Genomic DNA, 115343 nt, shown 5'->3' with positions numbered 1-115343 from the left:
AGCAGAGGTCTGCGGATCGTCATGATGAAATCTCCTTTACAAGTACGGTTATGGTTAAACATATCATAAAATGGCTTTGGGATGCGAACGAAGACTCAGATCTGAATGAAGGCGAGACAAGGCGTGGCGGCGTGAAGCGCCCAAGGCGCGCTGCATGGGCTGCATGGCGCCTGGCATCACCAGACAGAGCAGTCGGCAGGGCCAAGAATCCTTTTGACTTCGAATAGGAACAGTAAGTACAATAGAACAAATCATTTACCGAACCTACAGTTTCAAAGACTAGGAGTGGCTTGAATTTATGGACATTAACGGACTAAGACAACATAGGCAGTACCCGGATAACATCGGACAGGAGCATGCGCGCGCTGCTTATGAACGGGACTATTCACGTCTCATTCACTCCCCAACTTTCCGCCGCCTGCAGGGGAAATCCCAGGTGTTCGGGGCCGGAACCGGGGATTATTACCGTACGCGGTTGACCCATTCGCTGGAAGTGGCCCAGATTGCTAGGGAGGCCGCCAAAAGCTTGATCCGATCTTATCCCGGCATTGATACAGGAAGAGCCGGAAACCCGGGGCTGATCATTGATCCGGAGGTGGTGGAGTGTGCGGCGATTAGTCATGACTTTGGACACCCGCCCTTCGGCCATAAAGGGGAGGAAGTGCTCGCCAGCCTGTTAAACGGGCTGATTGAGGAGAAGGTTCAGCAGGAGCTCAAGCGCGGCGGGGCAGCCCGCCGGAATGAAGAGGAGATCCGCCGGGAGCTGAGACTGAAGTACGAGCATTTTGAAGGGAATGCCCATAACTTCCGGCTGATTATGTTTCTGGAGAAGCGGGAGAATATCGACGGGCTGAATTTGTCGGATGCCGTCCTGCTAGGGACGAACAAATATCCTTTTCCCGGCACTTTGAACCCGAAAGGCATGTATAAGCATGAGTGGCAGTATATCTCGGAGATCCGCAGCCTGTGGGGAATTCCAGAGGGCAAGAAGACGCTGGAGGCCCAGCTCATGGACCTCTGTGACGATATCGCTTATTCGGCACATGATCTGGAGGACGGGATTAAGGCAGGCAAGATTGAGGTGCATGAGCATTTCATGCAGGATCCGCACATTCAGCAGCTGATCGTGGAGAAGGTCAACACCTTGGAAGACCCTTGGTGGCAGGGCTGGGATGACGAGCGAATCCGTGCGAAAGCTGAAGAGGTGCTGACGGCATTCCTGAGAGTCTGGAACGAGAAGCTGCCGATCTGCGGTTATGACAAGTCCCGTACCCGGCGTGAGGTCAAAGCCTACTGGGTCAGCCTGTTCGTGGGAAGCCTTGGGGTAATTCCGGACGGGAACTGGCAGCAGGTGACCTTTGTCAAGAATGGCGAGGAGGATGAGGACATGCTGAGAACCGTCAGCGTGCTGAAGAGCTTCGCCTGGGTGACCATGATCCGCGATCTGCGGGTGCAGCGGCTTCAGAAGCGGAGCGCCTGGATTATTAAGCGGCTGTGGGACGCCTTCCTCGACCCGCATACCTCCAAATCTATCATTCCGGGGGACTGGCTGCGGCGCTTTGACGAGGACCAGAAGCGGGAACACCCGATCTGGACCTGGGAGCACATGATTGTGGATTATATCGCCGGAATGACCGATGCTTACGCTGAGAAAATCTACAATGAACTGTACGGCCTCAAGGTCGGAACGATTTATGATCTGGATTAAAATAGGAAGAACCCACCGGGCTCGGCGGGTTCTTTGGGATTACAGCGGTGGATTCGCATGGCATCTCCGGCATACTGGATAATAAGCCTCGTTTCCCCCGATTTGTATCTGCTCCCCGCTATATACGGGCTTGCCGTTCTCGACACGAAGGTTCATCGTGGCCTTGCGTTCGCAGAACCAGCAGATCGTCTTCATTTCTTCCAGCTTGTCCGCATAGATCAGCATCTGTTCACTGCCCTCAAACAGCCGGTTCTGGAAGTCATTCTTCAGCCCAAAGCCCATCACGGGCACATCCAGCTCATCCACAATCCGGGCAAGCTGCTGAATGCATTCTTTCTTCAGAAATTGGCATTCATCCACCAAAACGCAGTAAGGCTTGGGCTGGTGATTCTTCACCATGGTGAAAATGTCGGTATCATCATAGATCGGTATCGCTTCTCTACGCATGCCAACCCGGGAAGAGACGAATCCGATCTTATCCCTCGTATCGATGGCCGGAGTGAAGATCAGCACCGGCTTGTTCTGTTCCTCATAATTATGAGCCACCTTAAGAATCTCAATCGACTTGCCGCTGTTCATAGCGCCGTACTTGAAGTATAGCTGTGCCAAATCGCATGTTCCTTTCCCCGCTGACAAATATCTATATCAGCATAATCAACAGACTTGTCTTTCGTCAATGAGAAGTCAAGGAAGTCTGAATGAATATAAGAAAAAGCAGACTGCCCGAAAGAGCAGCTCTGCTTTTTTGTGATAAGCATGAATTTTACAGCTGGAACATCTCCGATCAATCCTTGGCTGCGATTGTTTTCTCAGACGGACCAGCCGGGGACTGGTCTGTTCCAAGCATCATATCCAGCGCTGGATTTGTCACGCCGAAATAATACTTCTCGTCTTTAAAATGATGCAGCAGGTGATACTTCTTCATCCATTTTCCCCAGCGGGTCCGCGGCGTAATCGGACGGTGGGAGACATAATGCACCCATTCATAGAGCAGATGGTAGAGAGCTACGCCAATCATCAGCGCACTGCCGAGATGAATGCTTTGCAAGGCCAGGCAGAAGATGACCCAGAACAGAAGATGTACAGGCACATTGTATGTATTGGGGGTCAGCATATTTTCGAAATCTTGGGGATTCTCATGGTGTTTGTCGTGCCCCTCATGCGCTTTGGGCATCATTCTTGATAACCACCCATGCAGAATGTAGCGGTGGGAGACGTATTCCGTGATGAAGAAGACCAGCAGCCCTCCAAGCATGGCAATCCACATCAAGGGACTATACGGTGTGATCACCGTGACAGCAGTATAGACGACAAGCATAAATGAAATGAACAGTACTCTTGAATCGGTGGCGAACTCTTTAAGGAGCAGCCGTTTCTTACTTTTCATATATTGGTTCCCCTCTCTCATAATAGAACGAGTCTTACATCTCCGTCCCATAAAAACTTCCATTACCTATAATAAATCACAATAGTTGATTTTTTGTCTACTCGACTAAAGTCCAGTGAGAGCCGTTTAGTTAGACAAATGGCTTTAATCTCATGCTTACAACCCTACTCCCATAGTGATAGATTCCCATTTGCGGGTTCTACCAGGTTATGATAGATTAATGATTTTTAAGTAAGAATAAAATTAATCAGATTAGGAGAGAGGCATGGCTCGTAAAAGTAAAGAGAGAATCCCGGAAATTGAACTGCTCCGGGCAATCGCATTTATAGGTGTCGTATTCCAGCATGCCGTTGCTCATTATGGCTACCTTCCCGGTGTCCAGCTTGCGGACGGAACATTGCTTGCACTGCTGGTCATTCTGTCCAAGTTTGCGGTCCCGGTGTTTATCTTCATAACTGGAATGGTCCTGTTCTATAATTATGATGGAGAGCTGGTCTACAGGTCATTTTTGAGTAAAAGACTTAAGGATATCGGGATTCCATTTCTAATATGGTCCCTCTTCTATATGGTCCTGAACCATGCTGTGCCCGGTGCGGTGTTTGGCGAAATTCTCGCAGCGGCAGAGCGCCTCGTGACAGGGAAATCCAGTTATCACCTGTGGTATGTGTTCATGATGATTCAGTTCTATTTGCTCTTCCCGCTCTTCCGGCGGATCGTTGTGAAGGGGGCCGGCCGGCTGCGGCCGGGAGCCCGCCCTTATGCTGTAGCTGCAGCAGGAGCCGCCTATCTTGGGCTTATGCTGCTGACTGGCATCATATCTGGAATGTTCACCAAGATGAATATTCCGGTGTTTACACCGCTCTTCACCACCTACGCGGACCGGAATGTGCTGTATTATTTATTTTATTTCCTGCTTGGTGCGGCAGCAGGGATGAACGTGCCATATTGGCAGCGATGGGTGGGGAGGGGACAAGGCATTTACTGGCCTGTTTTCATAGGAATGTCCGCTTATTTCTTCTACTACCTGGTTCAGGGGTTCCATAAGGATGACGGGATCCAGATCAGTTTTGGCGGAGTCGCCCTGCTGCAGCCGCTGATGGTCATCTATTTGACCAGCTCGATCTTTGTCCTGTACCGGGTGGCCACAGCCCTGAAGGCGGGAGCTCATCCGATCGTGCTGCGGGTCTTGACCGGGGTCGGTATGCTCTCGTATGGGGCTTATCTCATGCATGCAGGAGTGCTTCGTTTGGCTTATATCGTTGAAGGCAGTTTGTTTGCAGGGTCCGGTGCTGCGGTTAGGACCTTGGCAGCTGCCGTGCTGTGTCTGGCGATGTGCTGCATGTTTACATGGGCCCTAGCCCGTCTTCCTATAGGCAAATGGCTTGTGGGTGTGCGGATTGCCACGCGGACTAGGCAGCCTTCTAAGGCCTCGGGCAAATCCGGGGCTACGATGTAAGCCGGGCTTGTCCTGTGAAGATCAGTCTGCTCGTTTTGCACATCCACATTATAATTGGGGACAGCAGTTGGTTGAGGGTACACAGCGCATAGTAGAGAGACGTTTTTTGCGTCTGTCCGAACAGCTTCCCGTCCAGCTTGATCTTAATTTAGCGGCGGAGACCTAAATTAACCCTCCGTTTGATATGAGGAGGCCCTTCCGGGGCCTCTTTTTCTATTCCCGATGCCCTTGTTCCAGCTTGTCAAACATGTCCGCATAATCGTCCAAGTTCCCTCATAGACATGTATCAAGATTAGGAAAATTCATATGTGCTAAGGGGATGATACCATGCGTCGAATCACATGGGTGCTTACCATTGTGATAGCTTTCAGCATGCTGCTGGCCGCTTGCGGAAAGAAGGATTCTGCTGATGTTGTCAAGGACCTGGATCAGGTCGTGACCAAGATGGAGAGTTATGAAGGTTCGGGGACGATGACCCTTCACACGGGTGACAAGCCCCAGGAATACCGGGTGGAAGTATGGTATCAGAACCCATCTTATTACCGGATTGCGCTGACAAACGCCCAGAAGGACATCACTCAGATCGTTCTGCGCAACGACCAGGGGGTGTACGTCCTTACTCCAAGTCTCGGCAAGAGCTTCCGCTTCCAAAGCGACTGGCCTGAGAATCAGGGGCAGGTGTACCTTTACCAGACTCTTGTACGCAGTATCTTGAATGATACCTCCCGCCAATTTGTAGCGGATAAGAACAGTTATGTATTTGATGTGGCAGCGAATTATAACACCCAGACTCTGGTCCGTCAGAAAATTTGGCTCAGCAAAAAGAATTATGCGCCAGAGCAGGTACAGGTCTCGGATTCCAATGCGAATGTGGTCGTGGAGGTCAAGTTCGACAAGTTCAAATTTGATGCGGCTTTTGATAAGAAGTCCTTTGATATGCAGCAAAATTTGAATGCTTCATCTCCAAATTCCAAGGGGACGGTACTCGAAGTGGATGAGAATGGACGGCTTGTGGAGAAGGTGCCTGGTGAGGGACAGAGTTCGGTTAAGGATGGGGAGGCAGCAAAGGATGGGGAAGGAGCGGATGGGAAGGAAACTTCCAAAGCGCCTGCTCTAGACGAGACATTCGGGGTTATTATGCCAACTTATATGCCTGAAGGCGTCTCGAAGAAAGAAGAGAAGGTTGTGGAAGGAAGTCTGAACAGTGCCGTCCTGCTCCGATATGATGGAACCTATCAATATACGCTGACCGAAGCGAGAGCTCTTGATAAGGCGGTTTCCCTGGCAGCTGGGGGCAAAATGGTTGATCTCGGTTTCACAGTAGGCTATTTGACCGGCGCTGACCAGGCGACTCAGACTCTGATTTGGACAGTGGACGGACTGGAATTTAATCTGACCAGTGATAACCTGCCGGTGAACGAAATGATAAAAGTTGCCGCTTCTATGCAGGAACAATCGGGTAAATAATAGGGGATAGGCGGATAACGGCTGCCGTGGAGCATAAGCTCCCTCTTGGCACACCGTCTATCCGCTGTCTTTTTTTTCTGCCGGACGCGGTATAAGGTATATGTTCTCTACAGACAAGGCGGATTTATTTGCATAAAAAGGTTTCTCTATCGCAATTGACAGCCACTTCCCGGACCGATAACATTAGTTTATTACAGGAGTGGATTTTTCAAACTTTAGAGAAGGTGACCTCATTGCAAGTAAACTATCGACCCACCCGAGCTGAGATTAATTTGGACGCACTCGAGGCCAATTATAAGGCATTCCGTCAGGCCCTGCCGGAAGGTATGAAGCTTCTGGCCTGTGTCAAAGCTAATGCTTATGGTCATGGCGCTGTCCAGGTTGCCAAGGAAATGGAGCGTCTGGGCGCCGATTATTTAAGTGTGGCGTTTCTGGATGAAGCTTTGGAGCTTCGGCAGGCAGGCGTTCGTACGCCGATTCTGGTACTTGGATATGTGCCCCCGCATGGAGTGCGTCCTGCTTGGGAGAACGATGTAACAATAACCTTGTTCAGTGATGAAGTGCTGGAGGCCATTCAGGAACTGAGCTCCTCAGGCATCCGGGGCAAGCTGAAGGTCCACATTAAGGTGGATTCCGGAATGGGGCGGCTTGGACTTCTGCCAGGCGAGAAGCTGATGCAGTTCATCCGCGATACCATGGCCGTTCCGCATGTCGAAGTGGAGGGCATGTTTACCCACTTTGCAACGGCAGACGAGGAAGATAAGACCTATACACTGGAGCAGTACCGACGTTTTCAGGGCGCATGTGAGGCGCTGAGGGATCACGGTTATCAAATCCCGATTATACATACGGGTAATAGTGCTGTTGCTGTAGATATGCCGCAGATTTCCTGCGATATGGTTCGTATAGGCATTTCGATATACGGACTTTATCCGTCAGCTGAAGTCGGACAGTCGAAGGTGAAGCTCAGCCCGGTATTGACGCTGAAAACTCAGGTTGTATTTGTGAAGACACTGCCCGCGCATTCGGGCATCAGTTATGGCATTCGTTACACAACCGTAAGCGAGGAGAGAATAGGCACGCTGCCCATCGGGTATGCGGACGGTTACTCCCGTATGCTTACAGGCAAAGCGCAGGTTCTAATCCGCGGACGCCGCGTGCCTGTCGTGGGAACGATTTGTATGGACCAGTGTATGGTATCATTGCAGTCTTTTGCCGGGATGGCAGAGGAAATCCAAGCTGGAGAAGAGGTTGTCCTTATCGGCAGTCAGGACGGAGAGACCATTGCCGCCGACGAGCTGGCTTCCGCGCTCGGTACCATTCACTATGAGATCATCTGCATGCTGGCTCATCGCATACCAAGGTTTTACATGCGCTCCGGATCTGTGGAGCTCGTTGTAAATCCGCTGCTTGAATCAGGACTGAGCTGATTTACACCCCAAATTTTTTTACCGTTATGAAGGAATTAGGCGAAATCTCCCGAATATAACAAGTATCTGGAAATTGGCAAATGCTATGTACGCCATAGTTGTTTTTCGTTTATAATGGAATGCAGCATACTTGATATACAGGGAGCATATATTTCTTTGTATAAATTTCCTCGGATAATGATATACTTGTCCTAGGGAGTAAGGTCGAAAGGTTTGTGGGGGTGTAAGTAATTGGCCAATATGCAGAACACGAAAAGAATCATGATCAGCTTGCCGGATTATCTCCTGCAGGAAGTGGATGGCATCGTTGCGCTGGAGAATTCCAACCGCAGTGAACTGATTAGGCAGGCAATGAAGCTCTATTTGAACGAACGGAAGAAGCGTTACATCCGGGAGTCCATGCAGCGCGGTTATATGGAGATGGCGAAGATTAACCTGACCATGGCCTCTGAAGCGTTTCATGCGGAGGAAGATGCGGACAGCACTCTGGATCGGCTAGTAAGCGGGGTGTGAACATTGATCGTAAAGCGCGGTGATGTATTTTTTGCCGATCTCTCGCCTGTTGTCGGTTCCGAGCAGGGAGGGGTAAGACCGGTGCTTATTATCCAGAACGATATTGGGAACCGTTTTAGCCCAACGGCTATTGTTGCTGCCATCACGGCTCAAATTCAAAAAGCGAAGCTGCCTACGCATGTTGAGATTGATGCAGCTACGCATGGCTTTGACCGGGATTCCGTTATTCTGCTGGAGCAGATACGGACCATTGACAAGCAGAGATTGACCGACAAGATCACCCACCTCGACGAAGAAACGATGAAGAAGGTGGATGAGTCACTGCTTATCAGTGTGGGACTGATTGATTTCTAAACTTTAACAGATAATGATAAGAGGTGCGCCAAGGAGACTTAGGCGCATTTTTTATTTGGGTATCAGGTTGCTGGCAATATAGGCTGAAGTTTGTGATAATAAGTTACATATAGGAAGAGAAAGAGGGATTGGATTTGTCTGAGAAGGAAATTGTGATGGAAGCAGCACCACAGGAGACACTTGCGGAAGAGCAGGAACGCATCGTCAAGCAAATTGCGAAGGAACTGCAAATTTCCGTCAAACAAATACGCACGACCATAGATCTGCTTGGCGAGGGGAATACGATTCCCTTCATCGCAAGGTACCGGAAGGAAATGACCGGGGAACTGGACGAGAACCAGCTTCGGGATATTGAAGAGCGGGCGGCGTACCTTCGGGGGCTTGAGGAGCGCAAGCGTGAAGTGATCCGGATTATTGAGGAGCAGGGCAAACTCACGAAGGAGCTGGCATCCGCCATCAAGCAGGCAGCCAAGCTGCAGGAAGTGGAGGACCTGTACCGTCCATACCGGCAAAAGCGGAAAACCCGCGCAAGCGTAGCCAAGGAGAAAGGGCTTGAGCCACTCGCGGAATGGCTGCTCTCCCAGCCGAAGAATGGTGAGTTGCTCAAGGAAGCTGTCAATTACATCAATGCGGACAAGGGCGTGGAATCTGCCGAAGAAGCGGCTCAGGGCGCGATGGATATCGTGGCCGAAATGCTGGCGGATGATGCGGCGATCCGGGCCTGGGTGCGTCGGTATACGCTGGATCACGGCATGATTGACTCTGTGGCTAAGGATGCGGAGCAGGAATCCGTATATGAAATGTACTACAGCTACCGGGAGCTGGCGAAGAAAATGCCGCCGCACCGGATTCTGGCTATCAACCGCGGGGAGCGGGAGAACGTGCTGAAGGTGTCGCTGGACGTTCCGTCTGAACCGGTTCACAAGTATATGGCCGGTCAGATTATTAAAGGCTCCTCTCCGGTGGAAGCCTCGCTTCATGCCGTGATTGAGGATGCCTACAAGCGTCTGATCGCGCCATCTATTGAGCGTGAAGTCAGAGCCGAATTGACCGAGAAGGCGGAGAATCAGGCCATCTCGATCTTCTCCGGCAATCTGCGCAGCCTGCTGCTGCAGCCGCCGGTGAAGGGCAAGATGGTCCTGGGCGTAGACCCCGCCTACCGGACAGGCTGCAAGCTTGCCGCGATTGATGACACCGGCAAGCTGCTGGAGGTGGCGGTGACCTATCCGACACCGCCGCACAACAAGAAGCGCGAAGCTGCGGCCAAATTCAACGAGCTGATCGATACCTATGGCATCGAGCTCATTGTAATCGGCAACGGCACCGCTTCGCGCGAGACCGAGCAGTTCGTCGCCGAGGTTATCGCCGAACGCGGGGACCGGGACCTCGCTTACCTGATCGTCAGCGAGGCCGGAGCAAGTGTCTACTCCGCGTCGAAGCTCGCGGCCGAGGAGTTCCCGGATCTTGACGTCGCCGAGCGCAGCGCGGTCTCGATCGCCCGCAGGCTGCAGGACCCGCTTGCTGAGCTCGTCAAGATTGACCCTAAGGCGATCGGCGTTGGCCAGTACCAGCATGATGTCTCCCAGAAACATCTGGAGGAGAGCCTTAAAGCGGTGGTGGAGTCCGCCGTTAACCATGTCGGCGTGGATGTGAACACAGCCTCGCCGTCCCTGCTGTCCTACGTGTCCGGGGTCAATGCGACCACGGCCAAGAATATTGTGAAGTTCCGGGAGGAGAACGGAAAATTCACCAGCCGCAAGCAGCTTCAGAAGGTGCCGCGGCTTGGGGCGAAGACGTTCGAGCAGTGTGTAGGCTTCATGCGGATTCCAGGAGGTACTGACCCGCTCGACAGTACACCGATCCACCCGGAATCATACGCGGTGGTGAATCGGCTGCTTAAGGAGCTCCAGATTGAGCCTGGGCAGCTGGGTTCTAAGGAAGCAGCGGCGCGTCTTGCCAGTCTTGAGGTCGAGAAGATGGCTGAGAGCCTTGGCGTGGGTGTGCCAACGCTGAAGGATATTATCGACAGTCTTCAGCGTCCTGGCCGCGATCCCCGTGAGGAGCTGCCCCTGCCGATCTTCCGGACGGACGTCCTGAAGATCGAGGATCTTGCGCCAGGCATGAAGCTTCAAGGAACGGTGCGCAACGTGATCGACTTCGGAGCTTTTGTGGACATCGGCATCAAGAGTGATGGACTGGTTCACATTTCCCAGCTGAGCAGCGGGTATGTGAAGCATCCGATGGATGTGGTCTCGGTAGGAGACAACGTCACGGTATGGGTGCTGAATGTGGATGTGAAAAAAGGCCGCGTAGGCTTGACGATGCGCGACCCTGAGAAGAATTAATTAAAACAAGAACGAATCCGCGACCGGGTTCGTTCTTTTTATATGGATTTTTTTGGTGGAAACGGATATTATGGTCCATGTGTGACTATTTAGAGTTAGGTTGAAGGGGATAATTACATGCTGAAGAGGGTAGGTTTGTGGGTAACGGCAGCTGTGCTGATCACAGATCTGCTAACAGGCTGTGAGAGTAAAGCGGATAGGCAAGCCGATGAGCTTTACAAGAAGGGAGAGGTGTATTTTACACAGGGGAAATTGGAACAGGCTATTCAGACATACGAGCAAGTACTCAAGTTGAAAGAGAGTTCCTTGGTCAGCGACAGGTTGAAGGAAGCGGAAGCAGAGAAAAAGGCAGTGGATCTGGTCCGAAGTTTTCAGGATGAGCTTGGCACCATATCGGCTCATATCAACAGCGTATCGAGCTCTGATGAGATTATGGAACTTCTAGAACCTATACGGAGCATAACTACAGAGCTTGATTTGTATGAAACTAACAAGGACACGGAGATAGCAGGGTTTATCAAAGAACTACAAAGTAACCCGGAATATCAGCTCTTTACTAAGGACTATGTTAGCGGAGCGACGATCCGACCACTTATATATGAAGATGCAATTATTGTTAATTCCAAAATATTCAGGGTGAAAATCATTGTTGACGATCTGCGGGAACTTGAGTTGCCGAAGAAGTATACAACGTAAAAGCAGCTGAAATACATATCTTTGGTAAAAAAGCGGTCCAAGCGGTTGTTGGGACAGCTTTTCTCGTATGTCCCTATATATCCCCTATTAATGCATGAGCATAAAATTCAGCCTAGGCCTTGCATTCTCTGAATGAAAAATATGATGTGTGTCTGGCCAGTTTCTTATGGATTACAGTTTTTTTCTTGGTCTTGTGAATACAAAAAGAAGCTATCCGCTGCCCTCAGGGCTTTGGATAGCTTCTGTCTTGATGATCACAGCTGACCTGCTTTGGGGTTGTTATCAGAGCGGTTGTAATAGAAGAACCAGCATTCATTCAGCAGCCGGATCTGACGACGGTCCTTTTTGTTAAATGCACGCATGATTTGATTGCAGAGCCATTTAGGCAAAAGGCTCACCCTCCTGTCGATTCCCTGTTAATATGCTTAGCATATGGGGAAAAGCCTGGAAGTGTGCAGGTCCCACACGTATTTTGCACGGGTTATGAATTATAGAAGCTGTTCGGCTTCCTCCTCATACCATTGCTCAAGCTGAGCTTGAAGCGCACGGATTTCCGTAAGCAGGGAAATCAGGGGATAGCTGGACTCCTCAATCGCGGAGAAAGCAGCTTCAAGTGCATTAATGTACGCTAAGCCTCCGGTAATCTGATGGGTTTCTTCTAGCAGGTCGAGCCGGTCGCATTCTGCTACAGCTCTAGGAAGTGCGGGAACGCTAGCTGCGGTCAGCTTGGCGATTTCCTTGTGCAATCTGAGGTTCAGCGCGCTGAGCTGGTAGGCATAATCGGCTGGCATTTCCACGAACTGCAATTCATGATTTAATTGTAAAATGACATATCGCATAGTCGGCATAGATCGGTGTGCTCCCTCCAAGTGATTCCTACTTGACAGTGTAGCGTAACAAGAAGTTAAAATTCAAGTGTGCATTGCTGACCTGTCTCAAGGTCCGAAAGGAGAATCCAAGTTGACGAATCAAGAGCTTCAAGATTGGGTGGAAAGAATATCTCTTGCCAGCTTCGGCGTGCCGTTTCGGCACAAGGCCTCATTTAATTCCAGACTAAAAACCACGGGCGGAAGATACTTCATGCGAACGCATGATATTGAGATTAACCCTCATCAGCTTGAAGCTTTTGGCCCAGAAGAAGTGGAGAAGATCATTAAACATGAACTGTGCCACTATCATCTTCACCTGGCGGGCAGAGGTTACCAGCACAAGGATGCGGATTTCAAGATGCTGCTTAGGCAAGTGGATGGAAGCCGTTACTGCCAGTCCCTGCCGGGGAATTCAGGCCGCAGAACGCTGCCATATCGCTACAAGCTGGTATGCACCCAGTGCGAAATGGAATATCTGCGTAAACGCAAAGTGGACCCGAAGCGATACCGATGCGGCCGATGCTCAGGCAGCTTGAAGATGGGAGTAATTTGATCAGATGGACACATCAGATTTCTGTTATACTGGAGTTAATACAACTGAAGGAGAGGATTGCAATGGCGAAATCAAGTGCTAAGAAGCACCGGGATAAGCTGGCCCGGGAAGGAAGACGGAATCCGGAAGCAGGCCGCAGCCCGTTTGCTTTTGCGGATATGAGAACAAGGAAGACAAAGACTAAACAGGAAATTAAATATTTGATCAAACACAAGAACCGAATTTCCGCAGGTGGAGATGATGGTTCTTTTTATTTGTACATAACTTCGTAATCATAAGTGGGCATGTCTGACATATACATAGAAACGGGAACGTAAAAGGAACTAACCTGGGGAGAGGAGAGCCGGTCCGAAGGAGTATTAAGCGGCATGGAGGCGAGGCACATGAGTGCTGAACTGCTCATTCAACTGCTGGTGCTCATCATTATGATTATCGGGCTGGATCGCCACAGAAAGGATTCCTGATGTTTCCAATCCAAAGACCTGGCCAAGCGGCCGGGTCTTTCCATGTTATTGGAGGTACCCAATATTTACAAACACAAAATTCATTAGGTGAACTTGACTTGGATGCGCTGACATGATAAATTAATTGGTACATACAATATTGTTCCCTGATAGCTCAGTTGGTAGAGCACTCGACTGTTAATCGAGTTGTCACAGGTTCGAGTCCTGTTCGGGGAGCCATTTTTATTTGGAGAGATACCCAAGTGGCTATAAGGGGACCCTCTGCTAAGGGGTTAGACTGCGTAAGTGGTGCGAGGGTTCGAATCCCTCTCTCTCCGCCATAATTCTAATAATGACACGGGGACTTCTGATTACCAGAAGTCCCCGTTTTTGTTGTGTGTAGAGTGGTGAGATTAAGGCCTCAGGCTTAAGAAAAGCTCTCATGGTGCTGTATAGTGTACACAAAAGGCCACTTCTTAAGGAAAGTGGCCTCTTTATAGTGCTGTGCAGTCACTTTGTAGTGTCTGTACAGCCTCTTAGTGTTTGTGTATTTACTTTGTAGTGTTCGCGCTGTCGCTTCATAGTATCCGTGAGGCCTCTTCGTGTCCGGTGCAGTCACATCGCTAGTACGGCTCTGCCTGATGGCCTTCCTGTTCAGCCTGCTGCACGGCCTGATCCGAGGCTTCTGTGCTCAATCGTCCGCCAGTCACTTGGCCCCGCACCGCTTCTAACCCGTCAGCCACACGGCGGCCATACTCCTGATCGGCCTCGGTGAAGTATTGGATCATCTGGTTCTGGATGTGGGGCTTGCACAGCTGCAGATTGGCTACAAGATTTCGGATGAGCTCATCTTGTTCCCAAGGCTCAAATTGTCTATATGTTTCGCCGGCTTGACCGAAATCATTGGGACGTTCAATCTTTTGCCGGGTAAGCCTGTCGTTGTATCTTGGCTCATGGTCCTTGCCCTTCTTAGGAGCTTCAATTAATCCGCCAAGGGAGGACGGCTCGTAATTGACATGCGGGTTCTGACCCGGAGCTAAGTCGACATGGTACTGCATCTGTCCGCCTCTCTGATTCGTGGCCACGGCTTTACGCGGCGCGTTAATCGGCAGTTGGAGATAGTTGGTGCCAACTCGGTGTCTTTGAGTATCAGAGTAGGAGAAGGTGCGTCCCTGCAGCAATTTATCATCGGAGAAATCCAGCCCGTCCACAAGTACGCCGGTACCAAAAGCGGCCTGCTCCACCTCACCGAAATAATCCTGAGGATTCTTGTTCAGGACCAGCTTACCTACCGGAAGAAAAGGGAACCTGTCGGTTGGCCATAGCTTGGTAGGGTCAAGCGGGTCGAAGTCGAGCTCAGGATGCTCGTCATCACTCATAATCTGCACGTTTAATTCCCACTCGGGATAATCACCGCGTTCAATAGCCTCATATAAGTCTTGAGTTGCGTGTTCTGTAGTTTTGGACTGAATTTTATCGGCTTCCTGTTGAAGAAGGTTCTTGATGCCCTGCTTCAGTGGTTCCCAATGGTATTTGACTAGTACGGCCTCGCCTTCCTGATTAACCCACTTGTAGGTGTTTACCCCCGAGCCTTGCATCTGACGATAATTTGCAGGGATTCCCCATGGAGAGAACAAAAAGGTAACCATGTGAGTGGCTTCCGGGCTTTGGGAAAGGAAATCAAACATCCGCTCAGGATCGTTCAGATTGGTCACCGGATCCGGACGAAAGGCCTGTACCATATCGGGAAACTTAAGGGGATCGCGGATAAAGAAAATTTTCAGATTGTTGCCTACCAGGTCCCAGTTCCCATCCTCCGTATAAAATTTAATGGCAAAACCCCTCGGATCACGCAGCGTTTCGGAGGAATGTCCCCCGTGGACCACTGTAGAGAATCGCACAAATACAGGTGTTGTTTTGCCTGGCTCCTGGAAGAGCTTGGCGCGTGTATATTTAGCAACTGGCTCATCGCCAACCTTGCCATATGTCTCAAAGTAACCGTGGGCACCGGCTCCACGGGCATGCACGACCCGCTCGGGGATTTTGCCACGGTCGAAATGGGAAATTTTCTCAAGGAAATGATAATTCTCCAAGGTTATCGGTCCTCGGCTGCCGACGGTACGTACATTCTGATTGTCTGTTATCGGATGTCCTTGGCGATCGGTCAGAGTCATTTCTAACGGATCACGTGTCTCATTGCTGGAATCTGGATTCAATGTTTTCACTCCTTATGATATTCAGTCTCGGCTGCACTATTATTTCCACCCAATCTAGGTTTATCCAGTCATTCTGGGGCAGGGGAGAGTGTGTATAAAAAATTAAAAAAAGTGCTTGTCAGCTTGTTTTGTTTTTGCTATACTCATTTTTGTTGTCACATTGAAGACATCATCAAGCACGGCCCGTTGGTCAAGGGGTTAAGACACCTCCCTTTCACGGAGGTAACAGGGGTTCGAATCCCCTACGGGTCACCACTTTCATTAAACAGCTTCAAGTGGGGATAAGAACCCATCAGGGTTCGTCGGAGCATCAGCTTCGTTAGCATTTGCACCGCAGTCTCGTTCGCAGAACGAGTACCCCTACGGGTCACTTTCTTAAACACTCCGATATGGGGATGAGAACCCATAAGGGTTCGCCTGTTCAAATTGAGAGCCATTAGCTCAGTTGGTAGAGCACCTGACTTTTAATCAGGGTGTCGAAGGTTCGAGTCCTTCATGGCTCACCATTTAACTTTATATGCGGTCGTGGTGGAATGGCAGACACGCTATCTTGAGGGGGTAGTGGGCGTACGCCCGTGGAGGTTCGAGTCCTCTCGACCGCATAGAGCAAGAGAGATCCTGTTAGGGATCTCTTTTCGTTTATTTATTGACCTTTATTTAGCGATTGGACTAAGGCGATTTTCGTTTTTTAATCTGTGATTAATTTCCACTTTACAATTCAGCTTTGTATCTATATAATATAAAATGTTCGCTTGAAAAATAGTGATTCAACCCACGAGCGGTCGTGGTGGAATGGCAGACACGCTATCTTGAGGGGGTAGTGGGTGTATACCCGTGGAGGTTCGAGTCCTCTCGACCGCATAACAGCTAAAGAAGAGAACAGTCGCTCTGTTGAACAGAGAGGCTGTTCTTTTTTTGCGTTAATAAAAAAAGCTTCCATACTCACGAGAGGTTAATTTAGTCGGATGCCGCCAATTGTTGATGCTGACGGTTTGAACTAAGTATTCTTTTCCCTCAGTGATCTATGGAAGCTGAATGAAAATGCAGCAATTAGGAAATAGTCTGAATAAGCAGGAATAAGTTTAGTGCAATAATAATGGCTGTAACTGTCCAGGCCAGAATGTTAATCCATGTCTTGTTGGCGAATTCGCCCATTTTGGTCTTGCTGCCGGTGAATTTCACAAGCGGAACCACTGCAAATGGCAGCTGCAGGGACAAGATGACCTGACTGAAGATCAACAAGTCCTGTACTCCGGAATCACCGTACAGAGCGGTAACAATGACAGCCGGCACTATGGCGATCAGCCTGGTGATCAGACGCCGGAGCCAAGGCTTCAGCCGAAGGTTGATGAATCCTTCCATGACGATCTGACCCGCAAGTGTACCTGTTAACGTTGAGTTCTGTCCTGAAGCGAGCAGAGCTACTGCAAACATCACACTTCCAAGCGTTGTTCCCACAATAGGTGTCAGAAGATGGTAGGCATCCCCGATGTCTGTAACCTCCGTGAGCCCACTGGAATGAAAAGCGGCCGCAGATACGATCAGGATCGCTGAGTTGATAAATAGAGCAAAGGTCAAAGCAATTGTGGAGTCCCACGTCATATATTTAATCGCTTGGCGTTTCCCTATCTGTGACTGGTCGAACTGGCGCGTCTGAACGATGGAGGAGTGCAGGTACAGATTATGCGGCATGACGGTAGCCCCCAGTATGGCAATGGCGACATACAGCATTTGCGGATTGCTGATGATCTCACTGCTTGGGATGTATCCGCTAAGCACACTTCCCATGTCGGGACCTGTCAGGAACAGGTCAATCCCGAAGCAGACGGCAATCGTGGCAATAAGCACGATGATGAGCATCTCGAGAAACCGGAATCCCTTGTTCTGCAGAATTAAGATAAGCAGCACATCCACCGCGGTGATGATCACACCGTAGATCAGGGGCAGGCCGAACAGCAGGTTGAGCGCAATAGCTGTGCCGATAACCTCAGCAAGATCGCATGCAGCGATGGCAAGCTCACAGAGAATCCAGAGCAGGTACACAACGGGCTTTGAATAGCTGTCCCTGCAGGCTTGAGCCAAGTCCCTCCCTGTCACAATGCCAAGCTTGCCGGCAAGGGACTGAAGGAGCACTGCCATCAGATTCGAGATTAGAATTACAGCAAGCAGCGTATAGCCGAACCGGGACCCGCCTTCAATATCTGTAGCCCAGTTGCCGGGATCCATATATCCGACGGCCACCATGTATCCAGGACCTGCAAATGCCAGGAACTTCTTGAACCAGTTGGCGTTCTTGGGAATCCGAAGGGAGCGGTGCGCCTCCGGAAGTGACGGGAGCCCCTGCTGAGATCTCCAGCCAGGCAGCCTTCCGGCTATATTTTCTTGAATCTCTTCCATAGGAATCACACCTTTATTAGTAAATTTTGTTTTGATGATTTTATCTTTCACCCATATTGTACACCTACAATAGTTTTTGTCTAGGGAAACTTTTTGGCGGAAACGCTTTATCTGAAAAAATATTTTTTTGTACTGTCGAATTTTTGACCAGGCTTTTGACCGATATTCATATGTATGCCACCCTTGGTTAAAAGGCTACTTGCTTCATGCGCAATTTAGGTCAACTATGCGGCTACCTGACGGTTTATATTCATCTGATGCACAGTATCACGCTTAGTTGACATGCCGCCCAAAATTATTTAATATGTCTAAGTACAAAAATGATCGAAATTTGAATGAACGGGTGATGAGCATTGTCTTACAGACCAATTGTTGAGAACGTGACCGAAGCCAGCAGCAACAAGAAGGATGGCTTGTACGAATTTATTGTCAAAATGGTCGATGGAACTGAGTGCCGAGTGTTCTATCATCGCTATCCCGAGTGGAAGCTTACCAACATCAGCCGTCTTCAGAAGAATCCGTGTCCAGTTTGCCGCAAAGATTTTATATGCAAATGCATGGATAACTTTACTGCGGACATTGGAAACCAAATTGCCGAAGGAAAATACCTGGAGAAGGCAGAAGCGAACTAAACACACAGCTTTAAGCACATAAAACGAGGTACGGGGCTAACCCGTGCCTTTTTTATATAAGTAGCGTATGCTTAATATTATATTCCTTATACTTTTAACCAATTATCTGTATAATTTGGCACTTAGTTAAACGGATTCCATGAGTTAAGGGGATGAACGTGATGAGTCAATCTCCGGAAGAATTACAGGAGAAGCCGGTGGTGCTGATAGACGGCGTGTGCCATCTGTGTCAGGGGGTAACGAAGTTTCTGATCAAGCGGGACAAGAAGGCGCGTCTCAGGTTTTGCTCGATGCAGTCAGAGTCTGGGCAGAGGCTGCTCTCAGAGGGTGGACTCTCTCCGGCTTCCTTTAACACCTTCGTTCTGATTGAGGAGGGGCGTTATTATTCCCGGTCTACAGCAGCCCTCCGGCTTGCCCGGCTGCTGCCTTTTCCTTGGCCGCTCTTCTATGTGTTGATCATGGTTCCCCGGACGCTGCGAGATGCTATGTATAACTTGATTGCCCGCAACCGTTACCGCTGGTTCGGGAAGGACGAAGCCTGTATGATTCCAACCCGGGAAATCCGGGACCGCTTTCTGGATTGATTTTTTAGTTATATTCATATATTGGGACTTGCTACGCTTGGATAGGTATGTTATTCTAACTGTAAAAATAAGGAACAACGGAAACGGAAGCACCGTTCAACAGCCGAATTACCGGCTATTGGACGGTGCTTTTTTGCGTTTTCCGAAGGGGGGCGATGAAGTGATGGTTCCTGTAAGGGTAGTGCTGGCCGTGCAGGATGAATGTTATATTGAGCCGTTTCTGCATTATGTCAATACCAGCAGCTTCAACGACAGGATGAAAGTGATGGCTTTCAGCAAACCCGACGCATTCTTGCAGCGGATGTCCATGTTAGACGACCGCCCGGATGTGGTGTTGGCGGAATCACAGTTCTTAGATGCATGGAACCCGCCTGGTGGCCGGACTGTGACTGTTCTGTATTTAGTGGAGGCTAATCAGGAGCTCAGGGACGGGGAGAATCATGTGTACAAATACCAGCCGCTTCATGAGCTGCTGACTTCTGTTCTGGCTTCAGTGAGCAGCAGGGGAAATGAGCTTGTACATTCCTCAGATTGCAGTACGGCGGTTATCGGGGTCTATTCGGTGACCGGCGGAAGCGGCAAGACTACCGTGGCCCTGCATTTGGTGAAGCAGCTTAGCGCTGAAGGCTACCGCGTGATGTATCTAAATCTGGAGACGGTGAGCGGTCCTCTGCCGGGAAGTGCGGCGAGATTTGGAGGTGAGGGGCCGGGACTAGCCCGTCTTCTCTACGATCTGCAGTCATCTGCGGATAGAGGAGAGCTGCTTGCTGGTTCGTTAGCCGGATATGTCAGCAGGGACTCTTTGCTGCAGGCAGAGGCATTTGAACCTCTGACTAATTTGTATGAATTACTTGAATTGGACAGAGAGAGCACGGTGAACTTGCTTGAATATTTGTCAGCCAGCGGAGGTTATGACTTTATTGTTGTGGATACGGACAGCTATCCATGCGGCCGGACGGAAGCAGTGCTCGACTTCTGCGACCAATTGGTCTGGCTGACTGTGGATGAGATCGATCCGGTTCAAAGGACAGAGCGCTGGCTGCAGCATCTGGAGCGAACGAATGCGGATTTGCATTCCCGGCTGCTGCATAAATCCGTGTTCACCATCAACCGGAGTCTGGCGACACGGGTTCACAGCATGCCGCTTGAGCAGATTGTGAGCTATCGAACGCTGCCCTATATTCCTGCGTGGAAGCAGAAGACATCATGGGAAGCTGTGCTGCATACTCCTGACTACCAGCGCGACATGATGAAGCTCTGCCGGCACATTACACAAAGGGCCGGTGCTGATCCTGAGCCTGCGAGAGGAAGGACATGGTGACCGACGCATGGTTCAATCAGCTGCGAAGCGAAATCCGTGCGAGTCTGGATGTAACCTCGAGCATGAGTGACGAGGAACTGCAGAGTCATATTGAACGCCGGATTCTGCTCAATGAGCAGGTGCAGGAATTCACGGCTGCTGAGAAAAGAAGGCTTATCCGGCGGATCTATGACTCCTTCCGGGGGCTGGATGTGCTTCAGCCGCTGGTGGAGGATAAGACGATAACGGAGATTATGATTAACAGCGACCAGGAGATTTTTGTGGAGAGACAAGGACAAGTGAGCCGCCTTGATCTGAAGTTTGAATCCAGGGAAAGGCTGGAGGATATTATCCAGCTGATTGTGTCAGGCGTGAACCGGGTTGTGAATGAGTCTTCGCCAATTGTGGATGCGCGTCTTAAGGATGGGTCCAGGGTCAATGTGGTACTGCCTCCTGTGGCACTCAAAGGGCCAACGCTTACGATCCGCAAGTTTCCAGAGAAGCCGATGACCATGGACGATATTGTGGCCACAGGCTCGCTTAGCGAAGAGGCCTCTCTGCTGCTGAAGGATTTGGTCCGAAGCAAATACAATATTTTTGTCAGCGGGGGTACGGGCTCGGGTAAAACAACTTTCCTGAACGCTTTATCACAGTATATCCCGGCCGAAGAACGGGTCATTACCATTGAGGATTCCGCAGAGCTGCAAATCACTACGGTGCCTAATCTGGTCTCACTGGAGACACGCAATTCCAATACGGAAGGCAAAGGGGAAATTTCGGTTAGAGATCTGATCCGCTCTTCCCTGCGGATGCGCCCCAACCGGATTGTAGTGGGGGAAGTGCGGGGGCACGAGGCCTTAGATATGCTGCAGGCGATGAATACCGGGCATGATGGTAGCCTCTCAACTGGGCATTCGAACAGTACGTCAGATATGATCAGCAGGCTTGAGACGATGGTGTTGAGCGGAGCTGATCTGCCTATCCAGGTGGTACGCCAGCAGATCAGCTCGGCCATAGATATCTTTGTGCATCTGTCGAGGATGAGAGACCGTTCCAGACGGGTGACCGAGATCTGTGAGGTAATCGGGATGAAGGATGGAGAAGTCGTGTTGAATCCCCTCTATATTTTTGAGGAAGTCGGGGAAGAGAACGGGAGAATTGTGGGAGGACTTGTCTCTACAGGAAGCTCCCTGCAGCATACGGCCAAGCTGAGTATGGCCGGTTTCAAGGTTGAACAGCACAGCGGAGGGAGGATGGCTTATGAGACAGCAGGGACGGTCCAGTCCGGCTAAGGCTCCAACCGCAGTCTCAACCCCGGCCCTGCCGGATTATAAAGTTATGGTGCTTACACCCCGTCAACGATTGGGCAGCATCCTTGCTGGCGGGTTCGTGATGTATTTGATAGGATATATATTTTTTCAAACCTGGTATTTGGCTCTTGGGGTGGGGTTAGCAGGGTTGTATACCCCCAAGTACTGGGGCAGACACCTTCTAGCCCGGAGAAGGAGCGCCCTGACGCTGCATTTCAAGCAAGCGCTCTATTCGCTTTCTTCCTCTCTGGCGGCTGGCCGTTCCGTTGAGAACGGCTTCCGGGAAGCCATCGCGGATTTGCGGCTGCTGTATCCTGATGCGCGCAACGATCTTATACAAGAACTGCACATCATCTGCACCCGCATGGAGTACGGACAGCCGATCGAGGAAGCGCTCCAGGACTTCAGCAACCGGGCGGGGATTGAAGATATTACGAATTTCGCGGATGTATTCACCACCTGTAAAAGAACGGGTGGGGATCTGGTGGAGATCGTAAGGCGGACCTCTTCAATCATTAGCGAGAAGCTGGATATCAGCCAGGAGATCTCGGTCATGATAGCCCAGAAGCGGTTTGAATCGAGAGCGCTTCTGGGGGCTCCTGTTTTTTTTCTTTTATTCATGAATGTCTCATCGCCTGATTATATGCAGCCGCTATATAGTGGTTTCGGCCTGGTTATCTCCGGAATTGCACTGCTGATGTTCGCCGGGTGCTTCTGGCTGATCAATAAAATCATGAGCATCCGGATATAGGAGGCGTGCAAAATTGGTGATTTGGATAATGATCTTAGCTGCTCTAATCATTAGTTGGGTGTTGCTGTATTATCGTGCGGCAGGCACTTACCGGAACTGCCAACAACTGCGGATGGACGGGCTCAGGTTGCAGAGGCTGGCCCCGCCCATGCTGCTTTTGCTGGAGAAGAGCAGGTTTACGTTGCGCTTTCCAATGTTCTTCTTCAAGGTGCAGCGTTCGGTTCAAAAGATGTCAGGTGAGCGCAGGGTAGGAGATTACACGCTGATCTTTCTGGCTGAGATGCTGTCCTACTCATGGATTCTTCTCACCAGCGGCTGCTTACTCGCCATTCTTATGGAAGGGGATTCCGCCGGATTTGGTATCGGGGTGATGCTGGCTGTTGTCATTCCTGCCGTATTGATCGCTGAGCTTCACAAAAAGGTGGTTCGGAGGGAGCAAGATATCATTCTCGAACTCCCGGAACTGCTGAACAAACTAATTTTGCTTGTGGGTGCAGGGGAGACTGTTCAACGGGCTATTCAGCAGTGTGTTGGCCGGAAACAGGATGAGACATCTCACCCCTTATACCGTGAGTTATCCCAAGTGACACGTGAGGTGGAGAGTGGTTATTCATTCCAGCAGGCTCTGGAGAGCTTCAGCAAACGCTGTGGGATTCAGGAGGTGTCGGCTTTTACAACGGCGGTCCTGCTCAATTTCCGCCGGGGAGGAAGTGATTTCGCGCTGTCTTTGCGGGATTTGTCCCACTCCCTGTGGGAGAAGCGGAAGGCTGTCAGCCGCACGAGAGGGGAACAGGCATCCTCCAAGCTTGTATTCCCTATGGTGCTGTTATTCTTGATCATTGTGATTTTGGTGGGAACCCCGGCTTTTATGGCTATGGGTTTGTAGGTTATAGATTGTGGATTTGTGGCTGTGAACTGAGGACTGTAAACGTGGACTGCGGACAGTGAATTGTTGGCTGTGGGGCCGAAGGAGAGAACTAGGACGAACTAAATTAAAATCAGGGGGAATTCGAAATGTTAACGACCATGCAAGGACAAATGAAAAAGCTGTGGAAGGATGAGAAAGGGTTGGGAATGCTTGAGATCATTCTCATTATTGCCGTGATCGTGATTATTGCGGTGATTTTTAGAAATGAACTGTCCAATATTGTGAAGAACCTATTGTCTAAGGCTAACTCCAAAACAAACGAGTTCATGGACGGAAAATGACAAGGGCGTTCAGCAAGGACAATGGAGGAAGCTTCACGCTGGAGTCTTCCTTGGTTATGCCTGTCGTACTCATGTCCACGATGCTGCTCCTGTTCTTCTGCTTATACCTGTACCAGACCTCGATTTTGCAAATGTCATCGGCTGCTGCCGCTGAGCGGGCGGCTTACACCTGGGACAACAGCTTCAAGAATTCAAGCAGCGGTGCTGTTGAGATAGGTAAGTCGGATCCTCTTTATTGGAGGTTGAAGGATGACGTGATGCTGCAGACGCTTTTCGGCTGGGCAGGGGCCGAAGAAACAGCGAGTATCCAGCTGCCCTCTGGCGATTCCGGGGATTCTCTCCCCGCGGTGAAGCTCAGCCGCATTGGCAAGGAGATTCCGGATGCGATACATGGAACTATGGCTTACAACCGGAATTTGTTATTCAGGAAGGTGACGGTATCGCTGGATAGGCTGGTTCGCCTGAAGCCGCTGGAGCGGGTAATGGGCAGGGATTTAATGCAGCTTGGACAATCTTCGTCCTATGTGGTGGAGCCGACGGAATGGATTCGAACGGTTGATCTAGGCAGATATTATGCGGCCAGGTTCAAAAGCGGCACAGGCTCCGGGGCAAGCCCCAAGGAAGCGGGAGCAGCGTTGAAGCAGTATGGGAAGTGAAGCTTACCTGTATAAGCTTTTTAATCTATACAACTATTTTTGGCCTGTGGGGAGGGCTGATATGTTTAACAAGGAGCGCTCCGAACGCGGGGCGGTAACTGTCTTTTTAATTATTATCTTTGCCTTTGTATTTGCTTTTGTATCTGTGTTTATAGATTATTCCAGAATGTCGTCCCTGCAGGCACAAAGTGAGCAGATCACACATGCTGCCGTGCGTTCCGTGCTCTCCGCATATGATCCGGTTCTTCTGGAGCAGTATGGATTGTTTGCCTACGGGGAGACGGATGAGAATTACATTATGTCCAAGGTCATGAAGGATCAGGCAAGTCTGCTTCAGCGCAGTGACGATCTGTCCATTTTGAAATCGAAGGTAGACAGCTCCACAATTACACTGGAACGTCCCTTAGGTATGTATCCGGTGTTCTCTCAACAGGTGCGTGAACAGATGAAATATAAGGCGCCGATTAACTTTACCATTGAGATTATGAACAAGTTCAAGCCGATGTCCAAGGTCATGAAAGAAGCGTCAAATACGGTGGATCTGCTGGGCATGCTGCAGAAGCTCTACGATGAGAGGGAGCGGAAGCTGGATCAGCTGCTTCATCATCAACGGACTTCATCTTTGGCGGTGAAAGAGCTCTTTCCATGGATTCTGCATAGAGGCGCTTCTAGCATACAAGACCAGTCATTGGGCGGAAGCATTTCAACTGCGGGTGATGCGGCTGCCCAGTTCAATGATTATAAGGCCAAATCTGATGAGGACAGTCAGAGACTGCCACTGGAAAGAGTCTATGATGCTGAAATTTTCCGTTATGAGGCTGGAACCACCCAAGTATTTAATCACATAACCAGAGGTCAGCAGACTGATGCTCAGAAGCACAGTTCTCTGCTTCCCGAAGCCGTACAGCTTGTGGAAGAAGCGCGGCAGATCAATGATCAGATGAAGCAAGTTATTCAGAATTCGGAGAACCGTTCTGCAGACGATGGATACAACCGGGTCGGCTCAGATGCGCAGGATGAGACAGCTGGAAGCGGGGAAATCCGGAAGATCCGGGAACAGACCCATAAGCTTTTGCTGCCTGATGATCTTCTGAATCAGTTAAAAGAAAATATAGTGCGGCAGCAGGCTGATTTTGATAGTTTCAGCTCACGTGTAAATGAGCTGGTCTCTAAGGAGAGTATGCTGCTCTCCACCACGAGTGGGAATTCAGCACCCGTTAAGAGTGCGGTTATCGCGGCTTCCCGGGCAGGAGATGCGTACATGCTGAAATACTGTGATTCGGGCAGCCTGCTGGATCAAGAGGACAAGCAGCTTCAATCGTACCGAAGCTATGATGCGGCCCGCAAGAAAGCAGAAAGCGAATCCAAATCCAAGCTCGAAGAAGCAGGAAACATCCTTAAGCAGTTAGCAGCATTGAAAGACAAAATGGATTCCAACCAACAGCAGTTCAATACACTTGAGAGTTACTATAAGGCGATTTTGCAATTAAATACGAAGAGTTCAGATAGTACGGAGAACAACCATCTCAAGGATTCCAGCCCTTATTCAAGCGGGAAGCAATCCATGGAACAAATGGATGGACTGTATGGCTCGATGTCCTCTTTACTCAGTGGAATCACTGATAACTGCCTGCAAACGGAATATGCGGCCGATTATTTTAAGCATTTCGATGTTACCCGGCTCAAGGAAGCTGTAAAGGGGAACAAGGGGGCCTTGGATGAGCTAGGCGAGCAGCTTAGTCCACAGCATCAGGAGATCGAGTACATCTTGTACGGATTTCATAATCCGGGAGGAAATCTGGCCGCGGCTTATGGTGAAATATTCTCGGCGAGACTGGCGGTCAGAACCATGGAGGGTTTTATTAAGAAAAGCTCAGCTGGAAACCCGCTGCTCATCCTTGCGCTTGCCCTACTGTATGGGATTGAGCATGCAATTATGGATATGGTGACACTGTGTGAGAAAGGGAGTATTCCCCTCAGCGATTATTTTAAGGTGGAGCTGTCCTACAGAGACTACTTGAGAATCTTTATGCTGCTTCACGGGCAGAGTGACTCAAGGCTCTCCAGAATGCTTGCGGTAATCCGGCTTAACACTGGAATTAATCCTGCAGACCGCAAAACCTATATTTCAAGCGAGGTCACTATGGCTATGCCGCTTTGGTTCCTGCCTGGTGTTGCCAAAGCTTTGAATGTGGCGGGAGCTTCAGAAGGAAGAGTGGAAGGGAACCGGTATTATGCTGTTAAGAAAGCTGACTTCTCGTATTAATTGGCGGCACCATGCGCGCGGCAGCATTGTGCTGGAGGCTTCATTGGTTTTACCAGTCTTTCTTTTACTTGTTTTTTTTCTGATCTATATGGTTCAGATGACGGTAATCTCCACACAGATGCAGACGGTGGTCTCCAATACAGTCAAGCAGGTATCATCGTCTATGTATCCCATTGCTTTGGCTGTTCAGTCGGTCAAGGATAAGGAGGGAGGGACCGCTGGGAAGGTGAATCTGCAAATGCCAAAGATTTCTTTGTCCGAGTGGGCGGCCAAATTCACCTCTCAAATGCAGCCCCCTTTCTCGGATTGGATTAAGGATGCGGCCGCCCGGGGAGATGAGCCGCTTCAGGATCTCAAGAACCAACTGTCCGAGGCACTGCTGGATCCTGTGGTGAAGCCGCTGATCCATCCTTTCCTGGATGGAACTATCCTGGATGAAGGGCGGCTGCATGTGAGTCAGGTGGTTGTGCCCGATCTGAAGAGCGGCGCGAATCCGTATTTTGGATTGGAAATCAGCTATGAGCTGCCGATCAAAGTCCCATTTACCAAGAATAAAATAGCGCTTCAGTCCAAAGCGGTAGAGCGGCTCTGGATCGGGGATACCCATGAGCAGGAAGCCGGAAAAGACCAAGAGGGAGATGGAAATCACACAGGCAGTCCCGCCCTTGTCTTGTCTAAACCTGATCCCGCGTATACCGGGAATCAAGCCATCATCCGGGCACAGGCGAAACCCGGCACTAAGGTGACTCTTACCGTGTATTACAAAAGCGGTCAGAGTATCGCGAAATATCTTGGCGAATCCACGGCTGACTCTTCAGGTCATCTGGAGTGGAAATGGCTGGTGTCTGGGAATACGACACATGGCATCTGGACATTTGAGCTTGAGACAGAGGAAGGGGCTAAGACCACGGATAGCTTTCGGGTAGCGGGAAAGGACAAAACTCCATAAGTGTGAAGGAGAATTTTTAAGTGGATATAGCATTTGCAGGGTGTTTGGTGTTTTTGGCAGCCGCCTTTATTACAGACATACGATCTATGATAATTCCAAATAAAATAACGGTGTCGGCGGCATGCGCCGGATTTATCTATCAAATTTGGGCCGGGTGCTGGTCGGGCTTATGGACTGGAATTCTTGGGGCTGTTACAGGGTTTGGAATAATGCTTATTTTGTACTGGGCTGGCGCGGTAGGTGGCGGAGATGTGAAGCTGTTTGGCGGAATTGGGGCTTGGATGGGGGCGGGCTTTACCTTCTACTCGCTTGTCTACTCTATCATTTTTGCGGGGATTATTGGCATAGTCATTTTGATTTGGAGACGCGAGTCGCTTGCTAGGTTGAGAGCCTTGACGAACAGTGTATTTGGCGCCCTGGTTATGCGGAGCACCGGCCCTGTCAGGGCACAGGAGAAGGAGATGCTGAGTTTTCCTTTTATGCTGGCGGTTATCCCGGGAGTAATAGTGGCTTATTGGTATATGTAATCAAAAAAAGTGTGGAAGGGGGGTTATGAGTTGCCAGTTTTTCAGACCGATTTTGTGCGCAGCGGAGGAACTTATATGGTTCTTACCTGTAAGGAGGGGATGCTCCCTGGTCAGCTTAACCGGGTTCAATGCGGCATGATCACGTCGGCGTCTGTACCCCATCTGTTGAAGCTTGATATTAAAGAGATTGATCTTACAGTCAGCCTGCATTATGACATCACCGGGAAACGGAGGCTGTCCCAGTGTATGAAGAGTGAGAAAATCAGCATGCTTGAACTGTATGTGCTGCTCCTTCAGTTGGTTAATGCTTTGGATGAGTGCAAGATGTATATGCTTCAGCCATCGAATTATTGGCTGCATGAGGATTATATTTTCATGGATGGCTCCATGGGTATGGGCAAGCTGTATTTTACCTATCTGCCGCTTAAGGAAGAACTTGCTCCCGAGCCTGTGCAATCCAGGCTTTTGTCTCTGATCACAAAGCTGATTACGTCGGTGTCCGTGCTTGAAGGAAATGGAGTGCAGCAAATGATGCAGCTGTGTGGAAGCGATCTGTTCTCGTTTGCAGGATTTAGAAAGCTGCTGCGCGAGCTTCTCGCAGGGGACAAGAGCTTACCTGCAGAGGAAGTGCCACACATGCGAACAAATGCTTTCGCAGCTGGCGCTCCAGAGTTTTACTCAGACAAAAGATCAGATGGCGGGGGAGCCAGGGATGTAATGCATGAGGAGTCTGGTCTTAATTCATCAGGGAGGAAACGCATCATCCCCAGTATACAATCGAACTCCAGACTTACGTCTGAAGCAGCCGAATCCGGTTATGGGATGGAGGATCAAGATGGATCAATAGCGGGTGGCCTAATACCGGGTGGTCCAATACCGTCCAAGCTGCGCACATATTGTTGGCTTGGAGCGGGACTGCTTGCCGCATTAACGTGGAAGTTGGCTTATGTGGACAGCCCAGGACCAACAGGCTTATCTGTTAGTACAGCGATCACTGTGATCTTGGCAGCAGGTGCGGCCTGGCTGTTAAGCAGGCGTTCTCCTCTAATGAAGATCGTTGGTGAAGGAGGGGGGGAACAGCCGATGGATAACTTAAGCTGGGGACAAATGGGATTGGCTGAATCCAATGGAGCCGACGATCGGGATAATAAGCGGGATAACCGCAGCAGCAAATGGAATCTGGAAGAGTTCCTGAATAAGAGCAGGGCCAGTAAGCATGATGCTTCTAAGTCGGAGGGGGAATGGGACGAGTCCAAGTGGAGATGGAATGACAATTATTTGACCGGTGACGCGGGAAAAGAAAGCTCCATGAAGTCTGCTCCTTCTACAAGTCAAGCAAGTCCCGTTCGATCGAGTATAAATCTATCAAGTTCAAACTTACTGAGATTTCCAGACAGACAAAACAAATTGGCAGAGGGATGGAATTCGGAAGTGCCACAAGTATTAACAGGTGGCTCGGGTGGGACGGAGGTTGACATAAGAAGAGGACAAACTTCCTCTCACAATTCTGAAGATCATTGGGATGTTGTTGATTTTGACAGCTTGAGGAATGAAGAGTATTTACGTCGTGACCAGAGTCCAAAGACGGAAATGCTGACACCATCCAGACAAGCTACCGTTCTGCTCAGCGAGATGGGAGGGGAAGCGAATCCCTCACGGACACCCTACCTGGAAAGAATAGAGGAGGGGAGCTCCGCCGCCGACAGGATTATGTTGACGGGGGTGAACTTTGTTATTGGCCGTTCTGAGGAGGTCGCCCAGTATGTCGAGACGACGGTCGGGACTTCCCGTGCCCATCTTGAGCTTAACCTTCTTGAAGGAAGATGGAGCATGAGAGATCTCGGCTCAAGAAATGGGACGAAGCTCAATGATACGCTTGTTGCGCCGTATAAGGAGTATCCGCTTGAGTATGGGGATACGTTTTCCATTTCAACAACCAGCTTTAGGCTGTGCAGAACATAATTTCGCACCGCATGAAGATCCCAGCGCGTGGTGTGGCGTTGCATGATGGCTGTCAACGTGTCATTAGGCGGAAAAACGCACAATTGCCCTCAAGCTCTCCAAAACTGCCGCAATGGAGCTTGCCAAAGATTCCATTCGTGTGAACTCGGTTCACCCCGGTGTCATCATATGACTCCTATGGTCGAGAAGGCGGTTACTTAAGAAGCTATGAAAGGCCTCAAGGCAGGCACTCCACTACCACGTATGGGAAGACCGGAGGATATTGCTTACGGCGTTCTGTACCTGGCCTCTGACGAGTCCGCTTTTGTTACAGGAACTCAGCTTGTCATTGACGGAGGCTGGACCACAGGATGAGGATGTTTATTTTAAAGTTTGTAAAGACGATACCGATGATTTAGTCGCAGTGTATTTAAATCTAAGTCAATTTAACCTGATATGCCCCACTGTACCTATCCTTTGGTAAAAGCTTGTCTATGTGCTCTAGAATGTATTTTGAAAATGCAGGTTACAGTTACAATCTTATAATTAGTGATTTTTTTCTCTGGAGTAGTGACACACTATTCATTGCGGGAGGCTTGTCGATTCTAGGGAATGCTGATAAGATTACCGCAAATGAAACCTTTGGTTTTACCTATACAGGCACATCGGCTAGCTTTTCCTGGCCTCCGGGATTGAGTGTTACTCCTGGTACAAATTCCATTGTTGTTAATTTTCCAGAGTTAACAAACAGCAAGACATATGGACATTATTACAGCAATCTAGTAGGAAAAGCTTGGGCAATATATGGAATTAATCAGGCTTCTCAAGCTACGTTTAGTTACGGAAACAGGACCTTTACCGTCGGTGCATACGACAGTAAAAATATTTAATTAGTATCTAGCTTAAAGGTGGAGGGATACTTCTCCACCTTTTTTGCGTTACTTGATATAGAATATACTAAATAGAGGAAGTGCATTATGAAGAGGTTGCTTCTAAGTAAAGTTGTAGTATTTGTATTATCAGTTTCTTTGTTAGTTGCATTTTTCCTCATCAGAAGTAGTTACAATAAGGAAGGAAGTAATCAAATTGAACCAAGTCTGTTTAGTAGTACAAAAATTAATGAAATTCTGAAAAAAAGCTATTTTGAAGGGTATGAAAAGGCCCAGTTTAGTTCAGCTAATCTAGTTTATAAGGATTTAGATAATTATAAATTTTATTGGATACTAGCCTTAATGAATCAATTAAATTACAGACAATCTGATTTACCAAATATTAAAGATCATTATTATAAATTGGTCCTTAAGACAACAAATTTTGAATCTTTAGATGAATTACGACAATTAAGTGATATTATTAAATTTTTAAAAGTTCAAGACGAAAAAACTAAAAATCTCATTTTGGAAAAAGTTATGCAGCATTATGATAATCAAGAAAAACTATTTTTTAATTTGGGACAAAATGAATCACTTAGAGAGAAACTTGTAGCAACCTCAAAGGTAATAGAAATTTTAAAAGATGTTAGCCCTTTTTCCAATTTTTTGAATGAAACTAAAGTGAAACTCATAAGATTACTTGATTCTGAGATTTTTTTTACAAATAGCAATATAAAAGAAAATGTGCTGAATAATGAGGGATTACTTATATCCTCTCTAAATTCTTTAGGGGTAAATTGCAAAAATACAAAGTTAAACAACCTAAATAAAATGCTAATATGGCTGAACAAAATTAACGAAAAATCTTTAGAATTAAAATCAATGGATGCCTATACCTTGTCAGTTGCAAATTCTATAATAGATATTAATGGTTTTTTTGTTAAAACCTATTCTGTTAGTGAAAAGATGACGGATCAAATTAATAAAGATAAATTTATTCTTCAAAATAGTAGTTTTTCTAATGACGGATATGTCTATGAACCTCAGTATATATATCTGTTAAGTAAACTGAGTAATGAGAGTAATATTGCTACTACTCTATCAAAAATAAAAGAATATATTGATAAATCGATAGAGGAGGGGTTTACAGTAACACTTGATCCTAAAATAAATATACAGGATATGTACTACGGATTGTTTTTTGCGAATAGTATTAAATTTAATTATAATGAAAAAAAAATTAAGTCATTATTAAGCGAATATAAAATTTCTCTAATGAATGATCTATCAGATTTTGACAAAAATAAAATGATAAAGTTACTTTATCTATTGAAATGCTATTCTATACTAGATATCCCTTTTCAAGGAAAAACGGAAATTTACAATAAGGTAAATGAGCAATTATTAAATTTAAATTCCAAAGATAAGTCTATAATTTTTGAAATAAGATCTGGTCTCGAATTGCTTAAAGAAATGGGAATGATTCCAAATGAAAATGTGAAAACGCATTTGAATAAAGTTATTTTAGAGCTCCAAGAAAAGAACCTCGTTCTCGATAATTTTGATTACTCCATTAACTTATATTTTGTTATTCTAAACTTAGGATTAGAAAAAGAATATAAAGATGAAATTGATAAAATTGTAGGCTATTTATTGGAGCTGAAGGAAGATGGCGGGGGATTTAAACAAAAGAAAACTGAGGGTGGAGTAGCCGATATAATTACAACATCAGAAGCATTAACTGTTTTGTATAAAAGCGGACAACTTAGCGAGCTGATTAAAAACTCGAACTTAGAATTCTTGAAATCTCTTAGAGAAGAAGATGGTATTTTCAACATATCAAAGGTTAATAAGAATACCGATCTTAGGGTTCTCTATCATGTTTATCAAGTAGAAAAATTAATAATCAACAATTAGGGGGAAAGATGAATTTAAAAAAATGCTTTTTATTAATTTTAAGTATTCTCCTTATACAAGGATGTTCAATTAAAGATTATCCTAACAAAATAGAAGTAACAAGTGTTAATTATTCTTCAAGTGAAATCGATAAGAATAATTTATTATTTAATTACGATATTTTAATTACTAATTACAGCGATAAAAATGTGGAAATAAAGTCGGTGCAAACTCTTTTAAATGTAGCTAATAAGTCATCAACTAATGAAGTTAATAAAGAATTGATCCCTGGTGAATCGATGCATGTAAAAGGTAACATCAGCTTTATAGAAACTGACATCGAGCCATCAATAAAAGAAATTAAAATCAATCAAGTGGAGAGTTATAAGTATCATTGACCTGACATTGGGAGCTTTGTAATATAGCTTACCAGCCAAAAGAAGGTAACCCGATCACTGAAAAAGTGAGGGCAATGACCGTTCTCAAGTCAGTATTGTAGCGACTACGGTCGGAACTTCCTGTGCCCATATTGAACTTAATCTTCTAGCAAGGAAATGGAGCATAAGAGATCTCGCTCCAGAAATGAGCCGAGACTTAATGATACGCTTGTCGCACCATATAAGGAGTATCCGCTTGAGTATGGGATACATTCTCTATTACTACCACAAGATTTAAGTTATGTAGATAGTGATCTTGTTAGGCGAAAAAAAACCACAATTAACAAAAGGCTAAGAGGCAGCCAAACCCGCAGTCCCTTAGCTAAATATTAATTCCAATGGCTGGGCTCGACGAGCTTGGCCTTTTCTATAAATGCTGATGACAAGATTCCAGAGTTAGAGATCGAGGGGAATTACATGGAAGAAACTACCTAACATTTTTTTGTGATATGGAATTTTTCGGACGAAGTTTAGATTTTTAAAATAAAATAATTTAATATATAAATATTTTATTGACGAACTAATTGACAACGTTATTTTTTAGTCATGATTAAAGATGTGAAGCATTTATGTTTTGTTCCGAAAGACATACAGAGACTGAAACCTCTTAATGTGTAGCTGGAACTCGTGATTTCATAGATTATAGCAATGACTAACAATCTCAACAGAAAAGGTGATTAGGTTATGGGACGTTTAGCAGACAAGGTTGTCATTATTACAGGGGCTGCCATGGGCCAAGGGGCAGAAGAAGCCAGGATGTTCGCTAAGGAAGGAGCTAAGATCGTAGCTACCGACCTTCAGATAGATCAGCTTCATGCGGTTGTTCAAGAGATCAAGGATAACGGGGGAGAAGCCATTGCGGTTAAGCATAACGTAGCCTCCGAAGAAGACTGGAAGAACGTGGTTGCCCAAGCGGTGGAACACTTCGGTAGAGTTAATGTGCTTGTGAACAATGCGGGAATCACGACCGCTCAAGGTTTTGACCAATTCGATATGGCTGGCTGGAACAAAATCCTGGAGATCAATCTTACAGGCACAATGCTGGGTATGCAGGCTGTAGTACCTGAGATGCGCAAATTAGGAAGCGGATCGATTGTGAACATTTCCTCGGTTGCAGGCCTTGTGGCCATGAGTGGAACCAATGGCTATTCGGCTTCCAAGGGGCAGTGACATTAATCTCTAAAACTGCCGCAATGGAGCTTGCCAAAGACTCTATTCGTGTAAACTCGGTTCACCCCGGTGTCATCATGACTCCGATGGTCGAGAAGGCGGTTACTGAAGAAGCTATGAAAGGCCTCAAGGCAGGCACTCCACTACCACGTATGGGAAGACCGGAGGATATTGCTTACGGCGTTCTGTACCTGGCCTCTGACGAGTCCGCTTTTGTTACAGGAACTCAGCTTGTCATTGACGGAGGCTGGACTGCCCGTTAATTTAGATAAACGCTAAAGAAATCCCCTACGTAACAGATGAAGGAATTGGACCCGGCATGACCGGGAATCCTTCCCTGAGCAGTGACCCGTTAGTGGTTGCAGTTCACCCTGTTACAGAGGGGATTTTTTATTTTCACACATCATCTTTATTATTGGAAGAAACACAGGTTATACCCGGCTTCTGATTTCTTCTAAAGCTTGCTGTAGGTGGGGATGTTTAAATGTAAAACCCGCATCCTCCGCCTCAAGGGGAATTACCCGCTGCCCATCCAGAAGCAGGGTAGACTGTTCTCCGAGAGCCAGCTTAAGCAGAAATACCGGAAGAGGGAACCAATATGGCCGGTGATACACCCTCGCCAGAGTTCTACCGAACGTTTCATTGGTTACTGGAAAAGGGCTTACGGCATTAACAGGTCCATGAAGATCCGGATTCATCACACAGAAATCAATCAGGCGCACGATGTCCATCAGATGAATCCAGGACATCCACTGCTGTCCCGTGCCCACTCTCCCGCCAAAGCCTAACCGGAAAGGCAGAGAAATTAGCGGAAAAGCACCGCCGCTGCGTCCAAGCACCACGCCGGTCCGCAGGTTCACTACCCGAACACCGACCATCTGCAGCGCCTGGGATGCCTGCTCCCACTGCGTCGTCACTTCAGACAAGAAGTCTGAAGGTGAAGTTCGGCTGTTCTCATCATATTCGGCGGTTAGGGATGTTCCATAAATGCCGATGGCTGAGCCCTGAATAACAACAGACGGCTTGTCCTTGAGCTGTCCGATCAAGTCGGCGACAGCTTGTACGGATTTCAGCCGGGATTCAAGAATCCGCTGCTTGCCTGCTGATGTCCATCGCTGATTGAGCGAGGAACCCGCCAGGTTGACCAGCGCATCTAAGCCTTCAAGGTGCTCTGGCGAGGCTGAAAGATCCTCCCAGGTAATTAAGCGGGGGAAGTTTGCAGTGCCGACTGTGTAAGATCCAGGTTTGATTTTCCGAGTGACTACGGTAATCTCGTGACCTTTCTCCAGCCAATAATCAGCCAATGCGCTGCCGATAAACCCGGTGCCTCCACAGATCGCCATTTTCATCTTCAATTCCTCTTTTCCAAGACATCTCTAATAAAATAAACCCGCCAGGCCGGCAGACCATCAGGCGGGTTGGTGATTCAAACAGCTTATTTGTTTATCAAATGCTGATACGGGGTATAATCAATTTCATTTTTCTTCAGGAATTTGATCAGAAATTTATTATCTCTCTTGGGTGTGGCGACAATGTAACCTTTAATACAGTGATCACGTGTGACTTCAGATGCACCGCTCTCGACCGCAATCTTGCCAATTTCGGCGGCAATGGAATGCTTGGCGATATCCCGGAAAGCTTGAGGAACCGGGGAGACCAGCATGTCGAGAAAAGCTTTAGTCTCATCCGTCCATAACGGGCGGCTCTTCTCAACCCAGTAGTTCTGCCAATCCAGCTTGGACATTCCGTCTTCCTTTGGCAGCACTTTCATAAATTTGCGGAACATAAAGAACCCGCCAATAGTCATGGCTCCAAGCATTATGAAGCCCCAGAATACAATGGAATTCATGAACCAGCGGTTAGGGGCGTCTGACGCTGCGAACAGGAATGTGTTCCAGAGATACATCTATTGTTTCACCTCATCCAGTCATTCTTAAATCGTGCAAGTATAAAGATCACAGTTAAGTTATTTGAAATTATACCTTATTTCCAGCGGAAATTCGATATCAGCCCCCGAAGGAATGTGGAAAAAGATGAGATCGATACCTTTCTAGTCTAGTTTTCGCTATCTAAACCGGATTTTACAATGTTCCACTTCATCAGGGAGTCATTATCCAGCCGCACTGGGATACGAATATGAGCGAACTTGAAACGAACAAAAAAGCGTATTTTCCTTCGTTTAGGAGGAAATACGCTTTGGATTGGAACTTAAAGAGATTTACCAAGCCTGCCTATTGAACTAAGACGGCCAGAACGGAAACCATGATGAACGGCAACCTATAGGCCCGGGTACCGCCAGCCGTTGCCGATATACTGCTGTGGAGGATAGGCCGACGGGTGGCCTTCGCCGTCTTGTGAGTAATCCCCCTGTGCGCGGTTATCTTGTATCGGAGCCCTAACCTCCCTTTGCACGTGATTCCTCTGCACGTGATCTTTCTGCACGTGATCGCTCTGGATGTGATCCCTCTGGCCAGAGACGGCAGGGTTGCAGTTGGCAGGAGGGCCAATGACAACCGTGTCTGTGATGGGAGCCAGTACATCTGCAAGCAGCCTTTTGTCAAGACAGTAGGTATGGGCAAAAACGCTAGCCGGGGTCAAGCGCAGCAGGTCAGAGCCGCCAATAAATTCTGGGATAGGTGCATCGAAAATGGCCAGAAGATGGGTCTGGTCCACAGTGGCAATTTCATAATGCCACCATCCTTGCGGCACATTAGCAACCTGACCAGGGCTGATAGGGATATTGATAAGCTGTTTGGTGAAGGGATTTATAAGAGAGACGACAGCGGCTCCAGAAATGCAATAGACAAGCTCAGAGGCATTCTGGTGAGTGTGGGGTTCAACCACATTGGATTTGCTCAGATAGATGTCGAGCAGAGACACATTGCCCAAGGTGTTCAACTGATGGATGGATAAGGCGTTGATGAAATTCTGATCATCTTTCTTGAACATAAGATTATTTCGGAGATCGTAAGTGTATTGGACCGAAGGGGACGTGAAATCCATATAAGATATCATCGAACGGTCAACCTTCCTTTCGCGCCCGCGAGATGGGGGGAGCTGATGAAGTATTTATTCTTGACTTGGTATAACATTAGAAAAGACTGCTGCGGGAATCTTCCTCATATGTATGCATAATCCTACTTGTCTTAGAAATAAATCAGGTCTCTCCATAACGAAAACAACGGGAGCCTTGAACCTGCAAAATAAGTCTGGGCTTCCGTTGTCTCTTTTCCCAACATTCATTGTAGCTGCCTCGTCGCCAAATAAGCCTCAAGTGTTATACACTCTTTCCACCCGATCTCCTAACCGGCTCAAAATCTCGTTCGTCACCGTGCCACAGCGTCTGGCAATCTGCCCTGCTGTTATAACTTCTTTCCCGTCTTGCCCGATAATCGTAGCTGTATCCCCCTGACCTACGTCAGTTATCGAAGTGACATCTACCATAAATTGATCCATACAGATGCCGCCAATGATAGCCGCCCTCTGACCACGGATCAGCACGTAACCGCCCTGCTCAGACAAGGTCCTTGGGATGCCGTCTGCGTAGCCCAAGGAAATGACGGCAATCTTCATCTTGGACGGGGCAATGAAGGCATGTCCATATCCAATATGGGCGCGAGCAGGCACCTCCTTCACTTGTGTCACGGAGGCTTTTAGAGAAAGGACCGGCCGCAGATTTATCTGAACGGTGACCCGATCCTCTTCAGAGCTCAGCAGGCCATACAAGGCAATGCCCGGACGGACAAGGTCATAATTCAAACCGGGATAATTGAGAATTCCGTAGCTGCTCTGAATATGAACAAGTCCCGGATCGAGACCAGATGCCTTGAGGGTGTCGATTACTCGGTTGAACTTTTTCACTTGAAGGTTGGTGAAGTGAATTTCCTCTCTCGACAATCCAGGAGATTCTGCCAGATGGCTAAATGTTCCGGTTACCCGCAGATGGGCGAACTGGTAACACCGCCGTATCGATTCCAGATTCTCTGAAGGCTCCCCTAATCTATTCATGCCCGTATCAATTTTGATATGAACATCAAGGTGGATGCCGCGCGACTCAAGGGACTCAGCATGCTCCAGGTTCACTATAGTCTGTGTCAGCTTGTAGCGTGCGAGCTCGGGTGCACGCTCCGGGGCAGTATACCCTAAGATTAAAATATCGCCGTACACCCCGCGCTCCCTTAGAAGAATCGCCTCATTAATTTCGGCGACGGCAAACCGGGTAATCCCGATCCCGTTCAAGCAGCGGGCAATTTCTACAGCCCCATGACCATAGGCATTGGCTTTGACGACTGCTATAATGCCGCATGAGCCTGGGATTATCCGCTTAATCTCGGACACATTATGCCGGAGATGGGACAGGTTTATCTCAGCCCAGGCCCGGTGCGGAGAAGTGCGTGTCTGATTTGCTATATTAGCAGAGGTATTGATTAGGTAAAAGGGGTCTGTGGATAATGAGCTCCGCCGACTCATCCGGCCAACTTCCCTTGTTGGTGGAATATCGTCACGATATATCCGTCTATGTTATTTCCGGAGCAGGTGTAGGATGCACCAGATGGAATAGGGACGGCCTGGTCCCCGCCACTGTCCTCCACAAAATACATTTCTACGAGAGAACCATTAATATTCATATACAGATGGGACCCCTGATAAGTGAATCTTTTGATATACTCGTGATACTCTTCCAGGCACATTTCGTACTGTTCCATAAGCAAAGCGTGCGGAACGCCTACATATCTGTAATGCCAGGGTTCATTCGCGATTTGTGTCAAGGATTCTTTCTCTTTCTTGTATCGCTGGACAAATCCATATTCCGGAGCCAGCTTTTTAAATGAAGCACATACCCCCAGACTAGGGAAGGCGGGGCACAAATAATCCACCTCGGTGCCTAACAATCCAACGTCTACAGCGAGGCCGGTCTGGTGCTCACTTTCATTCGGGCGTGCCACATAGCGGGATGTGAACTCAAGTCCATATTCCGATAATGACTGTTCGTAAATGTTCGATTGCTGGTCTGCCGTACGATACCCGCTGACGATGCCGATCTGATCACCGGCCTGGCATGCTGTTAATAATTGTCCAAGCTGCTCCATACAGTTCATTTCAAGACTCGGATTCTCTTCTTCGCTGCTTGCCTTCTTAATACCGGTGGTAGGAACGATCTGATCAGCATCAGGACTGCTTGTTACTGGATATTTCTGATTCACGAGTACAAGGGGTCCTTGATGAATCATCGCAGGCTCCAGTCTAAGGATCATTGTGCTGCCTCCTCATCAAGGGCAAGCTGGATCAGCTTGTCCATAAGCTCTGGGTACGAAATATCGCTGTGTCGCATCATATTTGGATATCGGCTCGCTGCCGTGAAGCCAGGCATTGTGTTGACTTCATTAAAGAGAATCCGTCCATCACCGGTAAGGAACAGATCCACCCGTGCAAGGCCTTTACATCCCAATGCTTGGTATATCCGGAGGGCGGCTTCCTTCACCTGCTTGGCCGTATTCGGTGATATTCTTGCGGGCAGATGAATTTTGGAAGTTTTTAAGGAGTACTTCTCTTCATAATTGAAAAAATCACCCCTCAGCTCGATCTCGTCTACCTCGGCAATGAGCGGATCGGCATAACCCAGCACAGCGCAGCCTACCTCGAAACCTTCCACATTCTGCTCAATAACCACCTTGCGGTCATGCTGGAAAGCTAACTTGATTCCATCTTTAAGTTCTGCGTTGTTATAGGCTTTCGTTATCCCAAATGACGAACCGGACTTCGCTGGTTTGATATATACCGGGTAACCCAGCTTCTCCGCATTGTCTATCGCCCTATGAAGATCGTCGCCTTCAAGCACCGTCACCGAAGCTGCCGTTTCAATCCCGGCCGCCCTGACCAGCTGGCTCGCAATTCCTTTGTCCATTCCTATCGCTGATGAGAGTGTATCGCAGCCTACAAAAGGAATTCCTGACAGCTCCAGCAGCCCTTGCAGGGTTCCATCCTCTCCGTATTTGCCGTGCAGAACAGGAAACACGACATCAACAGGAATAATCCGGTATTCGGTGCCGATGAATTCCACGATACCCGAAGCTTGTCTGCTGGGGGAAATGAAAGCTGGGGTACAGCCAGAATGGGTGTGCCAGGTGTCCTGACGAATTTGATCCGTGTTGCCAGGGAACCTCAGCCAAGCTCCCTCCCGTGTAATCCCGATCAGCATCAATTCATATTTGGAACGGTCCAGATGATCGATAACTGATGCTGCGGATTGTAAAGATACTCCGTATTCTGTGGAGGTCCCGCCAAAGAGTACAACAACTGTTTTTTTCTGCATAATAGAATAATCCCCCGTCTCATTATTAGAAGATATATAAAATGAACTTTAGAATGTACCGGTCTCAGCTGAGAGGACGAGGGATTCTGAAGAAGCGGAGTGTCCGCCTTGGTTTCTGAAATGCCCCTACTTGAATATCTAGTTCAAGCATTTCGGAGACCACCGTGGTCGTAAGAACACTCGGCATCGCAGCGCCCCTAAAGGGTAACCTTCATAAGTTCGTTTTATATAGAATCATAATTTAATTGATTTTCATTATAGGGAGCGGAATTTAAATAACTTTAAAGAAAATATTAAGGAAGGCTTAAGATTCTATTGCAGATACGTAATTATGAAAATATAGTTTGTTGCCTGTCTTTGATATTCACGATAAAATATACTGAATCAAGTTGAATATTAAGGGGGAAATAGGCAAGTGCTAAAAATCGGTTCCCATGTATCGTTATCAACCAAAGGGCTGCTGACAGCTACCGGCGAGGCCGCATCATATGGCTCCAGCTCGTTCATGATATACACAGGCGCTCCCCAGAACACGCGGCGTAAACCTGTCGAATCTCTTTTTATTGAAGACGGGAAAGCGGCAATGGCAGCCGCCAATATTGAAGAAATTGTTGTACATGCACCTTATATTATTAATTTGGGTTCATATAAGGAGAACACGTATCAGCTTGCAGTTGACTTCCTTCAGGAAGAAATCCGCCGGACTCATGCCCTGGGTGTAAGGAATATCGTTCTTCATCCCGGCGCGTTTACGGACAAGGATGCCGATTATGGAATCGACCGGATTGCAGCCGGATTGAATGAGGTTCTGAATGGCACGGATGAGACGGATGTCAGCATAGCCCTTGAGACCATGGCCGGCAAAGGAACGGAGATTGGCCGAACTTTTGAAGAGATTGCCCGGATTATCGAGCAGGTTGAGCACAAGGAGCGCTTGACGATTTGTCTGGATACCTGTCATATTCATGATGCGGGTTATGATATTGTTAATAACTTGGACGGTGTTCTTGAGGAGTTCGACCGGATTATCGGCCTGGACCGCCTTGCCGTCGTGCATATCAATGACAGCAAGAACCCTATAGGTGCTGCGAAGGACCGTCACACGCCAATCGGCTCTGGGTGGATCGGATTTGAAGCGATCAAACGTGTGGTTCACCATGAGAAGCTCCAAGGACGCCCATTCATTCTGGAGACGCCTTGGATTGGTAAGGATGCCAAAACCCAGCGTCCAATGTATGAAGTGGAAATCGCACTTCTACGCGGTAATGTGGCTGAGCGGTTCGGAGAGAGCTTCCTGACCGAAGTAGAGCAGCTTCACTCTTTCTTCAGCAAGCAGGAGATTTATCCCCGAGCTTTCATTCTCAGCACCTGGGAGCTGCTGAAGAACGACGCCAAGGCGAAGAAAGCCGATCCGCGCGAGCCGCTGGAGCGGTTATATGATCTGGTAGTGGAGGCAGGCTTGTTCCCAGAGCTATCCGAGGAACAGATTAATCAGCGGATTATTGCTTGGCTCGCCATGAACGAGCTTACGGTGCAGGGTTAACTTAAGGAGGATTTCTAGGTAATGAAAGACACACATGTAAAAGCAGGTCTGCGGCCTGTGAAGGAATATGAACAAAATCGCGCACGGATGCTTATTTCCTGTCCGGACGGGCCGGGGATTGTGGCGGCGGTATCCCACTTCCTCCATCAACATGGAGCAAATATCGTTCAGTCAGACCAGTATACGATGGACCCTGAGGGCGGCATGTTCTTTATGCGCGTTGAGTTTGATCTGGAGGATCTGGGCAGCAGATTGGCGGAGATCAAGGGAGATTTCCAGGAGATTGCGGACAAGTTCGAAATGGAGTGGAACATTTTCCCACTTAAGAATAAGAAGAAATTAGCCATCCTTGTTTCCAAAGAGGATCACTGTTTGGTTGAGCTGTTGTGGCAATGGCAGGCGGGAGATCTGGATGCGGAAATTTCCATGGTGATCAGCAATCATCCGGATATGAGAGAATACGTCGAATCCTTCGGGATTCCTTACCATCATATTCCAGTTACACCAGATACGAAGAAAGAAGCAGAACAGCGCCAGCTTGAGCTGCTGGATGGGAATGTGGACCTGATTGTGCTTGCCAGATACATGCAGATCGTCTCGCCAGCGCTCATTCAGCCGTACCGGAACCGGATTATCAACATTCACCATTCCTTCCTTCCAGCGTTTGTTGGCGGCAAGCCGTACGCTCAGGCCTATGACCGGGGTGTGAAGATTATCGGAGCCACAGCTCACTATGTAACCGAGGAGCTGGACGGAGGTCCGATTATCGAGCAGGACGTACAGCGCGTTAGCCACCGGGATAACGTAAGTGAACTCAAGCGTATCGGCCGGACTATCGAGCGGGTGGTTCTGGCCCGTGCGGTGAAATGGCATATTGAGGACCGGATTCTGGTTCATCAGAACAAGACAGTTGTGTTCAATTAATCCACAAGCATCATAGATTGTTGAGATATATAAGCATTCAAAGCCAATCGTTCAGGACTAGTCCTTAAGATGGCTTTGGGTGCTTTTTTGCGTTGACGGGCGTGTTTGCGCATTCCTCGCATAGTTTAACTATAGTTAGGGAAGTTGTAATGAAGTAAGATTTTGTCTCTTGATCAAATTATGGACGGGCGAGCTAGAAATTGACCCTCAATTTGTGGTACAATGCATAAATAAGTCAAAATGACTTTTTCATTTTGAGCGTGTCGTTTGATCTTTTATCAAACTATTTACAGACCCTTGAGGAGGAAACAAAGCAATGTCTGATGAAATCAAAGAAATTTCTGACAACAACGTAATCGATAACTTGTCAATTGCCACAATTCGCACGCTATCAATCGATGCAATTGAGAAAGCAAACTCCGGTCACCCGGGAATGCCGATGGGATCCGCTCCTATGGGCTATCAGCTGTTTGCCAAAACTATGAATCACAACCCTGACCATCCGACATGGATTAACCGCGACCGTTTTGTGCTGTCTGCTGGGCACGGTTCGATGCTTCTGTACAGCTTGCTGCACTTGAGCGGTTACGATCTGTCCTTGGACGATCTTAAGCAGTTCCGCCAGTGGGGAAGTAAGACTCCTGGCCACCCTGAGTTCGGACATACAGCTGGTGTTGACGCTACTACCGGGCCGCTTGGACAAGGGATTGCCATGGCTGTAGGTATGGCTCTTGCCGAAGAGCACCTAGCTGCAACTTACAACCGCGGAGATTTCAAAGTGGTTGATCACTATACTTATGGCATTTGCGGTGACGGTGACCTGATGGAGGGTGTTTCCGCCGAGGCAGCATCTCTTGCAGGACATCTGAAGCTGGGCAAATTGATCTTCCTGTACGATTCCAATGACATTTCTCTGGATGGAGAGACGAGCTTAAGCTTCTCCGAGAATGTGAGACAACGCTTTGATGCCTATGGCTGGCAGACTCTGCTGGTTAAGGATGGTAATGATCTGAGTGCTATTGCTGCGGCAATTGAAGAAGGGAAAAAGGATACATCGCGTCCTACCCTGATTGAAGTGAAGACCGTTATTGGTTACGGAAGCCCTAACAAACAAGGTAAAGGCGGCCACGGCGGTACCCATGGTTCTCCACTGGGTGCTGAAGAGACCAAACTGACCAAGGAATTCTACAAATGGGTTTACGAAGAAGACTTCTATGTACCAGAAGAGGTGCGTCAGCATTTTGCAGAAGTGAAGAAACGCGGTATTGAAGCGAACAAGGCTTGGGACGAGCAGTTCGCCAAATACAAAGCGGAATTCCCTGAACTGGCTGCACAATTCGAGAAGGCTATTGCTGGCGAGCTTCCATCTGGCTGGGATGCTGAGCTTCCTAAATATTCGTCTGAAGACAAGGCTCTTTCGACCCGTGTAGCTTCTGGTAATGCACTTAATGGTCTAGTCAAAGGGGTTCCACAGCTTCTGGGCGGCTCCGCTGACCTTGAGAGCTCCACGATGACCCACCTTAAAGGTCTTCCTGTTCTGACTCCGAACAGCTACGACGGTCGTAACGTATACTTCGGCGTTCGTGAGTTTGGTATGGCTGCGGCTATGAACGGGATCGCTCTGCACGGTGGACTGAAGATTTTCGGAGGTACATTCTTCGTATTTACCGATTACCTGCGTCCAGCTGTCCGTCTGGCTGCGATCATGGGTCTGCCGGTTACTTATGTACTTACTCATGACAGTATTGCGGTTGGTGAGGATGGTCCTACGCATGAACCAATCGAGCAGCTTGCTTCGATCCGCATCATCCCTAATCTGACGGTAATTCGTCCTGCCGATGGCAACGAGACTTCCGCTGCATGGGCTTATACTGTAGAGAACAAGAACAATCCGGTTGCGCTTGTGCTTACACGTCAGAACCTTCCTATCCTTGAAAATACAGCTGAGCTAGCACGCGAAGGCGTGAAGCGCGGTGGTTATGTGGTATCCGATGCTAAGAACGGCAAGCCGGTTGCACAGCTGATCGCTACGGGTTCTGAGGTACAGCTTGCAGTTAAAGCTCAAGCCGCTCTTGCTGAAGAAGGCATTGAAGTGCGCGTCATCAGCTTGCCAAGCTGGGATCTGTTCGACAAGCAGGATCAGGCTTACAAAGATTCCGTTATTCTTCCGGATGTTAAAGCCCGCGTTGCCATTGAAATGGCTCATCCATTCGGTTGGGAGCGTTATGTAGGTGAGAAAGGTTCCGTTATCGGCATCCACACCTTCGGCGCATCCGCACCTGGGGACAAAGTGATTGCTGAGTATGGCTTCACCGTTGAGAACGTTGTAAAACACGTAAAAGCTCAGCTGTAATCTAGCGAAAATCGACCGAAAAGGGGAAACGGACCACGATGCCGCAGTTCAAAAATGTTACCGTAGATCAAGCTGCCAATATTTACTTTGATGGAAAAGTTACAAGCCGGTCTGTGTATCTGGAGGACGGAAGCAAGATCACCTTGGGGATCATGCTGCCAGGCGCCTACGAATTTGGCACAGATACGGAAGAAGTTATGCAGATTCAATCTGGGGATCTGAAGGTTCTTCTCCCGGATGAGACCGAGTGGAGAGAAATCAACGGTCAGGGCGAGTTCACGGTTCCCGCCGGTCGCAAGTTCAAGCTTGAAGTGACGAAAGTTACGGATTACGTGTGTTCGTATAGGTAATAACCCACCCAAACCTTTCGTAAACCCACCCAAACCCTCCCTAGAAGGGAGGGCCCCAAGGGCTTTGCCCTCTGGACACCCGAAAGGGGGCGATAGGTGGCAGACAGGCGGAACTTAGCAGGTAGAGACTAAGGAACGCTTGCCGTCCCTGCGGGACCCGCTTTCAATTGGGTGGGGTCTGGTTACAGAATAAAGACAAGCGCAATGAGCGGCTTCGATTGTACTGAGATTGTCTGGTACTGGAAGCCGCTTGTTTGTCGTTGGGGGGGACCCACCCAAACCCTCCCTGGAAGGGAGGGCCCCAAGGGCTTTGCCCTCTGGACACCCGAAAGGGGGCGATAGGTGGCAGACAGGCGGAACTTAGCAGGTAGAGACTAAGGAACGCTTGCCGTCCCTGCGGGACCCGCTTTCAGTTGGGTGGGGTTTGGTTACAGAATAAAGACTAGCTAAATGAGTGGCTTTGATTGGTACTGAGAATGTCCTGGCTGGGAGGCGCTGTCCCTGCGGGATGCGCTTGGGTTTGAGCAGGGATGAGTTACTGGTTGGGGTGATGGTTAGAATGGAGATTGAAGGGGGAAGTGCATGGTGGCGCTGTCCCTGTGGGATGCGCTTAGGTTTGAGCAGGGAAGAGTTACTGGTTGGGGTGATGGTTAGAATGGAGATTGAGGGGGGGGGAGTGCATGGAGGCGCTGTCCCTGCGGGATGCGCTTGGGTTGAGCAGGGATTAATTTACTGGCTGGGGGAAGGGTTCAAGGGGGCGTAAGACAAAAAAGAAGGGGGCATGATATCTGGCACCCCTTCTAGTTTTAAACTATTACAGGCTTAATATTGGCTTTGTCCTTTGTCCTCTGCCTTACAGCTTCTTGCCGGCGATGGTCTGGCCGATCCAGGTCTCATAGATCTTCACAACGGCGGAGAGGTCCTCCTCGCCGTAGCCCTGGGTCTGACCGGCTTGGAACAAGCTCTTGGCCAGGTTGAGCATCGGGGAAGGGATGGAGGCGCCATCGGTCAAGGAAGAAGCAAGCTTCAGGTCCTTCAGCATCAGCTGCAGGGAGAACTGGTTGCTGAAATCATGGTCAATGATTTTCTGGCCCTTCAGCTCGGCGGCTTTGCTGCCGGCGGAGCCGAGCTGAACCAGTTCCAGGAACGCGTCCGCCGGGAGGCCGGACTTGGAAGCGATGGCGAAGCCCTCAGCCAAAGCCAGGTTGTTGATGCCGACCATGGTGTTATGGGCCAGCTTCGCTACGGAGCCGGTGCCGTTGTCGCCCATATGCAGCACTTTTTTGCCCAGTGTATCGAAGATGTCCATCACTGCCTCAAGCACATCAGCCGGGCCACCAACCATGAACACCAGCGTTCCGCTCACTGCGGCCGGAGAGCTTCCGGTTACTGGCGCATCCAGGAAGGAACCACCCAGCTCGCCAATCTGACCGGCCAGCTTCTTGGACAAGGAGGGGGAGATGGTACTGCAGTCAATGACCACACTACCTTGATGAAGGCCTTTAAGAAGCCCATGCTCGCCTTCATAGACGTCCACGATCGAGTTGTCATCGCTGACCATGGTAATCACGACATCGTTGTTCTCGGCGGCCTCGCGTGGGGTGGAGACAGCTTTCGCACCTTCCTTCACCAAATCTTCAGCTTTGGAGGCAGTGCGGTTATATACGGTAACTGGGTACCCTTTTTTCAAAAGATTGGAGACCATAGGCGCACCCATTGTACCCAGACCGATAAAGCCGATTTTCTTCATGAAACATTCACCTTCTATTGTCGAATTGTTGTACCGCTACTATTTTAACACGCAGCAGGGGGGCAGTGTACAATGTGCCCTTGTTTTGACTGGGATTATACAGTATTCTAGGTTTAAGTTGTTTCTTGGATAGGCGGTTTAACCCATACACAAATATACGGGAGGTTGTTTTCGTCATGTCAAAAAAAGTAACTTTTGATTACAGTAAAGCCCTTACGTTCGTTGGTCAACACGAGATTGATAATTTGGCTGAGCCTGTTCGTCTGGCTCATGAACAGTTACATAAAGGAACAGGTGCCGGTTCGGATTTCCTGGGTTGGATCAACCTGCCGACTGAATATGACAAAGAAGAGTTCGCCCGCATCCGTAAAGCGGCCAGCAAAATTCAGAATGACTCTGAAGTGCTGATTGTTATCGGCATCGGTGGTTCTTATTTGGGAGCACGTGCTGCAATCGAAGCCTTGTCCCATTCGTTCTATAACACGCTGCCGCAGGACAAGCGTAAGACTCCGCAGATTTTCTTTGCTGGCAACAACATCAGCTCCACGTATGTGACACACCTGCTGGATCTGATCGAAGGCAAGGATTTCTCCGTCAACGTCATTTCCAAATCCGGTACGACTACGGAACCGGCTATCGCCTTCCGCATCTTCCGCGCTGCACTGGAGAAGAAGTACGGCAAGGAAGAAGCGCGTAAGCGCATTTATGCTACAACAGACCGTGCCAAAGGCGCTCTGAAGAAGCTGGCTGACGAGGAAGGTTACGAGACTTTTGTGATTCCTGATGATGTCGGTGGACGTTACTCCGTACTTACAGCGGTAGGTCTTCTGCCGATTGCTGCTGCGGGTATTGACGTAGAGCAGATTCTTCAAGGTGCTGCGGACGCATCCAAAGAATTTAGCAACCCGAACCTGGCTGAGAATGCCAGCTATCAGTATGCCGCAGTTCGTAATGCCTTGTACCGCAAAGGCAAAGTGACCGAGATCTTGGTGAACTACGAGCCTTCCCTGCATTTTGTATCCGAGTGGTGGAAGCAGCTGTACGGGGAAAGTGAAGGTAAGGACTACAAAGGAATCTTCCCAGCTTCCGTTGACTTCTCTACCGATCTGCACTCCATGGGGCAGTTTATCCAAGAGGGGAACCGGAACATTTTTGAAACTGTAATCCAGGTAACAGATGTGGATCATCACATTACGATCGAGTCTGATCCGGATGACCTCGACGGATTGAACTTCCTGACTGGTAAGACGCTGGATTTTGTAAATAAAAAGGCGTTCCAAGGCACCCTGCTTGCGCATACGGACGGCCAGGTGCCAAACCTGATCGTGAACGTACCTGACTTCTCGCCTTACTCCTTCGGTTATCTCGTGTATTTCTTCGAGAAAGCCTGCGGAATCAGCGGATACCTGCTGGGCGTTAACCCGTTTGACCAGCCGGGCGTTGAGGCTTATAAGAAGAACATGTTTGCTCTTCTAGGCAAACCAGGTTATGAGAAAGAGAAAGCCGAGCTGGAAGCAAGGCTCTCCGAATAAACAGTTACATCCCCACATAGGGTTATATGTGCACTAGGAGCAGTTCGCCACTTGGCCGGACTGCTCTTGGCACATCATTTTAAGTCTGGAAGGTTGAGTTATGTTAGATCGTTACCGAACAGTCCGGGAATCCGGGAACAAAGAAATCGTCATTAAGAAATCAAGATTTATTGGTCATGTTATGCCCGTTGAGACAGAGCAGGAAGCTATAGCATTTATTGAACGAATCAAAAAAGAACATTGGAATGCGACCCATAACTGCTCGGCTTATATGATTGGCGAGCGGGATGAAATTCAGAAGCAGTCTGATGACGGGGAACCAAGCGGAACGGCTGGCAAGCCAATCCTTGAGGTCATCCGCAATCAAGGCCTGAAGAATGTCGCTATTGTGGTTACACGTTATTTTGGCGGAATTATGCTCGGGGCTGGGGGGCTGATTCGCGCGTATACGGATGGAGCTGTTGCAGCTATTGAAGCGGGACAGCCGATTACCCGGGTTCTTCACCGGGAAGTGTACGTGGAAGTCGATTATACGTGGCTTGGCAAGATTGAGAACGAGCTGAGAAATCGTGCTATCCGTACCGGGCAGCCCTCATTCGCAGATAAGGTCACTTTATTGTGCCTGCCTGAGGAGCCGGAGGCGGAAGGTTTCACCGCTTGGATGACGGATCTGACCCAGGGGCAATCCGTTATAACAGAAGGTGAGAGGATTTACTTTATCGAAGGGGAATAATGCGAATGGCAAGAAGAGCTGTGGAACAGGAGTTGTCGAGGGAGAGGATTATGGATGCCGCCAGGCATCTGTTCATTACGAAGGGATACCGCGCTATTTCGATGCGCAGCATCGGACAGCATCTGGGGTACAGCCATGGTTCGCTGTATTACCATTTCAAGGAGAAAGCCGAATTATTTTATGCGATTGTTGTTCAGGACTTTAATCACGTGGATTTGTTGTTCCGCCAGGTTATGAGCAGTCCCGGGATTGAGGGGCTAACCAAAGTAGAACAGCTTATGTTGGAATTCATTAAGTTTGGGCTTGAGCATCCGCATCAGTATGAAATTATGTTTATGCTGCGGGACGAGGAGATCCTATCTTACTGCCGCGCCGAGCAGTCCAAATGCTTTGAACGCTTCTCTTCCATTGTAATGAAGTATATGACAGAGGAGGATCATCCGCTCGCCCGGCATACGTCTGTCCCTTTGAGTATGTTCTTGGGGCTCCATGGATTTATCTCATTCTACATTCAGGATCATCTTGCTTTTGAAGATGTACAGCCAGCTGCCATTGCCCATGTCAAAATGCTAAGTCATAGTATTTAATGCAGCGTCACATTGACGTATTTATTTTTGCTTTCCCACTTTACCTAATTGACTCATTCTAGCTGTGAATCATCATAGTTTTGTGTTTAAACTCAAAAAGAGGTAGATAGCTAATGAAAATTACGTACTTGGATAAGAAGAAACTCATTGGTAAAACCTTTCTGGTTCTAGGTTTAATCTTCTTATTTCTCATTGTCATATATGGTATTCTGGCCTATAGTTTTTTTGGCGACTGGGGTAGCAGTGGAACTTTTGGGGATACATTTGGGGCTTTAAATGTGCTTTTCACTGCTTTTGTCCTGCTGGTGTCCATTGCTACGATCTATTTCACCATTCAATCCAGCAACGAGGCTGGATTTGATCGGCAATTTTCCCAGTTCATGAGTCGGATCGAGAAGATCCAGCAATCCGGATCACACGAATCTGCGTTAAATGTCGTGATTGATGCTGCTTATATGTATTTTACACACGAAGAAGAAGAGACGGAGCCGGATGAAGAATATGATGAATTTCTTCTCGGCGCCGCTTATTGGTTCATACCTTATATTAATTTGGTTTCCACTACCCTGGAGCTCATGACCAAACACGCAGATACTATGGAGATCAGAGGATATGAAGCGGCGTTTCGAACCTATTTCAGTGACAACGAACTCAAGGCTATTGCTACATACAGTATTCTTAGCAAGCAAGTAGAAGCTGCTTCGTTATGTAAAAATATAGATCGGGTTGATTTGCTTCGTAATCACTATGCAAGCTATAGTCACGGTGGGGAAGTTGAAGACCTTGTTGAAAAAGCCATTATCGAGCGCTTTGGTGAGCAAGAATTTTAAGAAGGAAGTCAGTATTAAGAAAAATACCATATAAAAAGCACCCCCAGAAGCTCCATGCTTAAGAGCCGTCTTGGGGGCAATTTATGTTTCATACTCGGAAGAATTTACCCTTCGCAGATCTTTACATAGAACTGACGGTGCCTTGGCCCGTCGAACTCACAAAAGTAAATCCCCTGCCATCTTCCAAGAAGCAGCCTCCCCTCGTGAATAATCACCGTCTGGGAAGGGCCTGCGGTAATGGACTTTAAGTGCGAGGCCGTATTGCCTTCAGCATGCCGGTATTTAGGATGCTCCCAAGGGTATACCTCATCCATCCTCATTAACACATCATGCTTCACATCCGGGTCGGCATTCTCATTAATGGCGATTCCTGCTGTAGTGTGGGGACAATAAATGATGGCAATTCCTTGTCGTACGGCGCTTTCACTCACCACGGCACTGACCTCCCGGGTAATATCCCTCATTTCATCACGCCGGACTGTACTTAATTCCAATGTTTTAAGCATAGTTAATACCGCCTTTCGTAGGGATGGTATGAAAAAAGAAGCCGTAAGGCTTCTCGCAAGCTTTAAGATTTAATTATATCCGGTTCATCATAAAGCCTGTACCGGGTGTCAGAACAAATTTCGGGCTTAGCTGCACGGCTGCTTCCTTGAAGGTGACGGAGCAACTGCTGCATAAGCGGTTGTAACGAATGGAAGCACCGCAGCATTCGCACGGATAAGTAAGATTACGATAGCTCTTAGGAAGCTTTCCTTCCTTAATGAACTGAATAATGACGGATTTATTTATGTTCGAATGTTGAATTAATTCCTCGGTGGAACAAGACGGGTATTTCCAGAGCAGGTCCAGACAAAGCGAGAGTTCGGCATCCAGCTTTGCTGTGCAGGAAGGGCACAAGTTCCTGACATTTTTTCGATATACAGACCCGCATTTAGGACAATTGCTTGTTAATAGTTCCATATTCATCATTCCTTGCAGGTAGTATGGGTAATAAGTTCTAGTCTAATTTTACTGTATGAGTGTCATAGTCGGCAATATGTCGTTAAAAATAAAATATGCAAGAGTCATTAGTAACTTTCTCTTCTATCATTAACAAAAACTTGCTAGGTTTAAACATGTTTTCATATTTTTTTGCAAAAAAACTAAAACTCTTCTAAGAGGATAAATAAATATTTGTGCAGACATTGAAATGAAACGATTGACGATGTAAGCGGATGTTTGGTAAAGTTAAGGCTAAGCGTAAAACCAAGTAATTTGATGAGAATTTAGCGATCAATTAAATCTCTAGATAGATATAATCTAAAGCCAATGCCAAGTAAGGAAGGGATGTGAGCCACTCATGCATGTGGAAGTCAAGCATTTGGATAAACACTTCGGGTCTTTTCATGCGGTTAAGGATGTAAGCTTTAATATTGAGAAGGGCCAGTTAATCGGTCTGCTGGGCCCCAGTGGGGGCGGTAAAACCTCAATTCTCCGGATGCTTGCGGGGCTTGAGAATCCCGATTCGGGTGAGATTCTATTCCATGGCAAACAGGTCAACCGGTTGACTCCCCAGGAACGCGGCATCGGTTTTGTATTCCAGAACTATGCCTTATTTAAGCATATGACGGTATTTGATAATATTGCCTTCGGCTTGAAGGTTAAGAAGGCAGGTAAGGAAGCAATCCGCAATAGAGTGATGGAATTGGTGGAGCTAACCGGGCTGAAGGGCTTTGAGCAGCGCTATCCGCACCAGCTCTCTGGTGGGCAGAGGCAGCGTGTGGCTTTTGCCCGGGCGCTTGCCCCTGAGCCTCAGTTGCTGCTGCTGGATGAACCGTTTGCGGCCATTGACGCCAAGATCCGCCAGGAGCTGCGCGCGTGGCTGCGGGAGCTCATTGAGCGTGTGGGAATTACCTCGATCTTTGTTACGCATGACCAGGATGAGGCCATTGAGGTTGCGGACGAGATCATGATTATCAGCCAAGGCAAGCTGGAACAGAAGGGTACGCCGTGGGACATCTATAAGGAGCCTTCGACTCCGTTCGTGGCGAAGTTTATTGGCGAATCTACCCTGGTGGAGAACGCTGCCGAGCTGAAGGGCTTTGATGAAGCGGCCAAGGACGGGGATACGAAGGCGCTTATTCGTCCCGAATATATTGAAGTAGGCACCGAGCATGAATTCCAGGTGCTGTCCGCTACAGACAGCGGTGTTGTGAAGCATTTGCACTTCCGCGGCAGCCAGTGGCTGGTCGAGGTGGAGGTAGGCGGGCATCGGCTTATTACGTACCGCTCTTTGGAGAAGGAGACGCTGCATACCGGACAAGAGGTCCGGGTGCTGGTTCACCGGGCATATTTGTATAATCAGCATACGAGCTGGGTGGCCGAGAACCGCTTTAAACTGGATCCACTGACGGTGATTATTTAGGATTAATAAGTCCTAGGTGAAAATGCGGCATGATTCATGCTTTGCTAAAAGAATATTACAACTATAACCGAAGATTAAGTCTTCGGTTTTTTGTATTTTCAGTAGGATAACTACAGGGTTATCACGTGGATCAATTCACTTTTTCTTTTTATATGAAGAGGTTTTATTAGCTAACAATATATTACTAGAATTCCGATATAAAAATGGTATAAGGCATCTTACCTACAAAAGGGGCAATTTCAACATGAGGGTATAATCATTTACTTAGGAAGGTTACTGTCAGCAGCAGTCTGGAGCATCATGAACACAGCAAGATAGACATAAGTGGGAGGATTATATGAGAAGTGTAATGAAGTCGGTTTCAATTGTTGTTCTTTCTTTGATAGTACTATTATTCACGGTGGCGAACCCACTGCATGTAAATGCTGCTTTAGTGGGTACAGGGTGGGAGAAAGTCGGTGCCAGCACAGCTAACAAGGGAGACTTCATCACGCTGGCTATTGATACAGCAACTACAGACGATACGTTAGATACTGACAGTGATGTATCAAGCAGTGACCCGAGCAATACTATAGGCGGTATACCGTATGTTGCTTTTGATAATAATGATACGGGCCTGGTTACGGTAGCGAAGCTTGTTAATGGAGAATGGGAGGAACTTGGCAACGATTCGATTTCAAGTAACCGGTCTACCATTGTCAAGATGGTCCTGGATAACGGGACGCCATATATCATGTATATAGATCAATACAATTTTTACAAGAAGATAGTGAAAAAGTTCAACGGTACCACGTGGGAGAGTCTCGGACCTGCGTTTGAAGGTAGTTACGCGCAGATGGCTGTTGATAAGGGCACTCCCTATATTTTACTAGGCGATTTTTCGAACTCCAGAGAAAACAAAGCTACTGTAATGAAGCTTGAAGGAAACAACTGGGTTGAAGTAGGCAATGGTGGCTTCTCCGCGGGTTCAATAACCGTCCCCCCTGCGATTGCTGTTGATCATGGCATACCCTATGTGGCATACTCTGATCTTGCTCATGATGGCAAATTAACGGTTATGAAATATGATGAAGATAATAATATATGGAAACCCCTCGGAGCGGAAGGTTTTACTGCAGGTATGGCTGGTACAGGAAATAAGGGAGCCATTCATATACGTATTAAAGACGGTATACCTTATGTTATGTACTCAGACGGAGCCTATGCCAACCCGCAAGGCTATGGTAAGGCAACTCTTATAAAGTTCAACGGGACAGAATGGGAGAGTGTAGGCGAGCCCGGTTTCTCCACGGGAGAGACAGCCTCGCTATCCTTTGCGTTTAATGGCGACACGCCTTATGCGGCTTATACGGACTTTGCTAATAATTATAAGGCTACCGTTATGAAGTACAACGGCTCAGCTTGGGAAACCGTGGGAAAACCTGGATTTTCGCTAAATACTGCTGAACATACTTCAATTGCAATTGATAGCAACGGTACCCCTTTTGTTGCCTTTATGGATTATGAGGCGATGGGTAAAGTATCGCTGATGAAGTACAACCCGCATGAGCTGTTAAACACCAGTATTACTTTGACCAGCTCCGCAAATCCGTCAACAGAGAACCAACAGGTTACGTTTACCGCCACTGTAACAGGAACAGAAGTGGACGGAATTCCGTCAGGGAATGTGCAATTCAAAGAGGGAGACAAACTGCTGAATGAAACGCCGGTGGATGCTTCCGGTATCGCTAGCTACTCTACAAGCAGCCTCAGTGCCGGGGATCACACGATTACAGCCGTTTATGGCGGGGATCTGAAATACGATGGCAGCACATCCGCAGCGGTAGTGCAGCAAGTTAATGCCAAGGTGGTTGATAACACACCTCAACTAAGACCTACAGAAACTACGATATCGAGTTCTCCCAATCCTTCTAAACCTGGTCAGACGGTTGGGATAAAAATTAAGATTGCATCCAACCCGAGCACCTCTGGCGATATGCACGGAACGGTTATTATTAAGGATGGAACAACAAAGCTGGCCGAGCTTTCTGTGAAGCCGTTTGGGATTTCAAATGGATATACTTTTGTTGATTATTCAACCAGCGACCTCACTGTGGGAGATCACCCATTGACTGCTGAATACAGCGGCGATACATTGTTTGGTGCCAGTACAACTTCCAAACCGTATATCCATGTTGTAGGCGAAGGGGCTTCGCCAACGCCAACACCAGTTCCGGGACCGACGCCAACGCCGGACCCTACACCGTCACCAACACCGGCTCCGGCGCCAACACCAACGCCGGCACCAGCTCCGGTACCAACGCCGACACCAATACCAGTGCCGACACCAACACCGACCCCTGTTCCGGTACCGGGTGAGGAGATTTTCAATAAAGATGTATTCAAACCCGGCTTTGAGGTCACAGAGGCACTGGAATCCAAAGTCAATGCGGCTCTGAAAAATGAAGGGTCTGCATTTAAGCCTGTCGACATTAAAAATCACTGGGCAGAGCAAACGATCGATATCTTCACGAAGCTGAACATTATTAAAGGCTATGAGGACAAGACAATCAGACCGAACCAAAACATGTCCCGGGGCGAGTTCGTTGCCATCCTCTCCCGTATATTCGATGTAGGAGGGACGAAGCAGGTTGCACTGAAGGATGTGAAGGGACATTGGGCGGAAGATGCTATCATAGATTTTACACAGGCCGGTATCATTAATGGTAGTGGTGATGGAACCTTCAAGCCGAATAACGCAATCACCCGTGAAGAAATGGTTGTGATCTTGTCAAGGATTGTAAACCTGCAAGGAGCGGCACATAGCGCAGATGGAGCGAACACGGACCCGATTCAAATGGCCGCTGAAGCGGGAATTATTAAAGGCAGCGGGGATGGGAAGCTGAATCCGCACGGAACTGCTGCGAGAGCTGATGCATTACAGCTGATCCTGAACACGCTCCAGCTTAACTCCAAAATCAAAACGATGCTTGAACTGTTGTAGATCAGTATCGGCAATAAAAGAGGGGCACCCCGATCATATTCGGGGTGCTTTTTTGTGCATGCAAGCAGGCGATTCAGGTGCTGAGCCAGCCTTACCCCTCTCTTGTTAAGCTTAGAGGGCAGACAATACAACACCTTACAACACTCATAACACTCACAACGCTCACAACGCTCACAATGCTCACAACACTTCACAACACCTCAAGGCCTTGTACTCATATACTTCTCTATCAGTACATTTGAAAGTCCAGTTACATATCGCTTACAGAATCGGAAGGGACCTATGTTGAACGTATTGGAATATTCTTGGACATGATGTCATGCCGTGCTTAGGAAGCTTTCTTGTTGTGTTTTCCTATGTGGACTATAATTAGAAACAGTGATTTAATAAGCGGGTGCGAGCAGTGAAATAAGCGGATGATGTCAACGGATATAGATGAAAGATGATAGATGATAGATGAGAGGAGCGGGGATTGTGGGAGATCAGCTTAAATTTTGGGGAACCGGCGACGCTATGGGTGTACCCCGGGTGTACTGTGAGTGTGCGGTCTGTAAGGAGGCAAGGGCAGCGGGTGCGAACAGACGTTATCGTTCCTCAGTCTTAGTGGATGCCGGTGAAGAGTCTTTTCTGATAGACTGCGGTCCGGATTGGCGGACTCAAATGGAGCAGCGGAAGCTGCGTTTTGTCCGGCATATTGTCATCACGCACGCTCACTTTGATCATATTGGCGGTCTGCCGGAGTGGACGGATGCCTGTAGATGGCTGGAATACAGAGGGCAGCTGTATGCGCCCCGTGAAGTGATGGAGCTTATTTTGAGACAGTATCCTTGGCTTGGAGGACATGTTGATTTCCATGAAATTGATGATGGACTTACACTTGCCGGATGGCGTATCCAAGGCTGGAAGGTGTTCCACGGGAAGAACGGCTACTCCTATGCTTACAGACTGGAGAAGAATGGGTTTAGCTGGTGTTACTGTTCGGATGCGATCGCACTTCCGCCAGAGGATAAGATCCTGATGCGGGGGCTGGATCTTCTGGTTCTTGGAACAAGTTTTTATAAAGAAGAAGCTCCGTTTCATACCCGTTCGGTTTATGATATGACAGAAGCACTTGAGCTTCTTTCGGACCTAAAGCCTAAACAGACGGTATTTACCCATATGTCGCATGATATTGATATAGAGCGGGATTACGGGCTTCCCAAGCATGTCCGGCTCGCTCATACAGAAATGGCTGTCCTATTGGAGAAATAGGCCAGCCATTTTGCAATTAAGCACGATATTATTGCTGGTTCGCAAGCACGAACTTCTCAATCACTTCTTTAACCCCATCTTCGTTATTGGTGGCTGTTACGTAATCTGCAAGCTCCTTCAGCGGTGCTATGGCGTTCCCCATAGCCACGCCGAGACCGGCGGCTTCCAGCATTTCATGGTCATTCCAGGAGTCCCCGATTGCGATAGTCTCTGACATGTCACATCCAAAATGTTCAGCGAGGAAAGTCAAAGCGGCTCCCTTGGTGCCCTCTTTGTGCATGAATTCGAGGAAATATGGCTTGGATTTCGTAATATGAACACCATCCCCCAGCAGCTCACGGAATATAGGGATCAGCTCGTCCAGATAATCTGGATCGTCGATAATCAGCATTTTCGGAGTAGGCTGGGAAACCAGCTTCTCGAAGTCAGGTTCAATGTGATACTCGGTTTTGTTGAGTTCGGTATAATCAATCAGTTTCTGATTCAGCTCACGGGCGTACAGCTTATCATCGATGTAAGTCTGCAGATGAAGATTGTGCTGGATACAATATTGAAAAAGCTTACGTGCCGCATCCACGGGCATGTAGCGCTCATACAGGACTTTCTCATCCATCAGATTCTTCACGAGTGCGCCTTGATACGTGATAATAGGCACATTAAGCCCAGTCTGACGGGCAATTTTGTGGGCTGAAGCGTAAGCCCGTCCGGTGGCCAAGGTGACCACTACACCTGCCGTTACAGCGTCTTCCAGTGCTTTCTGGGTTCCTGGGGTTACTTCCTTGTCGTCATTAATCAGCGTATCGTCGATATCAATAGCAATCAGTTTGTAGTTAGGCATATGATTTTCTCTCCTTATAACAGCGCTTGTTGTCCTGTTAAGATTATGCGCTGATCTCTTTATTGTCTGTGATGCATGTATCTGGGGTATCGGGCTGGGGAGATGGCGTCCCAGGCTGTAACTCAGAAGCAACCATTCCCGTCAAAATACAAACACAGCCCAGCACCGCGGACCAGCCTAAGTGCTCACCGGCGAACAGAACACCGGTCAGAGCAGCGAATACCGGCTCAGTTGCGAAGATGACTGCTACCCTTGACGGGGTGGTGTGCTGCTGGCTTACCGTCTGAATCCAAAAAGCAAATGCGCTTGTCGGCCCAATGGACACCAGCAGCGCAATTAGCACTTCAGGCTGCATGATCGTATCGCTCAGCTGGCTGAGCGGCCCCAGATTCTCGGTGAAGAGGGAGAAGACCAGGCTGAGCAGACCGGTCACCGCCATTTGTACAGCAGCCAGCGGCAGTGCAGGGTAGCGCGGGGCATAGATCCCTGTAAAACTGATGTGAAGCGCGAAGGCAAAAGCACAGAGCAGAACGAGACTGTCCCCGCGGTTAAGCGTGAATCCGCCTCCCGAGAAGGTTAGCAGGTACAGGCCGGCTGCCGCCAGAAGCGCGCTGATCAGACTTATTCTCGACAATCTTTGTTTCAGCAGCAGCGCCGCCAGGAATGGAACGATCACTACGGACAATCCGGTGATAAATCCGGCATTGGAGGTGGTGGTATACAGCAGGCCGATCGTCTGGAAGGCATAGCCGCCAAACAGAAATATGCCTAGAATAGAGCCGTGAAGCAGCATTTTCCAAGAGGTCTGTCGCCACTGCTTCCGGTAAAATACGAGTGTGATCAAGACCAGCAGAACAGCAGCCCCGATGAACCGGACCGCATTGAAAGCGAGCGGCGGAAGAGCCCCAACTGCCGATTGGACAATCAGGAAGGTACAGCCCCACATGAACGCGACCAGCAGGAGGCTTAAATCAGCCCACTGTGAACGTTTTAACATAACCTGTGCCGCCTATTCTTCCAGGAAGACCAGACCGACGAAGTCTCCTAGCTCAACATTGCCGAAATAATGTTTGATGTCCACATTAGCCAAAGCCTCGCGAACTTCGTTCTCTTCGTACCGCAGACCCCGCAGCTTGTTCTCGATATCCGCCACATCACCCACACCGAAGAAATCGCCGTAAATTTTAATTTCCTCAATCTTCCCGTCCTTAATGTCCATGCGCAGATCGATAATACCCGCCGGGAATTTCTTGGCGTGCTTCACGTTGCTTTCAGGGGATAGTCCGTAGTTCCAGTCCCAGTTCTGGTAACGCTCTTTGGAAATTTCATGGATCTTCTTCCAATCCTCTTCAGTAAGCTCATACCGGGGAACCTGATCCACTTCCATACCAAAGATATGTCGAAGAAGCTCGGAGCGGAATTCCTCAATCGTAATTTTCTTGTCCAGGAAGTCAGATATATTGGCAACCCGGCTGCGAACCGACTTGGTGCTCTTGGACTTGAATTTCTCCGGGTTCGCGTGCAGGGAGGCCTGAACGTGATCCAGGTTCAGATCGAACATCAGGGTGCCGTGACTGAACATCCGGCCCCGGGTTGAGAACTGTGCGTTGCCGGAAATTTTCTGCTCGCCGACTTGAAGGTCGTTGCGGCCGGTCAGTTCGGCCTTAACACCAAGCTGGTGAAGGGCCTCGACCACTGGCTGGGTAAATTTGCGGAAATTATGGAAGGACTGACCGTCGTCCTTCGTAATAAAGCTGAAATTAAGGTTGCCGAGGTCGTGATAAACCGCCCCTCCGCCTGAGAGCCGGCGAACCACTTTTACCCCGTTGTCCCGGATATACTCCGCGTTGATCTCCTCAATCGTGTTCTGGTGTTTGCCAATAATTACGGATGGCGCATTAATATAGAACAGCAGGTAAGTCTCGTCCGCAGGCAGGTGCCTGAGGGCGTACTCCTCAATAGCGAGGTTGATTGCGGCATCGGTAATGCCTTGATTATCAATGAACAGCATCGCTCTCTTGTCCTCCATATCTAATCTAATAAATATTTCTTGTTACTTACTTTCTTATTGTAACGCAATTATGTGGGAAACCAAAGGATTTTGGCACTTATTGACGGGGGAAGAAGGCTCGCGGCATAATGGGATCAATTCACACTATATAAAATGAACTTATAAAGGTTACCCTTTAGGGGCGCTGCGAGGCTGATGATTCTTACGACCGCTGCGGTCTCCGAAATGCTTGAACTAGATATCCAAGTAGAGGCATTTCGAAAGACAAAGGCGGACACTCCGCTTCTTCAGAATCACTTGTCCTCTCCGCTGAAATCGGTACATCCTAAAGTTCATTTTATATAGCGGATCAGATACAACTTGCAAATTTGGAAAAGTTGGAGGTTGGAGCATGCTTGAGGTATACGGACACGGGGGCGATCTGGAGACCGCTGCTGTAAAATATGGCAGAAAACCGGACGAGTTCACGGATTTCAGCAGCAACATTAACCCGCTTGGCCCACCGCCCGGGTTAATAGAGGGTCTCATGGCTGAGCTTGGCTCGATAGTGCGATATCCCGATCCGGGTCATCGTGGATTCAAGACTAAACTGGCAGACCGGCTCAACCTGGATGAGGATTGGCTGTCTATTGGCAATGGCGCGGCCGAGACAATGGCGCTGCTTCTTCTTGCCATTCAGCCCAAGACGGTGGGCATTGTGGTGCCCTGCTTCTCGGAATATGCGGCTCTTGCCGCACAGTTCGGGGCCAGTATTGAATCGGTGACAGGGAGTGCGGACCATCAGTTTCACGCTGATCCGCTCGAAATGGAGCAGCTGATCCGCAGATCGGATCTGGTCTTCCTGGGGCAGCCCAATAATCCGAACGGGGTTCAATACTGTATCCAGCTGCTCCGCAGGTTCGCTGATGTGGCAGAACGGGAAGGGACTTATCTGGTGGTGGATGAGGCTTTTATCGATTTCATAGAGCCTGAAGCAAGGGCGACGCTGCTTCCGGAAATCGGGAAGTATCCGAGGCTTATTCTAATCCGGTCGATGACCAAATTTTATGCCATCCCCGGGCTCAGGCTCGGATATGGGGTCGCCCATCCCGAACTGATCCGTAAGATCAGCGGCAAGCAGGTGACCTGGAGTGTCAATCAGCTCGCACTCACTGCAGGAGAACTGGCGATAACCAGTGGAAAAGAGTATGAAGAGGCTACGATGTCCCTCATTGCCAAGGAGCGTCAATACTTGCTCGGGGAGTTGAATAAGCTGGGCTGCCGAACCTGGCCGGGAGAGGCTAACTTTCTTCTTGTCCGTCTGCCCTTTGGTTGGACAGCCGGACGGATGCAGGATGCGCTGGGACAGCGGGGAATCCTGGTCCGCAGCTGTGCGATGTATCCGGGACTTGAAGCAGGAGATATCCGGGTTGCGGTCAAGAGCCGGCAGGATAATGAGCAGCTGCTGCATCATCTTGGCGGGGTGCTTCAAGGCGAAGCCTGACAGTGCGACAAGCTTGAACTTAAGCGAAGATGAGCAGCGTCCTGAATGGGTGAATCGTACGTACACTTAATCTCCGTCATTTCCATGGAAATGGCGTGAAGAAACAGATTTATCCCATTCAGCGAATGGAGAAGCTCTGCAGGCAGGACAATTTGAGGATTCACAGAAACAGAATGCAATCTGTAAAAAAATTTGCTTCGGAAATGTTACAGTAAGCAAACATGGAGGGGAACAATGAGTACGCCATTTATACATACAGATTCATCCGGCGCTGTATATGAATCCACCGCATACCCCGGACTAAGATTGTCCCGAGGGGAGCGGCATCTCGCCCTGCATCTGCCTAAGGAGGCGGATGCGCTGGCCAGCGCCGTTTACGGAGGAGGGATGGTCCGCTTGCAGCGCATGGTCAACATTTATGTTGACCGGTTCTACCGCTGCGACGATCCGGAGCGCGATATCAGAGCGCTGCTCCAGACGTGGGGTTACCCGCTGGAGGGGACGGCCGGACTGTTGACGGCCGTCCGGCTCCAGCATGCGGCGGTGGCTGAGGAGAAGCACGACGAGGCCTCCGTGTTTGTGTGCGCCACGGCGGGCGTGTCCAACGGTGCCCGTGCGGGTTCGCCGCGCACCACGTTCCCGGCGGACTATGTCCCGGGAACGATCAACCTGATGATCGCGGTGGACGGCCGGATGACACCGGCCGCGATGGTGAACGCGATCATCACTGCCACGGAGGCGAAGGCTGCCGCCCTCGCCGACCTGGGCGTTGCCGATGCCGAGAACGGCCTTCCGGCAACGGGCACCACCACTGACGCCGTTATACTCGGCGTCAGCCAGTCCCCCGCGTACGGGCTGCTGCACCCGTACGCAGGCACCGCAACGAACATCGGCGGCCGGATCGGCCGCCTCGTCTACGGTGCGGTGCAGGAGGCGCTTGCCGCCGCGGGAGTCGGGCGGTGAGCGCCTGGTGGGTACTGCCGGCCGCCTATGTGGTCGACCGGCTGGTTGGCGATCCGCGGTCCATTCCCCATCCCGTTGTAGGGATGGGACGGGCTATTACGCGGATCGAGGCGGCCATCCGCCGCCATGTGCAGCCGCGCCGCTTCAAGGCGGCTGGCGTGCTGCTGCCGCTGCTCGTTGCGGGAGGCGCCTTCGCGCTGACCTGGGGACTGATCTGGCTGTTGGCCAAGATCAGTCCGTGGCTGGCCGCTGCCGCGGAAGTATGGCTGATCGCGACAACGGTCGCCGCGAAAGGCCTGAAGGACGCGGGCATGGAGGTGTACCACTGCCTTAAGGAGGGCGATCTTCCGGCAGCCCGCCAGTCGCTCGGCATGATTGTCGGCCGGGATACCGCACATCTGGACTCCCCCGACATTGTACGGGGAGCTGTGGAGACCGTCGCCGAAAACATCGTAGATGGCGTTGTATCCCCACTCTTCTATGCCGCTATCGGCGGTGCTCCGCTGGCAATGGCCTACCGGGCCGTGAATACACTCGATTCCATGGTCGGTTACAAGAACGACAAATATATTCATCTTGGGTGGGCTTCGGCCCGGCTGGATGATGTGGCCAATTATATTCCCGCCAGGCTCACAGCCCTGCTGCTGATTGTATCGGCATGGGCAATGAAGCTGGATGCTGGGCGGGCGTACCGCACAGTACGACGGGATGCCTCAGCACATCCCAGTCCGAACAGCGGTTATCCCGAGTCGGCGGTGGCCGGCTCGCTTGGCGTGCGGCTGGGCGGGGAGAATGTTTATCACGGAGTAAGCTCATTCCGTGCCTACATGGGAGATAAGACCCGAGAGCTCGTCCCGGATGATATTCCGAAGACGGCTGCCATGCTGATGTGGGTGTCAAACGCCAGTGTGCTTGCCGCTGCTATTGTGCTTGCCTTGGTGGAAGGAGGCTGGATGTGACGTCGTTGGTGGAATGGGTACTGGTGCGTCATGGCCGCACGCGTTGGAACGCAGAACGGCGTTATCTGGGTTCTACGGATTTAGAGCTGCTCCCAGGGAGTGAAGCGGAGCTGGGGCAGACGGCCAAAGAGCTGGCCGATGAGGCGTATGAAGCCGTCTTCTGCAGTGATCTTGTACGCTGCCAGGAGACCCTAATTCGGGTGCGTCCTGATTTAATTCCGATTGTCAGGTACGATCCGCGGCTGCGGGAGATGGACTTTGGACTGTGGGAAGGCAAGACTTATGAGCAGTTGAAGGATCTACCGCTGTATCGAAGCTGGCTGGATGCACCGGATCGGCACACGCCTCCTGGCGGTGAATCATGGAACCAGTTCTATGCCAGGGTATCCTCGGCATGTCGGGACATTGCTGCACTAACGGAAGAACTGGTTTGTGCGGCAGACCTGCGGGAGGCAGCTCATAGAGCTGCCGGAACTGGCCCTGACACTGAAACTAAAATTGTAACAGACACGGACGCGGACACAGACACTATAACTGTTACTGACACTATAACTGTTACTGACACTGTAACTGCTGCTGCTGCTGGTGCTGGTGCTGATATTGATATTGGTACTGGTACCGGGACTGGTAATGAACTTGACCCTGATACAACTAGAGGAACCGAGCCGGGTATAACGATGGCGAACTCAACACGCCGGGGAAGTGTGCAGTCCTCAGATACGTATTCAGGAAATAAGCCCAGCCAGGATGAGTCTGTACCAAAAGCTAGAGTATTAGTTGTGACCCACGGCGGTGTAATCCGCCTGATGCGCACACTGCTGATGCCGGGAACCGGATTTTGGGATGGAAATCTGGGGACCGGGGATGTTGTCAGGCTCCGGACGCAGCTGGAGACTTAAAGCTAACCAGGAAATAAGCCCAGTCAGGATAGGCCTGTATCAAAAGCTAGAGTATTAGTTGTGACCCATGGCGGTGTAATCCGCCTGATGCGCACGCTGCTGATGCCGGGAACCGGATTTTGGGATGGAAATCTGGGGACCGGGCATGTTGTCAGGCTCCGGACGCAGCTGGAGACTTAAAGCTAACTCGGGAACGTGGTCTCTGTTAATTCAGAGTGACTTCCAGGGTATTTTTATCGGAATTTTCTAAAAATTGTCGCATAAAGCTGCTGATAAGGGCCTGGATGAACAATTACAGGTTGTACGACAGGATGTTTTCCCCTATAATCCAGAGGAGTAGATTCACCTTTATGAAAGCGAATAACCAAGCTCTGTAAGGTCCCCGTATAGGCTGTATCCATTTTGCCAATTCGGGGTTAAAAGGGAAGCCGGTGCAAATCCGGCACGGTCCCGCCACTGTAACCGGGGACGAGCCCAATCATTAGCCACTGTACTGTAAAAGTATGGGAAGGCGGGCCATCGTCATTCAACCCGAAAGTCAGGAGACCTGCCTTACAGATTCACAAGCGGTCCTCCGAGGAAGGGACAACGTTCTGTCGAATACATATTGCTGCGGTATAGCTGTTCACATGGATTTTGTGTGAGGGAGAAGCTGCGGGGTAATCTTTCGTAGACGTAGACCTGATCTTATGGATCAGGTCTTTCTTTTGCTGGGGTCGGTTAGACTCATCGCTGATTAGGTTCGCTATTCGGGTGTAATAAGGTGGTTTCTAATTTCAGGTTAAGAAGGGGAGAGAGACAAACAATGAAGAAATGGAACAAGTTAGGGGCCGTATGGCTGCTTGCACTGGCGCTCGCGGTAACAGCAGGCTGCGGCAATAAGGACACGGCAGGAACGCAGACACAGGAGCCGGCTAAGCAGGAGACAAAAGCTCCTGAGCAGCAGGACGCGCTGAAGACGGTTTATCCACTGAAGCTGAAGGATGCGACTGGAGAAGAGGTAACTTTTGACAAGGCACCGGCCAAAATCGTATCCCTTGCCCCGTCCGAGACTGAAGCACTGTTCTCGATCGGTCTGGACAAGGAAATTGTGGGTGTGACGGATTTCGATGATTATCCGGAAGCGGCTAAATCGAAGCCTAAGATGGGCGGAATGGATGTCAATGTGGAGACCATCGTGGCGGCTCAGCCGGATGTGGTGTTTGTGGCTGGTCTGACCAATGCCGAGACTATTAAGAAGCTGCGTGATCTTAAAATCAAGGTGTTCCAGTTTAATCCGAAAACCATTGATGCTGTAATAGGAGACATTGAAACCTACGGTCAAATTACGGATCACCAGGCTGAAGCCAAAAAGGTAACCGACCAGATGCACAAGGAGCTTCAGCAGGTGACCGACGCCGTGAAAAGTCTAACCCCAGAACAGAAAAAGAAAGTGTATATCGAATTCTCACCAGGATATACCGTGGGTAAAGGCGAGTTTATGGATGAGATGATCACCTTGTCGGGCGGCGTCAACGTGGCTGGTGATCTGACAGGCTGGCAGCAGATCAATGAAGAGAACATTATCAAGGCTAATCCGGATGTGATTCTCTATGCTAAGAGCGTTGTGGACGAGAACAAGAAGACATTGGCTGATATTATTAAAGGCCGCAGCGGATGGGATCAAATCAAGGCAGTTAAAGACAGCCGCATTGTCGGTATGGATGACAACCTGCTGAGCCGTCCGGGGCCTCGTGTAACCCAAGGTCTGCTTGAAGTAGCCAAAGCGATTTATCCGGATCTGATAAAATGAGTAAAAGATTAGCGGGATATACCGGGGCCAGTCTGATTTTGCTGGTCCTCACCCTGCTGATTTGTGTGGGCACCGGCTCGGTTTCCCTGCCGCTGATGGAAATTGCACGTATTCTGCTGCACCGGATTCCTTATGTCGGCAGCTTCATTACCCCGGACTGGACGACGGCATCGGAGCAGATTGTACTCAATGTGCGTCTACCCCGCGTACTGCTTGGGTTGATCGTGGGATCGTCGCTCTCTCTGGCGGGGGCAGCCTTTCAAGGAGTGCTTCGCAATCCTCTTGCGGACCCGTTTACCTTGGGAGTATCTTCGGGGGCTTCCGTCGGGGCGGCTGTGCTGATCTTCTTCGGTTGGCAGTTCTCGTTGATTGGAATTTTCACACTGCCTGCCGTTGCTTTCATGACAGGCATCCTCACCTTGTGGGTGGTGCTGGTTCTGGCCAGGGAAAAGGGCAAGATTCCAACTGAAAGTCTGATCCTCTCAGGCGTGGTGATGCAGTCATTTCTTGGTGCGGTGGTGGCCTTTCTAACCGCGATGTCGAAGAAGACGGTCAATGAAATTTTATATTGGACAATGGGAAGCCTGAGTCTCCGTGGATGGTCGTATACGGCCATCCTTTTGCCGTATTTGGTGATTGGACTCCTGATCATATGGAGCGGGGCCCGCAGGCTGAATCTGTTCGCGCTTGGGGAACGTCAGGCCGCACATTCAGGCCTTGATGTGGAGCGCACGAAGCTGGTTATGCTGGCCGTGGCTACCCTGCTTACGGCGGCTTCGGTGTCTGTGGCTGGTGTAATCGGGTTCGTGGGCCTGGTTGTGCCTCATATGATCCGCTTGATCACCGGACCGGATTACCGGCTGATCGTTCCTTTATCGGCAATATGCGGCGGTGTATTCCTGATGTGGAGCGATCTCATCGCCCGTACGATCCTGGGACAGATCGAGATTCCTTTGGGCATCGTTACCGCATTTGTCGGTGCCCCTTTCTTTGCCCTGCTGCTGTATCGCAATAAGAAGCGCCGGGCTCATCTTCAGGAAGGTGGTACGTTATGAGCATGATTGAGGTCAGAGGGTTAACGAAGCGCCGGGGAAGCAGGAAGGTGCTGAAACAGATCAATTTCAGCGTGTCTCAAGGAGAGTTTCTTGGTGTCATTGGGCCTAACGGCAGCGGCAAAACGACGCTGCTGCATACGATTTCGGGGGTTGAAGGAATTGATGAGGGTGAAATCGTTGTGGATGGCCGGAAGGTGGAGGCCTACGGACGCAAGGAGCTTGCCCGCAAGCTTGCGGTGCTTCAGCAGGATGGCATTCCTAGTATCGCGTATCCGGTCAAGGACATTATTGAGATGGGAAGATTCCCGTTTCTGGATTGGCTTGGCCGGGATCAAAGCAAGGATACCGAAGCTGTCATAAAGAGAATTATGCATCGGCTGGATCTTGACTCTTTGGCAGATCGTCCTGTTAATGAGCTTAGCGGTGGACAGCGGCAGCGGGTGGCCTTGGGCAAGGTCATGGCTCAGCAGCCGCGTGTGCTGCTGCTGGATGAGCCTACGACTTATCTGGATATTCGTTATCAGCTTCAATTCATGGAGCTTGTGGCCCAGTGGCGCCAGGAGGAAGAGGTGACGGTCATCGCCGTCATGCACGATCTGAATCTGGCCTCCCTGTACTGTGACCGGCTGCTTGTTCTGCAGGATGGGGCGGCGGCGGCCGTCGGAACCCCTGAGCAACTGCTGACACCGGAGACGATCCACGAGGTCTTCCAAGTGCAGTCTGCGGTGACTGCCCATCCGGATACCGGCGTACCGCAGGTCATGCTTAGACGGGGGGAGCAGCCAGCCGCTGAGGATGGAGCAAACCTCTAAGAACACTCGGCATCGCAGCGCCCCTAAAGGGTACCTTCATAAGTTCATTTTATATAGAATATTTTCCCATTTGGGTAATAATGGAATGGGTGTCCAGCCCGTTATATTATATTAATTAGGAATGAAGGACTGAAAGGAGCAGTACGTATGAGTCATACCATTCTTGATCGAATCGGGCCTATCTCGCCTCCAGATAGTTCTGCAGTACAAGCTGCACAGAGAAGATTAGACAGCCTGACCAAACCGCCGGGAAGTCTCGGCAAGCTGGAGGAGCTGGCTGCCCGCCTTGCCGGGATTAGCGGTACCGCCCTACCTTCTTATACTAACCGGGCGGTTGTGGTTATGGCTGCGGATCATGGTGTCTGTGAGGAAGGTGTCAGCGCTTTTCCGGCTGAGGTGACACAGCAGATGGTTTTAAATTTTCTTGAAGGCGGGGCAGCGGTGAATGTACTGGCAAGGCAGGCCCAAGCGGAAGTAGTGTGCGTGGATATTGGGGTGAACGGGAATATCGGACACCCTGGACTCGTGAAGCGCAAAATTAAATACGGAACGGACAACATGGTAGCCGGCCCTGCCATGAGCCGGGAGGAAGCGGAGAAGGCGATCCTTGTCGGGGCTGATCTGGTGGCTGAGGCTATGAGCCGGGGCGTCAACCTGTTTGTTACCGGAGAAATGGGGATCGGCAATACAACAGCAAGCTCTGCGGTAATGAGCGCCCTGACGGGAATAACTCCGCTTGAGAGCGTAGGCCGGGGCACCGGACTGAATGACGAGCGCTTAAGGCATAAAGGGGTTATTGTACAGAGGGCAATCGAGTTAAATAAACCGGACCCTTCCGATCCGCTGGATGTGCTTGCGAAGGTGGGTGGACTTGAAATCGCCGGACTTGCCGGAGTCATTCTGAAATGTGCAGCAAGCCGTGTTCCTGTGGTCATTGATGGATTTATCTCTACTGCGGCGGCGTTGATCGCTGCAAGGTTAGCGCCGGAGTCCCTGGATTATATGATCGCGTCTCATGTTTCTGGAGAGCAAGGACATGCCCTTCTGCTCCGTGAGCTTGGACTTGTGCCCATGCTGGATCTGGGGATGCGTTTGGGTGAAGGAACCGGCGGGGTGCTTGCTCTTCATTTGATCGATGCCGCATGCCGGATTCCGGCTGAAATGGCGACCTTTGAAAGTGCTGGCATTTCGGGTGCGGAAGAGGATTTGCCGTCATGATTGCGCTCATTACAGGCGGAGCCCGCAGCGGGAAGAGCGCTTTTGCCGAGAAATGGGTGATGAAACAGGCGCAATCCGCCGTATACGTGGCTACCGCACAAATTTTCGACGAGGAAATGCGTGAGCGGGTCGGTCTTCACAGGCAGCAGCGTCTGGAAGGCGGTTATGATTGGACAACTGTGGAGGAGCCGCTGAAACTCCCTGAACTGTTGGAAGAGCTGAGTCAGACACCGGATGGGGTGCCAGCTGTTCTGGTGGATTGTCTAACCCTGTGGCTGTCCAATGTATTGTTGGCCAAATGGGACACTCCGGACTATGCGGACGGGGTTGAGGATGAGATTGAACGCCTGATACTGGCTGCAAAACGTTATCCGGGTAATCTGGCTATGGTCACCAATGAGGTGGGCAGCGGGATTGTTCCCGAATACCCGCTTGGTCGCGCATACAGAGATCTGGCGGGGCGGCTGAACCGCAAGGCGGCGGAAATTTCAGACCAGGTGTTCCTGGTCACGGTGGGAATCCCGGTGGAATTGAAGAGCAGGGAGTACCTGATATGAGGGGCCGGGGTCATGCATTCCTGGCCGCTTTTCAATTTTTGTCACGGTTCCCGGTAAGAGCAGAGCTTGATTTCACCCCGGAACTGCTTAAACGCAGTACCAGGTATTACCCCATGGTAGGCGCGGCGATCGGTGTTGTCCTGAGCTTGATCTCATGTCTGCTGGCACAGGTGCTTCCCGGGCTTGTATCTGCTGTCATCGTGCTGATTGTCTGGGTTTACCTTACCGGAGGACTGCATCTGGACGGCTGGATGGATACGGCAGACGGGCTGCTCAGCTACCGGTCAAGGGACAAGATGCTTGAGATTATGAAAGACAGCCGGGTTGGAGCGATGGGGGTGATTGCCTGTGTGCTGCTGTTGCTGCTCAAGACCGCGCTCATCGCTTCGCTGCTTGAGCAGGCTGCCCTCCCGGCGGCGCTGCTTACTGCGCCTTTGTGGAGCCGCTGGTTTATGGTTTATGCCATGGCGGCTTGGCCCCAGGCCAGAGGGCCTGAGGGGCTTGCGGGAAGATTTGGCGGCATGCGTTACAAATCCGCCCTGCTGGCGGGCCTCTGGGCATTGGTCTTGTCGGGTGCAGGTCTCGGGCTGTGTGTATTCTTCGGTTACGGGGCTGGTTCAGATATAGGTTCAGTTTTAGGTTCACATTTAGGTTCAAGCTCAGGCTCAGGCTGGATCAAGCTCGGTATCCTGTGGATTGTTCTGCCTCTTGCGGCATGGAGTGTAGGGACGTACGTCTCTTCCCGAATCAGCCGCAAGCTTGGCGGGCTCACCGGGGATGTCTATGGAGCCCTGAATGAGGGGCTTGAAGTGATGCTCTTGTTAATCGTAACCGGGGTGACCCATTAAAAATTCAGGTAGAGTGGAGGGCTTCAACATGAATAGCAACGAGGTGCAACCGGAGGGGGCCGTTCTCATGCTGCAAGGAACGGCTTCCGATGTAGGCAAGAGTGTGATAACCACTGCGCTCTGCCGGATTTTTAAGCAGGATGGCTTTCGTGTAGCTCCCTTTAAGTCACAGAATATGGCGCTGAATTCTTATGTCACTCCAGATGGACTAGAGATCGGAAGAGCCCAGGGGGTGCAGGCTGAGGCCTGCGGGATTCCTGCGGTTACGGACATGAATCCGATTCTGATTAAACCGACGGGGGACATGCATTCCCAAGTGGTTGTTCACGGTAGGCCCCTCTCCCACATGAGCGCAGCGGCCTACCGCAGCGAATTCCTGCCCACAGCGAAGCCGGTTGTTCTGGATGCGCTTGAAAGATTGCGTTCCCGCTTTGACATCGTGGTTATGGAGGGGGCCGGGAGTCCGGCAGAGATTAATCTGAAGGATAGGGACATCGTCAATATGAACCTGGCGGGTTGGGCTGATGCCCCGGTCCTGCTGGTTGCCGATATCGACCGCGGCGGGGTATTTGCGTTTCTTGTGGGCACCTTGGAGCTGCTTACCCCGTCTGAACGCGCCCGGGTTCAGGGCTTTATCATTAACAAGTTCAGGGGAGACCTTGCGCTTCTGAAGCCGGGGTTGGACTGGCTGAAAGAGCGGACAGGGATTCCGGTTCTCGGCGTGCTCCCCTTCCTGCCTGATCTTGAGATCGAGGCGGAGGACTCGGTGGTGCTGGACAGCTACCCGGCTGCGGCGGCAGGCAGGCATATTGACATTGCGGTGATCCGTTATCCGAGGATTTCGAACTTTACGGATTTTGATCCGCTGGGAGCTGAAGAAGATGTAAGTCTTCGTTATGTATCCCGTGCCGAGGAATTGGGAATACCTGATGTGATTATTCTGCCCGGCAGCAAGAACACGATTGCAGACCTCGGGTTTCTCAGGGATCAAGGCTTGGACAAGGCTATTGCCCTTGCGATGCAAAAACCGGGGACAAGGCTGGTGGGAATCTGCGGAGGATACCAAATGCTCGGTAGATCCATTACCGATCCTGAAGCTTATGATTCCGCCGTGGCGGGACAGACTGAGGGGCTTGGCTGGCTGCCGGTGGATACGGTATTCCAAGCGGAGAAGAGGACAACACGAGTAAGCGGTTATGTCCTGCCTGATCAGCTGCACAGCTTGTGTACCGATGAGTCCGCTATGTGGGTGGAGGGTTATGAAATTCATATGGGAGACACCCGGTGGTGTGAAGAATGCAGCCCAAGACCGCTGTTCGAGCTGTCGGATGCCAGCTCCCCTTCGGACAAGCGTTGGCTTGAGGGAGCGATAAGCGAGGACGGCACCGTGATGGGAACCTATTTGCACGGTGTGTTTGAGAATGACATTTGGCGGCGGGCTTGGCTAAATGCGATCCGGGTGAAGAAGGGGTTGGAACCTGTTGACTTCACCTTCTACGCGGCGGAGCGGAAGGAACGGGCTTTCGACCGGTTGGCTGCGGCTGCAAGGGAGCATCTCAACTTAGAGCGGATATATGAGATTGCCGGGCTGCGGAAGCAGTCAAGCGATGGGATGCCTAAAGTCTCTGGAAAATAAAGTGTGGCATAACCGGGCAAGGTTATGCTAGAGTAGGATTTGCTGTGTCGGAAGTCGGAGGTTGACTTGCAGACCAGCCGCGGTTCGTAACCATCCCGCGTAACCAAAACTAGGAAGGAAGAGACAGATGTTCAATTTTAGCTGGGGTGTGTTGTTCGTTCTTGTGAACTTCACGTTCTTTTTGATTTGTTACAAGTTCTTTGGCAGAAAAGGGCTTTACGCCTGGATTGGTGTGGCCACAGTTGTCGCTAATATTCAAGTTGCGAAGACGATCGATATGTTCGGTATCGTGATGACCCTTGGGAACACGATGTACGTCAGTCTGTATATGACCAGTGACTTGCTCAATGAGAAGTTTGGCCGGGAGGAAGCCCGGAAGGCCGTCTGGTTCGGCTTCTTCACACTCATTATGACCACTGTTATTATGCAGATGGTGCTGGTCTTTGAACCGCAGAAAGGGGATTTCGCTCAGGACGCGATGCAGAAGCTGTTCGGCTTGATGCCAAGGCTGGCGCTCGGAAGTCTGACGGCTTATTTCATCAGCCAGTTCCTGGATGTGCAGCTCTATGCCTGGATCCGTAAGTTTTATCCGGATCGGAATCAGCTTTGGATTCGTAACAACGGGAGTACGATGGTCAGTTCTTTTGTGGATACGCTGATTTTTTGTACAATCGCCTTTGCGGGCCTGTACAGTCTGACTGAATGGTTGGAAATTTTGTTCACTACGTACATTGCCAAATTTGTATTAACTGCGGTGGGCACACCGTTTCTATATATCGCCCGCAATTTCAAACATCCGGAGGATGAGGCAGCTCTTCTAAAAAGCGCGAGCTAGAAGAAGGCAAAGTGCAAACTGTAACCTGCGCCCAAAACCGTATATACTCGTCCAGACCCAAACAAAAGCCTTATTCCCTGTTGACCATAGGAATAAGGCTTTTGCTAATTATTTAGAGAATTCTCTTGAGAAGACGGCTATTCCAGAATCGTCAAATTCTTCGGATAGGAGGTGAGGACCTCCACTCCATCAGCTGTGACACGGATATCATCCTCAATACGGACACCACCCAGATTTGGTATGTACACTCCCGGCTCTACCGTGAACACGTTGCCCTCCTGCAGATGATCCTCATTCTGGTTGTGGATGGAAGGATACTCATGAACATCGATGCCAAGTCCATGTCCGAGACGGTGCATGAAATATGGACCGTATCCCGCATCCTCAATCACACGGCGGGCCGCGAGATCAATAGAAGCAAAGGACACTCCGGGTTTAATCGCCCGGATGGCCGCTTCGTTGGCCTCAAGCACGGTATTGTAGACCCGGACCAGTTCAGGAGCCGGCTCCCCAAAGGAAAAGGTTCGGGTAATATCTGATGCGTAGCCATCCGCATACACCCCGATATCGAACATGACCATATCGCCGTGTTTCAGTGCTCTTGTGCCGGGCACCCCATGCGGAAGTGCGGTCTTCTCCCCAAACAAGACCATCGAATCGAAGGAAGGTCCGTCTGCGCCCAAGCGGCGAATCTGGTATTCAATCTCCGCCACCAGCTCATTCTCGGTGACGCCTTCGCGTACCTTGGATACTCCCTCTTGCAGCACTTTTTCAATAAGATCGACCGCATGTTTGATCTTTATAATCTCCTCGGGAGATTTGCGCACCCGCATATCCTGAAGCCAAGGCCCGATATCCCGGTAACGGGCAAAGGTCAGATGCTCCTGAAGCGCTTCAAACCTGGTGACGGACAAATGATTCTTCTCTAGGGCAATGGTTCCTGCGGAGCCCTTCAAAGCCTGGCTCAGCACAAGATACGGATTATCTGTATCTTCGTGGGTATACACATGCATGGTATCCGAAGCCGCACGTGCGGCTTCCTCATCAAGCGCGGGAACGATGAGAACAGGCTCCTGGCCTAACGTCATTGCAGCGGCGAGAAAGCGCTCATGCGGCTCGCTCAGAAAACCGGTCAGATAATAAATATGTTTAGGGTCCGTAATCAGAAGGGTCTGTACCCCGTTATCCTGCATGTGGCGTGCCAGTTGAGACCATTTAGAGTTCATAGCAGTACTCCCTTTCTAGTATGTGAGTCTTTATATCATATCACACAAAACAAAAAAGGCGCCCTCAGCGGGCACCGTATTCCCCAGTAGATTATGCTTTGCTGTGCCTTAGTTTGTAGATGAACGAAGCCACCGCAGCAGCTAGCCAGAATCCGCCCTGCATACTGAAATGGAGCTGTTCCTCCTCATAAGATAGGTTCTCATAGTAAGCATTCTGCTCGGCCCCGGTCTTATGCTTAAGCTTCCTAAGCTCTGTAATGTAACCATATTGAACATACACCATGAGTATAAAGGCACCCAGAAGAACAACGGCAAGGCCAACCATAACAGCAGCTGGCATAAGTATCAGCCCCCTTTTCCATAATTATACAGTATTTAAAACGTAAATCAAAGAGGTTCCGGATACAGATCAAATAAAGTTAGGTTATAGCTGTTTTTTACCGACTAATCGGAAAAAGGGATATTGCAAATTATTCTAATTTGAATATAATTAACGTAAATAAGTATTCAAATTTGAATAAGTTAAGAGGAGTACAGATCTTATGATTGAGAGTAGTAAGCGGAATACCAGGTTTATTGTAGCCGGCCTGCTTCTGGCTATTCTGATGTCGGCGATGGATAACACCATTGTGACTACGGCTATGGGAACCATCGTTTCCGAGCTTGGTGGAATGGAACAGTTTATTTGGGTGACCTCGGCTTATATGGTTACGGTTATGGCCGGAACACCGATATTTGGCAAGCTGTCCGATATGTACGGAAGGAAGCGATTTTTTATTTTCGGCCTGATTGTATTTCTGGTCGGCTCCATGCTGTGCGGAATGGCTGGCAGCATCGTGCAGTTGAGTATATTCCGGGCCATTCAGGGGATTGGCGGCGGTGCATTGATGCCGATTGCGTTTACGATTATATTTGATATCTTCCCGCCAGAATCGCGCGGCAAAACAACAGGGCTGTTCGGTGCCGTATTTGGCATGTCCAGTATATTTGGCCCGCTGCTCGGGGCATTTATCACGGAGAGCCTTGGATGGAACTGGGTATTCTATATCAACGTGCCGCTCGGAATCATTTCCTTGATTCTGATCGTTGTATACTATAAAGAATCGATGTCCCACTCCAAGCAGCGGATTGATTGGGGCGGGGCAGCAACTTTGGTTGGAGCTGTCGTGTGCCTGATGTTCGCCCTGGAGCTTGGCGGCAAGGAATATGCTTGGGACTCTTTGCAGATTATTGGGTTATTCGCTGGGTTTGCGGTGCTGTTCGTGGTGTTTATTATGATAGAGCGGGTAGCCTCTGAGCCTATTATCTCGTTCAAAATGCTGAGCAACCGCCTGTTTGCGACGAGCAACCTCGTTGCCTTTTTCTACGGCTCGGTGTTTATTGTAGCTACGGTGTATATCCCGATCTTTGTTCAAGGTGTATTTGGAGGCTCAGCCACGAATTCGGGCTTGATCCTGATGCCGATGATGATCGGTTCGGTCGCCGGCTCACAGGTGGGTGGCCTGCTCACTACAAGAACCTCGTTCAGGAACATTATGATGATCTCCGTGGTATGCTTCCTGGCAGGCACTGTTCTGCTCAGCACTTTATCGCCAGATACCTCCCGTATGATCATGACCTTGTTTACGATTCTGACCGGGTTCGGTGTAGGGTTCTCGTTCTCTGTTCTGAGTATGGCGGCGATCCATCACTTTGACATGCGTCAGCGCGGTTCAGCGACTTCGACGAACTCTTTTCTCCGTTCTCTTGGCATGACACTTGGGATTACGATTTTCGGAATTATCCAGCGCAACGCCTTCTCGGAGAAAATGACGTCAGCCTTCGGCGGATCTTCTGCCGGGGCAACCAACTTTGGGAACCCTCAGGAAGCGCTGACTCCAGAGAACCGGAAGCTGATTCCCGAACCGGTCCTGCATAAGATTACCGAAGCCATGTCCTCTTCCATCGCTCACACATTTATGTGGACGCTGATTCCCGTTGGCTGTGCCGTAATCTGTGTGCTGCTTATGCCTAAGGACAGAGTGTCTGTGAAGGCTAAGACGGCAAGACAAACCGAGTAGACTTGCGAGGGGAGTGACTGTATCATGTCGATCAAGCTGGCGGTTCTTGGACTGCTTCTTGAGCGGGATATGCATCCTTATGAGATGCGTTTGATTATGCGGGACCGGGCCTTTGACCAGAGCGCCAAGATTCAAATTGGTTCTTTGTACTATGCAGTGGATCAGATGGTCAAGCAGGAATATATCGAAGCGGTGGAAGTGATTAAGAGCGATAACCGGCCGGATAAGACCGTCTACCGGATTACAGATCAGGGCAGGGATTATTTCGAGAAACTGCTGCTCAGCAAGTTTCAGGAGATTGAGCCGGTCTATCATTCCTTGTACATTGCGCTCGCTTTTGCCGGAAAAGGCGATCAGAAGAAAATTGCCTCTATTCTGAAGAGCAGAGTAGAGGAGGCCGAGCATCAGGTAAATTATTTGTACCAGGTATATGAGGAGCATATCGGCACTGTATCCCGCAGTGTCCTTCATCTGATGGCGGGGAGATACGAGCATGCTAAGACCGAGCTCGGATGGCTGAAAAGGGTGTACGAGGATGCGTGTGCCGGAAGGCTGAATGAACGGGGCAGCACCCCGATCCTGGAAGACGAATAGATAAGAAGGCAGGAGTAATTACACAGGTACCCATACACTGGACACTTGAAAGAGTGTTTAGTGTATGGGTACCTTTTTGTGTACCGGAATTTATATTGGGAGTTATCCCCACATTCCTACAAGCAGAATTCCACCGGCAATGACCACGGAGCCAATAATCCGCTGTGTCCCTTGTTTTTCTTTAAGCAAGAGTACCCCTAGCAATGTGGCAAAGACAGTCCCGGTCTCCCGCAGCGGGCCGATATGTGCCATGGGCGCTTGCTGCATGGCGAACAGGAAGAGCAGATAAGAGCCTGGGTTCAACACGGCACCGAGCAGCATCGTCCGCCAGTTAGCCTTCCATTCCGCACGAAGCTCGCCGGAGAGCAAGACCTTTGGCGTAAGGCCGGCTACAAAACCAATATTGGTTACCTCTAGGAGGGCCAAAGGGGAAATATGCTGCAAATTTAACTTGTCAACGAATACATAACAGGTGATGCAGGCGCCGATCCCGAGCGCCATTAAAAAAGGTTTTATCTCTTGCAGCCGGATCGATAAATCGTGCTTCCGGGTCCCCATTCCGGCATGTACCAAGAATCCGCACAGCATCAGGCCTATTCCGAACCATCCGGCTCCAGAGAGCGATTCCTTCAGGAGAATGACTCCAACCAATGGAACCAGTAAAGTGCTGGCGCCGCGCATGACCGGATAGACTTGCGAAAGGTCTCCAAGCTCGTAGGCTTGGGACAACAGCCAGGAGTACAGGGCTTGCAGTACCGCAGACAAAGCCATCAGGGCGTAAGCTTCGGCAGCCAAGGATTGGAGCCCCAGTTCCCGAATCAAAGAAGGCAGGAGCAAAATGGTGGGCAGCATCATGATCGACCACAGAAAGACGCTTTTGTTCCTGCTTTGTTTGGTGAACAGATTCCAGACGGCATGGGCCATGCCGGAAGCGACAACGAGAAGTATGGGGAGTAGCATTTACGTTTTCATTCCATTCTTGATGGTATTGGTTATTGGCCTCTCTCTGGGGAATGAGCCGGCTGTTCCATTATGGGCGTGCCGTCCTCAAGACGGAGCCAGGTTTCGAAGCCGGGCTTGTCCTGAGTAAGCCTGATCAAGCGGGCGCCGCGGGGGAACCCCTCTTTGCCGTAGGTGTTGTAGCCGCTTGCCCTTCCGTAACAAAGTGAGATGCCGTATAGGTTCCCCATATAGTCGTTGATATGGTCATGTCCGCAGAACGTTCCGATAACATCGCCCATTTCGAGCAGTGCCGCAAACATGCCGGAATTGACGGCTGGACTGCACACCTGCTCCTGTTTATGCCCATAGCAGATTTGGGTGTCCCAAACCTCTTTATATTCAGGAAGAGGGATATGGAAAAAGGCAAGCGCAGGCAGTTTGCTTCCTTCTCTCCCCGAGCCTAGGCGGCCGGATTCGGCGGTGAGCCAGTTGATTTGTTCCTGGTTTATCCAGTCATATCCCGGAACGTTAGGGTTTGTGGAATAACTGCCGGAGTCGAGAAAATAAAGATTCGCCGCCGGATTGCCTTCCCGGTCAGTGATCTGAAGGGTGTAGTTGCTGCCGGGTAGATGCTTCGGACCGGACTTAGTCACCGTATGCCGATGCTTTAGGGCAACCTGCATTAGCTCTTCCCGGGTAATCCGCTGTTCCGTGTCATGATTGCCGAAGACGAAAGCCCAAGGGATTCCACGTTCTTCTACCGCTTGGACGGCCTCGCGGAAGGCGCGTTCTGGGAACTCGCACTCCGGCCCTCCGCCGGAAACCTCCCCGGTGTAAATGACATCGCCGGTAAACACAGCAAGATCCGGCTGCTCTATATCCAGTATTTGTTCCATTAGCGCACGGGTGCGCAGATCTTTCTCTTGCCCGTCCTTCCAGTGCAGGTCCGTAAACTGAACGATAGTAAAGGTTCCATCTTTCCGGAATGCCAACTGCTGGCTCATATTCGTTCCTCCTCATTTTGGTAACGTGGTTTCACGTGGTTGTTTGTTGTTTTATGTTGTTTTGCGTTGTTTTAAGTGATTGTATCTCTGCCCTTCAAATTCGTCAATAGTATTGGTCAATTTAAACGGGAACGGTGAATATTATTGGGTTGACAAGAGAAAAACCAATCTATAAACTTGCCTTAATAACACAAAATCACATAAAATCACATGAAAACATAATCCTTATTGGGCTTGGAGGAGATTCAAAATGTCTTTATCCCATGAAGAACGCAGAGAGACCATCCTTGCCCAACTGGGCACGGAAGGAAAGGTTCAAGTGCATGCGCTGGCCATGTCGTTCAATGTATCCATGGAGACGATTCGCAGGGACCTGGACAGGCTCGAACAGGAGGGGAAACTGCGCAAAGTATACGGAGGCGCGGTACTGGCCCGTTCCGAACAAACCGAGCCCGCTTTCTTTAAGCGGTCGCGTATGCACTTCGGGGAAAAGCAGGTGATCGGCAAGCTCGCAGCGTCGCTGATTCATGACGGCGAGACGATTCTTCTGGATAATGGAACGACCACAATCGAAATCATTAAGCAGTTGAAGAATCGTTCCCATGTGACGGTCATTACGAATTCAGTTCCAATTCTTAACTTCGCGTTGAAAGAGTTCAGGGGTAAGGTTATCTTTGCTGGAGGAGAAATCAATGCAAAGTATCAGGCAGCCACAGGCCCGATGGTATATGAACTGCTGGATCAGTTCAAGGTGAACAAGGCCTTCATTTCGGCGGGAGGGATATCGCTGTCGGATGGGATCACCGATTTTGATCCGGACGAAGCCGGGGTGTCGAGGAAAATGATGAAACGCGCGGAAGAATCCATTTTGGTTGCGGACCACTCCAAGTTTGGAGTTACGGCGTTTGCCAGAATATCGGCCATCGAGGACATATCAATGATAATAACGGACGAAGCTTGTCCTCAGGAATGGCTGGAGGCGCTGCAGCGCTTGAACGTGGAGGTTATCGCGGGAGAGAACGGGAATAGACAGGCACAGCGTCGTTCAAATCCAAAGAAAAATCACAAGACGAGTAAAAGTCAATGAAAATAGGATTCCATTGATAAGAGGCCGGATCCCGCATGGGGTCCGGCTTTGGTTTTTAATTATGAAGGCTGTTGGATCATATGAAGAATGGGAGCAGGAATACGGAAGCAATGGGAAAAAGAATACGGCGCTGCAGGAAACGACGCCGGGGGAAGAAGCCTGGATAGAAACCAAATTGTCTATAAGTTGACTCCTGTGCGGGCAGACCACGCATTTCCTGAATCATTTCGCCAGTTGGCACAGCAAGAGTGACATACTCATTATCGACATGGGTAATGAATCCATCATAAGAACGACCATCTGTTGTATTAATTCCAACATATTGATACATTAGTCTCCAGCATATTTCTTTATGATCAGTCTCCATGGTTAACCTCCCTGGGTAAATGTAATACAACACCAGTCTATGGACGATAACCCGAACTGCTCACGACACTTGCCTAATATCAAATTTATGGGCGGTAGAATACCGCTATAGTCAGAGCTCGGTAACTAACTAGGGTTTACAAAACACAGTTTGACTGTTCAGATGGAACGTAATTTGTTAGTATAAATTTTATATATTTTTTAAGTTAGATTGGATGAGAGGTGAATCAGAATGTATTTGGCTCCATTATTTGAAAACGATGTACCTGCAGCACCTTTACACCCTTAGTGGAGTAAAGGTGACTTTCATCTCTCCGTTAAGGGCTATCTTGACCTTAATTAAACACGGAGGGAACAAATAAATGAATAAGACTCTGTTAGGTTCGATATATTTAGCATTGGCTTCCAGCATTTGGGGTGGTATGTACGTTGTTGTTAAAATTGTAGTATCGGTCATACCGCCGCTGGAACTGGTCTGGATGCGATATTTAGTGGCTATGGTTTCACTACTTGTGGTTAGCTTTATAACACGGCAGAAATGGCGGATCCATAAGCGTGATCTATTAATAATTATCGCTATTGGCATCATTGGGAATACGATTTCGATTGTTGCTCAGGAAACGGGTACCATGCTATCCTCAGCACAAATGGGAGCTATTATAACTTCCTCGACACCCGCGTTTATGGTTATTTTTGCTCGATTAATCCTTCAAGAACGGTTAACCCTAAAAAAGGGATTTTCTATTTGTTTAGCCACAATTGGAGTTCTCCTCATTGTTGGAGCCGATCAAGTGGACTTATCAAGTAAACTTGGCGGTATTTCACTTCTTGTAGCGGCGTTAACTTGGGCGCTCATGTCTGTGCTTGTAAAGCGTGTGCCGAGTGAGTATTCACAAATTATGGTGACTACTTATTCCATCTTGGTGGCCCTAATTGTTCTGACCCCCTTTGTTTTGCCGCGATTACAGGCAATCAATATCTCACAGCTGAGCCATCCGGCGATTTGGGGAGGGCTTCTGTATTTGGGGATCGTCTCAACTGCAGGTGGATTTCTGCTTTGGAATCGCGGATTACAAATGCTAAACGCTTCAAGTGGGGGGCTGTTTTTCTTTTTCCAACCCGTGGTTGGTACATTGCTTGGATGGCTTATTCTTGGAGAAAACATAGGTTTAACGTTCTGGACTGGCTCTATTTTCATACTCATAGGTGTTATATTAGTTATTAAAGAGAAAAAATAGCATTCATAAACCCCTTCAATAGCTGAAGGGGTTATTTTATATGACGAGAGTAAAAAGTTACCGGGGAATTTCAATGAGGTTGCCTTGAGAAAAGCAGCTCATGAGGTGGGAACAGTCACCCTCGAATCACACCATTTTTGAGGACTATCATGTTTAAAAATGCCCGGATGACGGTATAAAGGGAATAATAACGGTAACGAGGTGAGAAACGTGGAGAATAACAATAGACCGGATCACGGCCCTTCCGGCATGGATCATGCCGAGCAGTACGAAACGGAGCGTGAAAGCCTGTTTGACCGGTTCGAGAGTGAACAGACGGTGGACTCCATTCCGATGGAAGATTTGACTGAAGAGCAGATGGAAGAAAAGGACATGGAAGCCAGCAAGCATACCTCATCAACCGAGAAGAAATACAAAGTAGACTTTGAGTGAAAAATAAAACCATTACCGCGCGCAGCTCTAAGTCGAGGTGTGGCCTGCATGACGGAAATCCACCTAAAGAGCGGCATTAGCGTATTTAATACGCCAATGCCGCTCTTTGGTGTGAAAGTATAAGTTGATCTGATCTGTACCCTGCTCCCGATTATATGTCCCGCAGCTCCTTAACGAGTCCAGCCGGAGATTCGCCCTGAAGAACACGGACCAAATTCTCGGCGGCCCGCATCGCCATATCGGTGCGCGTCTTCTCGGTTGCAGAGCCGATATGGGGAAGCAGCACGACATTGGACATTTTCAGCAGCGGGTTCGAAGGATCTATCGGCTCCTTCTCGAATACGTCCAGTCCCGCTCCGTAGATGACGCCGTTCTGCAGCGCCTGGATCAAAGCTTCTTCATCCACAGTCTGTCCCCGGGAAGCATTGATGAAGATGGCCGTCCGCTTCATCTTGGCAAATTCAGCTTCACCGATCATATGGCGGGTCTCCTCGGTGAGTGGGGTCATCAGAACGATGAAGTCGGAGCTGCCCAGCAGCTCATCCATACTGGAGTATACCGCGCCATAATCCTGCTCGGCCTGCTTGCTCCGGTGGCGGTTATGGTAGAGAATATCCATTCCGAAGCCATGCTTCGCCCTGTGCGCAACAACACGCCCGATGCTTCCCATCCCGATAATACCAAGTGTTTTGTGATGAACATCCAGACCGAACAAGCTCTCGTTGTCACCGCGTTTCCAGTTCCCTTCCCGGATGTACTTGTCCATTTCAGGCACGCGGCGTGCGACCGACAGCATCAAGGAGAGAATCAGGTCGGCCACGGTGTCGTTCAGCACGTCGGGTGTGTTGGTCCCCTTGATCCCACGCCGCTTCATTTCTTCAATGTCAAAATTGTTGTAGCCTACGCTCATCGTGCTAACCACCTTAAGGTTGGGGGCGTGATCCAGCAGCTCAGCATTAATCCTGCCACCGGTGGTCAGCAGGCCGTCCACATCAGAAATATGCTCTATAATTTCCTCTAAGGAGGCCGGTTTGTCCCCGCTCCATTTGGTATAGGTGCAGTGCCGGGCAAGATATTGCTCTACTTCGGGAGGAATGGGTCTCGCAATGAAAATTTTAGGTTTGGTTGTTGTCGTCATTTCAGAGCTCCTTTCTTTGAACATAACAAAAATGAACACAAGTCTCCCTTCATATTACCCCAAATTTCATCGTTACCGTTAATTTCGCCACTTCCCTAGAAGAAGCTGTTCTCCCGCGCAGAACTTTGCGGTCAGATGAAGAAACCGCAGGGAGAAGAGTGAACGAATGCCCTGGGCCTAAGGTACCGTTCCATCTACAAGAAGGCAAAAAAAGGTTGCTCCAATCTGGAATGATCTGGTATGATATTGTCCTTCTTTCATTTTCGCCTTGTCTGAAGTGGACGGGTCCGCCGTCTAATAAGCTTATCGGAGGTGCTGCATGCTTTATTTCACTTTGGCTTCCAAAGCCTACGCCCGCAATTTGCAATACCGCGGAGCCCACATGGTGCACAATATCGCCAGTGCGATGTTCGGCTTCATGTATGCGTGTATCTGGATCGGACTAGGTTCGGATTACTCGCTTGGAGAGTACGGAACGCAGGGGATGGTGAACTATATCTCCTTTACTCAAGCCGCGCTCTGGATCTCCAGCTTCATTACCAATGGCCTCGGCATTCCCCAAGCCGTCAGAACGGGCCATATTTCCTTGGATTTAATGCGTCCCGTCCATCTGTTCAGCCACATGATGGCCAAAGAATGGGGCCAGATCGCTTACCAATTCGTCTACAAATCGATCCCGATCTACCTGGTGTATTACGTGGTATTCTCCTTGAAGCTGCCCGGAAAGGTGTCGGAGCTCCTGTTCGTTGCTCTTGCCCTGGCTGGTGCTGCTTATCTATCGATTTGCATGAATTATCTGATCGGCGCATCCGCACTGTGGACTACTGAATCATCCTGGTTATATTGGGGCAACCACGCGATGATTAATCTCCTTGCAGGCTTCTTTATTCCCATCGAATGGCTGCCGGGCTGGCTGCAGACCATTGCCTGGTGGTCTCCGTATCCCTACCTCCTGTATGTACCGACAAAATTATATTTAGGCTCCGGTGAAGCCTCCTATTTGTGGGGAACGTTGTTTTGGTGCGCTCTGCTCACACTAACCTGTCTGCTGGCGACTGGATTTTTAAGGCGGAAAGTGGAGGTGCAGGGAGGATGACCGTGAAATCCTGGCTGTCTTTATATGGACTGTTGATTCGAACAAGCATCAAGAGCCGCATGCAGTACAAATTCAATTTTGTGCTCGCTTCCTTCCTGGCCGCATTAATTCAAATCTCGGAATTTCTGATGGTTGCGATTGTGCTCCATAAATTCGGGGCCATTCAGGGCTGGTCAATGCACGAGATCGGTTATCTGTTCGCGGTAATCACACTGTCCAAGACGTTGTACCGGACATTTGCTGATGAAGTGCACCATCTGGAGAATTATTTGGTGAACGGTGAACTTGACCAGCTGCTTACACGTCCGATGCCGGTTCTGCTGGTACTGATGCCGCAGAAATTCAGAATCATGCTGGGTGAAGTGCTTCAGGGCGGGTTTCTGCTGTGGTGGTCGCTCCATGGCATGATGGTGAGCGGCCAGGTCGGCTGGAGCGCTGTGCCGCAATCATTGTATATCATCGTGACGGGTGCCGTCATTTTGTTCTCGATCGGCCTTGCCACCGCGACCTTCGGCTTCTGGACAACCAGAACTAGTGAGCTGCAGAACCTGACGGAGGATGCCGCAAGGACCGCTGCCCAATATCCGTTAACGCTGTATCCCAAGTGGATGTCTTCGATTTTGCTGATTGTTATTCCTGTTGGTCTGGTCAATTATGTCCCGTCTCTGTACATACTTCGGGGGGAGCTCGGAGTCTGGGTGCTACCGGCGTTGGCCGCCGCTGCGCTTGGATGTCTTGCACTCAGCCTGAAATTTTGGCAGTACGGCTTGACCAAATATCAAAGTACGGGCAGTTAAGGAAGGAGGGAATATCTTGATCGAAGTTCATGATATACGCAAGTCGTTTAAAACCGCTGTTGTAAAGGAAGGGCGCTTCTCTGGACTCAGGACCCTGTTCTCAAGGGAATACCGGATCAAGGAGGCGGTTCGGGGGATTAGCTTTCAGGTGGAGCAGGGTGAATTCGTTGGTTATATTGGCCCGAATGGGGCTGGCAAATCGACGACTATCAAAATGCTGACCGGCATTCTGCATCCAACATCCGGCCGGGTGACCATTGCGGGTATGAATCCCCATCAGGAGCGGCGTTCTGTTGTGAAGCGGCTGGGAGTTGTGTTCGGTCAGCGCAGTCAGCTGTGGTGGGACCTGCCAGTTAAGGATTCCTTTGATATTCTGGCCGAAATGTACGGCGTTGGCCAGGCGGACAAAGCGGGGAGACTCCGTCAATTTACAGAACTGCTGGATTTACAGACGTTCTGGGACACGCCTGTGCGCAAGCTGTCGCTTGGTCAGCGCATGCGCGCCGACCTTGCGGCCGCCATGCTGCACGATCCAGACGTGCTGTTCCTTGATGAGCCAACGATCGGCCTGGATGTCAATGCGAAGCGCAACATCCGCCAGTTTCTGAAGTTGATCAATGAGGAGTTCGGCAAAACGATTCTGCTGACCACCCATGACATGGACGATATAGAGCAGCTGTGCAGCCGGGTGATGGTCATTAACAACGGGGAGCTGTCTTATGACGGGACGGTTCGCTCGCTTCGCGACACCATTGGATTGCCGACCTTGATTACGGTCACCTTCCGGGGACCGTTTCAAATTCCCGAGTCATATGTGGCGGCTTCACGCGGAGCGGAGTCGGTCCAAATCCGGGTGACCTGTGTTATTGATCAAACCGTCTCGATTGAGGTGAATCGGCGGGAGATAAATACACTGGACATCGTTAAGGAGTTGGGCAAGTGGGGAGAGCTGGATGATATAGAGATGCAGGATCCGGACTTCGAGGATGTCATTCATAAGGTTTATTGATGCGACAGCACCCTTTACACCTGATGCGGGAGTTTCATCATCTGTTCTGAACAAAGGAAGGAATTGTTAACTTATCAGGATCATTCAATGGTTATGAGCAGCCTTAACGTCTAAAAATATTAATGCTGCTCCTGAAGCAGGAGCAGCATATAAGTTGAACAGCACAACATGTGCCGGTTGTCTTGTCTAACGGTTGTCAATCTTTTCTGGGTACATGTCATGGTTCAGCATCCGGTGCTCAGCCATCTGTTCATACTTGGTGCCTGGTCGGCCGTAGTTGCAGTATGGATCAATGGAGATTCCTCCGCGCGGGGTGAATTTTCCCCATACCTCAATGTACTTGGGGTCCATCAGCTTGATCAGATCATTCATAATGATGTTCATGCAGTCTTCATGGAAATCACCATGATTGCGGAAGCTGAACAAATACAGCTTCAGCGACTTACTCTCTACCATCTTGATGTCCGGGATATAGCTGATGTGGAGCGTGGCGAAGTCCGGCTGGCCCGTAATCGGGCACAGGCTGGTGAACTCGGGGAAGTTGAATTTCACGAAATAATCCCGGTAAGCATGCTTGTTCTCGAAGCTTTCCAGCACCTCCGGCGCATATTGAAACACGTACTTGGTCCCCTGGCTGCCGAGCAGCGTCAAATCTTCCATTTCATTAGGTTGTCTTCCAGCCATAATTGATACCTCCGTTATATTTATTCTGGTTAATGTCATAGAAAGCAAGCGGCATGAAACGTCATTTTTGACCCTATTGCCTGATGTTTTGTGGGCTGAATTACCTTTGATTGAATTTGTAAGCAGGAATCTTGTCACAAGCAATTGTCAGCACATTCTTCGGATGCATTTTCTTTTAAAAGCTTTCAGCTTCTTCCGAATCATTTTACTTACTTGTGTTGCCCCTCTATCAACCAATCTATTATTGACCACTCTGTGTTGACTGTCTGTCCGCGTTAAAGTTAGACCCCGCGTTTGTTGCCCCATACTAATGCGTGCAGCTGAGGGAGCACCCGGACATTGTTTAACTCCGAAGATTGAACAACGTCTTCAATCAGCTGGTCATACCGGGCAAGCAAATCGGAGGCATGGGCTGTGATATCCATCCGCTGAACATCAGGATTCCCAACCTGCAGATACATCACGGTATCGGGATAGCGGGCATGAACGCGTGTGGCATAATCCAGATCTGCCTGATCAAAAATAACTACCTTCAGGCTGTGAGAGTATCCCTCCGGTCTTGATTTCAGCCGGGCGACGATCAAATCCAGCTGGTCCCAATCGGTTGTCATTCCCGAGCTTGGCGGCTTGGGAGAGAGGGTGACTTCTTCGATCTCCGCCAGCCAGTCCTGCCATCTTGAGCCTTGTGTTTCTACGGCCAGCCGGATGCCGCTCCTGTTCAGCAGGGTAACGAGCCCTCTGAGCTGGGGCAGCAGAGCGGGATTGCCTCCCGACAGAGTCACATGGGAGAACCGGTCTCCTCCAATGCGCTGCAGCTCCGCCCAAATTTGCTCAGGGCTCATCCGTTGGATCTGGTCTTTGGCACTGCCATCCCAGGTGAAGGCCGAGTCGCACCAGGCACACCGGTAGTCGCACCCTGCCGTGCGCACGAACATGGTCTTCTGGCCAATCACCATGCCCTCACCTTGAACGGTTGGACCAAAAATTTCCAACACGGGAATATCAGGTGTATTCGTATTAGCTGAACTATTCACCTGTCATCCACTCCCGTCTGGCTTCGGCATAACTTGTGGGGGTCTCATACAGGCGGATAAATTCCGTACGCCCCTCATGAATTAGCGGTTTGACCTCTTCAGAGGCCAGCGCTTCCTCCATTTGTTCGAACAGCCATACGACCATGTTCTCAGCCGTCGTGTTCATTGGGGGCAGAGTCTCGTTCAAATATCTGTGATCCAGGTAAGTCTCGATCCGGGATTTCCATATTTCTTTAATCAGTCCGAAATCAGCGGTAAGGCCGATGTCATTCGGGCGCGCGCTGATTCCGATGACTGCTTTATAGGTATGGCCGTGCAGGTTCTTGCACTTGCCCTCATATGCATGCAGATGATGCGCAGCGTCAAAAGTAAATTCCTTGCTCACCAGAACCCGGCGGTTATGGTATTTCAACTGTTTTGGCTGGATGTCATCCCCCAGCTTTTGCAGCTTGTCCACAATGCGGAATTCCCCAGGTGTGCGGCTCATACGCAGTCGCCCCCTTTGCGGGACATAAGGAATTTGTCCAGGCCCGCTTGTCTGAGCTTGCAGGCGGGACATTCCCCGCAGCCGTGGCCGATAATCCCGTTATAGCAAGTGAGCGTCTTCTCCCGCACGAAATCAAAGGCTGACAGCTCATCAGCCAAGGCCCAGGTTTCGGCTTTGTCCAGCCACATCAGCGGGGTATGAATGACAAAGTTGTAGTCCATCGCCAGGTTCAAGGTGACGTTCAGCGACTTGACAAAAGTGTCCCGGCAGTCGGGATATCCGCTGAAATCCGTCTCGCAGACCCCGGTAACCAAGTGCCTTGCTCCGGATGTCTTGGCTTTGACCGCAGCAAAGCTCAGGAACAGGTGATTGCGGCCCTCCACAAACGTGCTGGGCAGGCTGCCTTCCTGCTCTGTAATCTCGATGTCATCGCGGGTCAGTGCGTTCGGGGCCAGCTGGTTTAAGAGACTCATGTCCAGCACAGTGTTCTTCACACCGAGCTCATCTGCGATGGCCCGGGCACATTCAATCTCCAGCTTGTGACGCTGTCCGTAGTCGAAGGTCACGGTCTCCACTTCACCGAACTGCTTCAGGGCCCAGAAGAGGCACGTTGTGCTGTCCTGACCGCCGCTGAATACAACAACTGCTTTTTCATTTTTGAGCATAAAAAAACCTCTCTATCTTCAGAAATTTGCGGCAAATGACCTTGTCATCCACCCATACGAAGAGAGAGAGTTCTTGAACTGGCATCGCAAAAAAACAAGCCCATCTTCAAATCGATAAGAAAGGGCTACCTTAGTTTTTTATAGAGGGAGTTCGCGAACCTCTCCCATGCGGGACTTGCCGCATGGACTGTCTTCAGTTGGCGCAGTGCGCTGCCCTATTATAACACATTTCCGTGAATTTGAAGGTAGAAAGAAATGGTTGTAGTTTGCTTTTTAAGGAATGGAGTTCTAGGATAAGGCTATAAGTATAGGACTATGAATATAAGGCACATCTTGAGTGGGAGGAGTGGTTGAATGAAGCTTGTTAATTTTTACAGAGAACAACAATTATGTCTTGGGGTTATGACAGATAAGGGTATGCTGGATATGTCCTCCCGCTTTGACATGGACAGGCTATTGACCGCGGGGGAACAAGAGGTTCAGGCTCTCAGGGCTTATGCAGAAGGCCTGATTCACTCGGGAGATGTCCTGTTCCTTCATGAAGAACAAATCAGATACGCTCCATGTGTGCCTAACTCCCGCAAAATAATTTGCATCGGGCTCAATTACCGGAGGCATGCCGAGGAATCGGGCATGAATCCGCCTGAAGAGCCTCTGCTGTTCAGCAAATTTTCCAATGCGCTAGCCGCTCATCAGGAAGATATTGAACTGCCCGCAGAATCCCGGCAGGTGGATTATGAGGCAGAGCTCGGGATTGTGATCGGACGCAAGGTGCGAAATATATCCAAAGAGGATGCATTATCCGCTGTGTTTGGCTACTGCTGCGCGAATGACCTGTCCGCCCGAGATTTGCAATTCCGAAGCTCCCAATGGCTGCTGGGAAAATCCTGTGACGGGTTCGCGCCGTGCGGCCCTTATCTGATAACCGCTGATGAAGTGCCAAGTCCAAACAAGCTGGAGATCCGTACGCTCGTCAATGGGGAAGTAAGACAGAGCTCGAACACCTCGGATATGATTTTCCACTGTGATGAGATCATAAGCTATATTTCCAGGCATATGACGCTGGAGCCCGGGGATTTAATCCTCACCGGGACACCGGAAGGTGTGATCATGGGTCTACCGGAATCGGAGCGTGTATGGCTGCGGGACGGAGATACCGTTACCGTGGAAATCGAGGGGCTTGGGAGTTTGACGAACCGGTTGGTGAAGCCGTAGGATGAGAGATTTTCGTCTGGTGAAGTAGATTGTATTTTAAAGACGTGATACAACATTTAAGGGACTACAGAGAGCAGCGGAGGATGCGAAACGGCATATTGGAGGTTGAAAACAGTACGCTTTTGAAGGTGATATCTGACTCTCAGGGGATTAACTTAGATATTATACGCATTAAATTTCTGCCTCGCTGAGACAATCAACGATTTATACGGTGAGGTGCATAAATCGAGTCTCTTCATAATATCTGAGCAGCATTTGAGCTTGAAACATTTAAAGACAGTGGCATATCGAAGCACTTTAAGATTGAGGCCGATTAGTTACGGTCTCATTTTTCTTTATATTTATTCGATATATATGGTAGGTTGTTATCCTAAAATACTAGGAGAGAGTCGATGATAGCAAAATATCGAAATGTAGAGAATTATTTTAAGGGTGAGTTTAAATTAGGTTTTTGGTCTAGGAAGGTTACACTTAAAAAGCTGCATTATGTAAAGGAGGAGCTTAGAAAAATAGACATTTCTGAGTTGAGAACTTTGAAGTCTGATGCAAACTCTCTAGCTGAATGGTTTAAGTCCATTAACTATATGTTCACCATACTGATATTTATGTGTACTGTTTTTACTGGAGCGTGGACATCCTTAAATCAAAACTTGCTTAATATATCCAATAGTTTGACTGATGTTATTGCTGAAGAAAGGCTAAAAGCACTTCAAAGTGCTGAGAATCTCGATCCATTTATTAAAGAAGAACAGACTATTACAATGCTGAATAAAGTGACAGAGAGAAAACAAAAGAATGCTAGAGATGTGTACTTTGATTTTTATATCTTTATGATTGTAATTATGATTGGCTTGTTTATTTTTGCTTCCTTAGTTCTGTTCTCATCTAGAAAATACTTCACAATAAGTTTCTTATTGAACGAAGTGTTGGAAGAGAAAAAAGAGCTAACGGGTGAAAAAAACAGTTTGAAAGAGCTTCGTGAAAAGCGCTTGGAGCTGAAGTATAAAACTAGAATATGAATCTAGATGAGGGCTGGATTGTGTGGCACACTGGCATAGACAAACATAGCAGCATGCTCAAGAAACTCCTCACGTCATGCTGTTGGAATCGATAATTAAGGCAGTTTATTAGAAATGAGACAACGGCTGCCCCTGATGATATGTTGTGGACAGCCGCCGTTTTCTTATTGCCTGTGGTGTTCCGTCAATCTGGACACGGCGGCTTCTACGCTTAACACTTCCGCCTCAGGCTTGCAACGCTCTTTCCATTCGATAAGGCCATCCTTGGCCATCTTGCCGATCACGATGCGCACCGGGATGCCGATGAGGTCGGAGTCCTTGAATTTTATACCGGCACGCTCATCCCGGTCATCAAGAAGCACCTCGATTCCAAGGTTTGTTAGCTGCTCGTAAAGCTTGGTCACCAGGGAAGATTGGACCTCATCCTTGAGCGAGAGTGGAACAAGATGCACCTGATAAGGGGCGAGGGAGGACGGCCATATCAATCCGTTCCCGTCATGATGCTGTTCGGCCACAGCGGACAGGAGGCGGGAGATACCGATGCCGTAACAGCCCATGACCATTCGGTTCTCCTGTCCTGAAGCATCGGAGAATACAGCCCCTAGCGCATCGCTGTATTTGGTTCCAAGCTTGAAGACATGCCCGATCTCAATTCCCTTTACAAGAGACATCGGCTGGCCGCAATGCGGACAAGGATCGCCTGCGATGGCATTCCGGAGATCCGGTGCATCCTGTAGGGGGAAGTCGATCCCCGGCCGGACTCCGCTAAGGTGATAATCTGCTTGATTGGCACCGGTCATGGCCGTATCCATACGGGCCACGTCGCTGTCAATCAGCAGGGGAATATGAAGCCCAACCGGTCCGGCAAAACCAACGGGTGCCCCGGTAATTTCGAGTACGGTCTTGGCATCTGCGAGCTCGACGGTCTCTGCCTTCATGTAATTCTTCACTTTAATCTCATTGACCTCATGATCCCCGCGAACAAGCACCGCAGTTGGTTTGCCGTCAATCAGATAGATTAAGGTTTTGATGAACTGGTTCGTCGGAATTCCGGTAAATGAGGTTAGCTCTTGGATCGTATGCACATCCGGCGTGGATATAAGTTCTGGAGCAGGCTGATTTTCCCTTACCTCCAACGCGGCTTCAAGGCGAAGCGCCACTTCCTTGTGTCCGGCTTTTTCCAGATTGGCTGCATAGTCTCCAACAGGGCATACCGCTATGGTGTCCTCCCCGATATCGGCCAGAGCCATAAATTCATGAGTTTCTCCTTCTCCGCCAATCGCCCCGGCGTCGGCGTGAACCGATCTGAAATCGAGGCCGCACCTGGTGAAGATCCGGGTATAAGCTGCGTGCATAGCCCAGTAGCTCGCATCCAGGCCATCCCAATCGGTATCGAAGGAGTAGGCATCCTTCATGAGAAATTCCCTTCCCCTAAGAAGCCCGAACCGCGGGCGCCGCTCATCTCTGAATTTAGTCTGGATTTGGTACAGAGTTAGAGGCAGCTGTCTGTATGAGCTAATCTCGTCTCTGACCAGTGCGGTAATGACCTCCTCGTGGGTAGGGCCAAGGGCGAATTCCCTACCATGGCGGTCTTCCAGCCGGATAAGCTCAGGCCCGTAGACCTCATACCGGCCGGACTTCTTCCACAGCTCAGCAGGCTGCATCGCTGGCATCAGCAGCTCCTGGGCTCCCGCAAGGTTCATCTCTTCACGGACAATAGCGGATGCCTTCTGAAGGACACGCCAGCCCAGTGGAAGGTATGTGTACACCCCTGAGGCTAGTTGGCGGATGAAGCCTGCCCGAAGCAGCAGGCGGTGGCTTTGAGCTTCCGCATCGGCGGGAGCCTCTCTCAAGGTAGGCATCAGCAGTCGGCTTTGTTTCATTGTTTCTTCTCCTTTCTTGATTCGATGTCAAAAGACAACAAAAAGAGCCCACTCGTCAAGGGACGAATGCGCTCGTGGTACCACCCTAATTAAATCAGCCGGGTGAATCGTCAGGCTGATCCTTATACAGGTAACGGTGTTCACCGGCAGCGGATTATGGCGCTGCAGCTTCCAAGGCAGGGAGCAACGGTCCGTGACGGGAAGTCTTTCAGCCTGTGGGCTTCCTCTCTGAAACGGCCGGTATCCGAAGCTCATGATCTTGGTCAACGCTGTTGTCATATTTTATCCAAATTACACCAAATTGTGCCTAGGGTCAATAGGGGTGTACACGAAAAGGCGATTATTAGCCTCTTAGGCTATATAAAAATGAACTTTAGAATTAACCTAAATGCTAACCTTCATAAGTTCATTTTATATAGATGGAGCCGCGCTTCATATTTTTACCATAGTAGATTTCGTCCATTTCTACTTTCAACCTCTCCGTTATGGAAGCCTGTTCTTCAGGGCTCAGTTTCTCCTTGGTATATCCGAATAAATAATTGTCCAGATTAAATGCCTTGAGCTTGCACTTGGTATGGAAGATATTTTCCTGATATACATTAACGTCAATCATGTCATACAGTTTCTTGTCCTTCTCAGGGATGTAGTTCTGAATGGAGCTGATGTCATGGTCGATGAACAGCTTCCGGCCGTTGATATCGCGGGTGAAGCCGCGCACCCGGTAGTCCATGGTCATCATATCCGGTTCAAAAGAGTGGATCAGATAATTCAGCGCTTTAAGCGGAGAGATCTCCCCGCACGTGGATACATCGATATCCGCACGGAAGGTGGAAATCCCCTCGTCCGGGTGGGATTCCGGATAGGTATGGACCGTTATGTGGCTTTTGTCCAAATGCATCACCACCGAGTCAGGAAGCGGCCCCGGCGTCTCATCAAATGTCTCGGTATCCATCTCGGCCACAGGGCCTTCCGACACCAGCATCGTCACACTGGCCCCTTGTGGAATGTAATCCTGCTTGGCAATATTGAGAATATTCGCCCCAATAATTTCAGATACGGATTTTAAAATAGCTGTAAGGCGGTCGGCGTTATACTGCTCATCGACATACTCGATGTAAGCATCCCGTTCCTCGGTTGTTTTGGTATAACAGATATCATACATATTAAAGCTGAGCGATTTCGTCAAATTGTTAAAACCATGCAGCTGAACCGCCTGCTCGGGAGTTAGTTTCATTCGTCATTTCTCCTTAAGTCTGCAATAATAACTAAATTATTACCTGATCTGAATTGTCCTAGTCTTTTAAATGTTTACCCGATTATTCACATCGTTAACAAGGTAACAAGAACTCAAGAACGCCACCAGGCTGCAGAATAAAAAAAAAGACCCGCAGGCGTCAGCCATGCGGGCAAGGAGTTAAATGGAAATGTCCAATTGTCTCCCCAGGTTTGGATCCATGCTTTTCTGAATCATTTGCACCATGTTCTGAGCCTGAGTTTCAGCCTGGTTCTTGGCCATGCTCAGCACTTTAATGCCGACGGCCTGTGACAAGGCTGACTGGCTCATGGCTGTAGCTGCTGCCGCGATATCCATACTCGCACCTCCCCTGATCATACTATCGGCAGATTGGGGTTTATTTGGAAGGGGCTGTCTTGAACGGTTTCATAAATACCTTGGGGATGTCCGTTTCAAATCGCATAATCTCCCCCGTTACCGGGTGTTCAAAAGCCAGAATCCGCGCATGCAGACCCAGTCTGCCGATTTCTTTGGATTTGGAGCCGTATTTCTTGTCTCCCGCAACCGGGTGACCGAGATCTTCCATGTGCACGCGAATCTGGTTCTTTCTTCCGGTCTCAAGATGTACTTCAAGCAGGGAGAACCACTTGTTCGACTGCAGCTTCTTATAATGCGTAACCGCATGCTGACCGTCGTTCGGGTAGGGGCTGGAGTACATCTTTAGCGTGCTGCTTTCCTTAAGCCATGAGCTGATCGTCCCCTCCTGTTTCTTCACCTCGCCATCGACAAGCGCGACATAGGACCGTTCCTTTACAATATCCTGCCATCCGTTCTGCAGCGTTTGCTGAACCTGTTCACTCTTGGCAAACAGCATCACTCCCGAAGTATCCCGGTCCAAACGGTGTACGATGAAGATCCGGTTGCCCGGGTCGCTCTGACGGACATGGCTCATCAACTGACGATAAGCTGTTATTTCATTCTCTTGCCCGGCTGACACCGACAGCAAGCCGTGTTCCTTCTGGATTACAATAATATGCTCGTCTTCATAAAGTATCGTCATCCCAACAAGCGGGGCAGAGGAGGTTACCTTATCCGGGTGAATCGAGACAATATAACCGGGCTCAAGCCGGTAGTTGTAGGCGGTGATCGGCTCACTGTTCACGGTAACCTGGCCGCGTGCCAGAATGGACTTAACCGAATTCCTGCTTAAATGACGAAGCGTATCGATCAAGAAGGGCAGCAGCTCCGTCTGCTCCTTTACCGTATGAATTCGTGGTTTGGGGGGATTGCTTATTTTGGTGGTTCGGCCATTGCTGTAGCTTTTTTTCTTCACGTTCGTGCCTCCTGATAATCCGTACCGGCAAGGTGGAACCGTATGAAAGTTCCTGCATTTGACGGAGATCCTTGTTCTAAGACCGATGATAACCTTTATAACACGCCAAGGTCAATGATCCGGCGGTTGCCGTATTAGGCAAACCCCGGTAAACTAACAGGGCAGGGTTGTTGACGGAAGGTTTTGCTCGAGTAGAGTAAGGAGATTATGAATATGAATACAGATATTTTCACAATAGAAGAAGCCCGCGAAGTACTGCAGAAATATTACGGGTACCCGGATTTCCGTGAAGGACAGAAGAAAATTGTAGAGAGCCTGCTGCAGGGAAACGATACGCTGGGTATTATGCCCACCGGGGGCGGTAAATCGATTTGTTATCAGATTCCCGCGCTGCTGCTGCCGGGACTGACTCTGGTCGTATCCCCGCTGATTTCGCTGATGAAGGATCAGGTGGATGCTTTGACCAGTATGGGGATCTCGGCCGCGTATATCAACAGTACGCTTAGCGGCAGAGAAGTGAATGACCGGATCAGGGCCGCCAGAAGGGGAGAATTAAAGCTTCTCTACGTGGCCCCCGAGCGGCTTGAGCTGGATTGGTTCCAGACGGAAATGGCGGAGCTGTCGATTTCGTGTGTGGCTGTGGATGAGGCGCACTGTGTATCCCAGTGGGGACATGATTTCCGGACGAGCTATCTGGCTGTAGCACCTTTTGTATCGGCTCTTCCAAGCCGCCCGATTCTGGCTGCCTTCACGGCAACCGCTACGCCCGAGGTTATGGACGATATGATGCGGCTGCTCAGGCTTCGGGAGCCTGAGGTGTTCGTCACCGGGCTGGGGCGCGATAATCTGGCGATGTCCGTCCTGCGCGGCGAGAACAAGCGAGAGTATGTTATGAACTATGCCGAAGCCCACGCTTCGCAATCCGGTATTATTTATGCCGCGACCCGCAAGGATGTGGACGACCTGTATGAACGTCTTCGCCGTGCAGGCATTGCTGCTGGCCGATATCATGCGGGCTTGTCTGATGAAGAGCGCGCCGAGAACCAGGAAGCATTCCTGTATGACGACATCCGGGTGATGGTGGCCACGAATGCTTTTGGCATGGGGATTGACAAGTCCAACGTCCGGTATGTAATTCACTATAATATGCCTAAAAATATGGAGGCTTATGTCCAGGAGGCCGGCCGTGCAGGACGGGACGGTGAGCCGAGCGAGTGCATTCTCCTGTTCAGTGCCCAAGACATTATGACTCAGAAGTTTCTGATTGAACAGAATCCTCAGGAGGGGGACCGCAAGCGCAACGATTACCGAAAGCTGCAGCAGATGGTGGAGTATTGTTATTCCAACCGCTGCTTAAGATTTGCGATGCTGGAATATTTCGGTGAGAAGCATGATCAGAAGCCATGTGGAATTTGCAGTTCCTGCCGGGATGAACGGGAACTCACGGATATGACCGTGGATGCTCAGGTTGTGTTCTCCTGTATCTTTCGGATGAGGGAGAGGTTCGGTGTCTCGATGGTTGCCTCAGTGCTCAAAGGCTCGCAGAATAAAAAGGTGCTCCAATACGGGTTCGACAGCCTTCCAACCTATGGCATGATGCGCACCCGGACCGAAAAGGAGATCTCCGAGCTGATCAACACCTTTGTGGCCGATGGCTACTTGTCTCTCTCTGAAGGACAATACCCTGTCGTCCGCCTTGAGCCGGTTGCGGCGGATGTGCTTAAGGGCAAACATCAAGTGATGATGCGGGCTCCGCTGCCTTCGGCTTCAGCTGCTTCCGGGGCTGGCCGACGGAGAGGCCAGTCCTATGATACGGGGCCATCTGCCGTTAACGAGACCGTATTCGAGCAACTGCGGTTAATTCGCCGTGATCTGGCCCAGCAGGAGAAAGTGCCGTCTTATATCATATTTAATGACGCGACCCTTCGTGAGATGAGCGTGGTCTGCCCGCAGACGGAGGCGGCTATGCTGCGGATCAAGGGTGTCGGTGAACTGAAATATAAGAAATACGGACAGCCCTTTCTGGAATTCTTCCAGAATCAGGGCAGCGTTCCGGAGATGGATGATGTGGAGTTCTAGTTTCAGCTTTGGGCTATAGCGCCCAAGCGACCGGCTGTGCCACATCAGCGGAGGAAGCGAGCGTTGCCGCAGCCTTAGTGGCCATGCGGTACACTGGGCAGCCGCTGCCGTACCAGCTACGCACCACAGCAGCGGAGGAGGCGGAATCGTCTTGGAGAAGCGAAGCGTTCGCCTTTGCTCCCGGATTCCTACCCTGAAGGATACAATCCAGGAATCCGGGAGGAACAGCGATCGTAAGGATGATCCGCAGCCGCAGCGGTGCACTGTGGCATACAGGCTGTTCGCAACCGCAGCTTTGGGCTATAGCGCCAAGCGACCGGCTGTGCCACATCAGCGGAGGAAGCGAGCGTTGCCGTAGCCTTAGCGGCCGTGTGGTAATGGGCGGCCGCTGCCGTACCAGCTACGCACCACAGCAGCGGAGGAGGCGGAGCGTTGAAGTAGCCTTAGTGGCCATGCGGTACACTGGGCAGCCATTGCCGTACCAGCTACGCGCTACATCAGCGGAGGAAGCGGAATCGTCCTGAAGAAGCGAAGCGTTCGCCTTTGCTCCCGGATTCCTACCCTGAAGGATACAATCCAGGAATCCGGGAGGAACAGCGATCGGAAGGATGATCCGCAGCCGCAGCGGTGGACTGTGGCATACAGGCTGTCGCAACGGCAGCGTTGGGCTATAGCGCCAAGTGACCGGCTGTGCCACATCAGCGGAGGAAGCGAGCGTTGCCGTAGCCTTAGCGGCCGTGTGGTACTGGGCGGCCGCTGCCGTACCATGCACGTACATCAGCGGAGGAGGCGGAGCGTTGAAGTAGCCTTAGTGGCCATGCGGTACACTGGGCAGCCATTGCCGTACCAGCTACGCGCTACATCAGCGGAGGAGGCGGAATCGTCCTGAAGAAGCGAAGCGTTCGCCTTTGCTCCCTGATTCCCACACTGGTGATACAATCCAGGAATCCGGGAGGAACAGCGATCGGAAGGATGATCCGCAGCCGCAGCGGTGCACTGTGGCATACAGGCTGTTCGCAACCGCAGCGGTCGTGCGAGGTCCCTCTTTTTTCAAATCTAAAAGAAGGTCGTGAATCATGAAAGTAATTCTATCCACGCTGAATGCCAAGTACATTCATACTTCCCTGGCCATCCGCCTTCTGAAGGCATACAGCGACCATGAATTCGATATCGGACTTGCCGAATACACCATCAAGGACCCGGCGATGAACATCGTATCGGACTTGTTCAACAAGAAACCGGATGTCGTCGGCTTCTCCTGTTATATCTGGAACATTGAAGAGACGTTGAAGGTGGTCGAGATTCTGAAGAAAGTCATGCCCGAAACGACCATTGTATTGGGCGGACCTGAAGTATCCTATGACACCGAATACTGGATGAAGCGCTCGCCCCATGTGGACTTTATCGTGATGGGCGAAGGGGAGGAGGTGTTCCACCGCCTTCTGCAGGAGCTGAGCGGGGACCGCAAGTTCCATTTTGTTTACGGCATTGCTTACCGCAAGGAGCATGAGGTAGTGATTATGCCGGGACATCCGAAGAGTGACCTGAACACCCTTCCTTCCCCGCACCGTTTCCCGGAGGATATTCCTAACCTAGGCAAAAGAATTGTCTACTTCGAGACGAGCCGGGGCTGTCCGTTCAACTGTCAGTTCTGCTTGTCCAGCATCGAGGTCGGTGTCCGCTATTACGACATTGAGCGGGTGAAATCGGATATCCTGTACTTGATAGCCAACGGGGCTAAGATCATCAAATTCCTGGACCGCACCTTTAACATTAACCGGGCCTACGCCATGGAAATGTTCCAATTTCTGATTGAGAACCATCAAGGATGTGTGTTCCAATTCGAGATCACGGCTGATATTATGCGGCCTGAGGTGCTGGAATATTTGGCGGAGAATGCGCCTCCGGGAATTTTCAGGTTTGAGATCGGAGTGCAGTCGACCAACGACGATACCAACGAACTGGTTAAGCGGCGGCAGAATTTCACCAAGCTGACGCGTACGGTAACAACTATCAAGAACAGCGGCAAGATCGATCAGCATCTGGACCTGATCGCAGGACTGCCAGAAGAGAATTATGATTCTTTCCGCAAAACGTTCAACGATGTGTTTGCTCTGGGGCCGGAAGAGCTTCAGCTCGGATTCCTCAAGATGCTCCGGGGAACCGGGCTCAGAAATGATGCCAGCAAGTATAACTATACTTACATGGACCATGCCCCCTATGAAATCCTGGGCAATGATGTGCTGCCGTTCTCGGATATTGTAAGACTGAAGCGGCTGGAGGATGTGCTGGAGAAATACTGGAATGCGCATCGGCTGGATCATACGCTCACTTACCTGATGAAGCATGAGTTCGATTCCCCGTTTGACTTCTTCCAGGACTTCGGGAACTATTGGGATGCTCAGGGGTGGCAGAGAATCGGCCACCAACTGGAGGATTTGTTTACAAGGCTCCAGGCTTTCCTGAAAGAACGGGGACTGAAGCGTCCAGATGTGGTCAAGGGGCTCATGCAGCTGGATTATTTCCTTGGTCATAAATACAAGCCCCGCAAAATTTGGTGGGAGAGTGTGGTAGATAAGGACCGCAGAAGCCTGCATTTCAGAACCTTGATCGAGCAAGCCGACAAGGTGTCCGGAAATTTCGCAAGCCTTCATATGGAAGAGCGAGATCTTCAAAAATATGCGGTGGTCGAAGAGATCAGCTTTCCGCTGCATCGTGTGCTGAGTGGGGAGCCGGTATCTGACCTGTATCTGGATGATGTGAAGCACCTGCTGGTCGTACTGTACCAACAGAATGAAGCGGAGATTCCAGAAGTTTATACTGTCCCGCTGGTTGAGAGTCCGGTGTAAGCAGCCGCATTCGGCTGATTCACCACTTCAGGGTTAACACCGGAGAGATTTTGAAGTTGAAATGATTCACTTTAACGATGAATGAAACGAGTCATAGTGGCATTATCAAGAGCATTCCTTAACAGGACTTGCTCATGGTAATGCCTTTTTTTGCCTGTTAATAGAGAAGAGCACACCCATGCTTCAGAAGACCCAAACCGTTCTACCAACTCCTGAATACGATATTCCAAAAACACGGATAAATGGAGCTGGAGTCATGTCCACAGAAAACGGATATCAAGTAGTGTGGAAAGGTCCCGTATACAAAGCCAGTGGGCTTGGTATTGCCAGCAGAGCCTATGCCCACGCTCTAAGACGGCAGGGAGTGGAGCTCTCGATAGACCGGGGCGGCGGGAGCCTTACCCATAAGCTTAATAACAAAAGAAAGGTTCTGATCCATCACTTTCCTCCGAGCATGATTAATTTTAAGAAAGAAAGAGCCCGGTATGACCGGATTATACTAAACACGGTCTGGGAAACCACGAAAATACCTTCCCATTGGCTTCCAAACATCAATAAATTTGATGCCATCTGTGTACCCTCAGTTCAAAATAAACAGGCTCTGAGGAACAGCGGTGTGAAAATACCAATCTATATTGTCCCCCATGGGGTGAACACCAGAGAGTATGCACCAGGGGGCCGCAAGCTGCCTATACCGCAAGCTGCCGGGAGATTTACCTTTGTGTCGGTATTTGGCTTTCAACACCGGAAGAATCCCGAAGGGCTATTGCGGGCTTATTGGGAGGAATTCTCCGCTTCTGATCGGGTGCTGCTCGTCATTAAGACGAATGGATACTCTCCTTATGAAGATGAGAGCTGGATTAAGAATAGAATTATGCGATATAAAGAAACACTCGGAATCCGCAAGCCAACGGCTCCAGTTGTGGTTATTGGAAAGCACTTAAGCTCCGGTCAAATTCGGGGGTTATACAGACTCGGCCAGGTGTTTGTTCTTCCGACACGTGGGGAAGGGGTGGGGCTGCCGTTCCTTGAATCTTTGGCCAGCGGTGTGCCGGTTATCGCGACAGGCTGGGGCGGACATATGGACTTTTTAACACCCGGAAATTCATTCCTGATTCCATACCAGTTAAGAAGCCCTGTGCACAGCATGAACAGCAGACATTCAATCTCGCGCCAATTTCGTTCCCTGTTCGCAGGAAAAGGGCAGCAATGGGCCGAGCCGAGTATCAGCAGCTTAAGAAGACAAATGCGGTACGCCTATCAGCATCCCCAGTTGTGCAAGGAGATGGGACGGCGGGGCAGGAGGGATGTGCTTAGGTTCTCATGGAATAGGGCAGGGCTTCTCATGAAACAGGCAATTGAGCAGACCCTTAAGGGATAGACTTCAGGTTTAAGGGAAGTTGTCTTTGAAAGCATTAATATATTTGATTATAAAAAAACGGCGTCTTTCTCCGATGAAATGTCGGGAAAAGAATCGCCGCGCAGTTTAATTTCCCCCTTGTTAAACGTCTTCTGAGACTAACAAGGAGGCTTGAACAAGGGGGAGACCCGTCATGGGCTGCTGTCGTCAACAGCAGTTGAAACCGGATCGGGCCGGGCCGACTCCGGTAGGGGAATCCGCTGGTTCATCCAATCGATCAGATGAGCGGTAACCTCGTCCCGGTTGATCTCGTTCAGGATCTCGTGTCTTGCTCCCGGATACAGTCTGCATTCCACGTCCTGAAGTCCAAGTTCCTGGTAACGCCTGTGCAGAAGCCGGACACCATCGCCTTTCATCCCAACCGGATCTTCCTCGCCGCTGAACAGATAGACAGGTTTGTCTTTGGGGATTCTCTCCATCCGGGAAGGGGTGTGTATTTCCTGCAGGAGCCGGAAGAAATCCCGGAAGAACCCTGCGCTGCTGATTACGCCGCATTCCGGATCTGCAATATATTTATCAACTTCCTCATCATCGCGTGACAACCAGTCAAAGGCTGTCCGAACGGGCCGGAATGTACGGTTGTAACCGCCGAACACGAGTGCATTCAGCAGCAAACTGGGATGCCTTTCCCCCTGCAGGGCGATCTGCATCCTTGCGATCTGCTCGCCGAACTGCAGCATCCTCCTTTTGCCGCAGGTGCCCGACAGCATAAAGGCGGCATAAGGATCTGGCCATGTGTACATCACCTTCTGGGTCAGAAAGGAGCCCATGCTGTGACCAAGCAGCAGCAGTGGAGTCTCGGGATGTTTATCCTTAATTATGGCTCCCAGAAGAATCATGTCATTCACCATGGCATTAAAGCCATCTGTGCCAGGCCTGCCGAGCTCTTCATGGGTGCCTGCCGTCCGCCCGTGTCCGCGGTGGTCGTTCGCATAGACCATATAGCCCTGGGTGGTCAGAGCTCTGGCAAGACGTTCATAACGCCTGGCTGTTTCGGCCATGCCGTGAGCAATCTGAACGACCCCGCGAGGGGGGCCTTCCCACTCTGAGGGAGATGGGAACCAGTTATAGATGTAAATATATTTTCCGTCCGAGCTAAGCATGTCGAAGTGATGCGACTCCATAAGAACCCGTCCTCCTTTACAGCTATATAGTATGCTCAGGATATGCGCGCAGGCTCAAAAAATTCAATTCGTTCCCCGTCAGGCCCGTTAAAGAAGAAATATCGGCTGCCGTTGGGTAAGGATTTGATCTCCGCATCTCTGCCTGACAGTCCCAACTCCGCAATACGGGCGTATTCGCTATCGATATGGCTTACAGTGAACGCCAGATGATGAACACGTCCTTCACTGGCGAGTTCTGGAGCATCCTTCAGGTAGATGAGCTCGATTTCCACACTGGTCTGTCCGGGAAAAGATAGAAAAGCCAAACGAAAATCGTCCCCGACTTCCCCAACAGTATTCAAGAGTTTAAGTCCTAATACCCGTTTATAAAATTCAATGGAATCCTCAAGTACAGACACCCGGATTCCAATATGCTCAATTTTGTGTACACTCATGGAACTGGCCTCATTTCGTAAGTAAGTATATAAAATGAACTTATGAAAGTTACCCTTTTGGGGCGCCGGGATGCCGAGTGTTCTTTAAGGCCGCCTTTGTCTCCGAAATGCTTGAACTAGAACTCCATTGGGGCATTTCGGAGACAAAGGCGGACGCTCCGCTTCTTCAGAATCACTCGGGATCGAAGCTGAGATCGGTTAATTCTAAAGTTCATTTTATGTAGATGATTAATTTAAGCAAATTTCCAAGTCATTTCTTCTCGATGGCAACCAGATAAGGAGACGCGGAATTCTGAAGCTGGCGGTAAACTATGGACTGGGCCGTGGATACCGGCAGAGCAGCGGCCCAGTCCTCTACGGCTGCCGCCTCAGCATCTCCACCAGGGTGCCCGGGATAAAGCACTGCGGTGATAATTCCCTTTGGCCGGAGCAGATCCAGAGCCTCACCCAGGGCCGTCAGCGTACTGGAGGTCTGGGTGATTAGGGCCGGATCAGCACCCTCTGCCGGGAGATAGCCGAGGTTGAACATAACCGCGCCTACCTTCCCGTGTAGAGAGGCAGGCAGAGCCTCCCGCATCTGCTCATGCCCGCAGTGCAGCAGGTGGGCTGGGGCCAACTTTGCCTCTTCCTGCTTCGCCAGCCGCTGCCGGGTCAGTTCCAGGGCCGCAGCCTGAACATCGAAGCTGAACACCTGTCCGCGCCGGCCGCAGGCCGTTGCAAGGAACAGGGTATCGGCTCCTGTGCCGGCAGTCGCGTCAATGGCGGCCTCGCCCGGCTGGAGACGGGCGGCGACAAGCTGATGAGCCATGCTGAGTACGGATAAGAAGCCCACCTTAGTTCCCCCTCCAGAATTTTCCCTGCCAGGAATCCCGGTTCTTAAGTTCACGGTCAATCGCATTCAGAACTTCCCATTTCTTAAGGCTCCACATCGGGCCAATCAGCAGATCCCGCGGCGCATCGCCAGTGAGCCGGTGAACAATCATTTCGGGAGGCAGGAATTCGAGGGTGTCTGCGATCAGCTTGACGTACTCGTCCTGTTCCAGAAAGCGCAGCAGACCAGCCTCATACTGCTTCACCATCGGCGTCTTCCGCATGAGATGAAGGAGATGGATCTTAATTCCCTGAACATCCATCTTCGCCACAGCACGGCCGGTCTCCAGCATCATCTCATGGGTTTCCTGCGGAAGCCCATAGATAATATGGGTGCACACCCGGATGTTGTGTTTGCGCAGCTTCTCGACCGCCTCTAAATAACATTTCGTATCATGGGCTCGGTTAATTAGCTCTGAAGTTGACTCATGGATGGTCTGAAGCCCCATTTCCACCCAGAGGTAGGTCCTCTCGTTCAATTCAGCCAGATACTCAATGACATCGTCAGGCAGGCAGTCAGGACGCGTGGCAATGGACAAGCCCACGACCCCGGGCTGCTGTAGGATGACCTCGTAATACTCACGTAGCTCCTCTACAGGAGCATAGGTGTTGGTGTAGGCTTGGAAGTAACCGATATATTTGGCGCTGGGCCATTTGAGATGCTGTTTGTCACGGATCGTATTGAACTGCGTAACCAGATCATCCCGGCGGCTGCCGGCGAAATCGCCGGAACCTCTGGCACTGCAGAAGGTGCAGCCGCCTTTGGCGATCGATCCGTCCCGGTTCGGACAGGTGAAGCCGGCATCCAGCATTACTTTAAACACTTTTCCTTCGAAAACCTCACGCATTTCGGTATTCCATGTATGAAATCTTTTATCTCCCCATGTAACAGGGGGAGACGGCATTTGTATACCCATGGTAACTCCTTTGGTTAATTGGGATTAAGCTTTAGGCAGCAAGCTGTTTTTCTTAGGTTACATTGTACCAAAAAACACAAAAAAAGGGGAACTCGGCCGTGGTTTGTTGAATTCATCTAGCTATTGTGATATTTTAATATCAGTCAGTAATTGATTTATCGTGTCAAAGCGCTGACGGACTATGATTCATAATGAAAGTCCTAGATATGCAGTGGATCTGCCTGCAAGCGGATCTTAAGGATCGTTGGACCCCAATTCCAAATATAGTGAAGAAGGAATCTTTGACCGTTTCCGGCGGACGAAGATTCCTTCTTCCATTTCATCCCGGAATAGACTTTACTTTTGGGACAATCTTAGGCACAATAATGCAGGAGTATCAAATGTTCAGTGTCCATAGAGCGGCACAGGATAAAGACGGAGGAATGAGATGCGTTTACGCGGAAGAAAAGGAATCAGGGAGAACCTCGAATCCCAACAGGATATGATCACCCTGGATCCCCGGGAATATAAAGGTCGCTGGGCGGAATGGTTCGGCAATGATCATCCGATTTATATTGAGCTTGGAATGGGAAAAGGTCAATTTATCAGCGGAATGAGTGTGAAATATCCGGATTGCAATTTTATAGGGATGGATATGTATGATGAATTGATCCGGCGGGCCAGTGAGAAAGCGCGCGGGATTTGGATGGAGCAGGGTGTTGAGAAGCCGTCCAACGTAAAGCTGGCTTTGGGGAACATCGAATCCCTGGAGGAGTTTTTTGCACCCGGAGAGGTGGAGCGGATTTACTTGAATTTCAGTGATCCATGGCCGAAATCACGGCACGGACGCCGACGTCTGACACATCCGCGTTTTCTTGATAAGTATCGCACGGTACTGAATGAGAAGGGGGAAATTCATTTCAAGACGGATTCCCTTACGCTGTTTGAGTTCTCACTCAATTCATTTGCGGCAACCGGGCTGCAGATGAGCAATATTTCCCTGAGCCTGCATCGGGAAGGAATTAACGAGGCTCATGTGATGACCGAATACGAGACGAAGTTTGTCTCCCAAGGCATGAATATTTACCGCTGTGAGGTTATGGTGGGGAGTGAGGCTCTCCGCAATTATCATGAACACAAGATGGAACTCTTTTAAAACAAGTTAACAACAAGAAGAGGGCTGCTCTTAGTCAATGTGACTAATGAACAGCCCTTTCTTTTTGTTCGAGCAAGTCTATGATGGCTTGTGCACTTTGCATAGGATGATAACAATTAATCTGTTCGATAACCTGTTGGCGTTTCTTCTGAACCTCATCATAATGCTCGGTAAGCTGGGTCACCCAATCTGTAATCACTTCAAGTCCTGTGATTGGCGTCCCCCAGCCTTGAGAAGCGAAGTACTGTGAATTCTCCTCCTCTTGACCAGGCAGCGGCTTGTGGAACAGCATCGGTATCCCTTTGGCCAAGCCCTCGGAGCAGGTCATCCCGCCGGGCTTCGTAATGAGCAGGTCCGAGACTTCCATCAGCTTGTCAATTTCCTTAGTAAAGCCCATGAGATGGATATTCGGATGATCGAAACGGGGGTCCTCCTGCATCTTCTGAAGGGACTTCTTATTGCTTCCGAAACAGAAAATAAGCTGAATCTGCTCACGGTAGCTGGCGAGAAGCGTATTGACCGCCTCATCCTTCATAAAACCCCAGCCTCCACCCATCACAAGGACCGTTGGCATGCCTGTGAGTCCGAATCTGGCCCGGATATCCTCCTTGCTGTGATGGCGTTCCCAGAAGCTCGGGTGTACAGGAATTCCGGTGATCCGGATTTTGGATTCATCCACTCCGCGTTCCAGGAGCCTGTCCTTCACCTGGCTTGTCGATACCAGATAACAGTCCACTTCACGGCTGACCCAGGTCCCGTGAGCATCGTAATCAGTAATTACAGTGCACAGGGGAACATCCAGGCCAAGGCGTTTCATGCGTGAGATTACTGCGCTTGGAATCGGATGCGTGCAGACGATCACATTGGGATGGATCTGCCGGATTAGCTCTGTCGTATGGGTATAAAATATCCGATGCAGTGCGAGCGTCGTCAATCGGTTCAATGATTTCTTATAATTGCTCCGGTACATCATCCGGACCAGCCGTGGCTGGGAACTCAGTGTCTTCTTATACGCCGTGATAATTAATGGAGCCATTCTGGGGTTCAGAAAGCTTCCAAGCTCCAGCACCTTGGTCTGCACATGAGGCGATACTTTGCGCAGACTGCTTGAGAGCGCATAGGCAGCTTGTGTATGACCCGCGCCAAACCCTTCGGATAAAAGCAGTACTCTTTGTTTTTGCACGTTAGTTTCACCTTTTCCTGCAAGGTTTTACCATTAACTTAACAATATCCCCTTTACGGCCATAATGCAACCGTCCCAAATGCGACCCCAGTCCCGATTACAGCTCCGGCCAATACGTCGGAAGGGTAGTGTAGACCCAGATAAATCCGGGACAGGCCTACCAGCATAGCAATAGGAGCCAGGAAAAAGGCCGACATGGGCTCCATGATCATAAATGGCATGGTAACCGAGAAAATAGCTGTTGTATGGCCTGATGGGAATGAGTGGTCCGTAAGCGGATCACGAAACGTATGGGTACCGGGAAGGGTCAAATAGGGCCTTACCCTTGGATAAGTCTTTTTAGCTATGGCTACTGGAATATGACTGACCGCCAAGGATACAGCGGCGATGAGTGCCGTGTGCTTCCAAGGATCGGGAGCGAAGATCCACAGCAGCACCGTTGCCGAAATGGTGAAGGTGGCTCCGCCCAGATGAGTCAGATAATATAACCAGAAATTAAGGAAGCTTCCATGCAGACCAGTATTAATTCCGACAAATAACCGCTGATCGAGGTGCTTCATTTTCATAAGAAATCGCTGCATACAATCCCTCCGCTTGGATGGGCTTGTTAATTAACAGCCCAAAGCTTTCTTATACTTATGGAATTTCTAATCCATATAACCAGCGGAAGCTGGTCTGAACAACCCGAAGCAGCAGATTGCCGTTATTTTCAGGATAGAATAATCATATTTTTATTCTGCGGTCATTTCAAGTTTAGTTTGTTTATTTTCTGTTCCATTATGGCCTTTTTTTGACTTATGGGGTATTAACCAACTACAATGATTCAAATGATATCAAAAAAGTTTAAAAAGTTAACAGGATTTCCGTAAACTTTTCCCTGCTTTTTCTCGTTTGTTTTAATATAACCTTGTATTTTACGATTATTTTAGCAAAGGGGGGCTTTAGGGAAATAAAAAACGGGAAAACGGATGAAAATAAGACCTAACCGCTATGAAATCGAGGACGAGGTACATCTGTACCCTAATATATTCATTCTTTTGGGCAAAATTTAACGGAAGAAGTGAAATTAGCCTTTTGACAAATGGCGTGAATTCGTAGAGAATCTTTATGTCTGACTATTTGTTCCAGAATAGAATAAATAACCATGAACAAATGGACCGGGCTTTTAGTTACCAGTTGAATATTTAAAGGGTCATTAGAAAAACTGCGAATAACAAAAGAAATGTAGAGAGAAAACGTAGTTTAATTTCATGAGGGTTAAAAGGGGGGTACCAGGGAATCATGTTGGATGCCATTCTTGTTGCACTGCAGATTATTCTTGCAGTCATTGGTGTGTATCAATTCGTGTTCTCTTTGTTTGGCATGTACAAGAAAAAGAAAAAGCAGCAGTTTCCTCCAACCAAATCCTTCGCCGTACTGGTTGCGGCACATAATGAGGAGCAGGTTGTCGGAGCGCTTATGGAGAACCTCAAGCTGCTTAATTATCCGAAAGAGCTGTATGATGTGTTCGTCATTTGTGACAACTGTACGGACGGCACGGCTAATATTGTCCGCAGTCACAATATGAACGCTTGTGTGCGTACCAACCCGAATCTTCGGGGGAAAGGGTACGCGATTGAATGGATGCTGAAGGAACTGTGGAAGATGCCGCGACAATACGACGCTGTTGTAATGTTTGATGCGGACAATCTGGCCCATCCTGACTTCCTGAACGAAATGAATAACGATCTTTGCTCCGGTGCCCGCGTCATCCAAGGTTATATCGACACCAAGAATCCAGAGGATTCCTGGGTTACCGCGGCTTACGGTGTATCCTATTGGTATGTTAACCGGTTGTGGCAGCTTCCGCGCCACAATTTGGGAATGGCTAACTTCCTGGGCGGAACCGGAATGTGTTTCGAAACGGAGCTGCTTAAAGAGATCGGTTGGGGAGCAACAAGCCTGGTTGAGGACTTGGAGTTCACGATGCGCTGTGCAAGCAGAGGGATTTATCCAGTGTTCAACTATGACGCCAAGCTGTTCGATGAGAAGCCGCTGACGTTCAAGGCCTCCGCACGCCAACGTCTGCGCTGGATGCAGGGCCACTTCACGGTTGCCCGCCGTTATTTCTTCCCGATGCTGTGGAAGAGCATCAAGGAAAGAAGCATGACCAAGTTCGACATGGCGCTTTATGCTGTTAACGTGTATATCGTGCTGTTGACATTCCTGCTCACGGCTTTTGTATGGGCGGATCAGTCTTTGTTTAAAGGGCCGCATTTCACAACAATGTACAGCTACCTTCCATTCTGGGTATCGCTGTTGGCAATCGCCGCAAACGTGTTTTTATTTTTGTCTGCCATGATTTTGGAGAAGATTACCTTCAAGAAAGTTTACATGTACTTGGTGCTCTTCCCGATTTATCTGATTTCCTGGTGGCCAATCACGTTCTACGCGTTCTTTACACAGAACAACAAACAGTGGAGCCATACGGAGCATACACGGGTTGTGCGTCTGGAAGAGGTTCAGAGCAAACAGGGATAATTTATCCCTGTTTTTTATTTGGATAGTGACTTGACCTGTTAGTACGGGTATGGTATATTAATCAAGTATTGCTGTTAGCAAGCTTTTTGGATTGCAAGCAGAGGCCCTGGCTTCTCACCTGACTGACTTCGGTTGGCTGGTTTTGATCCGATGATTTATGAATGTGAATGTTCATGAAGAATTGATGATCAATATGGGATGCGGGTGATAACCTGTATCCCTTTTAATTTGCTTATTTCAGGTCAAGACATTATGGCAACAGACCATTTGGAGGTGGAGAATTATCAGTAAGGAACATTTGATCAATGATGAAATACGGGCGAAAGAAGTTCGTTTGGTTGGTGCGGAAGGTGAACAGATCGGAATCAAGCCGATTCGTGAAGCTTTGCAGATGGCCATCGATCTGAATCTGGATTTGGTAAATGTGGCGCCGACAGCCAAACCTCCGGTATGCCGGATTATGGACTACGGCAAGTTCCGTTACGAAACACAGAAGAAAGAGAAAGAAGCTCGTAAGAATCAGAAAATCGTCGATATCAAAGAAGTCTGGTTCCGTGCGAATATCGAGGAACACGACTATCAGACGAAGCTGCGTAATGTGATCAAATTTTTGAAAGACGGCGACAAAGTGAAATGCTCTGTGCGTTTCCGTGGCCGTGAGATCACCCATGCCGATATCGGTAAGAAGATTTTGGACCGTGTCAAGGAAGAAGTTACTGAGCTATCTACCGTTGAGCGTCTGCCAAAATTGGAAGGCCGCAGCATGATCATGATTTTGGCACCGAAAAACTAAGCGTAAGCTTACAACCTATAAGGGGGAAGTACCATGCCTAAAATGAAAACTCACAGCAGCCTTAAAGGCCGCTTCAAAATTACTGGAACCGGTAAAGTGAAACGCTACAAAGCAAACCGCAATCACTTGCTTTCGCACAAGTCCAAACGCGCTAAACGTGTATTGGCCGGCAGTCCTGTAATGTATTCCGGTGACGTTAACCGTTTGAAACAAGGTTTGGCTAATCTGAAGTAGTAAACAACTTTTCTGGGAGGTATTTGATATGGCAAGAGTAAAAGGCGGATTCGTCGTTCGTCGTCGTCATAAAAAAGTATTGAAGCTTGCTAAAGGCTATTTTGGTTCGAAACACCGTATTTTTAAAACAGCTAAAGAACAGGTAATGAAATCATTCCTGTATGCATACCGTGACCGTCGTCAAAAGAAACGCGACTTCCGCAAACTGTGGATCGTGCGTATTAACGCGGCTGCTCGCATGAACGGTCTGTCTTACAGCAAATTGATGCACGGTCTTAAACTGGCTGATGTGAACATCAACCGTAAGATCCTTGCAGACCTTGCTGTGAATGACCTTACAGCATTCAACTCTTTGGCTGCTGTGGCTAAAGAAAAAATCAACGCGTAAGTTTGCGCTTTGAACACGAACAGGCGCCCCATTTCGGGGTGCCTGTTTTTTTTCTCCAAGACAAAGGTACAGGCGGTCTAACCTACCCTGGAATATGATTAGGGGAAGACATTTGGAGGAGGGGAATACATGAGTACATCCGCGATGAAGAAGGAAGCCCAGAAGCTGGTGGGCAAAACGATCGTTGCTTATAAGAAGGATGGCAGTATGGTTACAGGGAAGCTTGTGAAAATTAGCGGCAGCAGACTAATCTTGGCACCGAGAAAAGGGAAAACAGTTCACACCAAAGCGATTATTCCATTAGCCTTGTTTGATCTGCTTGCTATTGGAACCGCACCTTATGCCTATGGCGGGTATGGAGGATATGGATACGGCGGTTATGGGCCTTACCCTTACGGGGGCTACGGTTACGGCAACCCTTTTATTTTCTAATTCAGCCTAAAGCCGTTTGATCATTTCATAGCAGAGTGACACGGGAATGAACCGTGTAGTTTCATAACCGGCCTTGAGGTAAAAGCGCATGGCTCGTTCATTCCCGGCATCTACCATGACTTTGGCCCGTTTGCACCCGCGTGAAGCGGCGTATCCCTCAGCCTGAGCGAGCAGCGATTTGCCATACCGCTTGCGCTGCTCCGCGGGAGCAACGGCCATCATGTCTACGTATAAAAGCTCCCCATGGATCATAAAATGCACAAAGGCAACAGGATCAGCCTCGTAATAAGGCGAGACCACCAAGGTTACACCGCGGGTCAGCCTTTTTGGCAAGTCTTTTCTTACAGATTCGAGACCCTCTGGAGATAAGTGGGAATAAGGGACAAGCTCGCTTTCGATGAGCCGGAATATGACCGGATCGTCCTGCTTTGGTCTGCGATATCGGATCACTTGAAATTCTCCTCCTCACCGTACATAATTTCGAGTGTTCTACTCTATCATATGGGGGAGGACTAAAAGGGGTTCCGAAGGCATAGAGTGCCCCTTTTGGAAAAAGTGTTGACTATGCCAGGGATGAGTCATATAATGTTTCTAAACATTTTAACGCGGTAAACGCGAAACGCAATCGGCAATGATGAGGACGAAGTGTTAGGGGCTCTTTTGATCAGAGAGTGGATGGATTTGCTGAGACCACCACCATTATCCCTTAATAACGAGCTCACCTCTGAGCTGTTCTCCTGAAAAGTTCTTCTTACCGGTAAACAACCACGCGCGTGGTGAAGAAGAAGTTATTAGGGAGAATCGTAAGGTCTACGTTACGGACCATGGGTAGGGAGAAATCCTATACCCGCCAAGGCCTGGATTTGTGAAGATCCGGGTGAACATGGGTGGTACCACGGAAGCGATAACCTTTCGTCCCTCAAAAACAGCAGTCTGTTTTGAGGGATGGAAGGTTTTTTTGTTGTATAAGTTTTGAAATGATTGGATGGTAATTTTGAGAGGAGGATGACTGATGAACGCTCGAATTCCAGAGATGCGGTCGACAGATGAATTACGTGAGAAATGGATGAAACCGGAAGTCATTACAGGTTCGGAGATATTGCTCAGAAGCTTGCTGCTCGAGGGCGTCGAATGTGTCTTCGGATATCCGGGCGGCGCCGTGTTATATATTTACGATGCGCTATATGGCTTTAAGGACTTCCACCATTTGCTGACAAGACATGAGCAGGGTGCGATTCATGCAGCTGACGGTTATGCCCGGGCAAGCGGGAAAGTCGGTGTCTGTATCGCTACATCGGGACCAGGGGCAACCAACCTGGTAACCGGTATAGCCACAGCTTATATGGACTCCGTTCCACTGGTTGTCATCACCGGAAACGTGGCCACCACCTTAATCGGAACCGATGCTTTCCAGGAAGCGGACATTACGGGAATTACCATGCCGATTACGAAGCACAGCTACTTGGTCAGAGATGTGGAGGATCTGCCGCGGGTTATCCATGAGGCCTTCCACATTGCAAATACAGGCCGCAAAGGTCCGGTGCTGATTGATATCCCGAAGGATGTCTCGGCAGCCAAGACACTGTTCAAGCCAGGCGAAGCTCTTGAGCTTCGCGGCTATAACCCAACAGTAACGCCAAATCGTCTGCAGCTGGAGAAGCTCCAAGCTGCGATCCGCGAAGCGGAGCGTCCAGTCATTCTCGCCGGAGGCGGTGTAATCTACTCCGGAGGGCATGAAGCCTTGTACGAATTCGTGAATAACACAGGAATTCCAATTACAACCACATTGCTTGGACTTGGAGCCTTCCCAAGCGGACACGAGCTCTGGATGGGAATGCCGGGGATGCACGGCACCTACACGGCGAACCACGGGATTCAAGAATCGGACCTGCTGATTAATATCGGCGCCCGCTTTGATGACCGGGTTACCGGGGCACTGGGCGGTTTCGCACCACATGCCAAGATCGTGCATATCGACATTGATCCAGCTGAAATTGGCAAGAACGTGCCAACGGATATTCCGATCGTCGGAGATGCAAAGACCGTACTTGAATTGCTGAACCAGAATCCGGTATATGCGGAGAAAGCGGATGCCTGGAGAGAGCTAACCGCCAAGCGCAAGCTGGAGAAACCTCTGAAATACATTGATTCCGATGAAGAGCTCAAGCCGCAATGGGTCATCGAGCATTTGAACGAAACGACTCATGGTCAAGCGATTGTAACGACTGATGTAGGTCAGCATCAGATGTGGTCAGCCCAGTACTATAAGTTCAATCAACCGCGTTCCTGGATCACCTCAGGGGGACTTGGAACAATGGGCTTCGGATTCCCTTCAGCAATTGGGGCCCAAATGGCACATCCTGAACGCCTGGTTATTTCGATCAACGGCGACGGCGGCATGCAGATGTGTTCCCAGGAGCTTGCCATCTGTGCCATTAACAATATCCCGGTAAAAATTGTAGTTATCAATAACCAGGTACTGGGTATGGTACGCCAATGGCAGGAATTGATCTATGAGAATCGTTACAGTCATATTGATCTTGAGGGAAGCCCTGACTTTGTGAAGCTTGCCGAAGCCTATGGAGTAAAAGGGCTCCGGGCAACGAACAAGGAAGACGCGAAGAAA

At 49.5% G+C, this 115343-nt stretch carries 111 protein-coding genes, 6 tRNA genes, 1 pseudogene and 2 riboswitches (2 of these 120 running past the window's edge); of the genes and pseudogenes, 77 read left to right on the top strand and 41 right to left on the bottom strand.

Going from position 1 to position 115343, the window contains the following annotated elements; translation table 11 throughout:
- On the bottom strand, positions 1-23 hold the 5' portion of the coding sequence (locus KJS63_RS14510) for a hypothetical protein (RefSeq protein WP_068615384.1). Its footprint begins 190 nt before the window's first position; only the first 23 of its 213 coding nucleotides appear in the window; its start codon is at positions 21-23; its stop codon lies beyond the left edge, outside the window.
- Between the two features lie 275 nt (positions 24-298).
- On the opposite strand from KJS63_RS14510, the gene KJS63_RS14505 reads away from it, so the two are divergent.
- The gene (locus KJS63_RS14505; protein ID WP_213619763.1) at positions 299-1708 is read left to right on the top strand and encodes a deoxyguanosinetriphosphate triphosphohydrolase family protein; all 1410 of its coding nucleotides are present in this window, start codon (positions 299-301) and stop codon (positions 1706-1708) included.
- A 39-nt stretch (positions 1709-1747) separates the two neighbouring features.
- Here the strand turns inward: KJS63_RS14505 and KJS63_RS14500 are convergent, their stop codons facing one another.
- Both KJS63_RS14500 and KJS63_RS14495 read right to left on the bottom strand, forming a co-directional pair.
- On the bottom strand, positions 1748-2317 hold the full coding sequence (locus tag KJS63_RS14500) for a thymidine kinase (RefSeq protein WP_213619762.1): 570 nt from the start codon (positions 2315-2317) through the stop codon (positions 1748-1750).
- Positions 2318-2492: 175 nt separating this feature from the next.
- Complete coding sequence (locus KJS63_RS14495; protein WP_213619761.1) at positions 2493-3095, bottom strand: sterol desaturase family protein; 603 nt, start codon at positions 3093-3095, stop codon at positions 2493-2495.
- Positions 3096-3360: 265 nt separating this feature from the next.
- Here KJS63_RS14495 and KJS63_RS14490 point away from each other — a divergent pair, with 265 nt between their 5' ends.
- From KJS63_RS14490 to KJS63_RS14460, 7 genes are all read left to right on the top strand, one after another.
- Positions 3361-4551, top strand: coding sequence for an acyltransferase (locus tag KJS63_RS14490; RefSeq protein WP_213619760.1), 1191 nt, complete (start codon positions 3361-3363; stop codon positions 4549-4551).
- A gap of 327 nt (positions 4552-4878) precedes the next feature.
- Positions 4879-6018 carry a LolA family protein gene (locus KJS63_RS14485; protein WP_213619759.1) on the top strand — a complete coding sequence of 380 codons (1140 nt, stop codon included), beginning with the start codon at positions 4879-4881 and terminating at the stop codon, positions 6016-6018.
- Between the two features lie 233 nt (positions 6019-6251).
- Positions 6252-7448 carry an alanine racemase gene (gene alr, locus KJS63_RS14480; RefSeq protein WP_213619758.1) on the top strand — a complete coding sequence of 399 codons (1197 nt, stop codon included), beginning with the start codon at positions 6252-6254 and terminating at the stop codon, positions 7446-7448.
- Positions 7449-7679: 231 nt separating this feature from the next.
- Positions 7680-7961 (top strand): CopG family ribbon-helix-helix protein, encoded by a 282-nt coding sequence (locus tag KJS63_RS14475; protein ID WP_068615399.1) that lies wholly within the window; start codon positions 7680-7682, stop codon positions 7959-7961.
- Positions 7962-7964: 3 nt separating this feature from the next.
- Complete coding sequence (locus KJS63_RS14470) at positions 7965-8315, top strand: type II toxin-antitoxin system PemK/MazF family toxin (RefSeq protein ID WP_068615401.1); 351 nt, start codon at positions 7965-7967, stop codon at positions 8313-8315.
- Positions 8316-8470: 155 nt separating this feature from the next.
- The gene (locus KJS63_RS14465; protein ID WP_213620068.1) at positions 8471-10660 is read left to right on the top strand and encodes a Tex family protein; all 2190 of its coding nucleotides are present in this window, start codon (positions 8471-8473) and stop codon (positions 10658-10660) included.
- A 117-nt stretch (positions 10661-10777) separates the two neighbouring features.
- Positions 10778-11356, top strand: a complete 579-nt coding sequence (locus tag KJS63_RS14460) for an outer membrane protein assembly factor BamD (protein ID WP_213619757.1) — start codon at positions 10778-10780, stop codon at positions 11354-11356.
- Positions 11357-11610: 254 nt separating this feature from the next.
- On the opposite strand, the gene cmpA is transcribed toward KJS63_RS14460, so the two are convergent.
- Complete coding sequence (gene cmpA / locus KJS63_RS14455; RefSeq protein ID WP_089153535.1) at positions 11611-11745, bottom strand: cortex morphogenetic protein CmpA; 135 nt, start codon at positions 11743-11745, stop codon at positions 11611-11613.
- Between the two features lie 99 nt (positions 11746-11844).
- On the bottom strand, positions 11845-12204 hold the full coding sequence (locus KJS63_RS14450) for a hydrolase/acyltransferase (RefSeq protein WP_213619756.1): 360 nt from the start codon (positions 12202-12204) through the stop codon (positions 11845-11847).
- A 112-nt stretch (positions 12205-12316) separates the two neighbouring features.
- On the opposite strand from KJS63_RS14450, the gene KJS63_RS14445 reads away from it, so the two are divergent.
- The 4 genes from KJS63_RS14445 to KJS63_RS14430 all read left to right on the top strand — a co-directional run bounded on the left by KJS63_RS14445 (position 12317) and on the right by KJS63_RS14430 (position 13562).
- A complete protein-coding gene (locus KJS63_RS14445) occupies positions 12317-12778 on the top strand; it encodes a SprT family protein (RefSeq protein ID WP_213619755.1) in 462 nt (153 codons plus the stop codon).
- Between the two features lie 62 nt (positions 12779-12840).
- Complete coding sequence (locus KJS63_RS14440; protein WP_213619754.1) at positions 12841-13050, top strand: hypothetical protein; 210 nt, start codon at positions 12841-12843, stop codon at positions 13048-13050.
- 335 nt (positions 13051-13385) lie between these two features.
- Positions 13386-13461 (top strand) — tRNA-Asn (locus KJS63_RS14435).
- Between the two features lie 9 nt (positions 13462-13470).
- Positions 13471-13562: transfer RNA gene (locus KJS63_RS14430), tRNA-Ser, on the top strand.
- A gap of 282 nt (positions 13563-13844) precedes the next feature.
- Here the strand turns inward: KJS63_RS14430 and KJS63_RS14425 are convergent.
- The gene (locus KJS63_RS14425; protein WP_213620067.1) at positions 13845-15395 is read right to left on the bottom strand and encodes a catalase; all 1551 of its coding nucleotides are present in this window, start codon (positions 15393-15395) and stop codon (positions 13845-13847) included.
- Between the two features lie 222 nt (positions 15396-15617).
- Here KJS63_RS14425 and KJS63_RS14420 point away from each other — a divergent pair.
- From KJS63_RS14420 to KJS63_RS14405, 4 genes are all read left to right on the top strand, one after another.
- Positions 15618-15692 (top strand) — tRNA-Glu (locus tag KJS63_RS14420).
- 175 nt (positions 15693-15867) lie between these two features.
- Positions 15868-15943 (top strand) — tRNA-Lys (locus KJS63_RS14415).
- 13 nt (positions 15944-15956) lie between these two features.
- Positions 15957-16039 (top strand) — tRNA-Leu (locus KJS63_RS14410).
- Positions 16040-16215: 176 nt separating this feature from the next.
- A tRNA-Leu gene (locus tag KJS63_RS14405) sits at positions 16216-16298 on the top strand.
- Between the two features lie 189 nt (positions 16299-16487).
- On the opposite strand, the gene KJS63_RS14400 is transcribed toward KJS63_RS14405, so the two are convergent.
- On the bottom strand, positions 16488-17834 hold the full coding sequence (locus KJS63_RS14400; RefSeq protein ID WP_082926809.1) for an Nramp family divalent metal transporter: 1347 nt from the start codon (positions 17832-17834) through the stop codon (positions 16488-16490).
- Positions 17835-18187: 353 nt separating this feature from the next.
- On the opposite strand from KJS63_RS14400, the gene KJS63_RS14395 reads away from it, so the two are divergent.
- The 17 genes and pseudogenes from KJS63_RS14395 to KJS63_RS14315 all read left to right on the top strand — a co-directional run bounded on the left by KJS63_RS14395 (position 18188) and on the right by KJS63_RS14315 (position 34597).
- Complete coding sequence (locus tag KJS63_RS14395; RefSeq protein ID WP_068615416.1) at positions 18188-18466, top strand: hypothetical protein; 279 nt, start codon at positions 18188-18190, stop codon at positions 18464-18466.
- Positions 18467-18627: 161 nt separating this feature from the next.
- Positions 18628-19050: a thiol-disulfide oxidoreductase DCC family protein gene (locus tag KJS63_RS14390; protein WP_213619753.1), complete on the top strand. Its 423-nt coding sequence runs from the start codon at positions 18628-18630 to the stop codon at positions 19048-19050.
- A 160-nt stretch (positions 19051-19210) separates the two neighbouring features.
- On the top strand, positions 19211-20371 hold the full coding sequence (locus KJS63_RS14385) for a nucleotide-binding protein (protein ID WP_213619752.1): 1161 nt from the start codon (positions 19211-19213) through the stop codon (positions 20369-20371).
- Positions 20368-21642: a TadA family conjugal transfer-associated ATPase gene (locus KJS63_RS14380; protein ID WP_374706293.1), complete on the top strand. Its 1275-nt coding sequence runs from the start codon at positions 20368-20370 to the stop codon at positions 21640-21642. The genes KJS63_RS14385 and KJS63_RS14380 overlap by 4 nt, the downstream gene beginning before the upstream one ends.
- Positions 21611-22411: a type II secretion system F family protein gene (locus KJS63_RS14375; protein WP_213619750.1), complete on the top strand. Its 801-nt coding sequence runs from the start codon at positions 21611-21613 to the stop codon at positions 22409-22411. Before KJS63_RS14380 ends, KJS63_RS14375 begins: the two co-directional genes overlap by 32 nt.
- A 13-nt stretch (positions 22412-22424) precedes the next feature.
- Complete coding sequence (locus KJS63_RS14370) at positions 22425-23297, top strand: type II secretion system F family protein (RefSeq protein ID WP_374706290.1); 873 nt, start codon at positions 22425-22427, stop codon at positions 23295-23297.
- 128 nt (positions 23298-23425) lie between these two features.
- Positions 23426-23620, top strand: coding sequence for a Flp1 family type IVb pilin (locus KJS63_RS14365; protein ID WP_068615427.1), 195 nt, complete (start codon positions 23426-23428; stop codon positions 23618-23620).
- Complete coding sequence (locus KJS63_RS14360) at positions 23617-24276, top strand: TadE/TadG family type IV pilus assembly protein (protein ID WP_213619749.1); 660 nt, start codon at positions 23617-23619, stop codon at positions 24274-24276. The genes KJS63_RS14365 and KJS63_RS14360 overlap by 4 nt, the downstream gene beginning before the upstream one ends.
- 61 nt (positions 24277-24337) lie before the next feature.
- Positions 24338-26542, top strand: coding sequence for a DUF5702 domain-containing protein (locus tag KJS63_RS14355; protein WP_213619748.1), 2205 nt, complete (start codon positions 24338-24340; stop codon positions 26540-26542).
- Complete coding sequence (locus KJS63_RS14350) at positions 26511-27491, top strand: pilus assembly protein (RefSeq protein WP_213619747.1); 981 nt, start codon at positions 26511-26513, stop codon at positions 27489-27491. The genes KJS63_RS14355 and KJS63_RS14350 overlap by 32 nt, the downstream gene beginning before the upstream one ends.
- 20 nt (positions 27492-27511) lie before the next feature.
- Positions 27512-28018, top strand: a complete 507-nt coding sequence (locus tag KJS63_RS14345) for an A24 family peptidase (protein ID WP_213619746.1) — start codon at positions 27512-27514, stop codon at positions 28016-28018.
- 30 nt (positions 28019-28048) lie between these two features.
- Complete coding sequence (locus KJS63_RS14340; protein ID WP_213619745.1) at positions 28049-29980, top strand: DUF6382 domain-containing protein; 1932 nt, start codon at positions 28049-28051, stop codon at positions 29978-29980.
- A gap of 207 nt (positions 29981-30187) precedes the next feature.
- Positions 30188-30334: an SDR family oxidoreductase gene (locus KJS63_RS26580; RefSeq protein ID WP_374706289.1), complete on the top strand. Its 147-nt coding sequence runs from the start codon at positions 30188-30190 to the stop codon at positions 30332-30334.
- 131 nt (positions 30335-30465) lie between these two features.
- Entirely contained in the window at positions 30466-30849 is a 384-nt protein-coding gene (locus KJS63_RS14330; protein WP_213619744.1) for a hypothetical protein, read from the top strand.
- An 87-nt stretch (positions 30850-30936) separates the two neighbouring features.
- A complete protein-coding gene (locus KJS63_RS14325) occupies positions 30937-32748 on the top strand; it encodes a prenyltransferase/squalene oxidase repeat-containing protein (RefSeq protein WP_213619743.1) in 1812 nt (603 codons plus the stop codon).
- A gap of 8 nt (positions 32749-32756) precedes the next feature.
- On the top strand, positions 32757-33125 hold the full coding sequence (locus tag KJS63_RS14320; protein ID WP_213619742.1) for a hypothetical protein: 369 nt from the start codon (positions 32757-32759) through the stop codon (positions 33123-33125).
- Positions 33126-33848: 723 nt separating this feature from the next.
- A pseudogene (locus KJS63_RS14315) lies at positions 33849-34597 on the top strand (SDR family NAD(P)-dependent oxidoreductase).
- Positions 34598-34765: 168 nt separating this feature from the next.
- On the opposite strand, the gene KJS63_RS14310 reads toward KJS63_RS14315, so the two are convergent.
- The 6 genes from KJS63_RS14310 to vanG form a co-directional block, all read right to left on the bottom strand.
- Entirely contained in the window at positions 34766-35683 is a 918-nt protein-coding gene (locus tag KJS63_RS14310; RefSeq protein WP_213619741.1) for a TIGR01777 family oxidoreductase, read from the bottom strand.
- Positions 35684-35769: 86 nt separating this feature from the next.
- Positions 35770-36240, bottom strand: a complete 471-nt coding sequence (locus KJS63_RS14305) for a DUF2621 domain-containing protein (protein WP_213619740.1) — start codon at positions 36238-36240, stop codon at positions 35770-35772.
- Positions 36241-36611: 371 nt separating this feature from the next.
- Entirely contained in the window at positions 36612-37349 is a 738-nt protein-coding gene (locus KJS63_RS14300; RefSeq protein ID WP_244862607.1) for a cupin domain-containing protein, read from the bottom strand.
- Between the two features lie 255 nt (positions 37350-37604).
- On the bottom strand, positions 37605-38804 hold the full coding sequence (gene vanT, locus KJS63_RS14295; RefSeq protein WP_213619739.1) for a serine racemase VanT catalytic subunit: 1200 nt from the start codon (positions 38802-38804) through the stop codon (positions 37605-37607).
- Positions 38801-39589 carry a D-alanyl-D-alanine carboxypeptidase family protein gene (locus tag KJS63_RS14290; RefSeq protein WP_213619738.1) on the bottom strand — a complete coding sequence of 263 codons (789 nt, stop codon included), beginning with the start codon at positions 39587-39589 and terminating at the stop codon, positions 38801-38803. Before KJS63_RS14290 ends, vanT begins: the two co-directional genes overlap by 4 nt.
- Positions 39586-40647 (bottom strand): D-alanine--D-serine ligase VanG, encoded by a 1062-nt coding sequence (vanG, locus tag KJS63_RS14285; protein ID WP_213619737.1) that lies wholly within the window; start codon positions 40645-40647, stop codon positions 39586-39588. Before vanG ends, KJS63_RS14290 begins: the two co-directional genes overlap by 4 nt.
- Positions 40648-41062: 415 nt before the next feature.
- On the opposite strand from vanG, the gene KJS63_RS14280 reads away from it, so the two are divergent.
- The 5 genes from KJS63_RS14280 to KJS63_RS14260 all read left to right on the top strand — a co-directional run bounded on the left by KJS63_RS14280 (position 41063) and on the right by KJS63_RS14260 (position 46580).
- Positions 41063-42190: a deoxyribonuclease IV gene (locus KJS63_RS14280; RefSeq protein WP_213619736.1), complete on the top strand. Its 1128-nt coding sequence runs from the start codon at positions 41063-41065 to the stop codon at positions 42188-42190.
- A gap of 21 nt (positions 42191-42211) precedes the next feature.
- Positions 42212-43114: a formyltetrahydrofolate deformylase gene (gene purU, locus KJS63_RS14275; RefSeq protein WP_068615446.1), complete on the top strand. Its 903-nt coding sequence runs from the start codon at positions 42212-42214 to the stop codon at positions 43112-43114.
- A 316-nt stretch (positions 43115-43430) separates the two neighbouring features.
- Complete coding sequence (gene tkt / locus KJS63_RS14270; protein WP_068615448.1) at positions 43431-45467, top strand: transketolase; 2037 nt, start codon at positions 43431-43433, stop codon at positions 45465-45467.
- Between the two features lie 38 nt (positions 45468-45505).
- Positions 45506-45817 (top strand): pyrimidine/purine nucleoside phosphorylase, encoded by a 312-nt coding sequence (gene ppnP, locus KJS63_RS14265; protein ID WP_213619735.1) that lies wholly within the window; start codon positions 45506-45508, stop codon positions 45815-45817.
- A 520-nt stretch (positions 45818-46337) separates the two neighbouring features.
- The gene (locus KJS63_RS14260; RefSeq protein ID WP_213619734.1) at positions 46338-46580 is read left to right on the top strand and encodes a hypothetical protein; all 243 of its coding nucleotides are present in this window, start codon (positions 46338-46340) and stop codon (positions 46578-46580) included.
- A gap of 90 nt (positions 46581-46670) precedes the next feature.
- Here the strand turns inward: KJS63_RS14260 and KJS63_RS14255 are convergent, their stop codons facing one another.
- Positions 46671-47567 (bottom strand): NAD(P)-dependent oxidoreductase, encoded by an 897-nt coding sequence (locus KJS63_RS14255; protein WP_213619733.1) that lies wholly within the window; start codon positions 47565-47567, stop codon positions 46671-46673.
- Positions 47568-47743: 176 nt separating this feature from the next.
- Here KJS63_RS14255 and KJS63_RS14250 point away from each other — a divergent pair, with 176 nt between their 5' ends.
- The 4 genes from KJS63_RS14250 to KJS63_RS14235 all read left to right on the top strand — a co-directional run bounded on the left by KJS63_RS14250 (position 47744) and on the right by KJS63_RS14235 (position 51249).
- A complete protein-coding gene (locus KJS63_RS14250; protein WP_068615454.1) occupies positions 47744-49099 on the top strand; it encodes a glucose-6-phosphate isomerase in 1356 nt (451 codons plus the stop codon).
- 100 nt (positions 49100-49199) lie between these two features.
- Positions 49200-49832 (top strand): YigZ family protein, encoded by a 633-nt coding sequence (locus tag KJS63_RS14245; RefSeq protein ID WP_213619732.1) that lies wholly within the window; start codon positions 49200-49202, stop codon positions 49830-49832.
- A 5-nt stretch (positions 49833-49837) separates the two neighbouring features.
- Positions 49838-50419: a TetR/AcrR family transcriptional regulator gene (locus KJS63_RS14240; protein WP_213619731.1), complete on the top strand. Its 582-nt coding sequence runs from the start codon at positions 49838-49840 to the stop codon at positions 50417-50419.
- 113 nt (positions 50420-50532) lie between these two features.
- Positions 50533-51249 (top strand): hypothetical protein, encoded by a 717-nt coding sequence (locus tag KJS63_RS14235; RefSeq protein WP_213619730.1) that lies wholly within the window; start codon positions 50533-50535, stop codon positions 51247-51249.
- A 104-nt stretch (positions 51250-51353) separates the two neighbouring features.
- Here the strand turns inward: KJS63_RS14235 and KJS63_RS14230 are convergent, their stop codons facing one another.
- Positions 51354-51755: a secondary thiamine-phosphate synthase enzyme YjbQ gene (locus tag KJS63_RS14230; RefSeq protein WP_068615462.1), complete on the bottom strand. Its 402-nt coding sequence runs from the start codon at positions 51753-51755 to the stop codon at positions 51354-51356.
- An 836-nt stretch (positions 51756-52591) separates the two neighbouring features.
- Here KJS63_RS14230 and KJS63_RS14225 point away from each other — a divergent pair.
- From KJS63_RS14225 to KJS63_RS14215, 3 genes are all read left to right on the top strand, one after another.
- Positions 52592-53656 (top strand): sulfate/molybdate ABC transporter ATP-binding protein, encoded by a 1065-nt coding sequence (locus KJS63_RS14225; RefSeq protein WP_068615466.1) that lies wholly within the window; start codon positions 52592-52594, stop codon positions 53654-53656.
- Between the two features lie 337 nt (positions 53657-53993).
- On the top strand, positions 53994-56639 hold the full coding sequence (locus tag KJS63_RS14220; protein WP_213619729.1) for an S-layer homology domain-containing protein: 2646 nt from the start codon (positions 53994-53996) through the stop codon (positions 56637-56639).
- A gap of 456 nt (positions 56640-57095) precedes the next feature.
- Entirely contained in the window at positions 57096-57890 is a 795-nt protein-coding gene (locus tag KJS63_RS14215; protein ID WP_244862606.1) for an MBL fold metallo-hydrolase, read from the top strand.
- A gap of 28 nt (positions 57891-57918) precedes the next feature.
- Here KJS63_RS14215 and KJS63_RS14210 read toward each other — a convergent pair whose 3' ends face one another.
- Genes KJS63_RS14210 through lplA form a run of 3 tightly spaced genes read right to left on the bottom strand, consistent with a single transcriptional unit; the run spans position 57919 to position 60739 of the window.
- Entirely contained in the window at positions 57919-58728 is an 810-nt protein-coding gene (locus tag KJS63_RS14210; RefSeq protein ID WP_213619728.1) for a Cof-type HAD-IIB family hydrolase, read from the bottom strand.
- A gap of 43 nt (positions 58729-58771) precedes the next feature.
- Positions 58772-59725 carry a DMT family transporter gene (locus tag KJS63_RS14205; protein ID WP_213619727.1) on the bottom strand — a complete coding sequence of 318 codons (954 nt, stop codon included), beginning with the start codon at positions 59723-59725 and terminating at the stop codon, positions 58772-58774.
- A gap of 12 nt (positions 59726-59737) precedes the next feature.
- Positions 59738-60739, bottom strand: coding sequence for a lipoate--protein ligase (lplA, locus tag KJS63_RS14200; protein ID WP_213619726.1), 1002 nt, complete (start codon positions 60737-60739; stop codon positions 59738-59740).
- A 391-nt stretch (positions 60740-61130) separates the two neighbouring features.
- Here lplA and cobD point away from each other — a divergent pair, with 391 nt between their 5' ends.
- The 12 genes from cobD to KJS63_RS14140 all read left to right on the top strand — a co-directional run bounded on the left by cobD (position 61131) and on the right by KJS63_RS14140 (position 73796).
- Positions 61131-62222 (top strand): threonine-phosphate decarboxylase CobD, encoded by a 1092-nt coding sequence (gene cobD, locus KJS63_RS14195; protein WP_213619725.1) that lies wholly within the window; start codon positions 61131-61133, stop codon positions 62220-62222.
- 306 nt (positions 62223-62528) lie between these two features.
- Positions 62529-63185, top strand: coding sequence for an adenosylcobinamide amidohydrolase (locus KJS63_RS14190; RefSeq protein ID WP_280520821.1), 657 nt, complete (start codon positions 62529-62531; stop codon positions 63183-63185).
- A complete protein-coding gene (gene cbiB, locus KJS63_RS14185) occupies positions 63182-64144 on the top strand; it encodes an adenosylcobinamide-phosphate synthase CbiB (protein ID WP_213619723.1) in 963 nt (320 codons plus the stop codon). Before KJS63_RS14190 ends, cbiB begins: the two co-directional genes overlap by 4 nt.
- Complete coding sequence (locus tag KJS63_RS14180) at positions 64141-65043, top strand: histidine phosphatase family protein (protein ID WP_213619722.1); 903 nt, start codon at positions 64141-64143, stop codon at positions 65041-65043. Before cbiB ends, KJS63_RS14180 begins: the two co-directional genes overlap by 4 nt.
- A gap of 359 nt (positions 65044-65402) precedes the next feature.
- Positions 65403-65612, top strand: a riboswitch (cobalamin riboswitch).
- A 236-nt stretch (positions 65613-65848) separates the two neighbouring features.
- Positions 65849-66835, top strand: a complete 987-nt coding sequence (locus tag KJS63_RS14175; RefSeq protein WP_213619721.1) for an ABC transporter substrate-binding protein — start codon at positions 65849-65851, stop codon at positions 66833-66835.
- Positions 66832-67890 (top strand): FecCD family ABC transporter permease, encoded by a 1059-nt coding sequence (locus KJS63_RS14170; RefSeq protein WP_213619720.1) that lies wholly within the window; start codon positions 66832-66834, stop codon positions 67888-67890. Before KJS63_RS14175 ends, KJS63_RS14170 begins: the two co-directional genes overlap by 4 nt.
- 2 nt (positions 67891-67892) lie before the next feature.
- Complete coding sequence (locus tag KJS63_RS14165; RefSeq protein WP_213620063.1) at positions 67893-68702, top strand: ABC transporter ATP-binding protein; 810 nt, start codon at positions 67893-67895, stop codon at positions 68700-68702.
- A 147-nt stretch (positions 68703-68849) separates the two neighbouring features.
- Entirely contained in the window at positions 68850-69920 is a 1071-nt protein-coding gene (cobT, locus tag KJS63_RS14160) for a nicotinate-nucleotide--dimethylbenzimidazole phosphoribosyltransferase (RefSeq protein ID WP_213619719.1), read from the top strand.
- A complete protein-coding gene (gene cobU, locus KJS63_RS14155; protein WP_213619718.1) occupies positions 69917-70477 on the top strand; it encodes a bifunctional adenosylcobinamide kinase/adenosylcobinamide-phosphate guanylyltransferase in 561 nt (186 codons plus the stop codon). The genes cobT and cobU overlap by 4 nt, the downstream gene beginning before the upstream one ends.
- The gene (gene cobS, locus KJS63_RS14150) at positions 70474-71325 is read left to right on the top strand and encodes an adenosylcobinamide-GDP ribazoletransferase (protein WP_213619717.1); all 852 of its coding nucleotides are present in this window, start codon (positions 70474-70476) and stop codon (positions 71323-71325) included. The genes cobU and cobS overlap by 4 nt, the downstream gene beginning before the upstream one ends.
- A 28-nt stretch (positions 71326-71353) precedes the next feature.
- A complete protein-coding gene (locus tag KJS63_RS14145; RefSeq protein WP_244862605.1) occupies positions 71354-72961 on the top strand; it encodes a cobyric acid synthase in 1608 nt (535 codons plus the stop codon).
- Between the two features lie 127 nt (positions 72962-73088).
- Positions 73089-73796 (top strand): queuosine precursor transporter, encoded by a 708-nt coding sequence (locus KJS63_RS14140; protein WP_213619716.1) that lies wholly within the window; start codon positions 73089-73091, stop codon positions 73794-73796.
- 137 nt (positions 73797-73933) lie between these two features.
- Here KJS63_RS14140 and KJS63_RS14135 read toward each other — a convergent pair whose 3' ends face one another.
- Positions 73934-75022, bottom strand: coding sequence for a M24 family metallopeptidase (locus tag KJS63_RS14135; protein ID WP_213619715.1), 1089 nt, complete (start codon positions 75020-75022; stop codon positions 73934-73936).
- Positions 75023-75113: 91 nt separating this feature from the next.
- Entirely contained in the window at positions 75114-75362 is a 249-nt protein-coding gene (locus KJS63_RS14130) for a DUF3949 domain-containing protein (RefSeq protein WP_213619714.1), read from the bottom strand.
- Between the two features lie 202 nt (positions 75363-75564).
- On the opposite strand from KJS63_RS14130, the gene KJS63_RS14125 reads away from it, so the two are divergent.
- Together KJS63_RS14125 and KJS63_RS14120 are read left to right on the top strand one after the other, a co-directional pair.
- Positions 75565-77082: an MDR family MFS transporter gene (locus KJS63_RS14125; RefSeq protein WP_213619713.1), complete on the top strand. Its 1518-nt coding sequence runs from the start codon at positions 75565-75567 to the stop codon at positions 77080-77082.
- A gap of 24 nt (positions 77083-77106) precedes the next feature.
- Positions 77107-77676, top strand: a complete 570-nt coding sequence (locus tag KJS63_RS14120; RefSeq protein WP_213619712.1) for a PadR family transcriptional regulator — start codon at positions 77107-77109, stop codon at positions 77674-77676.
- Between the two features lie 102 nt (positions 77677-77778).
- On the opposite strand, the gene KJS63_RS14115 is transcribed toward KJS63_RS14120, so the two are convergent.
- On the bottom strand, positions 77779-78636 hold the full coding sequence (locus KJS63_RS14115; RefSeq protein ID WP_213619711.1) for an SMR family transporter: 858 nt from the start codon (positions 78634-78636) through the stop codon (positions 77779-77781).
- Positions 78637-78668: 32 nt separating this feature from the next.
- Positions 78669-79622, bottom strand: coding sequence for a metallophosphoesterase family protein (locus KJS63_RS14110; protein WP_213619710.1), 954 nt, complete (start codon positions 79620-79622; stop codon positions 78669-78671).
- A 250-nt stretch (positions 79623-79872) separates the two neighbouring features.
- Here KJS63_RS14110 and KJS63_RS14105 point away from each other — a divergent pair, with 250 nt between their 5' ends.
- Complete coding sequence (locus KJS63_RS14105; RefSeq protein WP_213619709.1) at positions 79873-80709, top strand: DeoR/GlpR family DNA-binding transcription regulator; 837 nt, start codon at positions 79873-79875, stop codon at positions 80707-80709.
- 76 nt (positions 80710-80785) lie between these two features.
- Here KJS63_RS14105 and KJS63_RS14100 read toward each other — a convergent pair whose 3' ends face one another.
- Positions 80786-81076 carry a phosphatidylinositol kinase gene (locus tag KJS63_RS14100; protein WP_213619708.1) on the bottom strand — a complete coding sequence of 97 codons (291 nt, stop codon included), beginning with the start codon at positions 81074-81076 and terminating at the stop codon, positions 80786-80788.
- A gap of 361 nt (positions 81077-81437) precedes the next feature.
- Between KJS63_RS14100 and KJS63_RS14095 the strand changes: the two genes are divergently transcribed.
- Positions 81438-82313, top strand: a complete 876-nt coding sequence (locus KJS63_RS14095) for a DMT family transporter (protein WP_213619707.1) — start codon at positions 81438-81440, stop codon at positions 82311-82313.
- Positions 82314-82562: 249 nt separating this feature from the next.
- On the top strand, positions 82563-82745 hold the full coding sequence (locus tag KJS63_RS14090; RefSeq protein ID WP_068622032.1) for a hypothetical protein: 183 nt from the start codon (positions 82563-82565) through the stop codon (positions 82743-82745).
- Positions 82746-82896: 151 nt separating this feature from the next.
- Here KJS63_RS14090 and KJS63_RS14085 read toward each other — a convergent pair whose 3' ends face one another.
- Positions 82897-83883, bottom strand: a complete 987-nt coding sequence (locus KJS63_RS14085; RefSeq protein ID WP_213619706.1) for a 2-hydroxyacid dehydrogenase — start codon at positions 83881-83883, stop codon at positions 82897-82899.
- Between the two features lie 319 nt (positions 83884-84202).
- Here KJS63_RS14085 and KJS63_RS14080 point away from each other — a divergent pair, with 319 nt between their 5' ends.
- The 3 genes from KJS63_RS14080 to KJS63_RS14070 are packed head-to-tail and all read left to right on the top strand — an operon-like array spanning position 84203 to position 86785.
- Complete coding sequence (locus KJS63_RS14080) at positions 84203-84979, top strand: ABC transporter permease (RefSeq protein ID WP_068615518.1); 777 nt, start codon at positions 84203-84205, stop codon at positions 84977-84979.
- Complete coding sequence (locus tag KJS63_RS14075) at positions 84976-85776, top strand: ABC transporter permease (protein WP_213619705.1); 801 nt, start codon at positions 84976-84978, stop codon at positions 85774-85776. The genes KJS63_RS14080 and KJS63_RS14075 overlap by 4 nt, the downstream gene beginning before the upstream one ends.
- Before the next feature lie 16 nt (positions 85777-85792).
- On the top strand, positions 85793-86785 hold the full coding sequence (locus KJS63_RS14070; protein ID WP_213619704.1) for an ABC transporter ATP-binding protein: 993 nt from the start codon (positions 85793-85795) through the stop codon (positions 86783-86785).
- A gap of 186 nt (positions 86786-86971) precedes the next feature.
- Here KJS63_RS14070 and queF read toward each other — a convergent pair whose 3' ends face one another.
- From queF to queC, 4 genes are all read right to left on the bottom strand, one after another.
- A complete protein-coding gene (gene queF / locus KJS63_RS14065; protein ID WP_213619703.1) occupies positions 86972-87469 on the bottom strand; it encodes a preQ(1) synthase in 498 nt (165 codons plus the stop codon).
- Positions 87470-87750: 281 nt separating this feature from the next.
- Positions 87751-88503, bottom strand: a complete 753-nt coding sequence (queE, locus tag KJS63_RS14060; protein WP_213619702.1) for a 7-carboxy-7-deazaguanine synthase QueE — start codon at positions 88501-88503, stop codon at positions 87751-87753.
- The gene (gene queD / locus KJS63_RS14055) at positions 88496-88990 is read right to left on the bottom strand and encodes a 6-carboxytetrahydropterin synthase QueD (protein ID WP_213619701.1); all 495 of its coding nucleotides are present in this window, start codon (positions 88988-88990) and stop codon (positions 88496-88498) included. The genes queE and queD overlap by 8 nt, the downstream gene beginning before the upstream one ends.
- Positions 88987-89655: a 7-cyano-7-deazaguanine synthase QueC gene (queC, locus tag KJS63_RS14050; protein WP_213619700.1), complete on the bottom strand. Its 669-nt coding sequence runs from the start codon at positions 89653-89655 to the stop codon at positions 88987-88989. The genes queD and queC overlap by 4 nt, the downstream gene beginning before the upstream one ends.
- Positions 89656-89779: 124 nt before the next feature.
- Positions 89780-89823: riboswitch (PreQ1 riboswitch) on the bottom strand.
- 186 nt (positions 89824-90009) lie between these two features.
- Between queC and KJS63_RS14045 the strand changes: the two genes are divergently transcribed.
- A complete protein-coding gene (locus tag KJS63_RS14045) occupies positions 90010-90870 on the top strand; it encodes a fumarylacetoacetate hydrolase family protein (RefSeq protein ID WP_213619699.1) in 861 nt (286 codons plus the stop codon).
- A gap of 392 nt (positions 90871-91262) precedes the next feature.
- Positions 91263-91889 carry a hypothetical protein gene (locus tag KJS63_RS14040; protein WP_213619698.1) on the top strand — a complete coding sequence of 209 codons (627 nt, stop codon included), beginning with the start codon at positions 91263-91265 and terminating at the stop codon, positions 91887-91889.
- Between the two features lie 164 nt (positions 91890-92053).
- Here the strand turns inward: KJS63_RS14040 and KJS63_RS14035 are convergent, their stop codons facing one another.
- From KJS63_RS14035 to KJS63_RS14020, 4 genes are all read right to left on the bottom strand, one after another.
- A complete protein-coding gene (locus KJS63_RS14035) occupies positions 92054-93772 on the bottom strand; it encodes a proline--tRNA ligase (protein WP_213619697.1) in 1719 nt (572 codons plus the stop codon).
- Between the two features lie 406 nt (positions 93773-94178).
- Complete coding sequence (speD, locus tag KJS63_RS14030; RefSeq protein ID WP_213619696.1) at positions 94179-95006, bottom strand: adenosylmethionine decarboxylase; 828 nt, start codon at positions 95004-95006, stop codon at positions 94179-94181.
- A 180-nt stretch (positions 95007-95186) separates the two neighbouring features.
- Positions 95187-95363: a YjfB family protein gene (locus KJS63_RS14025; protein WP_213619695.1), complete on the bottom strand. Its 177-nt coding sequence runs from the start codon at positions 95361-95363 to the stop codon at positions 95187-95189.
- A gap of 40 nt (positions 95364-95403) precedes the next feature.
- Complete coding sequence (locus KJS63_RS14020) at positions 95404-96339, bottom strand: RluA family pseudouridine synthase (protein WP_374706288.1); 936 nt, start codon at positions 96337-96339, stop codon at positions 95404-95406.
- Positions 96340-96552: 213 nt separating this feature from the next.
- Between KJS63_RS14020 and recQ the strand changes: the two genes are divergently transcribed.
- Complete coding sequence (gene recQ, locus KJS63_RS14015; RefSeq protein WP_213619694.1) at positions 96553-98418, top strand: DNA helicase RecQ; 1866 nt, start codon at positions 96553-96555, stop codon at positions 98416-98418.
- 13 nt (positions 98419-98431) lie between these two features.
- On the opposite strand, the gene KJS63_RS14010 is transcribed toward recQ, so the two are convergent.
- Positions 98432-98749, bottom strand: a complete 318-nt coding sequence (locus KJS63_RS14010; RefSeq protein ID WP_213619693.1) for a hypothetical protein — start codon at positions 98747-98749, stop codon at positions 98432-98434.
- Positions 98750-98818: 69 nt separating this feature from the next.
- Positions 98819-99190, bottom strand: a complete 372-nt coding sequence (locus tag KJS63_RS14005) for a hypothetical protein (RefSeq protein ID WP_213619692.1) — start codon at positions 99188-99190, stop codon at positions 98819-98821.
- Positions 99191-99494: 304 nt separating this feature from the next.
- Between KJS63_RS14005 and KJS63_RS14000 the strand changes: the two genes are divergently transcribed.
- Positions 99495-101267, top strand: a complete 1773-nt coding sequence (locus KJS63_RS14000; protein WP_213619691.1) for a B12-binding domain-containing radical SAM protein — start codon at positions 99495-99497, stop codon at positions 101265-101267.
- Positions 101268-101523: 256 nt separating this feature from the next.
- Positions 101524-102648, top strand: coding sequence for a glycosyltransferase family 4 protein (locus KJS63_RS13995; protein ID WP_213619690.1), 1125 nt, complete (start codon positions 101524-101526; stop codon positions 102646-102648).
- A gap of 170 nt (positions 102649-102818) precedes the next feature.
- Here KJS63_RS13995 and KJS63_RS13990 read toward each other — a convergent pair whose 3' ends face one another.
- From KJS63_RS13990 to mnmL, 4 genes are all read right to left on the bottom strand, one after another.
- The gene (locus KJS63_RS13990) at positions 102819-103811 is read right to left on the bottom strand and encodes an alpha/beta hydrolase (protein WP_213619689.1); all 993 of its coding nucleotides are present in this window, start codon (positions 103809-103811) and stop codon (positions 102819-102821) included.
- Positions 103812-103846: 35 nt separating this feature from the next.
- On the bottom strand, positions 103847-104245 hold the full coding sequence (locus tag KJS63_RS13985; protein WP_068615556.1) for a VOC family protein: 399 nt from the start codon (positions 104243-104245) through the stop codon (positions 103847-103849).
- A 250-nt stretch (positions 104246-104495) separates the two neighbouring features.
- A complete protein-coding gene (gene mnmM, locus KJS63_RS13980; RefSeq protein WP_213619688.1) occupies positions 104496-105077 on the bottom strand; it encodes a tRNA 5-(aminomethyl)-2-thiouridylate-methyltransferase MnmM in 582 nt (193 codons plus the stop codon).
- Between the two features lies 1 nt (position 105078).
- A complete protein-coding gene (mnmL, locus tag KJS63_RS13975) occupies positions 105079-106032 on the bottom strand; it encodes a tRNA modification radical SAM protein MnmL/YtqA (protein ID WP_213619687.1) in 954 nt (317 codons plus the stop codon).
- Between the two features lie 427 nt (positions 106033-106459).
- On the opposite strand from mnmL, the gene trmB reads away from it, so the two are divergent.
- The gene (gene trmB / locus KJS63_RS13970) at positions 106460-107167 is read left to right on the top strand and encodes a tRNA (guanosine(46)-N7)-methyltransferase TrmB (protein ID WP_213619686.1); all 708 of its coding nucleotides are present in this window, start codon (positions 106460-106462) and stop codon (positions 107165-107167) included.
- Between the two features lie 43 nt (positions 107168-107210).
- Here trmB and KJS63_RS13965 read toward each other — a convergent pair whose 3' ends face one another.
- The gene (locus KJS63_RS13965) at positions 107211-108350 is read right to left on the bottom strand and encodes an MGDG synthase family glycosyltransferase (RefSeq protein ID WP_068615566.1); all 1140 of its coding nucleotides are present in this window, start codon (positions 108348-108350) and stop codon (positions 107211-107213) included.
- A 53-nt stretch (positions 108351-108403) separates the two neighbouring features.
- Complete coding sequence (locus KJS63_RS13960) at positions 108404-108931, bottom strand: phosphatase PAP2 family protein (RefSeq protein ID WP_213619685.1); 528 nt, start codon at positions 108929-108931, stop codon at positions 108404-108406.
- Positions 108932-109631: 700 nt separating this feature from the next.
- On the opposite strand from KJS63_RS13960, the gene KJS63_RS13955 reads away from it, so the two are divergent.
- From KJS63_RS13955 to KJS63_RS13935, 5 genes are all read left to right on the top strand, one after another.
- Positions 109632-110870: a glycosyltransferase family 2 protein gene (locus KJS63_RS13955; RefSeq protein ID WP_068615568.1), complete on the top strand. Its 1239-nt coding sequence runs from the start codon at positions 109632-109634 to the stop codon at positions 110868-110870.
- 298 nt (positions 110871-111168) lie between these two features.
- Positions 111169-111663, top strand: coding sequence for a translation initiation factor IF-3 (gene infC, locus KJS63_RS13950; protein WP_068615573.1), 495 nt, complete (start codon positions 111169-111171; stop codon positions 111661-111663).
- Between the two features lie 33 nt (positions 111664-111696).
- Positions 111697-111897 carry a 50S ribosomal protein L35 gene (gene rpmI, locus KJS63_RS13945; RefSeq protein ID WP_068615574.1) on the top strand — a complete coding sequence of 67 codons (201 nt, stop codon included), beginning with the start codon at positions 111697-111699 and terminating at the stop codon, positions 111895-111897.
- A gap of 28 nt (positions 111898-111925) precedes the next feature.
- Positions 111926-112285 carry a 50S ribosomal protein L20 gene (gene rplT, locus KJS63_RS13940; RefSeq protein ID WP_068615575.1) on the top strand — a complete coding sequence of 120 codons (360 nt, stop codon included), beginning with the start codon at positions 111926-111928 and terminating at the stop codon, positions 112283-112285.
- 129 nt (positions 112286-112414) lie between these two features.
- Positions 112415-112717 (top strand): hypothetical protein, encoded by a 303-nt coding sequence (locus KJS63_RS13935; protein WP_068615577.1) that lies wholly within the window; start codon positions 112415-112417, stop codon positions 112715-112717.
- Positions 112718-112723: 6 nt separating this feature from the next.
- On the opposite strand, the gene KJS63_RS13930 is transcribed toward KJS63_RS13935, so the two are convergent.
- On the bottom strand, positions 112724-113167 hold the full coding sequence (locus tag KJS63_RS13930) for a GNAT family N-acetyltransferase (protein WP_068615579.1): 444 nt from the start codon (positions 113165-113167) through the stop codon (positions 112724-112726).
- Between the two features lie 562 nt (positions 113168-113729).
- On the opposite strand from KJS63_RS13930, the gene ilvB reads away from it, so the two are divergent.
- Positions 113730-115343 carry the 5' portion of a biosynthetic-type acetolactate synthase large subunit gene (gene ilvB, locus KJS63_RS13925; RefSeq protein WP_213619684.1) on the top strand. Its footprint extends 132 nt past the window's final position, so 1614 of the gene's 1746 nt are visible here — the first part of the coding sequence; the start codon lies at positions 113730-113732; its stop codon lies off the right edge, out of view.

The sequence above is a fragment of the Paenibacillus sp. J22TS3 genome, assembly GCF_018403205.1.
Lineage (GTDB): Bacteria > Bacillota > Bacilli > Paenibacillales > Paenibacillaceae > Fontibacillus > Fontibacillus tuaregi.
The sequence above is the reverse complement of the archived record's forward strand: the minus strand, read 5'-3'. Positions and strand labels throughout refer to the sequence as shown.

Bases quoted from the DNA above. Each gene is read 5' to 3' on its own strand.
- KJS63_RS14140 (WP_213619716.1), top strand. From the start codon at position 73,089: ATGTTCAATTTTAGCTGGGGTGTGTTGTTCGTTCTTGTGAACTTCACG.
- queD (WP_213619701.1), bottom strand. From the start codon at position 88,990: ATGAGCCGCACACCTGGGGAATTCCGCATTGTGGACAAGCTGCAAAAG.
- KJS63_RS14220 (WP_213619729.1), top strand. From the start codon at position 53,994: ATGAGAAGTGTAATGAAGTCGGTTTCAATTGTTGTTCTTTCTTTGATA.
- KJS63_RS14130 (WP_213619714.1), bottom strand. From the start codon at position 75,362: ATGCCAGCTGCTGTTATGGTTGGCCTTGCCGTTGTTCTTCTGGGTGCC.
- KJS63_RS14255 (WP_213619733.1), bottom strand. From the start codon at position 47,567: ATGAAGAAAATCGGCTTTATCGGTCTGGGTACAATGGGTGCGCCTATG.
- KJS63_RS14465 (WP_213620068.1), top strand. From the start codon at position 8,471: ATGGAAGCAGCACCACAGGAGACACTTGCGGAAGAGCAGGAACGCATC.
- KJS63_RS26580 (WP_374706289.1), top strand. From the start codon at position 30,188: ATGAAAGGCCTCAAGGCAGGCACTCCACTACCACGTATGGGAAGACCG.
- KJS63_RS13960 (WP_213619685.1), bottom strand. From the start codon at position 108,931: ATGCAGCGATTTCTTATGAAAATGAAGCACCTCGATCAGCGGTTATTT.
- KJS63_RS14175 (WP_213619721.1), top strand. From the start codon at position 65,849: ATGAAGAAATGGAACAAGTTAGGGGCCGTATGGCTGCTTGCACTGGCG.
- KJS63_RS14325 (WP_213619743.1), top strand. From the start codon at position 30,937: ATGAAGAGGTTGCTTCTAAGTAAAGTTGTAGTATTTGTATTATCAGTT.
- KJS63_RS14145 (WP_244862605.1), top strand. From the start codon at position 71,354: ATGAATAGCAACGAGGTGCAACCGGAGGGGGCCGTTCTCATGCTGCAA.
- KJS63_RS13990 (WP_213619689.1), bottom strand. From the start codon at position 103,811: ATGGAGTCGCATCACTTCGACATGCTTAGCTCGGACGGAAAATATATT.
- cobD (WP_213619725.1), top strand. From the start codon at position 61,131: ATGCTTGAGGTATACGGACACGGGGGCGATCTGGAGACCGCTGCTGTA.
- KJS63_RS13935 (WP_068615577.1), top strand. From the start codon at position 112,415: ATGAGTACATCCGCGATGAAGAAGGAAGCCCAGAAGCTGGTGGGCAAA.
- KJS63_RS14485 (WP_213619759.1), top strand. From the start codon at position 4,879: ATGCGTCGAATCACATGGGTGCTTACCATTGTGATAGCTTTCAGCATG.
- KJS63_RS14390 (WP_213619753.1), top strand. From the start codon at position 18,628: ATGAGTCAATCTCCGGAAGAATTACAGGAGAAGCCGGTGGTGCTGATA.
- KJS63_RS14035 (WP_213619697.1), bottom strand. From the start codon at position 93,772: ATGAAACAAAGCCGACTGCTGATGCCTACCTTGAGAGAGGCTCCCGCC.
- lplA (WP_213619726.1), bottom strand. From the start codon at position 60,739: ATGCTGTTCATTGATAATCAAGGCATTACCGATGCCGCAATCAACCTC.
- speD (WP_213619696.1), bottom strand. From the start codon at position 95,006: ATGAAACTAACTCCCGAGCAGGCGGTTCAGCTGCATGGTTTTAACAAT.
- KJS63_RS14010 (WP_213619693.1), bottom strand. From the start codon at position 98,749: ATGTGGCACAGCCGGTCGCTTGGCGCTATAGCCCAAAGCTGCGGTTGC.
- KJS63_RS14045 (WP_213619699.1), top strand. From the start codon at position 90,010: ATGAAGCTTGTTAATTTTTACAGAGAACAACAATTATGTCTTGGGGTT.
- queF (WP_213619703.1), bottom strand. From the start codon at position 87,469: ATGGCTGGAAGACAACCTAATGAAATGGAAGATTTGACGCTGCTCGGC.
- KJS63_RS14105 (WP_213619709.1), top strand. From the start codon at position 79,873: ATGTCTTTATCCCATGAAGAACGCAGAGAGACCATCCTTGCCCAACTG.
- queC (WP_213619700.1), bottom strand. From the start codon at position 89,655: ATGCTCAAAAATGAAAAAGCAGTTGTTGTATTCAGCGGCGGTCAGGAC.
- KJS63_RS14225 (WP_068615466.1), top strand. From the start codon at position 52,592: ATGCATGTGGAAGTCAAGCATTTGGATAAACACTTCGGGTCTTTTCAT.
- KJS63_RS14120 (WP_213619712.1), top strand. From the start codon at position 77,107: ATGTCGATCAAGCTGGCGGTTCTTGGACTGCTTCTTGAGCGGGATATG.
- trmB (WP_213619686.1), top strand. From the start codon at position 106,460: ATGCGTTTACGCGGAAGAAAAGGAATCAGGGAGAACCTCGAATCCCAA.
- KJS63_RS14115 (WP_213619711.1), bottom strand. From the start codon at position 78,636: ATGCTACTCCCCATACTTCTCGTTGTCGCTTCCGGCATGGCCCATGCC.
- KJS63_RS14215 (WP_244862606.1), top strand. From the start codon at position 57,096: ATGAGAGGAGCGGGGATTGTGGGAGATCAGCTTAAATTTTGGGGAACC.
- KJS63_RS14100 (WP_213619708.1), bottom strand. From the start codon at position 81,076: ATGGAGACTGATCATAAAGAAATATGCTGGAGACTAATGTATCAATAT.
- tkt (WP_068615448.1), top strand. From the start codon at position 43,431: ATGTCTGATGAAATCAAAGAAATTTCTGACAACAACGTAATCGATAAC.
- KJS63_RS14350 (WP_213619747.1), top strand. From the start codon at position 26,511: ATGCTGTTAAGAAAGCTGACTTCTCGTATTAATTGGCGGCACCATGCG.
- rpmI (WP_068615574.1), top strand. From the start codon at position 111,697: ATGCCTAAAATGAAAACTCACAGCAGCCTTAAAGGCCGCTTCAAAATT.
- KJS63_RS14165 (WP_213620063.1), top strand. From the start codon at position 67,893: ATGATTGAGGTCAGAGGGTTAACGAAGCGCCGGGGAAGCAGGAAGGTG.
- KJS63_RS14360 (WP_213619749.1), top strand. From the start codon at position 23,617: ATGACAAGGGCGTTCAGCAAGGACAATGGAGGAAGCTTCACGCTGGAG.
- vanG (WP_213619737.1), bottom strand. From the start codon at position 40,647: ATGCAGAAAAAAACAGTTGTTGTACTCTTTGGCGGGACCTCCACAGAA.
- KJS63_RS14110 (WP_213619710.1), bottom strand. From the start codon at position 79,622: ATGAGCCAGCAGTTGGCATTCCGGAAAGATGGAACCTTTACTATCGTT.
- KJS63_RS14095 (WP_213619707.1), top strand. From the start codon at position 81,438: ATGAATAAGACTCTGTTAGGTTCGATATATTTAGCATTGGCTTCCAGC.
- KJS63_RS14170 (WP_213619720.1), top strand. From the start codon at position 66,832: ATGAGTAAAAGATTAGCGGGATATACCGGGGCCAGTCTGATTTTGCTG.
- KJS63_RS14450 (WP_213619756.1), bottom strand. From the start codon at position 12,204: ATGCCGACTATGCGATATGTCATTTTACAATTAAATCATGAATTGCAG.
- KJS63_RS14090 (WP_068622032.1), top strand. From the start codon at position 82,563: ATGGATCATGCCGAGCAGTACGAAACGGAGCGTGAAAGCCTGTTTGAC.
- KJS63_RS14300 (WP_244862607.1), bottom strand. From the start codon at position 37,349: ATGATATCTTATATGGATTTCACGTCCCCTTCGGTCCAATACACTTAC.
- cobU (WP_213619718.1), top strand. From the start codon at position 69,917: ATGATTGCGCTCATTACAGGCGGAGCCCGCAGCGGGAAGAGCGCTTTT.
- mnmL (WP_213619687.1), bottom strand. From the start codon at position 106,032: ATGGGTATACAAATGCCGTCTCCCCCTGTTACATGGGGAGATAAAAGA.
- KJS63_RS14235 (WP_213619730.1), top strand. From the start codon at position 50,533: ATGAAAATTACGTACTTGGATAAGAAGAAACTCATTGGTAAAACCTTT.
- KJS63_RS14365 (WP_068615427.1), top strand. From the start codon at position 23,426: ATGTTAACGACCATGCAAGGACAAATGAAAAAGCTGTGGAAGGATGAG.
- KJS63_RS13995 (WP_213619690.1), top strand. From the start codon at position 101,524: ATGTCCACAGAAAACGGATATCAAGTAGTGTGGAAAGGTCCCGTATAC.
- KJS63_RS13985 (WP_068615556.1), bottom strand. From the start codon at position 104,245: ATGAGTGTACACAAAATTGAGCATATTGGAATCCGGGTGTCTGTACTT.
- cobT (WP_213619719.1), top strand. From the start codon at position 68,850: ATGAGTCATACCATTCTTGATCGAATCGGGCCTATCTCGCCTCCAGAT.
- KJS63_RS14440 (WP_213619754.1), top strand. From the start codon at position 12,841: ATGGCGAAATCAAGTGCTAAGAAGCACCGGGATAAGCTGGCCCGGGAA.
- KJS63_RS14330 (WP_213619744.1), top strand. From the start codon at position 30,466: ATGTATTTTGAAAATGCAGGTTACAGTTACAATCTTATAATTAGTGAT.
- KJS63_RS14080 (WP_068615518.1), top strand. From the start codon at position 84,203: ATGCTTTATTTCACTTTGGCTTCCAAAGCCTACGCCCGCAATTTGCAA.
- recQ (WP_213619694.1), top strand. From the start codon at position 96,553: ATGAATACAGATATTTTCACAATAGAAGAAGCCCGCGAAGTACTGCAG.
- KJS63_RS14135 (WP_213619715.1), bottom strand. From the start codon at position 75,022: ATGAACTCTAAATGGTCTCAACTGGCACGCCACATGCAGGATAACGGG.
- rplT (WP_068615575.1), top strand. From the start codon at position 111,926: ATGGCAAGAGTAAAAGGCGGATTCGTCGTTCGTCGTCGTCATAAAAAA.
- KJS63_RS14290 (WP_213619738.1), bottom strand. From the start codon at position 39,589: ATGATCCTTAGACTGGAGCCTGCGATGATTCATCAAGGACCCCTTGTA.
- KJS63_RS14250 (WP_068615454.1), top strand. From the start codon at position 47,744: ATGTCAAAAAAAGTAACTTTTGATTACAGTAAAGCCCTTACGTTCGTT.
- KJS63_RS14490 (WP_213619760.1), top strand. From the start codon at position 3,361: ATGGCTCGTAAAAGTAAAGAGAGAATCCCGGAAATTGAACTGCTCCGG.
- KJS63_RS14505 (WP_213619763.1), top strand. From the start codon at position 299: ATGGACATTAACGGACTAAGACAACATAGGCAGTACCCGGATAACATC.
- KJS63_RS14230 (WP_068615462.1), bottom strand. From the start codon at position 51,755: ATGCTTAAAACATTGGAATTAAGTACAGTCCGGCGTGATGAAATGAGG.
- KJS63_RS14025 (WP_213619695.1), bottom strand. From the start codon at position 95,363: ATGGATATCGCGGCAGCAGCTACAGCCATGAGCCAGTCAGCCTTGTCA.
- KJS63_RS14320 (WP_213619742.1), top strand. From the start codon at position 32,757: ATGAATTTAAAAAAATGCTTTTTATTAATTTTAAGTATTCTCCTTATA.
- KJS63_RS14075 (WP_213619705.1), top strand. From the start codon at position 84,976: ATGACCGTGAAATCCTGGCTGTCTTTATATGGACTGTTGATTCGAACA.
- KJS63_RS14460 (WP_213619757.1), top strand. From the start codon at position 10,778: ATGCTGAAGAGGGTAGGTTTGTGGGTAACGGCAGCTGTGCTGATCACA.
- KJS63_RS14355 (WP_213619748.1), top strand. From the start codon at position 24,338: ATGTTTAACAAGGAGCGCTCCGAACGCGGGGCGGTAACTGTCTTTTTA.
- purU (WP_068615446.1), top strand. From the start codon at position 42,212: ATGAAAGACACACATGTAAAAGCAGGTCTGCGGCCTGTGAAGGAATAT.
- KJS63_RS13955 (WP_068615568.1), top strand. From the start codon at position 109,632: ATGTTGGATGCCATTCTTGTTGCACTGCAGATTATTCTTGCAGTCATT.
- KJS63_RS14305 (WP_213619740.1), bottom strand. From the start codon at position 36,240: ATGTATCTCTGGAACACATTCCTGTTCGCAGCGTCAGACGCCCCTAAC.
- KJS63_RS14085 (WP_213619706.1), bottom strand. From the start codon at position 83,883: ATGACGACAACAACCAAACCTAAAATTTTCATTGCGAGACCCATTCCT.
- KJS63_RS14205 (WP_213619727.1), bottom strand. From the start codon at position 59,725: ATGTTAAAACGTTCACAGTGGGCTGATTTAAGCCTCCTGCTGGTCGCG.
- KJS63_RS14245 (WP_213619732.1), top strand. From the start codon at position 49,200: ATGTTAGATCGTTACCGAACAGTCCGGGAATCCGGGAACAAAGAAATC.
- KJS63_RS14425 (WP_213620067.1), bottom strand. From the start codon at position 15,395: ATGACTCTGACCGATCGCCAAGGACATCCGATAACAGACAATCAGAAT.
- KJS63_RS14040 (WP_213619698.1), top strand. From the start codon at position 91,263: ATGATAGCAAAATATCGAAATGTAGAGAATTATTTTAAGGGTGAGTTT.
- cobS (WP_213619717.1), top strand. From the start codon at position 70,474: ATGAGGGGCCGGGGTCATGCATTCCTGGCCGCTTTTCAATTTTTGTCA.
- KJS63_RS14210 (WP_213619728.1), bottom strand. From the start codon at position 58,728: ATGCCTAACTACAAACTGATTGCTATTGATATCGACGATACGCTGATT.
- KJS63_RS14310 (WP_213619741.1), bottom strand. From the start codon at position 35,683: ATGAAAATGGCGATCTGTGGAGGCACCGGGTTTATCGGCAGCGCATTG.
- KJS63_RS14000 (WP_213619691.1), top strand. From the start codon at position 99,495: ATGAAAGTAATTCTATCCACGCTGAATGCCAAGTACATTCATACTTCC.
- vanT (WP_213619739.1), bottom strand. From the start codon at position 38,804: ATGAGTCGGCGGAGCTCATTATCCACAGACCCCTTTTACCTAATCAAT.
- KJS63_RS14125 (WP_213619713.1), top strand. From the start codon at position 75,565: ATGATTGAGAGTAGTAAGCGGAATACCAGGTTTATTGTAGCCGGCCTG.
- KJS63_RS14400 (WP_082926809.1), bottom strand. From the start codon at position 17,834: ATGGAAGAGATTCAAGAAAATATAGCCGGAAGGCTGCCTGGCTGGAGA.
- KJS63_RS14240 (WP_213619731.1), top strand. From the start codon at position 49,838: ATGGCAAGAAGAGCTGTGGAACAGGAGTTGTCGAGGGAGAGGATTATG.
- ppnP (WP_213619735.1), top strand. From the start codon at position 45,506: ATGCCGCAGTTCAAAAATGTTACCGTAGATCAAGCTGCCAATATTTAC.
- KJS63_RS14375 (WP_213619750.1), top strand. From the start codon at position 21,611: ATGAGACAGCAGGGACGGTCCAGTCCGGCTAAGGCTCCAACCGCAGTC.
- KJS63_RS14495 (WP_213619761.1), bottom strand. From the start codon at position 3,095: ATGAAAAGTAAGAAACGGCTGCTCCTTAAAGAGTTCGCCACCGATTCA.